Origin of the sequence: Komarekiella delphini-convector SJRDD-AB1 (genome assembly GCF_014831675.1) — a bacterium.
Classification (GTDB): Bacteria; Cyanobacteriota; Cyanobacteriia; order Cyanobacteriales; family Nostocaceae; genus Komarekiella.
In genome coordinates, this window is sequence record NZ_VJXY01000034.1 from 1 (window position 1) to 81,615 (window position 81,615).

The window sequence follows — 81,615 nt, forward strand, 5'->3', positions numbered from 1 at the left end:
TCACACAACTACAGCACAAGTTAACTGATGTCCTCAAAGAAATTACACCTGAAATGATTGCCTCTCTCACTTCTTACGACTTTATCCTTGAAGCCTTATTTAGCGCAGCTTCATAAAGAATTGGTATGAGTTCGTGAAACTGAACATGGCTGGCATTAGGAAAAATGTCAGCTAACCGAGTAACTAACTTCCGACTCAGGTTTTGGTCGAAAAGTAGTTTCAACCATCACCTACCACAGCAATCAGACGATGTTCTCGGTCAGCAGCAAACTCTAGACAAGCTCTAATGTCTTCCTCAGTCAACTCTGGGAAGTCGTCTAAAATTTCCGCATGGGACATTCCCGCTGCCAACCAGCCCAAAACATCATACACAGTGATACGCATTCTTCTAATACAAGGCTTTCCACCACGTTTATCTGGCTCGATTGTAATAATGTTGTGATAGCTCATCTGCAAGCTAGTTTTTATGTTTCTGTGTCCTAAGTTTAGCCCAGTTTCATACCGCAACACTTAACTGATTCTGTCAAGCATTGGCTGTATGTTATGGTCTAGCTGCCCTCGGTGAAGATCAGCCGTTAAACCACTATAAATAGTTGGCGTTGCATAATTGCGGGATGATTTATTGGGCTACGCCCCGCTACGCTAACACGCAGCGGAAAGTCTGTAGCAAGATCCCGCAGGGTGCGCCTGCTTCCGGCGAACAGAACTTTTCAAGGCACAGACGTAGAGAGAATAAAGAGTTTAAGATTTCAATACATCAAATTTCATCCCTTGATTCAGCAATGCCAAATAGTTTAGTTAATAGTTCTGCATCTCAGTCAAACTTTATTATTCTCAACGATGGGACACAAATACTCTCTCAATAATAAGCGTCTGACAAAAAAACAGGTTCAAGAGTTGATTGAATCTGAAGGTAAACTGCATGAAGACTTTACACAGCTTTTTGAAGAAACGTATTCAACTGGACATAAAAATCAACCCTTAGTCTATAAACTACCAAACGACAGATTCTTATTCGTTTTTGATCCTAAAGGATATAACATTCCTGGTAAAGGGGATATTTTTACAAAAGAATATTTTTTAAAATATGTCCAATGGACACAAAGAGTAAGAGAAAATATTGCCAATAATCGTGCTAATTCTGTTTCCCATTGGAGATATTACTCCAAGCATAAAATAGAAATTGTTAATAAAATTGATGACTTAATTAATGAACTTGGAGAAAAGTTACAAATTACTCATGCTCAGCTTGATTTTTCGTACATGAGCTTGGATGTTGTATCTAAAAAAGCTGAAGCTTATGAAATCGATAAGATACTGACTGATCTCTATGATAACTTAGTCGCTTATGTAGGTGAGATTATCATGCATAGAAAAAATGGGCAGTGGACTATTAATAGTAACTCTTCGATTGAAAAGTATCCATACATCAGTGCAGGTGTTAATGGAGTTCTAATGCCAATTAATGTAGTTTGGCAAGAACTAACCGATATGAAACCGATAGATTTACGGAAAGAAACTGCCAATGAGATACGACGGTTTTCATTAAATCAAAGGTAGATAAAGGTCGTAGATAAGATATTGGTTGCTAAAACAGAGGCTTTAGTTAATGATACAAACAAAGCCTCTGAAGAATAAGTTATCAGCCGGAGACTAGAGAGCTACACCATGTTTCTTGGCAATTTCAGTCAGTTTCTCACACTGATGTTGCGATGCTTTAGTTAATACCGCTTCTGCATCTTCTGGAGTCATACCCTCTTTAGGAATTAAATACTTGACATAAAGTGACACAAAATCGACTACAACTGCTAAACCTGATAAAGCATGTTTGTCAGCTTCTTTACCAGCGATCGCTGCTACTAAACCTGCTTTAATTGGGTCTGGTTTAACTTTCATGAACTGATCAATAAGTTTCGGGAGATAGTCTGCTGGTGGCAAGTTTTCTAACTTACTTCTATCTGGAATAAAATTACATCCTGCGGCTTTTGCCTGTTCTAAAACACACCATTCTGTAAACTCTTGCAATGCTGCTTCGGGAAGGCGAGGGAGATATTTATGTAGCGCTAAATCAGACACAAGCTTACCGGGTAAATTTCAGTTTTTTGAGTGCATTAAAGCAAGCCTAACGCACTGTTTCTATAAGTTTTGGTGTGTTACGCTACGACTTTTAAATAAAGGAGATTGAGGACTAGGGACTCTCAAGAAAGGGAAAAGGTTAAAGGTTAAAAGTTAAAGCGCAAAGTCTGAGCAGAACGCGAGTGCGTCTCGTAGAGAGGCTTCCTCCGAACAGAACTTTGTAAGAGAGGTTAAGGGGATGGTTTTTTCCTTTCCCCCTTACCCCTTTCCCCAATATCCACGCTTTAGATGTTCTTGTCCCCAGTCGCAAAGAGCTTTCAAGACAGGTATAAGAGTTTTACCATAATCTGTGAAAGAATATTCCACTTTGAGAGGTACATCTGAGTATACTTTTCGGTTAATAATTCCGTCATTTTCTAGTTCACGAAGTTGTTGAATTAGCATTTTTTCAGTAATTTCAGGAATCAATCGTTTCAATTCGCTGTATCGTTTTGCTTCATCTCTTAAGTGCCAGACAATCAAAATTTTCCATTTGCCACCTAAAATTTTTAGCGTTGTTTGCACAAATAATGTGCCCTCGGTTTGTTCTTCTGGCATTATGATCTGCCTACTTTAGGCTTATACAGGCTTACAAAAAAGTAAGTACTTCCCAAAAAGTAAGTATAAGTATACTTTTGGGACAGGGTAATTTCTATCTCGACCGTATGGAGGAAGCTCATGCAAGTTTTAGGTGCAATCGCTCTAGTAACTGGGGCCAATGGTGGTCTAGGCAAATACTTCGTAGAGGGATTGAGAGCGCAAGGTGCAGCCAAAATTTATGCTGGCGCTCGCAAGCTGGAGGCGCTTGCTGAACTAGTTGCAACAGATCCGCACCGAATTATCCCGATTCAGCTTGAAATTACTGATGAAGAATCTGTTCGCCAAGCATCACTAAAATGTCAGGATGTCAATTTGTTGATTAACAATGCTGGTGTGGGGCTTAACCAGGGATTGATTGCTGCACCTAATTTGTCCGCCGCCAGAGCAGAAATGGATGTTAACTACTTTGGAACCTTGATGATGTGCCGTGCCTTTGCCCCTGTTTTGAAACAAAATGAAGGTGGGGCGATCATTAACATGATATCAATGGTGGCGCGGGTGAATGTTCCCTTCAATGGCAGCTATGGCGCTTCTAAAGCAGCAGTTTTGTCAATGACTCAGGCAGTTCGGGCAGAGTTAGCGGCTCAGAAAACGCTGGTAGTAGGAGTATTACCAGGAGCTATCGATATTGGCATGGGCAAACCTTTTCCTGATCCCAAAGTAGCCCCAGAGGAAGTAGTTCACGATGCACTGCAAGCTGTTGTTGATGGCATAGAAGACGTTTACCCAGGTGAGCAGGCCAAGCAACTTAATGAGCAACTGATGCAAGACCCCAAAGCGGTTGAAAAGTCGATTGCCACATTTTTACCAGCTTAAATTAAATCTCTTTTGGTAATACGTAGGCGTCGCCAGCCGTAGCCATCGCCAAAATAGCAAATGCACTCACCGAAATAGCAAATGCACTCGCCAAAATAGCAAATGCACTCGCCAAAATAGCAAATGCACTCGCCAAAATAGCAAATGCGATCGCCGAAATAGCAAATGCGATCACCGAAATAGCAAATGCGATCGCCGAAATAGCAAATGCGTGCGCCGAAATAGCAAATGCGTAAGCGTAGCCAGCCGTAGGCATCGCTGAAATAACAGAACTTACGCACTCAGATCCCCCAACCCCCTTAAAAAGGGGGCTTTATAAATTCCCCCCTTTTTAAGGGGGGCTAGGGGGGATCTAGGTTTCAGCCTTCAGTGCGTAAGTCCTAAATAATTATTCTTGGGTAGAGCGATGTCTATCAACAAGCCCTTGTCCTGCGGAGATGCTGCGCGGTAAGCGTACCCCTCTGGGGAAGCAAGCTACGCGAAGCGAACCACCATAACCAGCACTGGGTATCTAGCAAGAGTTTCACTCTTCACTGCCCTCAAATGCTGCCAGAATGTCTTCTGGCAAGGGGGCGTTAAAATCCTCTGGTACTATGAAACGCCCTTGATCCTGCCCTAGACTATCGCGTCGATTTGATGAGGTGCGAAACGGAACCAACTTGGCGAGCAGAATGCCTCGGTTGGAAATAATGATTTCTTCCCCAAGTTTTACGCGTGACAAAAGCTTTGAGAGATTTGTTTTAGCTTGATGAATATTTACGGTTTCCATAAGATTAAACTAAGTTTAGTTTGGTTATCACAGTCAACTCTCAAGGTACAACATTCACAAATCCAAATTGACGAAAGTGATGATCAAAGGTGAATGCTTGAGTCAAATGAAGTTTAGTCATAACAACCCGACTGGCGCAGTCTGTAAAACTCCAATTTTTATCTGAGAACTGACGGAAAACCTGCCAAGTTTGTCGAATATCCTCTTGTGTCAGGTAATAAATAGTCGTCAAATTATCGGAAAAGAATGCCTCTCCTAAACTAATTGCCCTTAAAGTTTCACCACGGATTCTTAAGAGGATTAGGGTTTCATCGATAATGTAATCTGTTGTTAACAATGGTTTAGTATTCTGACTAACCCATGAAGATGCTGCTTGATGCTCGGTATCTGAAGGAACGATGCTAGCAAACCAAGCACTTGTATCTACAAAAATCATGTTGCGCTATACGGAGGATAAAGAATCCTATCGTGATCGCGACCAGAAAATTCATCATTGCTAACTTCTAGGGGCATAGTAGCGATTTCTGCCAGAATTTCTCCAGGAGTTTTGTTTTTAGGTTTAGCCTCAGTTTCAATGACAGTGACTTCAACGTGAGTTCCCTCGGCTAATGGAATTGGCTGTGATAGCCTAAGTACCCCTTGTTCGTAAACAGCTTCTACCGTTATAGCCATAAATTTTTCCCTCATGCCCCAGCTATTTTTAATCATGGCATACCATGATTTAGTAAAAATAAAATTACCGTAGGGTGTGTTAGGCGTATATTCTAGATGATTTGTCACAAAAAATTTTATCAAAGCGCCTAACGCACCCTATTACATGGCGATGCGTTAGGCTAAAGCCGTAACGTACCCTACTTAAGATTTACTGCGATCGCAATTGCAACAGAAATAAAAATTCTGCCAACTCAACCAACCCTTCTGCTTACCGTCGTTCTGCAAGGGGGAGCAATTCGCCTGCATCTTGGCGATCCAGCAGAAATTGCATACGCTCTTAGACAGCTTCAGGAAGTTGAAAGTGAGTCAGTTCAACAGGTATCTTAACAATTTCAGTCATACAAAGTATGTCTAGTAAAATTGCAACTACTTGTAGAGCCTGTGTAACTCAAATAGACTGTGGTAGTTTTTGTGCGATTGCTTCTAGTCAGAACTGTCAAATTATATTAACCGCTGTTTGCACTGGGGAGAGCGATCGCACATATTGATGTTCTTTCAGCATATACGCGTAGCGACAAGCTGTTATACATCGATTATGATCGTTATTCTGCAAACTAGCTAGAAACTAGTGCAAGTATCCTATCCAAAACCTATAACGAGCATTGAGCTTATGAGCAAAATAAGTTGGTTTCCTGCTTGGCTACCATCCACAGTCGTGGATGATGGCGGTTAGGTTAGCAATACCAGCGTACTTGGGTGCAAATGTAATTTTTGCATTTGAATTCTGGCGTTACTCTTTGGTAGGGGTTCTTCTAACCGTAACAGATAATAATGGTCTAATTTTCTTCTTTGCAGTTTCCGCTATTGCATTGCTATTAGCTCTTATATGGTTTTTGATTTTGACGAGAGTATATGCACTTTTGCTAAAACTTCTGTGGTCAAGTCCACCGCAATGGCTAAAGCTCCGGGCGCAGAAAGCAAAGCATGAATCACAAACATGAACTTTCTGATCGACCACAACATTGAAGGATACGCACGAATTTTATTGGGTAGTATTGCGAGTCAAGGTTGGCTTGAGTTAATTTGCCTTGACTTCATCACCGTTAAAGAAATCAATGTATAAGACGGCAAAACTATTTTTGAATAGAGTAATCGCATAGTTGAGTTATCTGTAAAAATGCAAAAAGTTATTTGTAGGATAATTTTTGTAGATTGATATAGAGCGTTAATAAGGAGCAAATAGATGCTAAATGCTATTACGTCAATGCTCACCAAAACAATTGATGTATTCTTAAAGATAAACTCGTCCGAGTCACGGAGACGTAATTTTGCAAAAGATATGTTTGGCGCTTACAAGGCTCTTGATGAAATTGCACACGCTCTATATGGCATTGATTCCACAATTAAGTACATTACTGGAGTAGATCAAGAAATTTTTAAGCTTTTTAACCGTGTTACCCTTCCTGAGTATTTACTAGTAAACAGTATGTCTTCTGAAGGCTTACTTGAGATTCAAACTAGATATCTTGATGAGAACGGATTAGAGAAGGTATCACAACCTAGAAAAATTGAGCTAAATCAGATACTACCTGTGTTACTTGAGAGCAACATTCGATACTTTAACAATGCTATTGGCAAGTTAACTCAAATCATGAAAATCGAATCCTGGGATTTGTTCAAGATTCAACATCAGCCAGAAAAATTAAAAGCTCTTGAAATCTACGATGAAAAACTGGTGAGAAAGTTTACAAATGCTTGGTTTGAAGACGGTGGTTTTGTTGAGGCTTTGTTCAAACTTGGTCTTCATCAGGAAATTGATGGTAAAGTTTTAAAGCTATTGGATGCAGAATTTAATCCCAATAGCTCCCTTTTCGGGTACGAAGTAGAGCCTCAAGAGACAATATTCGACCTAACGCACACCAAAGACGTTGAGGCATTCCTTAAACACACAGCCCGATGCAGAAATACCGTTATTGAAGCTAGAGATGCTGTAAAACAATTCATCGCATCCAACTGTGCAATTGAGGACATTTTGTGAAATCGTCATGCTAAAAAACACAGCTAATGACTAACTGAAAAATAATTAGCCATTAGCTATTGAAATTAGCATCTTTTAAGCAGTCCGAAAACGCGCCAGTTCCTCGCCAGTCTTCGCATCATGGGCGTGAACTGTACATACCAGACAAGAATCAAACGATCGCGCCACATGACCAACCTCCACAGGGTCGGTAGAATCGTAAATGGGTGTGCCTAGTAAAGCTTCTTCAATGGGGCCGCGTTTACCTTCACTATCACGAGGCCCAATATTCCAAGTACCGGGAGCAATCACTTGGTAATTCTTAATTTTACCGCCCTCTACTTCTACCCAGTGACACAGAGAACCCCGCGCGGCTTCTGTTGCACCCCAACCTTTGCCATCTTTTTCTGTGGGTTTGATGTACCAGGGGTCATTTAATTTGAACTCACGCAAACAGTGTTCAGCTTGGCGATACAATTTCACAAGTTCGTGAACTCGCGCTAATTGACGTACATGAATGCTAGCACCACGCATCCGTTTGAAGACATCCAAGATAAATCCGTCGTAGTGTTGCCAAGATTCTCCATGTTTACCACCCGCTACTAATTGACGTGCTAAGGGGCCGGCTTCCAAGCGCCCGAAGTCTTGGTGCAATACTGCACTCGCCCAAGAATAGGCATTGTCAAAATCTTTTGCATTGTTCGCAGTAGGTTTAGTGGTGCGATCGCTGGGGTGAATATCTACTGTGCCTTCATCGTACCAGGAATGAGTTGTATTCTCGCGGGTAAAAGACTGATCCATTAAGGTGTGAGTGTCAGCAAAACTGTCATACACTCCACTTTTCATAATCAAAGCAGCATTTCGTCCTTCAATGGTGGGCTTTTGGTATTTGTCCTCGTGGGCTAAATATCCCCAAGTAACGTATTTACCAACACCAGCGCCATATCTATCTAAACCGATATCTAAACCCATGCGCCAATAAAAACCCAAGTCAGAATCGCGATGATTTCGGTCTTCATCTAGCCAGTCCATGAAGTCATCATAAGTCTGGATTTGTTCATAACGTTCTAAAGAACAACCTAACCATACTGGTTCTAACCAATTGGTGCGGAAGTATTCCAGAATTGCCCAGGCGCGGGTAATATCTGTTAGGGTGGGGGCGCACATCACACCACCAGGAACCATATAGCTAGAATGGGGCCATTGACCGCCTAACAGTGCATATATCTCTACAGGTTTAGCTGAAATTGTAATCCCAATTTCGTAAGACTTGCCAGTGAAGGCGGCAAAGCGTCTGCAAGCTTCGTCATAATAACGGCTATTGCGGTATTTTTTATTGGTCAAGTCGATAGCAAACAAACCATAAAAGTATCGAGGTATGCTTTGAATTGTTTCGACAATTTGACCCAAATTTCTAGCTAAAATTGCATTGCGGGGAACTTCTGTTTCCCAGGCTGTATCTAATGCCCAGGATGCACAAGTCAGGTGAGAACCACCGCAGATGCCGCAAATGCGGGGTGTGACAATTAATCCGGCTTGGGGGTCTTTCCCACGTAAGATAACTTCAAATCCTCGGAAAAGTTCGGCATGTGTCCAAGCGTTGACTACCCGCCCATTTTCGATATCAACTCTAACATCTAAATCGCCTTCAACTCTACCGACTGGTGATATATCTAATGATTGAATTCCCATTCTCTTCTCCTGTTTTTTATAAGCACTAAAGTGCTTACTACGAACTAATACGAACTAAACTGTAAAAAAGTCTTCTTCTGCCCAAGGTGGTGCTGCATCTTTGGCTACCATTGTGAGTAAGGCGTAGTCTTTTTTGTTGACTCCTGGCGGTAATTCTTTGGGAACTCCCATGACTGTTTGGGTTTTAAATACGGTTCCTGGTTTAAGGTCAAAGAATGGGAATTCTGGTTCGGTGCAACCTAAGCAGGGCATCCCGGCGCGAGTTTTGGAGGAGACGCGATTCCACAAAATGCGGTTGCAGGACGAATGGGTCATAGGGCCGCGACAACCTAAATCGTAGAATAGGCAGCCTTTGCGTTGACCAAATTCGGCGGTTGATGCTTTGTAGGCAAAGTGGACGTTACGGGTACAACCTGTTTGAGTATAGGTGTTGAAGAATGTTTGGGGACGATGCAGTTCGTCAAGGGCGATGTCGGCGATGCGTCCGGTAGCGATCGCAACTAATATCTGCGTTATCCAGTCGGGATGGGCGGGACATCCGGGTATGTTGATTACAGGTAATCCAGCTTGTGATCGGAAGCCTTTACCTAAAAAGCCGCCTTCTTGACGTTTGAGAAATTGCAAGCCTTCCGATTCGCTGGGGTTGGGTGACATTGCGGGAATTCCTCCCCATGTCGCACAATCTCCCACAGCTACGATAAAACTAGCAGCTTTGGAGAGGTCAGCTAGCCAGTCTTTCATGGGGCGATCGGCAAAACGATTCCATTCGCCGCTACCGTTGGGGGCGTTGACAACGCTGCCTTCAAATACCAAAATATCTAAGGGAATTGTGCCAGAAATACAATCCCACAGCAGCGTTTGCAAGTTGTTGCCCAGTTCCAGCCCTAAAGATGGATGCCAAAGTAGGTTAATGCCAAAGTCAGCAATTAAATCGCAGACTGTCGGTTCTTCGGCGTTGAGAAATGACATGGTGTTGCCTGAACAAGCACCACCTTGCAGCCATAGTACGTTAGTCATCGGCTATCTGTTTTTCTATCGTTTACCATGTACAACGTAGGTAAGCAGGTTTGTAGAGTTTCACCTGTTTATCAATATTTATTTTCCAAAATAGGGTATTTTTTTATTCTATAATCTTTCGTTAAATAAAAAATTATCATTAGGTAGAAATAAAATCTAATAAAGATTTGATTAAAAGGTTATATAGATAACAAACTTTTCAAAATAAATATGAATAATATATAGGCTAATAACAATATTTTTATAGTTATCAAGTATTAGATTTAAGTATATAAGCTATATAAAACAAAGACTGTGGCTTTAATTTAAAGACATTAAATTTCCAATAAATGTGAGTGCATTATATAGATAATAGGACTTACACACTAAAGGCTGAAACCTAGATCCCCTCTAGCCCACGCCAGTCGCTCATGGGGAGCCACCCCCTTGGCGCTAGCCTCTCCCTTTGGGAGAAGACCGCGCTGGCTCCCCTTCAAAAGGGGGGAATTTATAAAGCTCCCTTTTTAAGTGGGTTGGGGGATCTGAGTGCGTAAGTTCTGGATAAATAGTTGAATTTTGATGACAAATAGGTAGATAATCCATTTATTAAATGTCAATATCTCAATAAATATTTTTTGAATATGTTATACATTGATACAAAAAATATTATAAGAATATAAGGTGTTTAAAACTGACATTAATATTGGCATTTTCCCCATAGAATTTTATAAATAGGGTGTTTTATAGTAAAAAAATTGATTCATTGAATTCAAAGAAACTGGGTGATTGAAGATTGGGTATTGGATATTGATTATTTATTCACCTTATCCCCCAGTCATCAGTCATCAGTCACCAGTCACCAATCCTCAGTCCCAGTTTCAAAAAAGGGGAATTCCGCCTAAAGGACTCAAAGCCTGCGTAAATCTGTATGCCCTGTGATTAGACGCGTAAAGCGTGTGTTGATCTTTCATGGGCGTTGAAAAACTCAATTTCCCAATTGGCTAGAGTACGGCAGTTATGACCCCCAGCATTACAGATTCAGCAGTGAAGGCTGCGATCGCCGCTATTGCATCGGAGTCAGCAACGATGGAGGAAAAAATCCAAATGCTGATCGAGATAGCACAGGGCTTTCAAAAGAAGCCCAAAACTGCCCAAGACTTGCGTAATGCAGTTTCCTTATATTACCGGGCCTATGAGATGTGTGGTGAGGAGTATACCCTGTTGAAGGCCCGCGCTCAAGTGGGAATGGCAGGGACGTTACAGATAATACCGGATGTCGGAACTGAATTATTACTGCAAGCAAAAGTTGGTTATGAAGAGGCGCTACCGACTTTACAACAATTAGCTTTGCCAGAGGAAGTGGCAGAAGCACAGATGAATTTAGGGTTGGTGTTGCAGTCGCTTGTGCCCTTCAATTTGGCGCGGATAACGGACAGCATCCAAGCTTACCATGAGGCTTTGCGGGTGTTTACCTGGCAGGATTATCCGCAGGAATATGCGATCTTATACAACAATATTGCGATCGCTTACCTTTCTATGCCTTTGGCGTCGGAACGTGAATACTTGCGTCAGGGTTTAGCAGTGCAATCGTTTGAGGTGGCGCTAAAGCATATTAACCTAATTGACCATCCTAGGGAATATGCGATGTTGCAAAACAATTTAGGTAACGCCTTGCAATATTTAGTAAGTTCCCATCCTCTAGAGAATAATTTGCGGGCGATCGCAGCTTACAATGAAGCATTAAAAGTGCGTAACCCCAAAGATACACCTCTAGAGTACGCTAACACAATTTCTAACAAAGCTAACGCTTTATTCAACTTACCCGACGACCCAGAAAAGCCAGAAAACGGTAATTCTAATAATCTCTTACAAGCGCATAATTATTATCAAGAAGCTTGGCAAATATTCACACAACATCAACAGATTGAGCAGGCAGAAGTAGTAGCCCAAGCACTACAGGATGTCGAAGCAGAAATGATGAGTTAGGAGTTATAGATTTAATTTAACTTCTTATTTCTAACTTTAATCAGGAGAAAACACAGCATGAGAGATATTTTAGACAATCCTATTGTGAGTGATTTTCTTACAAGCTTAGCGGCTGGAGAATTGAACATAGAAACTGAATTGGTGTGGGTAGCCATTGCAACCGCTTTATCTATGGTCGGCGGTGCTATTGGCGGGATGCTGTTAGCCGGAAAGGATATCGGTTATCAGTTTTCAGCAATGCTGGGTGCATTATTTGGCCCGGCGGGTGCAATTCCTGCCATAGTCTTAGGACTAGTTTTGCTGAACTTTTTAACAAATTATTAGGAGGAATTATGTTAGAGATAGGGTGGTTTTCTGCCAAGTTATTTTTTAAAGGAAAGCTACTGCGTGACCCTATATATTTTGTTCAGCAGACTGCTATTGGTGTGAGTATTGGTTTTTTACTACTTATATTACTTGCACAAGCGGAAATTCCTTTCTGGTTGCCAGTAGTATTATCTAGTCTAGTAACAGGCATGATTATGCCATTTCTCCTCAAGGATTTCAAAATGAAGTGACTTGTAAATTGTCCTTTGTCCTTTCTTACAAAGTTGAGCCAGTTGCTTGGGCGGGTTAAGAGACTTGTGCATTAGCGTAGCGGTAGCGACGCAGGAGCGTCACTGGCGTCTTCTCTAAGGAAGCCTCTCTACGAGACGCACTCGCGTTCAGCTCAGACTTTGCGCTTTGTCAGTTGTCCTTTTTTGGTTGTAAAAACTTAGTTAATGACCAATAACCAATGACTAAACTTGAAGAATTGGTTGAAGAAATTAACCGCTTTGAGGCAATTATATCTGAGTGGGATGAAAGCCAACGGTGTGTAGCAGTAGGGCTAAAAAGGTCAATTGAAGCTTTGCATAAAGAAGCTCTAACACGTTTAATTAAAAACCTCAAGCAAGAATCAATGTCAGCTTTGCGTCATGCTGTTGATGATGAAGTAGTGTATGCAGTACTGCTTTATCATGAACTAGTAAAATCACCACAACCGTCATTAACACAACGCGTTCAGACAGCTCTTGAGGAAGTTCGCCCAGGCTTAAAAAGCCATAATGGGGATGTAGAATTAGTGGCGATTAAACTACCAGATACAGTAGAAGTTCAGTTAATTGGAACTTGTAGTAATTGTGCTACTTCAACTTTGACTTTATCTCAGGGAATTGAACAGGCAATAAAAAAATATTGCCCCGAAATTACCAAAGTAGTTGCGGTCAATAAGCCTTCTACTATTAATAGTCCTAATTCTGGTTTAAGTAGTCCATTTCTTACACAGTTAAATTCTGCTTGGGTGAAATTAGCAACTGTTGATCAAGTTCCTGAGTCTAGTGTATTAGCAGTGCAATTTGCTGGAAATTCACTAATTTTACATCGTCAAGGTGTTAATATTACTTGCTACCGTAATGCTTGTAGTCACATGGGAGATCCATTAGAAACTGGTAAAGTTGAAAATGGTGTTCTTACCTGCCCTTCCCACGGATTTCAGTATAATTTAGAGACAGGTGAATGCTTAACTGCAACCAATATTTCTTTAAAGTCTTATCCAGTACAAATTAAAGGTGATAATATTTTTGTGCAGCTACAAAAATAGTGTTTAAGAGTGTTTAAAGCATAGGTGAAAAATTGCGATCGCCTATGTTTAAAGCAATTATAGAACAGATATAGTACTTTATTAATCATATATAAACATTGTTACCAAAAAACATAGTAATTCCCCAATTACCTCTATCATCTCAAGGCGCAAAGGTGATTTTAGGTAATATTATTGAACCGCAACAATTAGTAATACCTTTAGCACCCAGTTCTACGACAATGTTTGGGCCTCGTGGTGCTTGTTTACTATCTGATGGGCGATTGTGGGTATCAGATACAGGACATCATCGATTGTTGGGATGGCACAATTTACCCACCAGAGATAACCAACCTGCTGATTGGGTAATTGGACAACCAGACTTTTATCATGAAGGACAAAATGCTAAAGGTACACCAGGAAAGGCAACTTTCAGCGTTCCAACTGGGATTTGTGCTTGTGGGGAGGGTTTAGCAGTAGCAGATGCTTGGAACCATCGAGTTTTGATTTGGAACAACTTACCAGAAGATAGTAATGTTCCAGCAGATTTGGTGTTAGGGCAAGATAATTTTATTGATAATGAATCTAATAGGGGAAGCCAAATAGCATCTGCTAACACCATGCACTGGCCCTATGGTGTTTTTTATCATCAAGGACGGCTATTTGTTGCCGATACAGGGAATCGACGGGTTTTAATTTGGCATCAATTACCAACAGAAAATGGTCAACCCGCCGATTTAGTATTGGGACAACCAAATATGATGTTTCGTAACGAAAATGGTGGCAGTTCTCCAACCGCAGCGAGTATGCGATGGTGCCACGATATCACCTTTTGGGGAGAAAATCTGGTTGTTGCAGATGCCGGAAATAACCGCGTGATGATTTGGCAGGGAATGCCAACAGAAAATAATGCCCCTTGTGCAGCTGTGTTAGGACAAAAAAACTTTAATTCTGTGGAAATGAATCAAGGGATTTATTCTCCTAGTGCTAGTAGTTTGAGTATGCCTTATGGTGTAGGAGTTGCTGATGATTGGTTGGTAGTTGCTGATACAGCTAATTCTCGATTATTAGGATGGAGAAAACCGGAATCAATTTTATCATTGCAGGATGCTGTAGTAGATGCGTTGGCATCGCCTGCCGTAGGCATCGCAGGACAAATAAATTTTCAAAACAAAGGCGAAAATCGCAACTTTGGACTACCAAAGCGAGATAGTTTAAATTGGTGTTATGGAATTAAAATTATTGGCAAAACAGCGGTAGTAGCTGATTCTGGAAATAATCGAATTTTGCTATGGCAATTTAATACTAATTCGTAATTCGTAATTCGTAATTCGTAGTTTTTGACAATTAGATTTGTATGGCGATTGAAGAAATTAGAGTCTGCGGTACTGTTCAGGGGGTGGGATTTCGCCCTACTGTATATCGTTTGGCTAAAGCTTGTGGGTTGTATGGTGATGTTTGTAATGATGGTCAGGGTGTATTAATTCGGGCATCTGGTAGTGAAGCAGCCATAACAAAATTTGTCGCTAGATTACAACAAGAATGTCCGCCACTAGCTAGAATACAACAACTGGTACGAACTCCTTATGAAGGTGAACTTAACTTTAATAATTTTGTAATTTCTAGTAGCGTCAGTAACACAATTAAAACAGAAATTACTCCTGATGCTGCCACTTGTCCTCAATGTCAACAAGAAATCTTCGACCCTTTTAGCCGCTTTTATCGTTACCCCTTTACTAACTGCACTCATTGCGGCCCTCGCCTGAGTATTCTTCGTGCCATTCCTTATGACAGATGTAATACAAGTATGTCTGCATTTGCTATGTGTCCAGAATGTGAGAAGGACTACCACAATGTCGAAAATCGTCGCTTTCACGCTCAACCTGTAGCTTGTCATACTTGTGGGCCTATAGCTTGGCTAGAACGTGCTGATGGTAAACCTGTTACCGCTTCCATGTTTTCTATGCTAGATGATGTTGATGCCGTTTGTACCCTGTTGCAAAAAGGCCAGATTGTAGCAATTAAGGGATTAGGTGGTTTTCATTTGGCTTGTGATGCTACACAGGAAACAGCAGTACAAAAACTGCGTCAGCGCAAGAGGCGTTATCATAAACCCTTTGCTTTGATGGCGCGGGATTTAACAGTAATTAAGGAATATTGCACTGTCAACGCTAAGGAAAGAGAATTATTAGTAAGTCCTACTGCACCAATTGTTTTAATGCAAGCGATAAGAAAAAAACAGCTAGCGCCTTCAGTTGCACCAGGGCAAAACACTCTCGGTTTTATGTTGCCTAATACGCCCTTACATCACCTAATTCTCAGGCGGATGAATCGCCCAATTGTCTTAACTAGTGGTAATATTTCTAATGAGCCACAATGTATTAATAATAATGATGCCCAAGATAAATTAGGAACAATTGCCGATTATTTTTTACTTCACAATCGAGAGATTATCAACAGAGTCGATGATTCAGTACTAAGGGTTGTTGGTGATAAAGTGCAAACAATTCGCCGTGCTAGAGGATACGCACCAACACCGATTAATTTACCACCTGGATTTCACAACGTGCCGCAAATCTTAGCAATGGGTAGTGAGTTAAAAAATACTTTTTGCCTGTTGCGTGAAGGTCAAGCAATTCTCTCTCAACATTTGGGAGATTTAGAAGATGCCGCAGCTTTTAATGCTTTTCAAGATACATTAAATTTATATCTAAATTTATTTGAACATAAACCAGAAGCTATAGTAATTGACCTTCATCCAGAATATCTTTCAAGCAAACTCGGTAAAGAACTAGCAACAGCTAATCAAATTAAACTTTACCCCATTCAACATCACCACGCTCACATTGCTGCTTGCATGGCAGAAAATGGCATTCCTCTAGATTCGCCTCCAGTTTTGGGCATTGCTTTAGATGGATTGGGTTACGGTACAGATAGTACACTCTGGGGAGGAGAATTTATATTAGCAGATTATCGTAGATTTAAGCGCCTAGCAACATTTAAACCAGTAGCAATGATTGGCGGTACACAAGCAATTTATCAGCCTTGGCGTAATACCTATGCTCAATTGATAGCTGCTGATGTTTGGGATAACTACCAACAACAATACGCGGATTTAGAAATTATACAATTTTTGAAGAACAAGCCACTTCAGCTACTCAATCAGCTTATGCAAAAAGGGATTAACTCACCCTCAACATCCTCAGTAGGGCGGTTGTTCGATGCAATAGCTGCGGCTATCGGTATTTGCCGTGAAGAATGTAGCTATGAAGGACAAGCAGCAATTGAAATGGAAGCACTAGTCGATATCAACAGCTTAAATAATAATAAAGAAGTAGTAACTTATCCTTTTAATTTTAGATTTTTAGATAGTATTTATTGTATAGACTCAAGTCCAATGTGGCGACCCTTACTCAATGACTTGCAGCAGCAAATCCCACAACCAGTTATAGCTGCAAAATTTCATCAAAGTTTAGCTGATACCATTACTGTAATGGTTAATCGTCTTTGTCAAGAAAATACGATTAATCAAGTAGCTTTAACAGGAGGAGTATTTCAAAATTCTATATTGTTAGAGCAAGTTACTAAGTGTTTACAGATATTGGGAATAAATGTACTTACACATAGCTTAGTTCCTGCTAATGATGGCGGTATATCTCTAGGGCAAGCCGTCATTGCAGCCGCTCAAAGCATGACTTAATTATTGATATATTAATAAAATTTTTCTCATAAATTATTTTCTCTGCGTTCTCTGTGCCTCTGTGGTTCATTCATCCTGAAGAAAGGAAATAACAATGTGCTTAGGAATTCCTGGCCAAATTATCGAAATCACAAACGTTAACTATAAATTAGCTATTGTTAATATTGGTGGTGTCAAGCGGCAAGTTAATATTGCGTGCATTGTTGACGAACAACATCCCCCTGAATCTTGTATTGGAGATTGGGTGCTAGTGCATGTTGGCTTTGCTATGAATAGAATTAACGAAGAAGAAGCGGCGGAAACATTACAATTATTGCAAGAACTAGTAGCAATTAGTAATTGAATGATAGAGATATTGGATAAATTTTTTTCCTCACGCAGAGGGGCAGCGAAAAGTTCTGTAGGCGGAGAGAAGTCTGAGCGCCGGCGTCCGGCGATGGTCTGTATCACTGCCGAGAGGCGCAAAGCCTTGCGCCTCTCCCTTGTGTCCCTTGGACACAAGGCAACCGTTTTGAAAGAACGGTTGGGCAGTAAGACCCGCATAGCGATCAGAACTTCGGGGTTTCCCAACCTAGGAAACTTTTAAAGACAGAGGCACAGAGAAAGAGTTTAGAGTCAGGACTTTTGTTAAAAGCATAATTTACTAATTCTCAAAATCACGCCTTTCCTTTTTTCTTAGCATCCTTGGCGCTGTGCCTCCGGCACGCTACGCGAACGTAAAAAAAAGACCCTGCAAACAAAGAAAAATTAACTGACATAGCGTTTCCTAATCATCTAAGGTACAAATTTATCTGTGTTTATCTGTGTTCATCAGTGGTTAATTACTTCTTTGTGTATTTTACTCAAATGAGAACCGCTATATCTAAACAACTATTCCTGAATTCCTATGAAATACGTTGACGAATTCCGAGAACCCGAAAAAGCTGAGGCCTTACGCCGCGAAATTACAAAATTATCCCAGCAACTAGAAAAACCAATCAAAATCATGGAAGTATGCGGTGGGCATACTCATTCTATATTTAAGTACGGTATCGAAGAAATTCTGCCCCCTGCCATTGAATTAATTCATGGGCCTGGTTGTCCAGTATGCGTGATGCCAAAGGGTAGGTTAGATGATGCGATCGCAATCTCCCAAAATCATAACGTCATCTTGGCTACATTTGGCGATACCATGCGGGTTCCCGGTTCCAAAAATAGTCTGCTGCAAGCCAAAGCACAAGGCGCAGATATTCGCATGGTTTACTCTCCCGTAGATAGCCTGCAAATTGCCAAAGATAATCCCAACAAAGAAGTAGTCTTCTTCGCCCTAGGCTTTGAAACCACTGCCCCCAGCACCGCCTTCACCATCTTGCAAGCAGCAGCCGAAAATATTCAAAACTTTAGTATGTTTTCCAATCACGTCCTCGTGATTCCCGCCCTTCAAGCACTGCTAAATAATCCCGACTTGCAACTAGATGGATTTGTTGGCCCTGGTCATGTCAGCATGGTAATTGGCACTGAGCCTTATGAATTTATTGCCCAACAATATCATAAGCCAATTGTGATCTCAGGATTTGAGCCTTTAGATATTCTCCAATCAATTTGGATGCTGTTGCAACAGCTAATAGAAAATCGTTGTGAAGTCGAAAATCAATATAACCGAATAGTACAAACAGCTGGAAATACAACGGCGCTTCAAGCCATAAACAAAGTTTTTGCTGTGCGAGACAGTTTTGATTGGCGAGGCTTGGGAGATATACCTTATTCTGGCTTAAAAATTCAACCCGAATATGCACAATTTGATGCCGAACTTAAATTTACCATTCCTAATCTCAAAGTAGCCGACCATAAAGCCTGTCAATGTGGAGAAATTCTCAAAGGCGTCTTAAAACCTTGGCAATGCAAAGTATTTGGTACAGCTTGCACTCCCGAAACACCGATTGGCACTTGTATGGTATCTTCTGAAGGTGCTTGTGCAGCCTATTACAAATATGGACGACTATCTACTATTGCTAATAAAGTAATAGATGAAAAACCAAAGATACCCATAACTCAAGAACCTCTCCCCGCTTGCAGCATATCTTTGGATTAACCCCTTCAAATACTCTGCATTCCTCTGTCTTGAAAAGTTTCCTAGGTCGGGGAAACCCTCCTACAGAACTTTTCGCTGCGCTAGCCTCTGCGTTCCTTTGCGTTTTAATATGAATATTTCCCCCACCAACCCAGCACAAAATCCCCTTTTTCAAAAAATCGAAAAAGTCCGCCGCCAAAGAAAAGTACAAGATACTCATATAAATCTCGCACATGGCAGTGGTGGAAAAGCCATGCGTGATTTAATTGATGATATCTTTGTCAGTAATTTTGATAATCCGATTCTCTCCCAATTAGAAGACCAAGCTAGTTTTGATTTAACCAGTCTCATGCAACAGGGAGACAGACTAGCTTTTACAACAGATTCTTATGTTGTAGACCCTTTATTTTTTCCCGGCGGTGATATTGGAGAATTAGCTATTAACGGCACAGTTAATGATTTGGCTGTTAGTGGTGCTAAACCTTTATATCTTACTTGTAGCGTTATTTTAGAAGAAGGACTACCTGTAGATACTCTACGGCGTGTTGCTACGAGTATGAAATTAGCTGCGAAAAATGCAGGCGTGCAAATTGTCACGGGTGACACAAAAGTTGTACATCGTGGTGCTGCTGATAAATTGTTTATTAATACTGCTGGTATTGGTGTAATTCCTGAAGGAATTACTATTTCTGCTCATAATCTTCAACCTGGAGATGCAGTAATTATTAATGGCGAGTTGGGTAATCATGGAGCAGCAATTTTAATTGCCCGTGGTGAATTAGCTTTAGAAACTACTATAGAAAGTGACTGTCAATCGTTATATAGCTTAGTGCAAACAATCCTCAAGGTTTGTCCCAAAGTTCATGCTATGCGCGATGCAACACGCGGCGGTTTAGCCACAGTTCTAAATGAATTTGCTTTTAGTTCTGATGTGGGAATTCGTCTATATGAGCAGTCTATCCCAGTGCGCGAAGAAGTCAAAGGAATTTGTGAAATTTTAGGTTTAGATCCTTTATATCTAGCAAATGAAGGTAAGTTAGTAGTAATAGTGCCGGGGGAAAATGCAGAAATTGTTTTATCGGCTATGAAATCGCACCCAGCAGGAAAAGATGCTTGTATTATTGGCGAAGTTATACCTTCACCTCCAGGCGTTGTTTTGTTAAAAACAGCTTTTGGCACAGAACGTATTGTTGATATGTTAGTTGGGGAACAACTGCCGCGTATTTGTTAATACTAAATAGCTTTTTATATGCATGAATTAGGAATTACCCAGAATATTGTGGCAATTGTAGCTGAACATGCCAAAGGGAAAAAAGTGCAACGTGTTCTATTAGAAATTGGTCAACTTTCAGCTATTCTGCCTGATGCTGTGCGATTCTGTTTTGATATTTGCACTCAAAACACAGTTTTAGCAGGGGCGACATTAGAAATTAAAGAAATTCCTGGCTTAGGACGATGTTGTCAGTGTAGTGCAGAAATTCCTTTAGATCAACCCTTTGGTATCTGTAAATGCGGTAGCACGCGATTAGATTTAATCGCTGGTGAAGAACTAAAAATTAAGGAAATAGAAATAGAGGAATTATGTGTGTAACCTGCGGTTGTTCTGATGATGGTGAAACCAAAATAACCAATTTGGAAGCCAATGACGTTGAACATCACCATCACACCCACACTTTATCTGATGGTACTGTTATTACACATTTTCATACTCACGATACTCACACAGAAGCATCTCAAATCCATGCTAAAGTACATGGCACAACTATATCTTTGGAACAAGATATCTTAGCAAAAAATAACTTGTTAGCAGCCCAAAATAGAGGATGGTTTAAAGGTCGAAATATTCTAGCATTAAATTTAATGAGTTCTCCTGGTGCAGGAAAAACCACTCTCTTAACGAAAACTATTAATGATTTAAAACATCAATTATCTATTAGTGTCATTGAAGGCGACCAAGAAACTACTAATGATGCTCAAAAGATAAAAGAAACAGGTTGTAAAGTAATTCAGATCAATACTGGAACAGGCTGTCATCTCGATGCATCAATGATAGACAGGGGTTTACAAAAACTGAACCCGGCGCTGAATTCAGTGGTGATGATTGAGAATGTTGGTAATCTGGTTTGTCCAGCTTTATTTGATTTGGGAGAACAGGCAAAAGTTGTAATTCTCTCTGTGACGGAGGGAGAAGATAAGCCAATAAAATATCCTCACATGTTTCGTGCTAGTGAGGTGATGATTCTCACTAAAATTGATCTACTGCCTTATGTCCAGTTTGATGTTAAAAAGTGCATAGAATATGCTCAGCAAGTAAATCCGCAAATTCAGATTTTTCAGGTTTCTGTAACTACAGGAATAGGATTAGATAGTTGGTATAAATGGCTATCTCAAAAAGTACCAAACTAATCAACCCTAATTCTTGTCTAATTACTAAAACGAACTTACGGAAAATTAAGGATTTAAAACTCACTTAGCGATCGCACTTTCCCAAAATCTTTTGAAATGCGATCGCAAATAATTCCTCTTATTGATCAATTTAACTATGGTTTAGCAAAAATTGTCAGCAAAACAGGGCCTAATAAGTAATGGTGACTTAAACAAAGTAGTCCGGCATCAAAGCCTAGGGCTTCACGACTCTCTGTGCTGTAGAATCTAATTCTAGCAGGAGAGGCTGCCACTAACTCTGATGCTGTCTGGCTTTTGGAAGTTATGTCAACCAAGTAGAACTTTCCACCCGGAGCAAGTACCCGCGCCACCTCACTTAAAACCTGTTTTGGTTCCGAATAGTGTAAAAAACTTATGGTACTAAAAATAGTGTCAAATTGACCGTCGGCAAAAGGAAGAGACTCAGCTTTACCCTCAACATAAATTAAACGGGGATGGTGGCAGTTTTTCTGTCTTGCTACTCTTAACATCTCAGGAGATAAATCCAATCCAGTACCCCGCAAGTCAGGAAACTTAGTTGCTAAGCGTTCTAGCAGGCGTCCTGTACCACAGCCTAAGTCAAGGACATTTGGGCGATTTGGTAAATCAACTTTTGAGAGTAGCCGTTTGTGGATGGCTTGATAAATAACTGAAGGAAAGAGCGTATCATAGCTTGATGCCCAGCGGTCAAAAAGTTGCTTTTTATTACTTAAAAAATTACTAATCATTATTTTTTGCAGCTAGCTACTTCCCTTAACTTCTATACCAAGTCAGAAAACCAGTTAACAGTCAACAGTCAAAAGTTAACTGTTAACTGTTAACCAAGACTGGAAAATAAATAGCCCTCAGTAAAAAGATTAGTTGACTAATTCTCTAAAACTTGACGAATACGCCGCTCTAACCGTTCGAGATCTAGACCACCTTCATCACGACTAATCCGACGCACAGTAGAGTTAACATTGGTTAAGTCTACCAGTAAATCTTGAAGAATTTCTTGTTGTTGACGTGCTTGGGTAACTTCACGTGGTTCCTGCACTAAGTCACGCACGATAGTATCTTCAGCCCGCGAGGCAACAATGGGGTCGCTTTGCCCCTGTATAGTAACAAAAGTTCGTCGCCCAGGCCCGCGTTCTTCTTCAATGGGTATTACTGCTGTTACCTGATCTGAGCGTACATATTTTCCAAATCCCAGATGAACTAGCACTGATGATTGTATTTTCATTTAAAATAAAGTTTATTTAGGAACATACTTCTATTTTAAATTCTATTTTGATAGCCAAGAGCTATAACTAGAGCGGGTTATACGCAATTTAGAGTAGTAGTTCCACATTGCCAATAAGTGACAGATAGAAGATGTAGAGACGTTGCAATGCAACGTCTCTACTAAAGGATTTGTTGCAATCATTAATTGAATTGGTATAACCTTTATTTTTACTGCTATACATTTAATTTGGACTTTAATAAAAACAACCCAGAGATCATAATCTCTGGGTTGTGCTTAAGTTAAAGAGTATTGAAGTAGAGCAAAAGGGTCAAGCTTAGCTAAATTTACTACTTTTTGCGATCGCTAAATCTAGAAAGCTATTAAGAGTTATAGAACCGAACTAACCCGTTATTTGTACTAAACTCAGCATAAAATTAACCCGTTGCTCAAACTCTAGCTTTTTGATCTCTGCTGTAAACTCGTCCGTTTCAGCAGGTAGTTGATAGTCAGATGGCACTTGAATAACGCTTCCGTTCTCCATTCCTTGTGCCAACAGCAGCCAAACATCTAACTTAGCATTGGGACTTAGAGCATTATAAGCTTGACTAATATTGTTAGCAGCACCATTAATCAAGTCGCGTTGCGCTTGCATTTGCTCATCGGGAGACAAATTCTGAATTTGGTCAAACACTGCTTTAGCAGGAGTTTCTACGCTGTCAGGTGGTGCTGGTGTTAGGTGCTCTTTAAGATCTAAGTAACCAAACCAAAGTATGCCTAGTTGAGTATCTACATCAAAACGTTTAAAAGTTTCTAAAGCTGGTCTTGTGCTTTCGTCAATTGTGTAGGTCATAAAAAACTCCAAGCAAGTTAAGCTATTCTCAATTTCCTAAGTTCCTGAAAGAATTCGCTTTCAGTACCTTTACACAACTTAACGAATAAATGGAGATGTATAACCCTACTTAGGGTAGGTATAGCACTCACTACATAAGACAGATATAAACAATTCAAATTGCTACTTACAAAAATGCCTGTTTCAATGTATATGCTGGCAAAGATAAAAGCTAGAACTTTTAAGAACACAAGCTATGTGAGAATTGAGACATTGACTATCTCAAGCCATCCAGCCAAAATCAAGACAGGCAAATCGATACGTTGGGCTAGTTTGCAGTAGGTAAATTATCGGGATCTATGCCGAGCGAACGCAAATACTCAGCTAACTGTTCAGCCCGGATTCGTTCCTGTTCAGCCCGGATTCGTTCTTGTTCTGCTTGTTCTTCTGCTCTTAAATAGCGATCGCCCTGCTGATCATACCAAGACAACAACTCCTGTTGAATACCAGCTACAGTACCTTGGTATCGTCCAATACCCAAACCCACTTCTGGCATCCAGTAAGGTTCACCTATCTGCAATTGATAGTTACCATTGATCAACTTATATACTTCAAACGGCTGATGTTGGTCACGTCGCCAAAATTCTGGATTATAAATCACATAATACAACACACCAAGTTTGACGTAGATATCCATTTTTTCGTCATATTCACCCCCTGGTGTGTGGGATACCATCTCTAATGTGAGTATTGGAACTACTTCATTTTCTTCCCAAACTGCGTAACTTTTGCGAGATTTACCGCCTTTTTTCCGTTCCACTCCTAAACTCAAAAAGCCATCTGGTACTACAGGTACTCTAGGATTAACCCCTGTAGTGTGATAAACTCCCATGTCTACACCGAAGTACCAATCCATTCGATTTGCCCAAATAGAGTTCAGCAAAAACAGTAGAACATTGGGCAAAAAATTTTGGTCTTCATTATCCACAGGTGTATCGTCTGAGCAAGGCAGTTCGTCAGTAGTCGGTAACGCTTGTTTGAGATCGGGTGAGAACATAACCTTTGTCTCGGTGGCGTTGATTTATTGTTATTTTATTATAAAAATATTTGGTATAACCCAACGTGTAGAGACGTTGCAATGCAACGCCTCTATATGTTGCGTTGCAACGTCTTTACTACCGGATTAATTTAAAGCCAATCTCGATAAGCGGAGATTTCATTCACACTAATTTCAAACGGCATCCCCTTGCCAAATGGCGGATAAACCCGGATTTTAGCATTACTACTAAACCGCTCTAATCGATTCCCTAACTGGGGAATATTGCTGACTATATGCCAGTAAGATACGATGTCAGGGCAATCAATTATTAGTGTTAAAGTGGTGGCATTTGTTGTGAGATACCACTGACAACTAGACAATAGTACTTGAGTAATGCGATCGCAGGCTAAATAAAAGCATCTGCCAGTAGATTGTTCTAATTCCAGACGCATCATTCCATCCTGTTTTGTCACCTCAATTGGTGGCAAATCATCTGGAGGAAGTAAGGACATTTTAGACATAATTCCGCACCTCTTGGTTGTAGCGCGTCAAACTCTCAAGGTTTTTTTGCAGATTAAAAGATGAGGGTTTGAGTGCTAGCGTACCTAAATTTAATTCATGCTGAAATTTCTTGATTTTGTCGCGACAAGTTGCTACATCACCGATGATTGAGTTCTCAATCAAATAGTCTTCATCAAAACAGATATTTGTGCGATCAAATGGCTTTTGGTTGGAATTCGCACTATTCTGCATTAATTGAGCCGAGTTGGCTGTCATTTTCTGGCTGAATTGGCGAATGAAAGGCAAAGCTTCACTCACTGCTTCATCGGATGTTTTACCAACATAAAAGAAGCGTGCCAGCATCAAATTTTCAGCGCCACTGGAATTTAGAGCACGATATTTGGCAACAGTATTCTTCAATCTCTCCAGGGAAAACGGCGGCCCTCCCATCAAGCTGAAGGAATGTTTGGCGGCAAACCCGATACCTTCATCATCACCACTAGCAACATACACCGGAATTTGTCGCTGTAAAGGTTTCGGGTAAATTGTCAGGCGATCGCATTGATAATATTGTCCGTTAAATGATACATCAGTTTCATATAAAAGCTTCTGAATCAATGCGATCGCTTCTAGTGTCTTAGCGCGAGATTCACTCGTCGGTGTGGCAAAATGCTTGTTGTGTTGAGGAAACGGCCCACCTTTAGCAATTCCAAACAACAATCGTCCATTGCACAGGTTATCCAGCGTTGCAATGTCCTCTGCCACTGTAATCGGGTTATGAAACGCTAGCAATACTGCTGCTGTGCCTAATTGGATAGTTGAGGTAAGTCCCGCCAGATGCGCTATCAACACCAAAATTGACGGGCTGAGATTCAATTCATTAAAATGATGCTCTGTAACCCAGGCTTCTTCAAAACCCAGGCTTTCCACATGTTTTACCAGCGTGGCTTGCTCAAATATGGCGCGACGAGCATCCTGGTGTTGATTTTCGTAATTACAGAAAAGTCCGGTTTTCATTATTTGCAAGCACTATTCTACGTTGCAACCCACTGCAACTCTAACCATAAGCGTGGATTGTTTTGCTTGAGCTTCGACATAGGGTCACGCAACAATCGTTTGGCATTCATGCAGACTACCTGCATTAGACCCATGTTGTCTGCTACTTCTCTGAGTATTTCTTTTTGAGCTTGCACACAGGAAATCATTTCGTCAGAACAATAAATTCCTATGTATTGCAACCGTCTAGCAGGTCGTCCCCAGAAACAGGTGATGACTTTCACATAACACCCGTCTAGTAATTCTCCAACTTTTGGATAGTAATGGTTGACGACTCTTGTGAATTCTTTGGCTAAGATGTCTTCAGCAATCATTGGAACTGATATTTCTGTAGCGTCCATCACGCTATTTAATATAACATAATTTTGTCATTTAAATATAACAAAACAACCTATTAATCTTAAATAAAATATTAATTATTATTGTAGGGTGGGCATTGTAATGCCCACCCTACAAACAACAAAGAGCGGTGATTCTAAATTTTGAACTTTTAATTGTTATTATCGAGCATTGCGTTCTGAAACTAAAACCTCTGCTACGATATCTGGTACATTTACAAAGTCCAGAAAACCTTCGGAACCACGAATTGGTGAAATAAATGTATAGTTAGGGTCACACACTCCATTGTCATAGACTTGAATAAACCATCTATCTGGAAAACCTTCTACACCCAGTTCTACGATGTACCAGCTTTCACCAATCAGGCGAGAGTTAAAGATTGTGAACCACTCTCTATTCTCTTCTGAAATGTTCCAATCTGCCATGAGAAGCTCTAACGCTATTTGTCCTGCATCAGTTGAAGTCAATAGCATTTTTACTCCTTATTAGAAACTTCAGTGGAAACTTCAGGAACTTCAGGATACAATCCCAATTGCTTAGCTAGTTCACGCCCCACAAAGAATAAAAACTGAGCGCCATCTTGATTACCTTCATGGGCGAACATAGTCGCTACTTGTAACATTGTCTCTACTAAACCAGAATCAATCAATTCTGGTTTAGATTCCAAAACTTCTGGCTCTTGACCATTGGGGCATTTAAGTAACTCATCAATCAGATTAAAATACAGTTGTTGGCGTTGTTCTGTCATGGTAATTTTGTTGATTTTGAGAGAAGTCTAAGCACTAACAGTCAGTGCTCAAAACTTCAGTGGTTACTGCTCGATACTTTGCTGCCAAAGTCTTTCCAACATTTCGACTTGTTCTTTTAAAACAGCAGCGCGGTAAAAAAGATACCTGTCATAAAAAATAATCCCTAACCCAAGACAAATAGGGGTCAAAACGAAAAACCATTGCAGGATAGTGGCAAGTTTATATTGCTCAGCAACAGTTAGCATTTGATTAACCACATTGCGGTCAGAGGGTTTTGTACTAGCTTGAGATTGAGAGAAATGTGTACCATTTGGCTGAGGAGTCCAGGTACTACTCTCATTAACTTTGCATGTTAAATTCTGTGATTCTACTAAGTTTATATGTCGTTCCCAAACCACACCAAATACTACTAGCTCTGGAGAAAGCACTACTAAAGTAACTACACAAACTGTAAGAACATTTAAAAGTTTGGCTCTCATTTAGGCTCTCCCTTGCTAGGTAGTATGCACCCAGTAAGAAAATAACTTTTACAATTTATCTAAGTAGCTATCTGTATGTACTTCTCAAACAGTTCTGATACTAAAGATATGTGTAAATGGTAATTTGTAAAATTGTTAGTTGTCAGTCATTTCTCTGATTAGTACTGACTACTAGCCATGAATAAATTACCTACTTTCTCACAAAAGTAGAACTATAAGGTCAGAGCTAACGCACTCAGATACTAGAATGTAGTTTCTCCTACTGTTAAAAGAGGGATTAAGAAGTCCCCCCTTGTTCACTAAGCTTTCGCCTAGGAATTTCGGGGGGTAGAGGGGAATCTCTGCGTAAATCCTATACGTTTTATATCAGTCCCCTCTCCACACAACAGTTTAGCTGAATCGAATTAAGATTATTAAATTCATTAAAACAGTACTCAAAGCCTACGATTCTCACCTGATAAGTCTTTTAAAAAATCGTTGGGGTATGGGTGCTAGTATTTTTGGGTTGGGGTTCTAGTATTTAGGAAGTAGGGTTCTGGCGTTTGCAGTACTCAACTCAAAGCATTACAGGAACTAGTACAGGACTGTTTTTTTCTAATTATTTTGTAGTTAAAACCTGTACTCAAAAAACATATCTGTATCTCTCGGTAAATATATATGCAATCACAATAAAAAGCAATTAAATTTGCCAAATTAATTCACGTTTCTATCACAAATAAAAAATATTAAAATATAGCTGCTAATAGTTCTGCACATTATCAAGGTTGATTTCTCTAATCCTTGGTGAGTAACCTGTAAACTCAGGAAGCTGAGCGCGAAAGGCAATGTTAAGCAATGCAATGGTAAAATATAAGTACGGCGATGAAACCACAGACTGAAACAAAATGAATGGGAACATCTCACAAAAGTTCCTCCTAAACTTCTAGATTTTGTAGTTTAGTTAAAATCTATAGTTGATGCACTAAGTTGTAATAAACTGCAAATTAAACAAACAAAATATTATTGTATAAGTAAATACTCTGCACTAAATTGAGAATTCTAGGGGTGAATTAATGAGAATTGCTAAAGACGTAACAGAACTTATTGGAAGAACTCCTTTGGTTCAGCTAAATAAAATTCCTCAAGCTGAGGGAGTAGTAGCGAGAATAGTTGTCAAACTAGAAGGTATGAACCCAGCTGCTTCAGTAAAAGACCGTATTGGGTTGAGTATGGTACTCTCAGCAGAAGCAGAGGGTTTTATTGAGCCTGGAAAAACTATTTTAGTAGAGCCGACCTCTGGTAATACCGGGATTGCTCTAGCGATGGTAGCAGCAGCGCGTGGCTACCGTTTGATTTTGACTATGCCAGAGACGATGAGCCAAGAACGACGAGCTATGCTCAGAGCCTATGGTGCATCTTTACAGCTGACACCTGGTACTGAGGGAATGCGGGGAGCAATTCGCAAAGCCGAAGAAATTGTGGCGAACACTCCCAATGCTTATATGCTGCAACAGTTCCGCAACCCAGCTAATCCCCAAGTTCACCGGGAAACCACCGCAGAAGAAATTTGGGCTGATACAGATGGGGAAGTGGATATCGTTATTGCTGGGGTAGGTACTGGTGGAACGATTACCGGGATTGCAGAGATACTTAAAGGGCGCAAGCAGAGTTTACAAGCGATCGCAGTTGAACCCAGCAACAGTCCAGTACTCTCTGGTGGTGAAGCCGGGCCCCATAAAATCCAAGGTATTGGTGCTGGATTCGTCCCAGATGTGCTGCGCCTAGAACTGGTTGATGAAGTAATTAGAGTCAGCGATGAACAAGCGATCGCATTTGGGCGACGGCTGGCAAAAGAAGAAGGATTATTATCTGGTATATCCTCTGGTGCAGCTTTGTGTGCCGCCATTCAAGTAGGTAAACGTCCAGAAAATGCCGGTCGTTTAATCGTGATGATTCAGCCTTCCTTTGGCGAACGTTATCTCAGCACACCCATGTTTCAAGACTTGACTTTAGAGCCTGCTGGTGTACGTTAATGCTAAGTTGCATAAAAAAGATTCTGAACTAGCCCCTTAGCCCGCCTAGGAATGAATTCCCAGGCTAATAGCTTGAGTCTTCTTAAGAAGACTTAAGCTATTAGCCATAGGTTTATAACCTATGGCGGTTGTTGGGATTGGTGTAATATTACGGTATAGTTGCCCCTCATCGGCTAATGTTTACACTTACCTTGCTGATGGTGGTGTTCATGATCATGATCATGACCGTGGGCACAGTTTTGTAGATCCTGCTTCATGAGACTTTCGCTCATTTCTTGCAAGGACTTATCCACAGGTTTTAAGCCAATCCAAGCATCAATCTTCTCGACATCAAAACCCACCTCGCGGCGTAGGCTTTGTCCGTCGGAGGTATCGCCGACTTCTATTAAAGGACGGCGAATTAACATCGGATCTTGCAGCATCAGCACTAAAGCTGTTTGTGCATCAAGTTTTTCGGGAACTACCTCACCAGATTTTACCCGTGGAGCAGAACGATTGAACCATTCGACTACGGGGCGATCGCCAAAAAATGAGCGCAAACGTTCGACTGTCCAAGGTTCTGTTAGCAAGTTCTGTGCTACCACCTCATGTCCTGCCGCTGTTAGCAAAACTTTTTGCTTGATACCACCTTTACAGCCTGGTTTGCTATAGAAAATTACTCTTGCCATTCAACTGTCTCCTAGTAGAATACAGGTTGTTTATAGAGGCACACAAATCTGCGCCTCTACCGCGTATTGCATTCAAGCAAGAACCACCATAGTTAGAAATTTCTAGCACTATGTTTGACCGGATCAAACTCGAATCTTTCTTTAGGATCAGTTTCCCCATAAATATTAAAGGTAACAGTTGGTTCATCACCCACTGCTTGCACACTGTGAATTGCATCTGGAGTGAAGCTAATAATATCTCCAGGAAATAGAGTTATCTCTCCTGTCCGTTCGATTTTATCTTCACATTCTGGGTTGTGAGTGCGTTGCCAAAAAGTATTTTTTTCCTGACCTTTTAACACCGCTACTATTCCCCACGTCCCATGATTATGAATAGTTGACATCGTTCCCGGTGCAAATGTTACTGTTTGCACTGTTAACGGAAAACCTAATTCATCGTATAGGAGTACAACAGAGGTTCCTGTATTAGGAGAAGGCTCTAAATATTGACTTCGTACCCAGTACGAATTCACAATCAAGCGCCTTACCAACATGCGGATTTCTGGCAAACAACTTGATTCGTCATTTGCACTATTAAGAACATCTTCCACCTCAGTTAAAAACCGATAAAGACGATAATTCTCTCTCAATAAATCCCATGCTCTTACTGATTTACAGGCTTGATACTGACCGTCTCCTGTTAGTAGCCAATCCCTACCTTTCATAACCTTTAAAACATCAGTTGAGAAGATTGAGGCAAAATAAACGGAGGCGGGGGAGAGAAAGAAGGAATATTTGTTGTGTAAGGAGGCACACTACCAGCTGGTAAAATAGGTAAAAGAGGAGTACTAGAGTGACTAAATGTGGAGAGAGGAAGATAGAATGATAAGTTATTCATGACTGTTGATGGTTGATTCCTGACTAAATTAATCGTCTTCTTCTGGTGGACGTGTCAAAATATCCAGAAGTATGCCGGCTCCGAAATCATTTTTGGCATCAATCTCCTTAACTCTGCTACTTATCTCTTTGGCTTGGTCTATTTTTCCTAATTTTGCTAAAACCAATCCAGAAGCAGCATAAGCATTTAAGTACAATCTGATTTGGGCTTCTTCTCGCCGCTTAATTAAAAGTGGCTTAAGCGTTAACCAATCATCAGGAAGATTTTCTGCTAATTTAATTTTATCTATTAATTTGATTGTTGTTTGTAGTGCAAGTATATAATTATTTTTATAGTAGAAAAATCTATATGCTGCTACCAAAACATCTGTATTATCACCAGTTTTGGCTAAAGCTTGTTGAATATATTTTTCGGATTCTGATGTATTTTCCCAAGTTTGTGCTGCTAATATAAGTAACTCTTTAATATCATCAGGAACCTGAAACCATGAGAAGCGATTTGCATCAACTTGCATAATTATTTGGAGGCTGGGGACTGGGGATTAGGGGCTGGGGACTGGGAAGTGAGGATTAGGAATTAGGACTAGTACCTAGGAACTAATAGGACTTACGCAATAACTCTCTCTTCTCTACGAGACGCTCCGCGTAGCTTGCTTCTTTGCAGGAGTATGCTATCTTTGCGTCCTTGGCGGTAGCCTGCGGCAAGCCTCTCCGCGTCTACGTTTTTCCATAATTTTGCGTAAGTCCTGACTAAATTATTCCCAGTCCCCAATACCCTATGCCCAATTTAAAACAGCGTGAGAATATACACTAAGGTAAACAGAACAATCCAGATAATGTCTACGAAGTGCCAGTAAATTTCTGCCATTTCGATGAAAGTGTGATTTGTTGCAGAATAAGTACCAGGACGACGCGATCGCCACAACACACCTAAAATCAATAACAGTCCCACAAAAACGTGCAAACCGTGGAACCCAGTCATGATATAAAAGCAGTTGGCGAATACATTGGTAGTCAGACCATATCCTAAAGTTGAGTACTCATAAGCCTGACCAAGCAAAAAAATTGCGCCCATGATTGCAGTAATTGCATACCAAAACTGCATTCCTTTGACGTCATTCTTTTTAATCGCCGTATCACCGAAGTGAATGACGAAACTACTCGACACCAGAATAATGGTGTTAATCGTTGGTAACAAAAGCTCTACTTCAGTTCCTTCGGGAGGCCAAACGTCTGTCATGCCTCGAAAGAACAAATAAGTGGCAAAAAATCCCCCAAACATTAGGGATTCAGAAGCGAGGAACGTTAACAGTCCCCAGACTCTTAGATCTGGATGATGTTCGTGTCCTGCACTGTCGTGTTCGTTCGGCGTTGTAGCTATAGTCATAGATTTATTGACAATATTATCCGCTGTGCCTGTAGTGGAAGCTGTAGAGTGAGGACTACTAGTCCTGTAAAAGTTGGGTTTTACCTCTCTTCTTCAAGGTGAGACGCTTTGAGACTTACTCCCCTTCCCTAGAACTACGGTGTACACACAAGTCTTCTAACATTGCTCCATAAACTTTTGATCCCCCCAACCCCCCTTTTTAAGGGGGGCAAAAACCTTTCAAAGTCCCCCTTTTTAAGGGGGATTTAGGAGGATCTACAACGATTTTGGTTTTGTACAGAGATGTGTATACACCGTAGTTCCCTACAAGGAAAGGGGTTGGGGGTTAGGTCTGTAGTGGACTCAACTGCAAACTGCTATAGTTGTTGGCAGTCGTGCAAGATTTTAATTTAACCAAACTCTTCACTTGTTCAAGAATTCCAAGAAATTCTGAGTTTTGTGTTCCGAACTCGGTCTTTCGTGTTCCGAACTCGGTCTTTCGTGTTCCGAACTCGGTCTTTCGTGTTCCAAACTCGGTCTTTCGTGTTTCAAACTCGGTCTTTCGTGTTCTGAACTCGGAGTTTCGTGTTCTGAACTCGGAGTTTCGTGTTCTGAACTCGGAGTTTCGTGTTCCGAACTCAGTCTTTCGTGTTCTGAACTCGGAGTTTCGTGTTCTGAACTTAAATGAATAGAAGTTGCAGTTACCTTGACAGGGATAATAGTACTCACTCTACTAACTAAGCACTAACTTCCGGCGTCGCAGATGGCTGTACTTCATTACTTTGATCATGACCATAGTCATAAGGGCCATGAGTGACAACAGGTAACACTTCCCAGTTTTCGATGGCGGGTGGTGAGCTGGTTGTCCATTCTAAAGTCAAAGCTTGCCAAGGATTATCACCCGCAGGTTTGCCTTTGCTCCAACTGTAGAGAATGTTGATAGCAAAAGGAATTACCGATATCCCCAAGACAAATGAACCAAAGGTACAAATTTGATTGAGGTCGATAAATTGAGGGTCATACATTGCCACTCGTCGCGGCATTCCTTGCAAACCCAACTCGTGCATGGGTAGGAAAGTCAGGTTAGTGCCGATAAAAGTGAGGACAAAGTGAACGCGGCCCCAAGCTTCATTCATCATCCGTCCAGTAATTTTGGGGAACCAGTGGTAAATACCGGCGTAAATGCCAAACACGGAACCGCCAAACAGGACGTAGTGGAAGTGTCCTACTACATAATAGGTGTCGTGGACGTGAACATCAAAGGGAGCTGTTCCCATTGTCACGCCACTTAAACCGCCCATGACAAACATGGACAACAAGCCAATGGCGAAAAGCATGGCGCTGGTGAAGCGGATTTTACCACCCCAGAGGGTAGCAACCCAGCCAAAAATCTTGACGCCAGTGGGAACCGCAACGATGAGAGTAGAGATAGTGAAGAACATCCGCATCCAACCGGGTGTACCGCTGGTAAACATGTGGTGTACCCAGACGAATAAACCGACAACGCAGATGGCCACACTAGAATAAGCGATCGCTTTATAACCAAAAATCGGCTTACGGGCATGAACTGGAATCACCTCGGACATAATGCCGAAGATGGGCAGAATCATTAAATATACTGCCGGGTGAGAATAGAACCAGAACAAGTGTTGATAGATAACAACGTTACCGCCGGCATCTGGTTTAAAGAAGGATGTCCCAAAGTTGAGGTCAAATAACAGCAAGATTAAACCCGCTGCTAATACGGGTGTAGAGAGCAACGCCAGGATAGAGGTTGCCAAGATTGCCCAGCAGAACAATGGTACTTGATCCCATTTCATGCTAGGAACTTTCATCATCAAGATGGTGATCACAAAGTTCAGTGAACCCAAAATCGAGGAAGTTCCCACCAAAACGATCGCAAGTATCCACATTGTTTGAGCAATGGGTGCTGTCACTAAGCTTAAGGGTGGGTAAGCTGTCCAACCAGATTGTGAACCACCAAAGATGAAACTACCTAAAATTAGCGCCCCTGCTGGTGGGTTTAACCAAAAGGCGATCGCGTTCAGCTTCGGGAAAGCCATATCTCTAGCGCCAACCATCAGCGGCACTAGATAGTTGCCAAATCCCCCAATCGCACTCGGAACAATCCACAGGAAAATCATGATTGTCCCGTGATTCGTCATGAAAGCGTTATACAGATTGGGGTCGAGCAAGTCTGCATCTGGTGTTGCTAACTCGGCGCGAATAGCGATCGCCATCAATCCACCGATTAAATAAAACATAAACGCCGTCACTAGGTATTGAATACCAATAACCTTGTGATCAACATTAAATGTAAAGTAATCCTGCCATTTCCACGCTTTGGGATGGGAGGCGTGAGCAACAACCATTTCCGGCTTCTTCCCTTCTGGTGGCGTATTCCGTGGAAATTCTACTTTTGTCATATTTTTTCACCGCTACGCAAAGTCCAGGGTCAAATGTCCAAAGTAATTAAATTTGACTCTTGACCATTGACTCATGACTCTTGTACAGACGCAATTAATCGCGTCTCTACTCTTGACCAATGACCATTGACTCTAGAGTTACTGCACTAATTCCCATATCGTGGGTGTGGGGAGCGAGAAACTCGGATGTAGATAAGTCAGAAGGGTTAACAGCAACAACTTGATGTCCGTCTTGCTGTTGAGCAATCTGGTTTTCTGTCCGCCAGCTATCATATTCTTCCGGCGTGTGGACAACTACCTGTGTCCGCATTGAGCCGTGATAACCACCGCATAGTTCAGCACACACTACAGGATATGTACCTGGTTTGGTAGCGACAAATCGCAGTTCAGTAGGGATACCGGGAAGCGCATCTTGCTTCAGCCGGAAGTTTGGAACCCAAAATGAGTGAATCACATCCTGTGCTGAAAGATTGAGTTGTACATCAGCACCGACAGGAACGTGCAATTCCCCAGAGGTAATGCCACTATCGGGATAGTTAAATATCCAAGCGTACTGTATCCCTTTAACATCAACAACCAAGTCGGCTTTTTTACCTTGGGTTGTGGGAGATGCACCAATACCAATTGCTGGAGCAACTGTTGCTTGAGAGGTGTCATTTAAGGTAGCCGCAAGAGCACTACCTGGCATGTGAGCAATATGAGCTGAGGAATGAGGATGACCCGCAGGCTCAAAGCCTCCCATTCGGTTAAAAACATCTACACTGTAAATTCCCAACCCAAGCACAATCAATGTTGGGATTGCTGTCCAAAAAACTTCTAAAGGTAAGTTGCCTTCAATTGGTGCGCCGTCAGTATCGTCACCCCGACGGCGACGAAACTGAATCAAAAAAACCACAATGGTTCCTTCTACCACCAAAAACAGAGCGATCGCAATGGTAAACATGATATTGAAAAATCCGTCTACCAAAGGCGCTTGTAGCGATGCTTGCACCGGCAGTAGAGTGTGATTTTGACCAATCCAAACGCTAATAGCTGTGACTACTATCCCAGCAATCAGAGTCCATAGTGAAACAGGAATTTGTTGCATACTGCTACCTGCTCTGTAAAACGTCTTTAAAGGTACTGGGATTTGTGATTGGGGATTGGGGACTGGGTACTGGGGATTGGGTATTGGGAAGAATTTAGTTCCCAGGTACTAGTCCTAATTCCTAATCCTCACTTCCCAGTCCCTAGTCTCTAGCCCCCAGCCCCTAATCCATTTTGTTTTCACTTATTAACTTTCTAACGCGCACTAAAAAAAAAGGGGGGAAACTTCCAGATTTTTTCATATCTTTCCCCCCAGTAAATTACAAATTATCTTTCAACTCCTATGAAAAAGGAGCCTTCTTTTTACAGAAAAGCTTGTTGTTCTTAGAGGACACTTTTAGTCCTAATATTGATTAGGCTATATTAGCAGCAAGTTTAAATTTGTTAATAAGTAACAATTTGCGATTTACGGATTTGTTTACTGTGAACTTTTGGATTGATTCCGGTAAATACTTAGCATTCCCCTCTAGTTACCTTGCTTAGCGCAATCGCGCTTTCTGTTAAAAGTGCCTCCTTGAACAAACAACAAATTTGACTAACTCCAACAACCTTAATTATTTAATGCAACATGGGTGTAGCAATTCTTCGGACAAATCCGTGAACAAGCTTCACAACCAATACAATTTTCTGGATAAGCTACTGCCATTACTTTTCTTTCAATTTCTTCATCATCTTCGTCCTCTACAAATTCTCCTTCTTCGTTAAGTGCTTTTAAACCCAGCACATTATATCCACATACTTTAATACATCTGCCACAGCCGATACATTTGTCCTTGTCAATTTCTTGAGCAAATTTTGGTGTCCAAGTCTTACCGCCAAATGTCAAACCTGTTAGTTGTGCCATGAAATAATCCTCGGCAGTTTTGCCTATTAATTTGTTTGTACTTTTATCTCATCGTATCCTAATATTTTCTGTTTTTGATGTTAGATAATTACTTTTTTCTCATCAAATTTTGATATTTTTAAACACAATTTTGCGTGGTTTTTTCAATTTAGTTCTGTAGATGAAATTTATTGCCAATAACTATTATAAAAAGGCGTCGGGAAAACCCATTCTTTCTCGGTAGGTGATGAAAGACACCTTTTTAGGCCGTTGACAGTTGACGGTTAACGGTTAACAGTCAACTGTCAACTGTCTTTCGTGTTATCCCATCCACTTGGCGGGGTGGGATGCTTAAGTAGTGTCAAGCAGTGCTGTTAGCGTAGCGGGACGTAGCACGTAATGAGAGCTGTTTTATGGTAATTCAATCAAAAACTCCACGCCACTTGCTCTCTGGAGTTTGCCGCCGACTTTTGAGTAACTAACACTATTTATGACGAATGCAACTTTAGCTATAAGGTAATGATATTAATTTTCAAGTTTTCCTATTTTTAGGCAAAAGCATGTAATAAAAATAGTATTTCTATATACAAAATTACATGTTTATTAATTACATTTTTATCTATGCAATGTGTATTAAAAAAGCAATTATCATTACTATAGCTTTCATTGAAATATCTATAGTAATGTTGACAAAGTAAATATTGTTTTTGCACATTAATTCACCAAACAAAGCTCAGTTAACTAGGATAAAAACTGTAACCTTGATAGCAGAATATTCATCACTATTAAATATTAAAATTATTAATAAATCAGATGAATACTAGTCGTAATAACTTTAAATGGTTTCCAAAAATACTTTGGCTAAGGTTTTGTAGTCAAAAAGAGATTGTTCATGAAATACCTATTTAAGGAAATGTTAAGAATGATTTCTAAGCTCATTGTGAACAAACTTATTAGTTTATTTGTGAAATGTATAGTTAATAAGAAGTAATATTAGGCTCGGCTTAAAAGACTTAAATAGCTACCAATTGAATGCGAAGTCAGAATATGGATGTGAGAAGTTAGTGGGGTGAGAAAAGATTATTCTTACCTAAAAGATAATTTGGTAGCGAGTCACGAATAAACAGGACACATTCCAATACCTTTCGATTAAGGGAGAAAGGTGGAAGGAAAAGGGTTTGAATTTACCCTTTACCCTTTACACTTTACCCTTTACCCTTTTTCCAGACTCCAAGTTAAGTAATTAGACTTATCCGAAAAGTATTGGGACATATCCAGGGGAGAACTGAGCCTGTCATCTCAACGATTAGAGTGGGAAAAGAGCCACATGCCTTATACAATTCCTAACAACAGTTGCGTTGGATGTGACAATTGCCGTCCCCAATGTCCTACGGGTGCAATCAAACTAGAAAACGATGAATACTGGATCGATCCTTTTCTGTGTAACAATTGCGAGGGTTATTACCCAGAACCGCAATGTGTAATGGCTTGTCCAACTAAGTCTCCCATGCCCTTGCAGGCGAAGAAAGGGAGATGCAAAGTTGAGCCGAGAGATGCTACTAGTTCAGACTTGTTTTCTAATGGCAAGAATAATCCATTCGCTTCAGCGATCGCTATTTGGGAAGCTTGTAACGTACTAGCTCAACGAACATCCTTGCATTGGGAAAGCGATGAAGAAGGTTATCTGTCTTATGGCCGACAAGTTAACCAAGGACGTGGAGCGATCGCCTTTCATATCCAAGATCCATTCCAAGTTAGCGGAAGGAGTACAGACTTAGGAGCGATCGAAGCACTGGACATCAGAGCCGCTTGCATCCATCTGATTTTTGCAGCTTATGCCACAGCCTTAGATCAGCCTTGGGAGCAGGAGTTTAGCATTGACGAGCGGCAAATTGAGAAATATTTGGGGATGGAGAAACGCAAAGACTTGAGCAAAAATGCCAAGTTGGCTTTAATGAAAAACATTGTGCAGCAAGCTTGCTCACTAATCATCTCCATTGACTGGCCGCAACAAGGACGAGTTAACGGATTCTCAGTTAAACAAAGTCGCTTGTGGCATTTGGTTGATGTTCAGCACCACTTCCAAGAAGATAATCAGGGATGTAAATATCTTATTGGACTAACTTTTAAAGTAAAAGCGGGTATATGGGCACAGTATTTCTTAAACAAACAAGCATGTAAAGAGCGAACCGCATTCTATCAATACGGCAGTCTACCCAAAACGCTGTTAACCACAGTCATGAGCATTTGGCAGCAACATGAAGGAGCAGTAAGACTCATGCTGTGGTTGCTATTTAAAACCAAAATGGGTAAAGAACAACGCATCACTGTTCCTACCCTACTACGTGTTGCTTACGGTGAGGAAAAAGTCACCTTAGCATCTCGACAACGAGAAGAACGCAAGCGCCTACTGCGAACTTTTGAAAGTGATTTGGAAGTTCTCAATCACTATGGAATGAAGCCAATTTTTGATCCAGTTACTTACCCAATAGAAATTCAACCTTTGTGGGCCAAATTAATTGATCTTCCCGAAGATCCAGATGAAGCGTTAGAATTTTGGACTAATGACGGTGGTGGTGAAACCCGCCTCACAGACACAGGCCCCCGTGGGAAGTGGAATTTGCTGATGAATGCCCGGATTTTAGCTTTTGAACTACCAGCAGAATGGGAGCAGCAAATTTCAGAATCGGAAAAAAAGCAGCGGCGAACTGCTAGAACCAAAAGGAAGCCCAAAGCTACAGGCGATTTGCTGGGTGAGCAGATTTTGCAAGCGCGAAAAAATCTAAATCTCTCCCAACGAGAATTAGCAAAGCTCACAGGTAAGAGTCAAAGCTGGATTCGAGACGTGGAAAATGGTCGCTTAAAAGCCAAGTTAGAAGACCAAGTACTACTACGAAAAGTACTAAATATGGCTTAATCTCGATATGTAATTTGGATTTGGGATCTCTAAGTAGCGAATTAAATTCAAAAAACTCTGCGCCCCTTTGCGCTTTCCTTTGTCTTGAAAAGTTTCCTACGCCGGGAAACCCGGCTTTCCTTCGGAACGCTTATGCGAACGAGGAACTTTCCGCTGCGTACCTCTGCGTTTAAATTTTAACTCTCAAGTCACTAAGGTTTTATTCCAAGCTGTACTAAGTAGAAGGACTAGATTAAACCTAACTTGAACCGGGTTTCGACTGCGCTCAACCCTCTTGTTGTCAGGCTGGCGAGCATTGACCGAACTTGTGCTGAGCGCAGTCGAAGTAGTCGAAATGCGTCTTATAAATAATTGTGTCCACCTACTTAACAACAAATCCAAAACTCAATTAATTATGCAAAATCATCAGCTACTACTAAGATTACTAGTAGATGTATACCTCTTTAATTATCTGGTGTAATCCAGATTTTTATACGCTACAAGTTTCCACTTTCTTAGAGGTAAGACACAGATTAGCTACAGCATATTTAATTACTACTGATTCTTGTGTTGCATTGCAAGAACTTTTCAGTCGTTGGGTTTTGGTTCCATCTTTTACAAGTTTTGCTTGGCAGGTGTAGAGAGAACCAGAAGGTTTTTTAAAACTTAGCTCAGCTTGCATCGTATTATTGTCTAAACTTTGCTCTAGGATTTTGCCTGTTACTTTGTAGTTAAACCAATCCCATCCGTGGCTAAGGATTAGTTCTCTTTCTAAAATTTGAAGTGCTGTAGGCAAAATTCCCCAGCCTCGATAGACTTTATTCAAGCACTGAATATCGCCAGTACGCGTCAAAATCGATCTAAATGAATCTTGCTCAAGAGCACCGTAGTATCTTCCTTCTGGCAAGTCAATCATCGTTGGCGCAAACCTATGTCCACCAAAATGGGTCGATTTCCAAATCCGCACATTGTCCAAGCACAAATCAGAAATAGTAGCTATAGCTTGGAAGTAAAAAGGATTTCCATATCTGGCACAGCATTTATCATGATTACCGTGGGTACAAACTAAAATATCTCTGGTTACACTATTGTCTACTTGAGAGTCACAACTCATACCCCATAACCATTTTTGCACAACCGTTGCTACTTGTTCAATATTTGCTAGTTTAAACTCTTGCTTGCGGTATCCATTACTTAGCCCCTCTTGTTTTTGATAAATCAAAAGAGTGGTATGGTCTGCTTTATGTGATAAATCATTAGCAATTAAGAGAAATCTGATTGGTAGTTTAGCACGCTTCACTTCATCTACCAAAATCCTCAAATTCTTTGGTACCCATTTAGAGTTAAAAACTTCTGATATCCAAGGTGGAGGGCACTCAATTAAAATATAAGTTTGTTCATTGGTCGCGCTGCCAATAAGATCTTCTCCTGTTTGTCGTGAATAGTCAGAACAAAAAAAAGTATCCATTTAACTGTACTCATGAATTGATTTTCTGGACAAAGGGAATGAGAAAACTGTAATTGTGTTCTGGACAACAATTTCCTTAAATCAAAGAGATACTAAAGAACAATATACATTTTTGGTTTAAAACCAAGTAGCCACTTTATAACATCATTTACAGCTAATGTCTTGCCGATTAATAAACTCTCTATAATAGAGTCAAACAGATATAAGAGAGATTTTTGCGTACCGACAAAGTTAATTTTGTATCTGTTTTTGCATGGAATTTGAGAAATGATTACTCTCTGAGAATTGGCTTTTTAAACTTGGTTTTCAGAATAAAATCAAATATATTCAACCCTGTGCGATCGCGTCAAAAGCATCAAGTAACTAGCTTGATTAAAATTTTTATGTAGCTAATATTACTAGTAAAAATTTTACCGACAACAAGGTACTTATTTAAAGTTTTGTTTAAATTATCTACATATTTAGTTACATCTCCGGTTTATATACATAAAGGCGTACTTCTACACTACTCTTGTGAGGAATGCATTAATGCAAGATAGGGAAAGACTTGATTAATGGTAATGACTTTAGCGAACCAATTTTGTTTTAAGATTTCCACGCTATCTGCTTTTAATGTATCTATTAATGCACACATCTTGCAAATTATTCTCAACTATTCTCGAAAAAATAAAAATAGTTGGGTTAGGTGTAAATACTTTGGTACTTCATACTCTATGCAAAATAAGTTAATGAACAAGATTAGTGACTAATCATTAATACGTCACTGAAATCAGCATTAACAAATCTGGAATTTACCCTGTTACCTAACCTAACTTCCTGAAAATCATATCAGGGTTTGATTCTAGGCATCTGCTTTGAATGTAACTGAAGTCAATAACAAATGCAAGTTTTTGGCAGTCTTTATGACTTTTGGTACAGTCTGTAACTTCCTGGAGATTTATGAAATCAAGTTGAGCAGGCATTTATATAGCGGAGATGGTTAACTAGAACAAGTATTAATGCTTTCCTAATTATAGATAATTTTTCGCATTTGTGACAAATTGTCGTCACTAGTCTGAGTCACAAGCTCAGGTATGACGCAACTTCATCAAACATCAGAAAACTAGATGATAAAAATAGGAACATTCTGATGCTTCAACTGCTGAAACAAATAAAAGGCGCGATCGCTTAATGCAATTCTTTGAATTACGCTAGCTTTCACATAGTATTGTAAGGTGTGTTAGATATTACAAATTTATTGTTTTTACCACATAGCACCATGATCATCAAGCAGAAAAAGAAGAAATTGGTTACTGCTATAAAAGTTATTTCTATATTTTTTATAGCTAGTGCAATTGGATGGGAAGCAGGAAATATCTACGCTATCTTGACTAATCAAAAATTGCCCAATAGGTTCAATTTTATTTTTTGGATAGAACGTTTTGCTCTTGTGGCGCACTTAATTGAGGGAATAGCAGCAGCTTTTTATGCACCCTCAAAAAGAAAGAATTCAATTCAATATGGTACTTACACGTTTTTCGTAGGTACGGTAGGGTTATTAGAATTATTTGAAGAAAAGAACGGTAATTTAATTAACAATTAGTGAATAATAAATAGTTGATGGTTGATGGCTGATGACTGATGTAGCGTTTCCTAGTCTGCTGAGTTACAAATTTATCAGTGTTTATCAGTGTTTATCTGTGGTTAATTACTTCTTTGTGTACTTCACCAAATGAGAATCGCCATAACTGTTTGAAGTGTAAGATGCTATCTTCATGCAGCAGCTTGCTCCTTGTTCAACAACTGCAACCACTGAACGAGTCTTTGACGCTGAGCATCATTTACCTGAATACTTGCTGAGCGTAGGGCTTGGCGCGGGAAAATTGCCCGTAAGTCAGCCAGCATTTCCAGCGATTCGCAAGCCTCTAAACACTCGGCAATATAATCAATTGATTCCAGGGTGAGCCATTCCTGAGTCGCCTCAAAGTCGCAAATATGATGCTTCATAAGGAGTGAAATCACCTTTTAGTTCAATCAAGAGCTTATTTTTTGAATATTTAGACTAAGCGATCGCGATCAAAGTAAACAAAGACAAACCGTATTGCCCTCCTTATTTTAGAGCACGAGTGTGGCTTGTGTAGATAGATACCCAAAAATTTTTGGAGGAGAACCCAAATACACAATTTTCCTCTCAGAAAAAACCAAGCGGTTGTCTTTTGAACTACCTGGAAGATAAAAAGCTCAAAAATCCAGGTGATCGCACTTAACCAAGCGTATTGCACCCCTGATACCAATTCACGAAAATCTTGATACATATAGATTTCTTGTAGAGGCACGGCAATGCTCATACGTGTTAACTTCAGCTCAAACACTCAATTTACCGTCGTTTTAGATCCCCCAACCCCCTTGATAAAGGGGCATTCGATTCTAGTTCCCCCCTTTCCAAGGGGGGTTAGGGGGGATCGAAAATCTCGGTGGTACATCGAAAAATTTTCACTGTTCTTATCAGACTAGGCTTTTACGTTAAGTTGACACGTATGGGCAATGCCGTGTCCCTACCAACGTATTTGTATCATTTTTAAAGTTAAATGGTATGACATGCTTTATCATGACAAAGCGTCGGATTCAGTACACCCTGAAACTCCAGCAACTAAGCCTGTTTACAGATAATATACTTCGGTACACTCGCAACAGTAGAGCAGAGACACTGGTGATGAATACTAATGCACTTCAATAGCTAAGGCAACCAAAGAACAAGAATAATGGCTACAAATTTTCATAGCAATTCACAATCCTCAGATATCTCAACTCCTATCACTCGTATAGCAAAGCCAAATTCTGAGTTCTACTCTATTTTTTCTGAACAAGAAGTTTTAGGAATAATTAATGCATTGGAAGTTAGACGAGAAATACCTCTAAAGTACTCTTATAAAGGTAGAGGTGCAAAAATTTGGGATAATTTTTATCTAAAATATATTATTCCTAAATGGTATCGGACAGCAAGTGTAGAAATTGATTTTTTATCAAATAACTTTGAATACATTAATGGTAATATTCAAAATTGTGAAAAAGTAAATATTATCGATGTAGGCTCAGGAAATTCATATCCTGTTAAAAAGTTTATTTATAGACTGCACCAATTGCAAAAAATTAATAAGTATATTGCGTTAGACATTAGTGAAGAATTACTGAATGTATCCAGAAAAAATTTTAGTAAATGGTTTCCACTAATTGAGTATAAAAGTCAGACAATTGACATAGAAAATAGTTGTATTCCCCAAGATTTGTTAAATGGTAAAAATAATACAGCAAATATAATTTTGCACTTAGGTGTAACAATTGGCAATCATCATCATAGAAATAGAGTCCTCAAAAACTTTCGAGATAGCATGAAGAAGAATGATTTTTTGGTGTTCACGAACGAAACTGGTTCTAACTCTAAATGGGATGGCAGTGTTAGAGGGGGCTGCAAGTATCATGCAGAAGAAATATATGGATGGATTAAAAACAAAATTGGGATTAGATCTGAAGATTGTGAACTTGTAAGAAAGTATGATTTAGAAACAGATAGTGTAGTTGCCAATTTGAAACTCCATCATAATTACACTATAAATTTCTGTTCTCAGAGAATAAATAAGAATCTGGAAATTTTTAAAGGTGAAGAGATTACTATTTGGAGACATCATAAGTATGAAATACCCGAACTTCTCCAAGAAATAGAACAAGCTGGACTAAAACTTGTTCACTATAGTACTGACAAATACTTATCACGGATCATAGTGATTTGTGAAATTGCTGATAACTAGTGGTTTTGAGAAGTTCGTAGTAAGCACTTTAGTGCTTAAAAAATCAATAACTAAAGTCCTTACCCTTCCTTACGGGACGCTGCGCTAACGTTAGTCGCTCATGGGGGAAACCTCAAGAGCGCGCTAACTCACCACAAACACAATAACCATCAAAATAGATTTAGAAATCGAACGTAGTCCGAATCACACCGACATACTGCGAATCATTGTTGCTGTCGTTTTCTGGGTTGAGAATTACCCACAAACCAGGAGTCACTGAAATGTTGTCGTTCACTCGCCAGCGATAAAATGCTTCAATGTGGTAGGAGTTGTCACTTTCTTCACGAACATCACTGTTAGACACACGCGGAGGTAAACCAAAGAGAATTCCCGGCAGATTGCCCTTACCTCCCACATCTGGAAACGACATACCGATCGCCCCAAACCAGACATTGGCATTGTCACCATTGTTTATGAACAGAGAATCTGTTCCACCTCTGCCATTGGAAACGTTGCTAAAACCAGAGTTCTTGGCAGTTGCCCAAATGTATCCACCCCAAGTGTGGATCTGGAAATGTGGAGAAAAGCGATAATATCCCTGTATACCTAGAATGTTGTTGGAAGTAGCAATACTGTTGCCAAAAGGAGCGCCTGAAAGGAGGCTACCTGTCCCAGATGTGATATCAATAGAGCCACCGGGGGTGTAGCCATGAGAGAAAGCAACACCAACAGATCCTTGTTTGCCATAATACGTCAGGTGTGCCAGAGCGTTGTAGCCGCCATCAAATAGCCCGTTTCTCGCCAGTGGAACATTGGCATTGTTTGCTAAATAACCCAAGGTGAGAACTAAATCATTGGTGATTTTCCAGTTAGCAGCTGCACCACCACCACCCCGCCGGAAAAGGGGACTGTATGATCCAAAAAGTGAGGGAACCCCGTTACCATCATCAGCGATCGTTGCAGGAGTTACGGTATCTGTAATATCGGTGTAGCCTATACCCGTAGGCCCAACAATAAAGGAAAGAGAATCACTGACTGGGAAGTAGTAACGGATGTGAGGAATAAAAAGTCTATTGCTGCTACCACTATCGAAGTTTAGCCGCGTCATCCCCGTACCCGTCGCGGACGCAATTTGGCTTGTACCATTGGAATTTAAGAAGTTCCCGAACTCCAGGCGCACACGTAACAAATCTTTGCCTGTAAAGCTACTCTCAAAGTTGAGACGGCCGCGATCGGCAAAGTAGATTTGAGATTGATCGCGTTCGCCACCTACTCTACTGCCAAAGGTATCGCTCACCGCAGTAATAATTTGAGCATTCAGTCTAGTAGTAGTGGAAAACTGCTGCTCCTCCAGTGTCGCTGCACGTGCCTCCAGCACATCCACCCGCCCACGCAGAGTTGTTAATTCTGCCGCAAACTCTTCTTGTAACTTTTGCAGGATTGTTAAGTCTTCTTTTTTGACTAAATCATTCGTACCCACAGCAATCAATTCGCTGACTCGATCCATGCAAGCATTTAAACCAGCTGCAAACTCGTAACGGCTCAAAGCGCGATTGCCGCGATAGGTGGAGTCAGAATAACCTATAATACAGCCGTAGCGTTCAACCAGTGATTGTAGTGCTTGGAATGCCCAATCGCTCGGTTTGACATCGGAAAGCTGGGAAACAGAAGTAACTTGTGCTAGCCCGCTGTCATCAGCATCTACTGCACTAGAATTATCCTCTGAAGGTGTTGCCCAGACTGCTGGAACTGCCAAAAATAGTAAGAAAAAGCTATGAAAAAGAATTTTGATCATTGAATTTTAACTTAAAAGGAATAGGACATAAGGCAATACAGTTCAGTTAATAATTTCTTCCTCCTCTTTGCGCCCTTCTCTGACGAGATGCTGCGCTTAGCTTGCTTCTTTGCAGGAGTACGCTTCCTTGGCGATTAGTTAAAAATTAGACTTCTTGCATAAGTCAAGATTTATTAAATCGAACCACAGATGCACACAGATGAACACCGATATTTATCTGTGTTTATCTGTGGTTATTTTTGGTTTTATTCGCATTTTTGCAATAAGTCTATTGAATTTGACAAAGAGTTTTAGCCTTAACTCAAGCGTATTGGGGCATAAGGAATAACACATAGGACATCTGCTTACTCTTATTAATGCCCATGCCTCAATTCGCCATACAAAAAAATTATGCTCTTAGCTTGAAAAATTTTCTCTGGTAGAAGAAACCCGCCTACAAAACTTTTCGCTTATGGACGTAGTTTTTTACTGAAACGAAAGTTTGTATTTGGTTGTTGTCTGATATTTTTCGCCAGGATGTAGTATTACAGACGGGAATGCAGACTCATTGGGGGAATTGGGAAAATGCTGCGTTTCTAAACATACTGCTGCATATTTTTCAATTACTTTGCCGTCATCAGTTTTAAATGTGCCATCTAGGTTTTTGCCTGAATAAAACTGTATGCCAGGCTGGTCTGTAAATACCTCTAATTTTCTGTCACTTATATCGTCAGTTAATATTGCGATCGGGCTGACTAAATCCTCTTTTTTATTCAACACATAATTATGATCATATCCACCAACTTCGTTAATTCTTACACCAATTTTTTCAGGTTGTTTAAAATCAAAGGGAGTACCTATTACTGATTTTATTTCACCTGTAGGAATACTATTACTATCTGTAGGCGTGTAGCTATCTGCATCAATCATCAGGGTATGATTTAAGCTTGTATTGCTGACATCGCCTGTTAAATTAAAATAAGAATGATTGGTCAAATTAATCGGGGTCGATTTATCTGTTTTGGCGTTATATTCAATTCTTAGTTCGCTATCGTTTGAAAATGTGTAACGAACTGTAACTTCTAGATTGCCAGGATAACCCTCTTCTCCATCCTTACTCAGATAGCTTAGTAGTAATGCAGGTGTATCGCTATCGATAATTTTTGCATCCCATACTACTTTGTCAAAGCCTTTGTTGCCGCCATGTAGATGATTTTCGCCATTGTTAATAGTTAACGAATAGGCTTCTTCACCAATCTTGAATTTTCCTTTTGCAATTCGATTGGCAAAACGACCAATCAAAGCCCCAAAATAGGGTGGTTTTGCTAAGTAGCTTTCTAAATGATTATATCCGATGACGATACTTGATTTGTTTTCATTTTTATCTGCTGAAATCCATGCGGTAACAATACCTCCATAATTGGTGATTTTTACTTGCTCGCCTTTTATGTTAGTAAATGTAAATAGATAAACTGGGCGATTATCTACTTCACCAAAATTCTCTTGAACGATACTAAATTTGGGAGTTGTGTTGTTGATATTCTTATCTGATTGATTAGGGTTTGACATGTTTGCCGATGTAGAAATTATTTGGCGTTACTAAATACGAGTATGAGAATCTTAAGCAACGTCTTATAGAGGAGACGCTGCTTTGTAGCTTGCTTCTACGTTCGTGCAGCGTCCCGTAGGGAAGGGGTACTGTGGACGTACATGCTCAAATTCAGCAATACCTAGTTTTTTATTGTGTTCAAATCCTCAATGAAAATCTCTACGTTTTACCTTCTAGTTAATTGGAAGGTAGCTCTAGTTGATGTCAATTACATGTCTTCTAACTCAATTCCTTTGGTTTCCTTAATAAAAAAGAGAACGAAGAACAAAGAGATGGCTGCCGCAGTTGTATAAAGACCATAGGCAGAACCTAATCCGAAATATTGCAGTATGGGAGGAAATGTTGTGGAAATGACGAAGTTCGCAACCCATTGCATTGCAGCTGCAACTGAAAGTGCAGCACCTCGAATCTTGTTGTTAAACATTTCTCCTAACAGTACCCAGACCACTGGCCCCCAGGAGAAACCGAAGCAAAATACATAGAGGTTGGCTGCTAGGAGAGCTATAATACCCGCTGAGCCGCTCAAGGTGGGATTACCAGTAGCATCTAGCTGAGCAGTTCCAAAAATAGCAGCCATCGTTCCCAATGTTAGGGTCATGCCGAGCGACCCTAGGATAAGTAAGGGCTTGCGACCAAATTTATCGACGAAGGCGATCGCAATCAGTGTTGTAATAATATTGACGGCTCCTGTAATCACTGTGATTGTTAGAGAACTTTGTTCGGAAAACCCAACTGCTCGCCACAAAACGCTGCTGTAGTAGAAGATCACATTAATCCCAACGAATTGCTGGAACACAGATAAACCTATTCCTATCCAAACAATACGAAGGAGTCCGCCATTTCTACCTAAGAGGTCAGAAAACTTTGGCTCGCGCTCTCGAAGCACTGTTTGCCGAATTTCTTCGATTTTTGCCAGCACGTTTCCGCCCAAAATTTTGGTTAGAACGTTCGCAGCTTCAGGCTCCCGTCCTTGAGCAACCAAGTAGCGGGGAGATTCGGGAATCATTAAAGCAGCCATTCCGTAGAGCACCGCTGGAGGAATTTCCGTCCAAAACATCCAGCGCCAAGCGGCGATTCCAAACAAAAATGGCGACTCTGCTGAACCTGCTGATACGGCGATAAAGTAGTTGCATAGCAGTGCAATAAAAATCCCAACCACGATCGCTAATTGTTGGAGAGATCCTAATCTTCCCCGTAAATGAGTGGGAGAACATTCTGCAATGTAAGCTGGCGCGATAACGCTAGCAGCACCGACTGCAAGCCCACCCAATAGCCGCCAAAAGGTAAAATCCCAAATTCCAAAGGGAAGCCCGGAACCAATGGCACTGATGGTAAACAACACCGAAGCTGCTACCATTGCCTTGACTCGACCATAACGGTCGGCGATCTTCCCTGCATAAATGGCTCCAACCGCAGACCCCAACAATGCCAACGATACAGCAAGACCAATCTGTACACTGTTGGCGTTAAAAGCTTTGGAGATAGCTGTAACCGCGCCGTTGATCACAGCAGTGTCAAAACCGAACAAAAAGCCCCCAAGGGCGGCAGCACCAGCAATCAAAATGACGTAAAACGTGTTGGATTTACGACGAGTAGTAGTGGAGGACATGGCTTCTTATATGTATTGGGCATGAGGCATGGGTCATCGTATTAGGTAGGGATTAGTGGATTGAGTATTAGGTTAAGGATTAAAAGAATTCTTTCCCAGTCCCCAATCCCCAGTCCCCAGTCCTCAATCAACGTCTGGAACGTCTGCGGAGGCGATCAATCATCACCGCGACAATGATTACTAGACCTTTGACGACTAGTTGCCAGAAGTAAGACATGTTTAATAGGGTCAAACCATTGTTGAGAACAGCAATGATCAATGCACCTAGAAGGGTTCCGCCAATCGTACCAATACCACCTGTAAAGCTAGTTCCACCAAGAATTACAGCAGCGATCGCATCTAATTCGTAACCCTGACCTAACATGCCAGTAGCACTATAAAGACGGCTGGCGCTCATTATTCCTGCTAAACCTGCCAATAATCCACTAACGCCATAAACAAATAGCAAGACGCGATTTACTTTGATACCAGTTAGTCGTGCTGCCCGGTCGTTACCACCAACAGCGTAGATTTGCACTCCTAAAACAGTTTGTCTGAGGACAAACCAACTAACTAATACAGTCAGTAGGGCAATGATTACTAGCCAAGGAAGGGGCCCCAAATAGTTATTACCTACCCAAGCAAAATTAATGTCGCGGTTAATTACCGTTGTGCCATTGGCAACCAAAAAGGCAGCACCCCTCAAAGCAGTGAGTGAACCCAGCGTGACAATAAAAGGCGGTACATCCAAAAAGGTGATCAGAGCGCCGTTGACTAAGCCTAAAAGCAATCCTGTGAGTAAACCAGCAGGCACAGCCACCCAACCTAAAGCAGGAAGTAGCGATACAAGTACGGCAACTACAGCAGAAACACCCAATATTGACCCAACTGAAAGGTCAATACCTCCAGTCAGAATCACAAACGTCATTCCTGTTGCCAGCACAATGTTGATGGATGCTTGGCGCAATATGTTGACGAGGTTGCCGCCTGTGAGAAAGTTGGGAGAAAGGAACGTAAATAAGATGCAGATAATTACTAGGATTGGTAAAATACCTGCAACCTCAAGCAGAGTGCTGATTGATTTCCGGTTGCGCGATGTTGAATCCTTGCCTAGTCTGTTATTTGCAGGCTTTAACGTATGGCTCATGATCCTAGTACCTCCGATGCTCCAGTTGCATAGTGCATAATTTTTTCTTGAGTAATTTCTTTACCAGGACTACCATCAAGTTCACCCACCAGTTGTCCTTCTCGCATCACTAGAACGCGATCGCTCATTCCCACAACCTCTGGTAGTTCGCTGGAAACCATGAGAATGGCAACGCCTTGTGCTGCCAACTCACTCATAATTCGGTAAATTTCGCTTTTAGCACCGATATCTACGCCACGTGTCGGCTCATCCAACATTAATACTCTCGGCTTAATAGCTAACCAACGCGCTAGCAGGAGCTTCTGCTGATTACCACCAGAAAGATCCACTGCTCTGATTTCCAAATTGGCCAGCCGGATATTAAAGTTTTCAACTGCTTGCGTTGCTAGCTGATTAACTGAACCCCAATTAACGATGCCAGCTTTTGCATCCTGCTTCAATGTGTTGATAGCAATATTCTTACGGGCACTCATCTCCAAAAATAAACCCTGGTCTTTGCGGTCTTCTGGGACGTAGCCGATTCCCGCTGCAATGGCATCACTAGGCGAATTAATATCCAATTTTTTACCATTTAGGAATACTTCACCACTTGCCTTGTGGTCAGCACCAAAAATCAGCCGAGATACCTCCGTACGTCCTGCACCAACTAGCCCCGCTAGAGCAACAATCTCTCCAGCATGAATTTTTAAACTCATCGGCTCAATCTTGCGTCCGTCGCTGATATTTCTGACTTCCAGCACTACCGGCCCAGGATTCATTTGCCGTTGATGTTCGTAAAAATCCTCCATAGGACGACCAACCATCATCTGCACCAATCGCTGTGGAGAAATTTCATTGCGTGTGAGACTACCAATGTATTGGCCATCACGCAACACGCTAATTCGGTCAGCCAGGGCATATATCTCTTCCATGCGGTGGCTGATGTAGATAATAGCAATGCCATCATTCCGCAGTTTGCGAATTACCTCAAATAAATGCTCAGTCTCGCGATCAGACAGGGCTGCTGTTGGCTCATCCATCACCAAAACGCGGCTTTTATCCTTCAGCGCCCGCGCAATTTCCACCTGTTGCTGTTCGGCGATCGACAAGTTACCAACCACAGTCTGGGCTGTAAAGTTGGCTCCCAGACTTTGAAGCACTTGCTGTGCTTCAGTTTCCATACCTTTACGGTCTAAAAATTGACCTCGCTGCAACTCGCTACCCATAAAAATATTTTCGGTAACGGTTAAATTGGGCGCAACATTTAGTTCTTGATAAATCAGATTAATACCAGCCTTACGCGCTGTACCCGGATCGGTAATTTTGACAGGGCTACCATTGATGTAAATCTCGCCTTCATCGGCAATATAAGCCCCTGCCAGGATTTTCATTAATGTGCTTTTGCCTGCGCCGTTCTCACCCATCAGGGCGTGAACCTCTCCTGGATAAATCGTCAGATTGACATTTTGCAGAGCAGGTACACCATGAAATCGCTTTCCAATCCCTCGCATTTCTAATACAGGGGTGGTGGTTGGTGTATCAGAAAAAGAAGTTTCAGTAGTTGTTGTCATAAGCGAATCCTGTAAAAAAATTGAGTCAAGAGTAGAGACGCGATTAATCGCGTCTGTACAAGGGTTAAGGGTCAAGATAAGTAATTTATTCTCCTCTGCCCCGGTTGCTGAGCGCAGTTGTTGGCGCAGCCTCTCGTAGAGAAGCACTGCTTCTTCATTTCCCCAATCGCTACTTACCAACCTTGGGAAGTGTTGACGTTATCTTTTGTGATCAGCTTGACTGGAATCAGAATGGTGGGTGACTCAGGTTTTTTGCCATGCAGGATGTCGTTGCCAACCTGAACTGCTTTTTGGGTCATTCCTCTGGGATTTTGAGTGGCAGTCGCAGCATATAAACTGTTGTTGGATGCGATCGCCTGGATTGCTTCTGGCGCACCATCAACGCCAACAATGAAAAATTCCTTGCGTTTGGCTTGGTTAGCTGCTAAATCTACTCCTACGCCACTCGGATCGTTGATGGCAAAGACAGCATCAATTTTGGGATAGGTTGTTAGCAAATCGCTCATTACTTTCAGTCCTCCATCCCGACTGCCTTCGGCGTTCTGGTCTTTAGAGAGTATTTTGATATCAGGATATTTGGATAATACTTTTTGGCAGCCTTCAACTCGCTGGATCACTGAGGACACTGGCGGGCCGTTAACGATTACTACATTGCCTTTGCCTTTGAGGCGATCAACAATATACTTACAAGCTACCTCTCCGGCTTGTAAATTATCTGTGGTTACTGTAGCATCTACATCTGCATCAATGGCCGTATCTACCGCAATCACGATTTGACCTGCTTGCCTTGCTCTATCGACTGCTGGTCTAATTGCTTTACTATCAGCAGCATTTAAGATAATTAAGTCAGTATCAGCAGCAACGAAATTTTCGATTTGGTTGGTTTGTTGGTTGAGATCATAGCCACTGGAAACCACAGTAACTCTGACATTATTACCGCCAATTCTCTTTGCTTCTTTCTCAGCTCCCTGTCCCATCAGAACGAAGAAGGGATTACTTAGATCGCCAACAGTAACTCCGACTGAGCGCAATTTGACATCCTGATTACTATCTTTGCTCTTTGTAGCTGTGTTGGTAGCAGTATAGGTATCGGTGTTAGTACTAATATTGTCATTGGGTGACGTATTTGTGCAGCTTACAAGAGTACTACTAAAAATACTTAATATACTAGCTGCGATCGCAATCCTTTTCACGTTCGTCTATCTCCTAAAAATCATCCAATTTTTATTGCTTAATTGTCTAGGAATGTATTGTTTGAATAATCAGGTAAAGTATTTGAAACAAACTGCATCCAGCTGTTTGAAGTATGTCTGAATTACGAATTACATCAAGCCTTTTCTACGAGACGCTATGCAAATAGCGAGGATTACGAATTACAAATGAGCGCAATTTTGCATCCTGATTACTATCCTTAATCTCTATAGTAATTTTGCCATTTTGAGAGGCATACATAGCATTGTGATGATTTTGGGAGGGACTTGTGCAGCTTGCAAAAGTACCACCGAGGAGACTTAATCTGCTAGCTGCGATCGCAATTTTTTTTCATATTCATCCATATCCAACAACACATTTGAAATTGAGAAAGGTCAGCATAATCCAAATCTGCAATGTCATTGCAAGATGAACTAGGTTTGAAAACTTAAAACCCAACTCAGTCACACTGCTAGCTTTTGCGATCTCAACTATTCTCAAACATCATGTGATATCACTTGATTGCAGTTATTGCTGTGATCACTAAATTAGCTTTTTGCTTTAAAAACCAAAACTATGAGTGTTGCACTATTTCAAAAACTCACTTTACTTTTTTGTAAAAGTAGATTTGAAAGTGCATGAATTGAAAACAGCTTTTAACTAAAATTTTGAGCCTCATACTATCAAATTTGTAAATTCTGATGGTATTTGACTATAGTTATTAGTTTATCCTGCATGATGACAAAAAAATTAACTCCCTTTATCGAACTTTACAAAACAAAGAATACTGTTCCATTTCTAAACAATTCAAGCTTTTTATCCTAGAAAATTTGCGAAGATTAAGCAGCATTGGACTGAAGTTGAATTTAAAAAACTTAACATTCATGACTCAAATTTATAGTCATTTGCACACAGATTTTATATATATCGATGTACTACTCAGATTTATAAAACACCCTACCTAGTTTAGTTTTGCCGAAAAGTTTTTGCTCATCATAGTAAGCAAAAAACAATCATAATCTGCATAAGCTCAATCAAATATATTATCTGTGCAGTATGTTATAAATTTTTGCTTGTGCTACTACTGGATATTTAGAATTTGATTGTTGTGTGTAAATAGTTAGCAACTAAATCTTTATAGTATGGCTTGATTTTTTGTCAATCAATAAGAAGATAGAATATTTTAGAGTTTGAGGCATATCTTTAGTTAAATAATACTTTTGCGCTTCATTTTTGTAGACGTGTGCTTAAACTTGTCTTAAACTTATTTTTGCACACGTGTGCAAAAATAGCTTGTTAAGTTTTTTTGCACATTTATCTGTAAATCAGGATTAACAACTGCTTAAACTGTCTGAAGTCCAATATCAAACGTTGCTGCGTAACCAAGATTTGTTTTGGTAAGTGTAAGTAACAATTGCTCTCCGCCGTCTTTAAAGATCCAATCTTCAGTATTCCTCAGCGTACGCTGTCCTTTACTGGCGTATGGTGTGTGTGTATGCACTTGATCTGTGAGCGAGTCATCAAAGTATAGTTGTGAGGTAAACTCATAATTCTGCTTTGATGTCGTACTTGTGCGTATCTTAAAATGGATGTGGACTGCTCTACCCTCATACCAACCAGGGTAGATGGTTGTGAACTGGACGCTTCCATTGGCGTCTGTCACTTGATACCCGCGCAAGAATTTTTTGCCGATGGTATTGAAACTCGGATCTTGCACATCCGAATAGATGCCTAGGGCGTCACAATGCCAAATATCTGCGATCGCACCAGCAAGTGGTGTACAACCATTACTGTTAAACTGAGAAATACGAAGCGTTAGTTTGAGTGGTACGCCGTCTTTTACCGAACTATCGGAGGGGTCTGAGCGGATATCGGAGCGGTTGAGCTTATCGTCTACAAAATACGGGCCTTCGGTCTGCTGTGGTCTAACGACACACGCGGGCAATGTTGTAGGAACAGATATACTTGATTGTGCCTGTACTGTTTGGGACTTTTTAGATATGCATCCAAAAAGTATTGCAGTTCCAGATGCCCTGAATAGCATAAGTGCTTCTCTTCGACTCAGAATTCGACCTACTTGATAATCGTCGTTTTTCATACTATATATTTGCCTTAACACTAAATTATTTCAGGTGTTGCTAAATTATTAAAATGATTATTAAACGTTCTTAATTTGGTGGTTTAGTGACATGCAAGATTCTATATTTATTATATTTATTGCCTTTGGATGCATCTGGCTATTGATGGGAGTTACTGGTTGGATAGTATTTCTTAAATCAGAAGGTGAAGAAATTCGGATTGGTAAATGGGGACTTATTGTTGCTGTCCCAATTATTATCCCAATTGTTTTTGCTCTCATCATTGGAGTACTGTACCGCTAACTGCATTATCCTAACTGTAGAGACGATAATTGGGTAGTATAATTAACATAAAATAAAATCATAGTTCGTAGTTAGCGATTCATCGCTCAAAACAAGGATTGTTAGGAATAAAGTCCTTACTACAAACTTTTATTGACGCCTTTGAAAATTATTTGTGGTTATTTCTGAATACTGCACTACTACCTCGCTGTACTAAAAAAGGAGATAAAACGCGGTTTTCTACAGTTTTATCCTGTACTAAATCGAGTAACATTTGCATAGCAAAGCTACCCATTTCTAACATTGGCTGGCAGATTGTTGTGAGTGGCGGCGTCACGTAACGAGATAGAGCAATGCCATCAAATCCGACTAAACTTAAATCTCGTGGTACTGAAATACCTAATTCTTGACAAGCCAAAAGAGCGCCAACTGCTACCATATCGTTATAGCAAAAGATGCCAGTTACCCCAGCAGTTAATAGCTTAGATAGCATTTTTCGACCAGTACTAACATCGCTTGTTCTGGTCTTGTCTTGATCATTAATTGCAACCCAGTCATCAATTTGTGGTAGACCAGCTTCAGCAAGAGCGATTCGATATCCTTCTAGGCGCTGTTGATTTGATCTACTGCGATCGCCCACACCTAGATAACCAATAGAGGTATGTCCGAGACTGACTAGATGCTCTACAGCTAATCTAGCACCTAAGCGATCATCTATTGCTACTGAGTGAAATATTTCAGATTGATCTTCGGCCTGGCTATTAATCAAAATTGTTGGTACGGCAATTTGTGTTAGTTGCTTTGTATGCTGTTTACTAATTCGTGAATCAGCTACCAAAATACCGTCTACTCTACGGCGATGAAAATTATCAATAGCTGCTATTTCCTGCTTCAAATCTCGATGTGAAGTACTTAACACAACACTCAACCCTGATGATGTAGCAACCTGTTCGATTCCTTCTACTACCTCAGCAAAAAAAGGATCTGCTATTGAAGTTACTACTACCCCAATAGTATTGGTACGTGAAGAAAGCAAGCTTTGAGCAATAGCATTAGGTACATAGCTCATCTCCCGCGCCAGTTGCTTAATTTCCTCTCGCACTTTCGGGCTAATTAGAGGGTTGTCTCGTAAAGCGCGTGAAACTGTAGAATGAGAAACGCCTGCTCTACGAGCAATATCTTCAATTGAAACTTTTCGTTTACTCATTATTCCACTTTATACATTTGCACACGTGTGCATAATGATCTATTTTAGAGAACTAGAGTTATTTGTCAACAGATCCTAATACAAATCGTAATCAGGTCTTGTCAATATCGTTACACTGCGCTTGAACACAGATTCAGCGAAAAAAACCGATTATTTCGTAGAGACGTTGCAACGTCTCTACTGACAGGATTTACGCTGGTGCATACTCTGTAAAAAGCGAGGCGATCGCGGTGACTAATACAGAAGCACTTGCTGTTAGACTGGACGAAGGCTGAGAAGTAGTAATGATTTTCTTTGAATAAGAAAGAGCCGAAATGAGAAAATTAATTAAGATACGTTTTTTGTCTAATAATGGAAAAAGGCAAAAAATAGAGAATAAATTAACAATTACGATTATAAAAAGGCGTCGGGAAAACCCATTCCTTCTCGGTAGGTGATGAAAGACGCCTCGACGCTGTTAACAGTTAACAGTCAACTGTCAACTGTCAAAGTAAAATCCAATCCCCTTTTAGGGGTGGGATGAATTTAACTAATTCAAATATCTGTGAACATGGCTGTAGCATCTTTTTACTTTTATGCAGAATTGAATGATTTTTTACCACGGCATCAAAAGCAGGTGAGAATATCCCATTTTTTTGGTGAGAGAGCTTCAATTAAGGACATGATTGAAGCTTTGGGTATTCCTCATCCAGAAGTTTACTCTATAGAAGTTAATGGTGAATATGTAAATTTTTCTTATATTGTTCAAGATGGAGATACTATTAATGTTTATCCAATTTCTGCTAGGAGTTTTGATAAACCAAGTATTTCTGTTCTACCTAAACCGCTCAGTGTTATTCGCTTTGTTTTAGATATTCATTTAGGCAAGTTGGCAACATCTCTACGACTTTTAGGCTTTGATACTTTATATCGAAATGATTACGAAGATGAGGAATTAGCAAATATCTCCTATAGTCAAACACGCATTATTCTAACTCGCGATCGTGGTTTATTGATGCGTAGTTTAGTCACACATGGATATTATGTTAGAAACACTGACCCTCAGCAACAAATTTTGGAAGTACTGCAACGCTTTGACTTATTCAAAGTAGTATCTCCCTTTCAACGATGTTTGCGTTGCAATGGCTTATTAGAACCTGTAGATAAACAAGCTATCACTGAGCAAGTACCGGAAACAGTGCGATCGCAGATTGATGAATTTAATCGCTGTCAAGACTGTGGTCAGATTTATTGGAAAGGGTCACATTATGAGCGATTGCAACGGTTTATTGACGGCGTAATTGAGTCTAGAAGAGTTGAGTGATGAAGCGATCGCATCTTAATTGATACTAATATTAGGATTTTTTCTCAACCAGCATTCCATTGATGTAAGTTCTTTTTGAATTGTCTATGCTGTTAATGTTCTTGTCTTTGGAAGAACCAGTACCCTCAACGGTTTTTTTTACCGTATTTATACCTTTCCTAAAAGTCCTTATAGAAATTTCAGAATAAGCGCTGCAAGACTGACAATAACCTCCTAATATAGTCTGCATTTGCACTGGAGTTATTTCATCCATAAATAACTTTACATCAGTAAGATGGAAGTTGGAATCTATTATGTTAGCCATTGTTTTAGGTTTCTATATTTAATGCCAGAGCAAACACATCTAAATGCTGAATTTATTTGAATCCGAAAATTTTATAATTATATAAAATTTGGGAGTGCTGAAATCTTATTTTTATCAGCATTCAAAAATAAGATGTCTTTGCTCTGTTGAAGTAAATTAACAATGTTTATCATTCAGATTGAAAACTACTTGCACCTGGAACATTAGCAATAAGCATTTGACGTTCTCCAAGATTTTCTGTGCCTTCTTCTGGACGGTTCAAATCATCAGCAAGAGAATTTTGCTCTGCCTGTCCGTTCACTTCCTCTGTTTCAATGGGAGCCGCCTCGTGTTCAATATTAAGAGAGCGAGGAGGTTCTTTGGCGTGAGATAAATCAATAAGTGGATTTGGTTGTTCAGAAGTCATGAGTTGCTAAATAATATACTCTTCTTTAGTGTTGAATTTATTTTGAATGCAAACATCTTTCTTGAGAAAGAAACCCGCAGATGCTATGGGAGTAATGTAAAAGACCATGACATTAATTTTAGCTCTCGATTTTGGCGGAACTAAACTGGCAGCAGGGATGGTAAATGTCGGTTCTAGAGAGTGGTTAGGTTATGAACGCCGTTTATCGCCAGCAAAGGCAAATGCTAGCACTGATTTGGAAATTATGCGATCGCTCATTTACTCTCTGCTGCAAGGAACAAAACCAGCTGCGATTGGTGTCAGCTTTGGAGGGCCAGTAAATGCTTCCACAGGAACAGTGCAACTATCTCATCATGTCGCCGGATGGGAAAATATTCCTCTCAAACACTTGTTGGAAGATGAATTTGGTGTCCCGGTTGGTGTAGATAACGATGCTAATGTAGCTGCTTTGGGGGAACATCGCTTTGGCGCAGGTCAAGGATACGATAGTCTGTTTTACATTACAGTCAGTACAGGTGTGGGTGGTGGTTGGATACTCAACGGTAAACCTTGGCGGGGTGCAGGTGGGATGGCTGGTGAAATTGGACACATGGTTGTAGATCCTGCTGGGCCAGTATGTTTGTGTGGTAAGCGGGGATGTGTGGAACGTTTAGCATCGGGGCCCTATATGGCGCAAAATGCCAGGGAAATTTTGGAAAACATACTGCCAGGACGCCAAGGAGGAGAGATTTTGAGGGGTTTGGTGAGGGATGATTTAACGTTGCTGACGGGACAGTTGGTAAGCGAGGCGGCGACTGCTGGAGATAATTTGGCTAAGCAAGTGTTGCACAAGGCTGCTTGGGCGTTGGGTGTGGGTGTTGGCAATGTAGCAAACCTCATGAATCCGCAGCGCTTTGTATTGGGAGGTGGTGTAACCAAGGCGGGAGAGGATTTTTGGCAGGTGATGCAACAGGTGGCGCGGGAGACAGCTTTGCCAGAAGTTGATTTTGAAATTGTCCCGGCGGCGCTGGGTGATGATGCACCATTGTGGGGGGCGGTGGCACTTACTTTGATATGAAAAAGATATTATTCAAACCATCTTGTAAGATGACAAATTATTTCGGATGTGAATATATGAAAAATGTTATTGCTTCAAGCGATCGCCTTTTCAATTATGACATGATTATATATAGCATGATATTAACAGTACTTATGAAATTAAGGTCATCCCACTTCTAAAAGGGGATGGGATAACACGAAAGACTGTTAACTGTTAACAGCGTCGAGGCGTCTTTCATCACCTACCGAGAAGGAATGGGTTTTACCGACAGCTTTTTATAAAACTTCACATTAAATTTGAGTTATATTTTAACAATTAAGAAATGACAGCGATAGTTATATGATCTGCTGCCTAAATCCCGATTGTGCGAATCCCCAAAATCCAGATGAAGCAAACTTCTGCCTCAGCTGCGGGATAAAATTAGTATCATTATTACGAAATCGTTACCGGATTATTAAACTGCTTGGACGAGGGGGATTTGCTCGCACATACATTGCAGAGGATATAGACAAGCTTAATGAAGAATGCGTTGTCAAGCAGCTAGTACGAGATCAATTTTATGGCGGTCGCGGCAGTGAAGCACAAAAAAAAGCAACTGAGTTGTTTGAGCGAGAAGCAAAACGTCTGCAAGAGCTAGGTAAACATAACCAAATTCCCACGCTGTATGCTTACTTTAAGGAAGGTGACTACCTATATTTAGTACAGGAGTTTATCGAAGGACAAAATTTGTTGCAAGAATTAAACCAGCAAGGAATATTTGATGAACTAAAAATTCGAGAACTCTTAAGTGGTTTGTTACCTGTCCTAGAAACAATACATCAACAGCAAGTGATTCACCGAGATATTAAGCCCGAAAATATTATTCGCCGTCAAAGTGATGACAGATTAGTGCTAATTGATTTTGGTGTTTCAAAGCAAAAAACGGAAACAGTAAACTCTACACCAGGAACAATCATTGGGTCGTTGGGGTATGCAGCAATTGAGCAAATTCAGCTAGGTGAAGCTTATCCTGCTAGCGATATTTACAGTTTAGGAATAACTTGCTTTTATCTGTTGACTAATATTTCTCCCTCACAACTGTGGCTAAAACAGGGCTATAGTTGGGCTTCTCGTTGGCGACAGTATTTGACACAGCCACTAAGTCAGGAATTAGGGCTGATTATTGATAAATTGCTACAAGAAAACCATGAACAGCGTTATCAGTCAGCAAAGGCAGTATTACAAGATTTAAATTCTTTGCCAGTACCACAATTTATAATACCTCACACAGTAATGTCGTCTCGTAACTCATTACCACCACACTCAGAAGTTACAGAGCAACCAACTAAATATATACCGCAATTCTCTACTTGGGAATTCTTACCAGGGGCAATAATCGCAAGTTCAGGTAGTTCATTTTTAGCGCTCGCTATTCTAAGTTTTGTAGGAACTATGTGGATTAGCTCTGGATTATGGCTACTAATTCTAGGTTGCTTAATATTTTCTCAATCTCGCTCGCTTTTTGAAAAAGTTTATTTATTTCTTATTGCTATAATTACAAATATATTCATTGTATTTATATTCCAAAGTTTAAAAATCATTAATCCGATACAATCAGGCATAAATGGGCTAATAGTTTTGGTGTTACTAGTTGTTCTAGCTGGCTTGTTGGCATTTATGATTGTAGGTATTTCTCAAATAATGAACAAATTTATCTCTCAATATTTTTGATTTAAATAAATTTAATTAAATTATTTTATCAATTGAGGTAATTACTTATGACCAATAAGAAAGAAAATATTCGGCTGCTAATTTCTTTAGGACTGGCGGGAGTCATGGTTGCGGCTATTTTATGGTTAATAGGTAAATTTTCTTCTAACCTCACACCTTCATCAAATTCAATGCCGATCTCATCTTCAGAGCCAAGTCTATCTCTTCCTGAATGGATGAGTTTGGGTGGGAAAATTTTAGTAACAGCGGATAAAACTGCTGATAAAGAAACCGGAGTTCGAGCTTTTGCAGCTAATGATTTTGCCACTGCTGTAACGAAATTCCAATCATCTCTACAAACAAATCGTAATGACCCGGAGACGTTAATTTATTTAAATAATGCCAAAATTGGTAAATCGCCAGCACTAAAAGTTGCCGTAATTGCACCGATTGGTCGTACTCTGAATGAAGCGAAAGAGCTTTTGCGTGGAGTGGCACAAGCTCAAGATGAAGTTAATAACAGCGGTGGAATTAATGGTATGCCGTTGCAGCTTCAGATTGCCAATGTTGATAATATTGAAAAGCTCCAAGAGTTAGATAATGAATTTGTTAAAGACTCTAGCCTTGTGGCAGTAGTAGGGTTTAGTCGCAACGAAAAGATTTATAACGAGCGTGGTTTAGTCAGGATTTCTCTTACAAGTCCAATGACGCAACTTGGAGAAAATCAAACACAGCCTGGACAAGCAAGATACGTATTTTATGCAAGTCCAAATCGTAACAATTTCACTCAAGCTCTTGCCGAATATATTATCAAAAAAGAACGACGAACAAATGTTGCTATTTGTCAAGCTTCGACACAACAAGAAAGAAGTCAAGAAATTAAAAAACAATACGCTGATTTGATTACTAAAGCAGGGGGAAAAATCACTGATATAGAGTGTAATTTAAGCGCCCCAAATTTTAGAGCCAGCGATTTTGTGACTAAAGCGATCGCAGATGGTGCAGAAGCTTTACTATTAATCCCTAGACCAGACAAAATTGACTCTGCTCTTGATGTGGCACGAGAAAGTCAAGGCAAACTAGCACTTTTTGGTTCTCAGCTAATGTATGGTGAAAAAGTTTTAAAGTTTGGGCAAGGAGATGTTAAAGGAATGGTGTTACCCGTATCTTGGCATCATGATGCTAATAGTAATGCCAGAGGAGGTAATTCTTTTGCTAATAAAGCAGCTAAACTTTGGGGTGGACAAGTAAGTCCACGAACTGCGACGGCTTATGATGCACTTCAAGTAATTATCGCTGGCTTAGAAGAAGGGAGTACCCGCCAGAGTTTGCAAAAAGTGCTGTCTAATCCTAATTTTTCAGCTACAGGAGCAACAGGAAAGATTCAGTTTTCACCATCAGGCGATCGCCTTGGCGGAGTCTTTTTAGTCAAAGTTGAGCCTTGTGAGTCAAGTAAGTCTTGTTCTTCTAGTACTGGCTACGATTTTGTATTAGTGCAGTAAATATCAGACTTTTTATAAGTATGAGTTAAGAATATAGTGAGATTAAAAAGTCACTGTTGAATACCTTGGCGAAATTCTTTAATCGCTTCGAGGGGAGACGACAACAAAAGACAACGATTGAGCACAGATAAATCTAATTCTGGCAGTAACTCACTTTTAACAACTTTTTCGTATTCTTGTTCTCGTAAACAGTAAACCTCAAATGTGCCATCTTCCCAGAACCAAACTTCCGGGACTTGCGTTAATTTGTACTTACTTAGCTTGATAGGACTACCGCTAGTAATCACTACTTCAATACTGAGGTCTGGTATTGGTTTATCATTACCAAAGCAATAAGATAAGTCTGCTTGGTACTCTACTATCTTGGGAATAGCTTGGGTAAAACTCCCACTGGGGAAAAATTCAATACTCTTGACTTCAAAATAGATTATCAGTAGTGCAGCCATTAAACACTTAATCGCCTCATGAGGCTTACCAATACCCACTATTTCTAAGACTCCCTCACAATAAAATAGCCTTACCCCTGGCACATTTTCAAAGCTGCTTTGAATTACTTTGAACTGTTCCCAACTTAACCCACGTCGAAAGAAGCGTTGTTCTTCTTCTGGTAAACCAACAATATTTTCTAACGCTTGAGTCATAATATTTATCTCTGCTCAATTATTAGTAGTCTTATATCCATGCTAAGTCAGAACCAAATTATCTCGATGAATTACGGTTTCTGCACCGACATAACCTAAAATTGTGGGAATTTCCCGTGAATGACGCCCGCTAATTTTTTGCAGTTCATCGCTGCTGTAGTTCACAAGTCCTCTGGCAATTTCTTGACCGTTAGGATCACACAATTGCACGGCATCTTGTGTATCAAACTCTCCTTCTACTGCTTTAATTCCAGCGGCTAATAAAGATTTTCCTGCTAGAGAAATTGCCGCGATCGCACCCGCATCTAAATACAATTTACCAGTAGGTACAAGACCATAAGCTATCCAGCGTTTACGCGCAGAAGTGGGTTCAGGTTGCGGTTCAAAGTGTGTACCAAGAGGTTCACCCTTTAAGATTTTTTCGATATTCCGAGGAAATCGCCCTTCAGTAATTACGGTACGCACTCCCGCAGCAACGGCAATCCTAGCGGCAGAAATTTTTGTCACCATACCACCAGTACCCCATTGAGAGCCTTGGGAGCCTGTTTGTATCTGCAATTCTGCCAGCTCCTTCATACTACTAACTAAGGCGATCGGCTGGGCATCGGGTACGGAACGCGGATCGGCTGAATATAGCCGATCTACATCGGTGAGCAAAAATAGCCAATCTGCTTCTACTATGCTGGCAACTAATGCTGAAAGGGTGTCATTGTCGCCAAATTTCAATTCCTCTACTGCTACGGTGTCATTTTCATTGACTATGGGGATCACTCCTAATCCCAGCAGTTCTCGAAAGGTGTTGTAAGCGTTGAGATAGCGGCTACGCTGTACTAAGTCGCTGCGTGTCAGCAATACTTGGGCAATTGGCTGTTGTAGGGTAGTAAATAAATCGTCATACACGCGGATTAACCTGCCTTGCCCAACTGCTGCTACTGCTTGCTTTAGAGCGATCGCTTTGGGGCGTTCAGTTAAGCCTAACCGCGCACAACCCACGCCCACAGCGCCAGAGGAAACCAAAATCACCTGATGACCTTGGCGTCTCAAATAGCAGAGTGTTTCTGCTAAAGTTGCGATCGTGGAAAGTGCTAATTGTCCGGTTTCTGGTTGAGTCAGGCTAGAAGTGCCGATTTTGACAACAATCGTTTTGGTCATTGGTTAAGAGTAGAGACGCGATAAATCGCGTCTGTACAAGGGTCAAAATTAATTGCTCTGAACTTATTGACTATGGACTAAATTGTAAAGCGCCAGTCCCTCTATAAGTGAAGGCTGACGCTCTACGGGTTTATATTTATTTTGTATCAGTTAGGGTCTTTTTTGGCTGACCCCATGTTATTAATACTTATGATCCCCGATTTTTTGATTCTAGTGAGATTCCTTAATTATTTCTTTAGATTTACTTTCCTGACGATTTGTCAAGGTTTATGAATCTTTGTTTTTCTAGGGGTAATAGAGGCTCCTAAGATTTCTGATATCCAGACTTCAAAGTTGCGTATTGGATGAGAGCGGAGGGCGGCATCTGGATGAACAATCGGTTCGACTAAAATAGTAAACATCCCTAGACGATTACCTGCGATGACATCAGTAAATAAGCGATCGCCTACCATCCCTACTTGATGTACTGGTAGATTCATAGATTTTAGTGCAGCTCTGATTTTGCGTCGAGAGGGTTTGGCTGCACCCAAGTAGTAAGGTAGATTGAGAGAGCGGGCAATTCTACCAATCCGCGCTTCACTCAGGTTATTGCTCACCAAACACAGTGAAGCGCAGGCGCGGATTTGCTCCACCCAACTTTGTAGTTCTGCTGAAGCTACCCCTATTCTCATTGGCACTAAAGTTTCATCCACATCTAACACCAGCCCTTTCAATCCATATCGTTGGATAATATCTGGCGTCAGGTTCAATATCGAACCTTCTAATATTAGGTCAGGCTGTAAGAGATTGTTCCAGGTCATAGTCAACAGTCAGGCTTAAAATGCAAATAAGATTGCTATATTCAGAAGAACACATTCTGAGTACTTTTGATGGTGCTATTTAACTTTTATTTCAATACTATGCTAGTACCAATGAGTTTTTAGGGTGGGCATTGTAATGCCCACCCTACTGTGGTCTTTCATATATAATTAGAAATTCCCAATTAAAAATCTAAAAATATTACATTTTAATTTTTAATTTTGAGAGAAGTCAAAGCGGCGGCTACCCTACGGGTTCTTCGTTCGCGGAGCATCCCGTAGGGTAGAGTACCACCGTTGGCGCAGCCCGCCAAAAGTGAAAAATCAGAGTGGCGATTCCCGGCGATAGCTTCGCCAACGCCTGCCATAAAATGCCCGTTCGCCTCCGGTTTCCTTTAGGAGAAGGGCTGTAGGGCGAACTGAACTTTTCAACACAGGCGTCTGAACTTCGGAGATTTATAATCTTATTCGACTTCATTAAAAAGATGTTCTTCTAACAGTGGTTGCACTTGGCGAAACTCTTCTGGAGAAAGCAATTCAGGTTGACCTGTTTTTGATATCCGTGCAAAAAACAGTAGTGGGTCAAGTGGTGTATAAATTGCATACTCTTGGTCTTCGTAATAGAAGCTAGAGAGTAGTTGTAATTGCTCAGGCTCTAAATCTTCTCCTTCGTCTTCGATTTCTAAGGTAAAGAGTTCTGATTCTTCAACTGGAGGTAAATCACCAGCAACCGTTAAAGCGTAGGCTGTGTTTTTAAGTATCAGGTTTTGCTCAGATAGTACAGCTTGGGCTGTGTCAAAAATTTGCTCAATAATGGCATCATCTTCTACTAGAAGGGCTTCTTCTTCCTCTTCCTCACCTTGCCAAGCAAAAATTTCTACAGGTGAGTCTACAGGAAGAAGTAAAACGTATTCTTGCCCATCTACTTCGAGGGAATGCTCAATATAACATTCGAGCGATCGCCCTCTTTCATCAGTTAAAGTGATTGAACCCGCATGAGCGTGGTCATTTTCTTCGGGAAATTGAGAGGAAAACATAGCCGAAATGTGAAACTCTAATAAATACCAGCAATTGTCAAAATCACTTAGCTATTGAATGACTAGATAATGTCAACCAAATAACTGGAGAGCTAAATAAAACTGCTGGGTAATCGTTTTCAGAATATCATGTTAAAAGGTATCAATACTCAACAGCTACCACTGAGCCGCGGGAACTGACTCGCCTAGCATCCAACCATTGTTGCAAAATCAAAGAAGCTGCCTTCCGGTCAATCAAACCTTTATGGCGTGATGGGGAGCGGTTTTCAGCTATTAGCATTTGCTCTGCTTGATATGAAGTTAATCGCTCATCCACATATTCCACAGGCAGTTTAAGAGCTTTAGCAAGCCTATTAGCAAATTTCTGGACGTGACGCGCCTGAAATCCCAAAGAGCCATCCATTGAATAGGGTAAGCCAATAACCAGGACTTGCACCTCACGTTCATTGACTATTTGTCGCATTTGCTCGACATCGCGTTCAAAGGATGTACGCTCAATAGTGGTGATGCCTGTGGCAATTAAACCCGTGCGATCGCACCCAGCTACGCCAACACGTTTACTACCAACATCTAATCCCAAGGCTGAAATAAAAGGTTTTGGTTGCTCTTGGGGGATCACACTAATTCTCCTGCTGTGCATCTGCTGATTCCGGCTGGCCAGATGCTTCTATGCTACTGTTGTTACCTGAAAAGTTAAGAGGTTCTGACTTGGTTGGCACTGATCTATCAGATGATGGCGATTTTCCAGGTTGTACCCATGACATACCGCCTGGTATTGGTTTGCGTGCTGGTTGCAGACCTTGTAGCATCTCACTCCACTGAATTCCTTCTAAGGAGACAAATTTAGACTCCCGTAGCTTGTGCCACACTGAGCGAGACATGATTAGTGTATGTTCTATGCGTTTTGCTCCAATTTGCTCCAAATATTCTTCTCGCTCTGGCTGATAGTCTGAGGAAGCGAGTTGCAAGCCTTGTTGAGGAAAATCTTGAGCAATACGAGCTAGTTGAGACAACAATTCTGGATATAGCCAGGTATAGGCAGGATGAACTGTCAGTGTTGCTGCATGTGGGGCCTCACCCTTGCGGTCAAGTTGTACCTGAAAATGACCGATCGCCGCTTTGCGTTGGGGTTCAAACACGTAGCCACTCACTACTTCTGTTTTGGTCAGCCATTGCTTGACTGCATCAGTTAAAACGCCGAACAAACTAGTTTTAAAATCGCGGGTGTTGCGATCAAAGACCTGACGTACCAGAGGGGGCATTGATGCCGTATCTAGCTGATATAGTAACTGGGCATCAGCATTACTTACTGGCAAGAGGTTAGGTAAATCTGGCTCTCCTTTTGCCAATTCAGCCAGCAATTCTGGTTCAATTTCCCAGTACGTCATTTCTGCTAGGCGCTGAAAGCCATTTTGTCGGTACAGTGCCAGCGCCTCCATATCATTGACGTTAACTTCCAGTAGCCAAGTGCGAGCTTCCAAAATCGATTCAAAACAATGGCGTAAAAGTTGCGAACCGATTCCTTGTTTATCAGCACCACGCTCCAGCATCACTCGGTCAATCCGCCAAGTGCTGCGTGTCCGGTTAAACGGTGACACTTGAATCATCCCTAAAAGCATCCGCCCTTGTTCTGCTACATAGGCACAGAAGCGATACTGAAGCGGGTTAGGAAACCAACTCAAAAATTTGAGTAGTCCATACCAGCGGCGTAACTGTTGCATCTGGCTGATGGCAAAACGAGCTCCCTGGGGAGTGAGGGCTGCGAATGACTCTTGATTTAGGCGCTCAATTCCATCCAGATCCCGGTATTGGACTGGTCGGATGATCACGCTGAGATTTCGAGGAAGTAATGAAGTCATTTTGATTCGAGCCGCCATTTAGCCTTAACTAACTGCTCTTTTAAGGTACTGCTGCCATAATCTTAACGGCTTTATGCTCTTTGCTATTGTTCCAAAAGAGTGATTTTCGTAACCCAATACTTAAAAAAGCAGACCTTGTGGGAACACTATAGGCGTTAACCCAACAATATCTGCTTTTATTTTATTTGAATTTTGGTTAAAAATTGTTTAGATTATGAAACTTGCCGAGAAACTAGCTTTTCAAAATTGGCTTGGGTTTGATGGAGTAATTGCTGACGACTATCTTCAAGTGTCTGCTTCAGGGTTGGAACCAGATTGCGAGCGTGCAGAGTCATGTGAAGTTGCAGGTGGGCGACGTATTCACTGATATCTTCGTTTGGTGCAACTGTGCCCGTTAAGAAATTTGATTCCATTGCCACTGTGTACTCCTTTATAAATCCTGTGCCGTGTCTTGACATCACTACTACTTATCATGTTGTTTAGTCTCTCTTCTTAATTTGCAATGAAGTTTAACGGTTGTTCGCAATTAACATATTCGAGCGTCGGAGTCCACCGCCATACCTTTATGTTAGCGGCGTTCCTACCGTAGATCTGGGACTAGGGACTGGGGACTGGGAACACTTCTCTTCTGTACGTTCGCGTAGCGTGTCGTAGACAGAGGCGGCGCAGTGCATCGCTGGGAAAGCATTCTAAAATATGTCCGGGGTCAAAGCCTCTTCCATAATTTTTCGCTTTGATTACCCAATCCCTAATTTCTAATTCCTAATCCCCAGTCTCTTTTACTTACTTGGGGCGATCGCCGAACTCGGAGTTATAACCCTCTTCACCGTGTTCATTAATATCCAGACCTTGGTACTCGGCTTCCTCTTTGACTCGTAGACCGACTGTAGCATCGATAATCTTTAGAATGATCCACGTGCCAATTCCGGCGATCGCATAAGCAATAGCGATCGCGATTAGTTCAATCACCAATTCCCCGAAATTACCACGCAGCACACCATCTTTACCTGCTGCGTTGACTTGAGTGGTGGCAAAAATTGCGGTCAAAATTGCACCCACAGTACCACCAACGCCATGCACAGGATAGGTATCTAATGCATCATCAATTTGTAGTTTATGCTTGAAACTCACAGCGTAGAAGCAAACAAAGGCGGTGATGAAACCTATTAAAATTGCTGATAGCGGTGTGACAAATCCAGCAGATGGAGTAATACCCACTAAACCGGCAACGGCTCCTGTAGCTGCTCCGACTGCGGTTGGTTTACCTCGCAAAACCCCCTCTAAAATCAGCCACATTAAAGCCGCCGCTGCTGCCGCTGTATTGGTGGCAACAAATGCTGTTGTGGCTACATTTGTTACTAAATTACCCGAAATCCCACTAGCAATAGACAAGGCACTCCCAGCGTTGAAGCCGAACCAGCCAAACCAAAGCAAAGCAGCACCTAGCAGAATGAAAGGAACGTTGTGCGGAGGACTAAGGCGGTCAGGAAAAGTTTTTCGAGGCCCAAGGACGATCGCGGCAACGAGGGCAGAAACGCCAGAACTAATGTGAACTACTGTGCCACCTGCAAAGTCAAGAGCACCTAAACCACCATACAAACCCAAAAATCCACCTTTAGCCCATACCATGTGGGCCAGGGGGGCGTAAATAAAGGTTGACCATAATAGGACAAACAAGGCATAGGCGCGGAAACTCATCCGTTCTGCGATCGCCCCGGAAATTAAGGCTGGGGTAATGATTGCAAACATGGCTTGATAGATCATGAATGCTTGGTGAGGAATTGTCGCGGCGTAAGAAACGACTTCCACCGGGTTTGATCCTTTGAGATAGTCGGTTGTCTCTAGCCCAACGCCATTTAAACCAAACCACTGTAATCCCCCAATAAACGGCAACCCTGGCGCAAAAGCAAGACTATAACCCCACAGAACCCAGGTAACACCGACGATCGCCATCAACACAAAGCTCATCATCAACGTGTTTAAAACGTTGCGCGATCGGACAAATCCACCATAGAAGAATGCTAATCCTGGTGTCATTAGCAGAACGAGTGCTGATGAAATCAGCATAAATGCTGTATCTCCAGTATCAGCAGCAGGCGGAGCAGCTGGTGTTTGGGCAAACGCATTGCCCATCAGCGATACTCCCCAAATTAGGAGGGCGATCGCCCCAATTGTCACAACTTTCTTCAACACTTATTTTTTGTCTCTAAAGACCAATAATTTTTGTATTAGCTGAATATATCTCAGTACTATTTGATACTCTTTTTTGTCTTGTAAGTTACTCTGTTTTAGTCTTTTTGAAAGGTTAATAAAAATATAATCTTAATCGGAGATCCTAAATTTTAAATAAGCATATATAAATGTAACAATTGCATCTTTTTTTTCAAGAATAGCATTTTGTTCCAGTGATCTAAAGTTTTAAGTTTTTAGTTAATTTTCACTACAAACAAAGACAAAAGTTAGTAGTTAGTGCTTTCGCCCTAACTACAGGCTACAAAGTATTTTCTATTGAAATTTTTACTTAGAGGTTGTTTGAAAAGTGGTTGGCTGTATCTTTGCATTTATTGATCCCCCCTAACCCCCCTTTCCAAGGGGGGACTTTGAATCAAATTCCCCCTTGGAAAGGGGAGCCACTGTGTTGGGGAGACAGCGCCGTGGGCGGGTTTCCCGACTTGAGGCGACTGTCGTCGGGTTTCCCGACTTGTAGCAAGTGGCGTGAATTTAGGGGGATCTCAAAATATTTGATACATCACTAAGGACTTTTCAAACATCCTCTTAGCTTCTGGGTGAAAAATATATAGATAAAATTTAACTCAGTGAAATCACGCTAACGCTTTTAACTAAACTATTGCCATTAATTGAGTAAGTTTTACCTCTAACAACGACTTCAGCCATAGATAAGGCTTAAGGATGAAAGCACCATTACCTGATAACGAAGCACAGAGAATTGAGGCACTTTCGCAGTATAAAATTCTCGACACTCCATCTGAAGCCGCCTTTGACGACCTCACCCGTTTAGCCTCGTATATTTGTGGAACTCCTATTGCCTTAATTAGCTTAATTGATACAAACCGCCAGTGGTTCAAGTCCAAAGTCGGCTTGGAGGCGCTAGAAACACACAGAGATCAAGCATTCTGCGCCCATGCTATTTTACAGCCAGAAATTTTTGTTGTGCCTGATGCAACAGCTGACGACCGATTCACTACAAATCCACTAGTCACTTCTGATCCCAATATCCGGTTTTATGCTGGTGTCCCTTTAATTAACCTTGAAGGACACGCATTGGGAACGCTTTGTGTGATTGATCATGTACCACGAAAACTCACTCCAGAACAGGTTGAAGCATTACGAACTCTAGGCCGCCAAGTGATTAAGCAACTGGAACTACGGCGCAATTTAGCAAATTTAGTACTCGCAACCAATGAATGCAAACAATCACAGAAGATACGCAAACAATTCTTCAAAAGAGTTGCGGGAGGTTTTGGGTTAGCATCAGCAATTTTAATTTTAATTGGTGTGGTTTCTTATCAGAACACAAAAGTATTGATCGATACTAATACTCATGTAAAAAAAACTCAAGATAAAATTAACAGCCTGGAAGAATTACTGTCCCAAATAAAGGATGCTGAAACTGGACAACGCGGTTACATTCTGACTGGACAAGAACGTTATCTAGAACCATATCAAGCTGCACTGGCAAATATCGCTCAAAAAATTGCAGAACTCAAAAGTTTAACAGCAAAACAACCCGACCAACAAAAACAGATCAGATTTATTGAACCCCTGATAGCAGCAAAATTTTCCGAACTCAAGCAGACTATCGACTTACGCCAAAACCAGGGATTTGAAGCAGCGTTGCAGGTACTACTGACAAATCAGGGACAAAACCTGATGGATGATATTCGTAAAACCATCTATGAGATGGAGAATGAGGAAAAAAAGTTGCTCCAGCAGCAGTCACAAGCTGCAAAGGTTGGTGCGAATAATACAATTGTGACACTTGCGATCGCTATCTGCTTGAGTTTTATCATTCTCTCTGTAGTCTACTACCTGATTTATCGTGAGGTGACTGAGCGGAAGTGGACAGAAGAGATTTTGAACAAAGAGCGCAATTTTATCTCAGCAGTCCTTGATACAGCTGGCGCATTGGTAATAGTTCTTGACTCCCAAGGTCAAATCGTGCGCTTCAATCAAGCTTGTGAGCAAACAACTGGCTACTCGTTCGATGAGGTGAGGGGAAGATTTGTTTGGAACTTGTTGCTAATTCCTGAAGAGTTAGAGCCAGTCAAAGCAGTTTTCGAGCGGTTGCGAACTGGTCAACATTCAAACGAATACGAAAACTACTGGATCACAAAGGACGGTAATCGGCGGCTGATTGCTTGGTCGAATACTATCCTCCAAGACTATGAGGGATCTGTAGAATACATTGTTTGTACAGGTATTGACATTACCGATCGCAAGCGAGCTGAACAGCACTTGACTGCACAATATGCTACAACTCGTGTCTTAGCAGAATCTACCACGATTAACGAAGCTACTCCCCAAATCCTCAAAGGTATCTGCGAGAGTTTAGGATGGGATTTGAGCGAAATTTGGATGGTGGATCAGCAAGCAAATGTGCTGCGTTTTCTCGATATCTGGCATAAACCATCCCTTGAAGTGCAAGAGTTTGAAGCACTGACTCGCCAAACCACGTTTGCACCAGAAATTGGACTACCTGGTCGCGTTTGGGCTAGTTCTCAACCAATTTGGATTGTTGATGTCGTTAAAGATTTTAACTTCCCCCGCGCCCAAATTGCCGCTCAAGTCGGACTACATGGAGCCTTCGGTTTTCCGATCCAGAGTGGTAACAAAATTCTCGGTGTCATTACCTGCTTTAGCAATGAAATTCAGCAACCTGACTCAGATTTGATCAAAATGATCAATTCCATTGGGGAGCAAGTGGGACAGTTTATCCAGCGTAAGCAGGCAGAGGAAGAAATTCAACGTCAAAACTTGCGATCGCAACTGTTTACGGAAATCACCCTTAAAATTCGCCAATCTTTGCAAATTGAAGAAATTCTGCAAATTACTGTCAAGGAGGTGCAAAAAATTCTCCAGACTGACCGAGTATTAATCTATCAACTTTTACCAGACGGATCTGAAACCAACATTATAGAGGCGGTAGTTTCTGGCTGGACTGCAATCAAAGGGCAAAATATCACCGACCCCTATTTGCGAACGGAATATCTACAACAATACTACTTACAACAGTACCGTCAAGGAAAGATTCAGGCGATCGCTGACTTAGATTTGGTAGAAGTTCAACAAAGCCACATCGAATTACTGCAACAGTTTGGGGTTAAAGCCAACTTGGTTGTACCAATTCTTGTTAAAGAAGAACTTTGCGGTTTGTTGATTGTCCATCAGTGCGCCACCTCCCGTCACTGGTCTAGTTTTGAAACTCATCTTTTACGACAAATAGCTGACCAAGTAGGTATTGCTTTAGCTCAGGCCCAATTACTAGAAGCAGAAACTCATCAACGACAAGAACTCGAAATTGCTCGCCATCAAGCCGAATTAGCTTCTGAGTCTAAAAGTGCCTTTTTGGCTAACATGAGTCATGAAATCCGTACACCGATGAATGCTGTGTTAGGGATGACTGGCTTAGTATTAGAAACTCCTTTGAACCCAGAGCAGCGAGATTTTATTGAAACAATTCGCATTAGTGGAGACGCTCTTTTAAGCTTAATCAACGAGATTTTAGATCTGTCCAAACTTGAAGCGGGAGAGATGGCTCTAGAAACTCTAGATTTTGACTTATCTACCTGTGTTGAAGAGGTGTTGGAATTATTAGCGCCTCAAGCTCATCATAAAGGATTGGAAATTGCGGCGTTAATTCATCGCAACGTCTTCACCGACCTCCAAGGTGATGCTAGTCGGCTGCGGCAAATTTTGATGAACTTGCTCAGCAACGCTATTAAGTTTACCAGTACCGGAGAGGTAGTATTACGAGCCGAATTGCGATCGCAAACTTCTACTACAGTTACTATTCACTTTGCTGTAACTGATACCGGTCTTGGCATTAGTTCTGAAGACCAACGCAGACTCTTTACGCCATTTACGCAAGTAGATGCTTCCACCACTCGTAAGTTTGGTGGCACAGGTTTAGGATTAGCCATTTGTAAACAATTAGTCAGCTTAATGGGAGGGGTAATAGGAGTAGAAAGTCAGATTGGACAAGGATCTAAGTTTTGGTTTGAGGTGACTTTCACCAAGCAACTTCAGCCTGTTTCCCCAATTCAAAATCGCGGACTTCTAGACAATAAGCGCTTATTAGTAGTGGATGACAACGCTACCAATCGCAAGATTATCTATCATCAAGCTACCCGTTGGGGGATGCAGGTGGATAAAGTCGATAGTGCTGCTGCTGCTCTGAGGGCAATTCAGGAAGCAGTTGAGCAGAACATACCTTATGATGTTGCCTTGGTTGATATGCAAATGCCCGAAACAAATGGCCTGACTTTAGGAGAGCAAATTAAAGCAAATTCTGCGATCGCACAGTTACCTCTAATTATGCTCACCTCTACTAATCAACGGGATGAAGTGCAAAAGGCCTTAAACATCGGATTCGCGGCTTATTTGGTCAAACCTGTTAAGCCATCTCGGCTCCTGGATACTATTATGACTATCTTAGGAACTCAATCTGAATTAGAAGAGGAGGCAGGAGATAGGAGACAGGAGTCAGGAGGAGTAGAGACGCGATTAATTACGTCTGTACAAGGGATGGGAGACAGGGAGCAGGAAGCAGAAATGAAGAATTTAGAAAGTGGCTGCAACTATAGCTCTTGTGAATATCTCCCTCCACTTTTAAAGTCTAAAGTCAGAATTTTGCTGGCTGAGGATAATTTAGTCAATCAGAAAGTAGCCTTGAAGCAACTCCAAAGCCTAGGCTACAAAGCTGATGTCGCCGCCAATGGAAAGGAAGTTTTGCAACTATTGGAAAAAATTCCTTATGATTTAATTCTGATGGATTGCCAAATGCCAATTCTTGACGGTTTGGAAACTACAAGAGAAATTCATCGTTGGCAAGAGAGCGACTTTGCTAACCATCGCCGTCCTGTGGTCATTGCTATGACAGCGAATGCCATGACAGAAGACAAAAAAATGTGTCTAGATGCAGGGATGGAAGATTATTTGAGCAAGCCAGTATTGAAAGAAAAATTAGCAGCGGTGCTAGAGCATTGGGCAAGCGTGATACTGAGTGTACAAGAAGCAGTTGCGCGTGAGCAGATTTCTACTAAAAATGACAGTTCCCTCACCCTACCAATTGATTGGGAACACTTGCATCAACTCTCAGAAAACAACGCAGAATTTGAGTTTGAGTTACTGCAAATATTTATTGAAGATATCCAACCCCGTTTAGAGATAATTAAAATTGCGATCGCAACCAATGACTTTGGGCAAATTGCCCAACAAGCCCACCATCTTAAAGGTGCTAGTGCTAATATCGGCGCTACAACCATGCATCTAGCCGCCGATAAATTAGAACAACTAGCTTGCCACCAAGAACGTAGAGGTACTACTAACTTAATCTCCGAGTTAGAAGAGTTTCTTAACTGCATTCAGGCTTTTCTAACTTCCTCCAACCAACGCTTGGAGATAAAAGCTATTCCAGGTGGCGAGAACCATGAATGACCATTGAAGTTTGGCGTTGCAGAATAGAAATATGAATCAGTGTAATCGCTGTGCAATGTCGTTTAATGGTAGTTAAACGACATTTCTTTAAAAGCACCTACAGTAAAGCATCCAGCCCCAGATTAACGTGAGTTCGACGGTTAGAAAATGGCAGGAGGTAGCGCAGGCAAATCTTTTGGGTAAATATCAATTGACGGTTTTTTAGGCAGATAGGTGTAAGCAGTCAAACCAGCCATCAGATTGCCCAGTCCAGCAAACTCATACATAGCCAGCTTTTTGCGCTTTCCTATCCGTCGAACTCACGTCAGATTAACCCGCAAGTGATCGCACTACCGGAGACAAAGCAAAGGTGCTTTCTTAATTTTTGGTTAGTTACTACGGATCAATACTTGGTGGGTCAATATTTGGTAAAGGTGCTGGTGGGTCTGGAATAAGCTTTTTTCGTCGTAGGGGAGGGTTCCTAAATTTAAACTTGTCTAAATTCTTGAATCCAAAATCATCGCCAGAGTTTTTCTTTTTACCCATAAGTATCATCTCAAGTAGTACTTGTATACTACTATATGACGATAACCGCAAAAAACAAGAGTTTCAAGCTACTATTACTGCGGTTTAGTTTGCCTCTGGTGTCAGCGAAACCGATAAGAAACTTTATCGGCATTTGGTTAACAGTTTCTCACATAACAACGGAGCGATCGCACTTGCTGAATAACGCACAAGATACGCTCGCTTTTCCTCTATGTCCAAGCAACTTTCTGGCTGGATGATTTCAGCGAATCCTTTTTTTGATACGTCATGTTGGCGAAAGTGCGAATTGCCCCATACCGACACAAACCATGAACTTGACATAGTACCACTATTGATACTATTATTAACGTAAAGCAATACCAAGTTGATTTTAATGTGTCATTTTTGTAGAAACTTTCTACTTATTTGACAGCAGCTTGGTATAACTTATGGCAAAAATAGAAAAACTTCTTGCTCAAATTAAAAACAATCCTAAAGATGTAAATTTTACTGATTTAGTAAAAATTTGTAATCACTACTTTGGGGAACCCAGGCAAGAAGGAACAAGCCATTGTGTTTACAAAACCCCTTGGGCTGGAGATCCACGCGTCAACATTCAAGAGAAGAATGGAAAAGCCAAGGTTTATCAAGTCAAGCAGGTTTTGGAGGCAATCAGTAAAATTGAGGACATAGAAAATGAACAACTATGACCACTACACATATAAAGTTACTTGGTCAAGCGAAGACCAAGAATACGTAGGTTTATGTGCTGAATTTCCTAGCTTATCTTATCTCCATGAGAATCGTATTGCTGCACTTGAGGGTATTGAAAACCTGGTAAAGGATGTTGTGGCAGACATGGAAGCTAATGGTGAAAGGATTCCAGAACCTATTGCAGAAAAAAATTATAGTGGTAAATTTCAAGTTCGCATTCCTCCAGAACTTCACCGTAGGCTAGCTATAGAAGCAGCAGAGGAAAATGTTAGCTTAAATCGCTATGTAAGTCTAAAGCTTGCTTGTCACTAATAAATTGTTAATTTTCTGCTACTAAACACTGCCTGCCCAAAATCTTTAAATGGGCAGGCAGTGTTTAATTTTTGGAATTGGCTTAAGTCTATATTTCGCGGGTGATTTGTAAAATGTCGATAAAAGGGATTTATACGACATCTCACGAAAAGCGCCTACTGTAAAGCATTCAACTCTTGATTAACCCGCAGAGCGAACGCTTATCAAAGATACATAGCGTGCTTGGTGGCAGATGCTAATAAGGAATGCTCCTTACCGAAAATTTTTCTGTCCAAAAATAGCCGCAATGCTTACAAAGACTGAGATAACGCTCGGTGTGCGCCCTCACGTTATCCCTCATAATAAATCAAAGTCACAAAATATACTGAGGTTTTTTACAGTTTCAATAAATATAATTTTTATACTTTCTACAACCACGTTGAAATGAACAATGTAATTCAAATTTTTGTTCGTTTATTTTTGTTTGTTATTTTACTTTCTATCAATTCGTGTTTGAAAGGAACACAAGACCAGTCAGAAATTACAGAGTATTCTGTGGGGTTAAAAGCAATAATTACAGATGCCAAAAAAATTTACTCTACTATTAGTTACCAAGATTGTTTAACTTGGAATAGCTTAACTGTAAAAGAAGAAGCTAAAGAATATAAATGGAGACAACATAATTACACACCAACAAATGGTGATGAAGGGATTATTGTTCACCTAACTAGTCATTGTGATACTCATAAACCAATAGCAATACTTAAGGTTGAAGAAAACTACGTTCCAATTGCTACTAGTGGTATTAAAAGAATAGATTAAAAGTATATATCTTCGACCTCGCAATAAAGCTATGCAGCACTAGCTGCCTAAAACCTTTATGTATCTAGCTTTTGAGCAAGGCGCGAAAATTTGTTGCTTAGTTATTTCTTACCTATTGTTAATTTGTCAACACCTATACAAGTTGCCATGTATGGGTGTAACTTAAGGTGTAATCGTACTGGGATTAATAGCGGTAATTTCTGAATAACGGGCAAAATCACTAATATTAAACGTAAGGATATGGGTCAGCCCATGCACCAGCATAGCCGCTGTCAGCCGTGCATCGTGGACACTGACCCCTTTTACCTGATACTGTGTGACAAGCCGCTCCCATTCGTCGTAAATGCTTGCGGTATCCGTCAGAAAAGTAAAGAAAGCTTTCAGCCGGATGATTTCTTCTCTAGCTTCAGAGGCAGTGTGACCCAGCCCATTTTTATTAGCTGGACGGGTATAAACGTTCCAAAACTCGATGAGATTCTGCGGTACGATGCAGAGCGTTTCCCCTTGATTCCGCAGCAAGGAAATTGCATTGGTCGCCGAGTTGTACATTGGGTGGTTAGGGTCTGCGCTCCGCAGCAGAACGTTGCTGTCAAGCAGATAAGCCACTAGAGCCTCTCGTCCTCATACATACTTTCCCGGCTAACCGCATAGTCCGAAAGGGAAGGTGCATCATGGCGGTGACTTGCTGCCCATTCCCGGAAAGCTGTTACCCATTCGGATGCTGTTGCAGTTTCATAGAAAGGGCGTTCTGTTGATGGTTGCACCAGCTGCAATAGCATGGTGTTCAAGTGAGGTTTAATCTCCGATGGACTACGGTTGGAAATCTTCGCTAACAAACGGGTAATTGTTTCAATATCCTGACTATGGGCTTGTTCTAAATCACTCACGACAGATTTTGGTTGACTGTTCATAAGCTATTCCACATCTAATTCAAGTTAATCGCTTATTTTTCAGCTTACTGATAAATTCCTGTCCAGGTCGCACGCTTGAAACTTGTCTACAAATAAACTTGTCAACTTGTAAACATTTAAGAATGGCTTGATCGCTCTGCACTTTATCTCCTTTTCACAGGACGTGGAAATTAAAAGTTTATTGTTGCATTGCGATCGCCACAGAAGGTACTTTGGTTTGTTGCGGTATCAAATAGACAGGCAAAAGCTTGTATTTTCCCCTAGCAATTGGTAAGATTCTGCATATCAAGCTTTAAATTTGAGCTTGTAAGAGGATAAAAGCCCTCTTACCCAGAATATCGGAGATTTCTTTCCTTTTATAGCGGCTTAATATAGATTATTTAGGCTTCCGCGAACTGAGGGCTGGTAGTGTCTTATAGGCTGGCGAACGCTGAGTAAGGATTGTCTGGATAAGCTTAGGGCTTTGCTAAAAGGCAGGGTAAAAGTTCTATCCATGATGCGGAATTGCTGAGTAAGAACACAAAACCAAAGGATGAGATAATGCGTCTGAGAAAGCTAGTCAGCTATGGGATTTTTGTGCTGATTGTCGTCATCGGGGTTGGTCTCACGACAATTGCTAGTGGTTATGACATTCCACCCACAAGTGGGCAGATTACGTTCGCCGAACAGACGAGCGATTTGATGCTCAATACGTTGTTCGCGGCGCTAACGCAGGAGTTCGACGAAACCACGGTGGATAACGTGGAGCAGGGTAAGCACTCCATCTCGCTGATATTTAACGATCAGAATAAAGATATGCGGTTAGTTGGTACGGTTGGCCCACTCCGAGAAAGCGATCGCCCCCGCGACAACTTCGAGCGTCAGGCAAATACGCTGGCGATGTCAGGGCAGGCATCCACGTCTGTTCAGCGCGGGGATAATAAATGGTACTATCGGCGATCGATTCCCCTCAGCAACTTCAGAGCGGAGTGTGCGCTCTGCCACATCAATTACCCGGCCGGCCCCACGTCGGACTGGGTGGGTGCGCTTATGCTCAGGGTGCCCATCAAGGATTAAGGGACTTCCAAAAAATAAAATAATTATCGTATGAGGTAGGAGTCAGTGCTGTCGTCGGCAGCACTGACTCATATTTTGATTCAGCAGCGCCAGAAGTTCTGTTCGCCGATTCGGCTTGAGACGTTCCCGTAGATTAGTTACCGTTGAGCAGACTTCTCTGTAGGTGATTCTAATTCCCACTTTCACTCAGCACCACCGATTATTAATTGGCAAATTGGCAACCCCTGGAAAATTAGCTGTGTTAGCTTTAGCAGAATACAAGGTGTATTTGCACTTTCAAGCTATTTGGACGGGCTTCAACCCGTCTTTATTTATCACCCTCCTCATTTCATGCCCCGACGCTCGTCTCCCCATACTTCTGATACCGTTGGCGAAATATTGCTTAACAAAAAAACGCCAAGTTTGCCGCGTATTACATGGAGAGGAGAGTTATACTTTTCCGTGCAATACACGGAAAGAAAAAAATTAAGTTAGTTGCCTCAATA

Annotated in this window: 81 protein-coding genes and 1 pseudogene; 29 read left to right on the forward strand and 53 right to left on the reverse strand. The window is 41.0% G+C overall.

Translation table 11 applies throughout. The features are described 5' to 3' along the window. Nucleotides 1–73 precede the first annotated feature (73 nt). Nucleotides 74–223 carry a DUF5615 family PIN-like protein gene (locus FNW02_RS39955; protein WP_348535441.1) on the reverse strand — a complete coding sequence of 50 codons (150 nt, stop codon included), beginning with the start codon at nt 221–223 and terminating at the stop codon, nt 74–76. Beyond that, nucleotides 220–450: a DUF433 domain-containing protein gene (locus tag FNW02_RS24875; protein WP_191760164.1), complete on the reverse strand. Its 231-nt coding sequence runs from the start codon at nt 448–450 to the stop codon at nt 220–222. Before FNW02_RS24875 ends, FNW02_RS39955 begins: the two co-directional genes overlap by 4 nt. A 390-nt stretch (nt 451–840) precedes the next feature. Between FNW02_RS24875 and FNW02_RS24880 the strand changes: the two genes are divergently transcribed. Then, the gene (locus tag FNW02_RS24880; RefSeq protein ID WP_191760165.1) at nt 841–1,560 is read left to right on the forward strand and encodes a hypothetical protein; all 720 of its coding nucleotides are present in this window, start codon (nt 841–843) and stop codon (nt 1,558–1,560) included. A 93-nt stretch (nt 1,561–1,653) separates the two neighbouring features. Here the strand turns inward: FNW02_RS24880 and FNW02_RS24885 are convergent, their stop codons facing one another. Beyond that, nucleotides 1,654–2,076 carry a hypothetical protein gene (locus tag FNW02_RS24885; protein ID WP_191760166.1) on the reverse strand — a complete coding sequence of 141 codons (423 nt, stop codon included), beginning with the start codon at nt 2,074–2,076 and terminating at the stop codon, nt 1,654–1,656. Between the two features lie 258 nt (nt 2,077–2,334). Beyond that, nucleotides 2,335–2,673 (reverse strand): winged helix-turn-helix transcriptional regulator, encoded by a 339-nt coding sequence (locus FNW02_RS24890; protein WP_191760167.1) that lies wholly within the window; start codon nt 2,671–2,673, stop codon nt 2,335–2,337. A 120-nt stretch (nt 2,674–2,793) separates the two neighbouring features. On the opposite strand from FNW02_RS24890, the gene FNW02_RS24895 reads away from it, so the two are divergent. Continuing rightward, the gene (locus FNW02_RS24895) at nt 2,794–3,531 is read left to right on the forward strand and encodes an SDR family oxidoreductase (RefSeq protein ID WP_191760168.1); all 738 of its coding nucleotides are present in this window, start codon (nt 2,794–2,796) and stop codon (nt 3,529–3,531) included. A 1-nt stretch (nt 3,532) separates the two neighbouring features. Here FNW02_RS24895 and FNW02_RS24900 read toward each other — a convergent pair whose 3' ends face one another. From FNW02_RS24900 to FNW02_RS24915, 4 genes are all read right to left on the reverse strand, one after another. After that, a complete protein-coding gene (locus FNW02_RS24900) occupies nt 3,533–3,787 on the reverse strand; it encodes a hypothetical protein (RefSeq protein ID WP_191760169.1) in 255 nt (84 codons plus the stop codon). Nucleotides 3,788–4,054: 267 nt separating this feature from the next. Further along, a complete protein-coding gene (locus FNW02_RS24905) occupies nt 4,055–4,300 on the reverse strand; it encodes a type II toxin-antitoxin system Phd/YefM family antitoxin (RefSeq protein WP_191760170.1) in 246 nt (81 codons plus the stop codon). 40 nt (nt 4,301–4,340) lie between these two features. Beyond that, entirely contained in the window at nt 4,341–4,736 is a 396-nt protein-coding gene (locus tag FNW02_RS24910; protein WP_191760171.1) for a type II toxin-antitoxin system VapC family toxin, read from the reverse strand. After that, complete coding sequence (locus FNW02_RS24915; protein WP_348535442.1) at nt 4,733–5,080, reverse strand: antitoxin family protein; 348 nt, start codon at nt 5,078–5,080, stop codon at nt 4,733–4,735. The genes FNW02_RS24910 and FNW02_RS24915 overlap by 4 nt, the downstream gene beginning before the upstream one ends. Before the next feature lie 871 nt (nt 5,081–5,951). On the opposite strand from FNW02_RS24915, the gene FNW02_RS39635 reads away from it, so the two are divergent. Both FNW02_RS39635 and FNW02_RS24920 read left to right on the forward strand, forming a co-directional pair. Next, nucleotides 5,952–6,077 (forward strand): hypothetical protein, encoded by a 126-nt coding sequence (locus FNW02_RS39635; protein ID WP_263627820.1) that lies wholly within the window; start codon nt 5,952–5,954, stop codon nt 6,075–6,077. Between the two features lie 120 nt (nt 6,078–6,197). Further along, nucleotides 6,198–6,992 (forward strand): hypothetical protein, encoded by a 795-nt coding sequence (locus tag FNW02_RS24920; RefSeq protein ID WP_191760172.1) that lies wholly within the window; start codon nt 6,198–6,200, stop codon nt 6,990–6,992. A 75-nt stretch (nt 6,993–7,067) separates the two neighbouring features. On the opposite strand, the gene FNW02_RS24925 is transcribed toward FNW02_RS24920, so the two are convergent. Both FNW02_RS24925 and FNW02_RS24930 read right to left on the reverse strand, forming a co-directional pair. Beyond that, complete coding sequence (locus tag FNW02_RS24925) at nt 7,068–8,663, reverse strand: nickel-dependent hydrogenase large subunit (RefSeq protein ID WP_191760173.1); 1,596 nt, start codon at nt 8,661–8,663, stop codon at nt 7,068–7,070. Between the two features lie 54 nt (nt 8,664–8,717). Continuing rightward, a complete protein-coding gene (locus FNW02_RS24930; protein WP_191760174.1) occupies nt 8,718–9,680 on the reverse strand; it encodes a hydrogenase small subunit in 963 nt (320 codons plus the stop codon). A gap of 996 nt (nt 9,681–10,676) precedes the next feature. On the opposite strand from FNW02_RS24930, the gene FNW02_RS24935 reads away from it, so the two are divergent. From FNW02_RS24935 to hypB, 11 genes are all read left to right on the forward strand, one after another. Further along, a complete protein-coding gene (locus tag FNW02_RS24935) occupies nt 10,677–11,645 on the forward strand; it encodes a tetratricopeptide repeat protein (protein ID WP_191760175.1) in 969 nt (322 codons plus the stop codon). A gap of 57 nt (nt 11,646–11,702) precedes the next feature. Next, the gene (locus FNW02_RS24940; RefSeq protein ID WP_191760176.1) at nt 11,703–11,969 is read left to right on the forward strand and encodes an asr0689 family protein; all 267 of its coding nucleotides are present in this window, start codon (nt 11,703–11,705) and stop codon (nt 11,967–11,969) included. An 8-nt stretch (nt 11,970–11,977) separates the two neighbouring features. After that, nucleotides 11,978–12,202 carry a hypothetical protein gene (locus FNW02_RS24945; protein WP_191760177.1) on the forward strand — a complete coding sequence of 75 codons (225 nt, stop codon included), beginning with the start codon at nt 11,978–11,980 and terminating at the stop codon, nt 12,200–12,202. A 218-nt stretch (nt 12,203–12,420) separates the two neighbouring features. After that, nucleotides 12,421–13,266, forward strand: coding sequence for a NifU family protein (locus FNW02_RS24950; RefSeq protein ID WP_191760178.1), 846 nt, complete (start codon nt 12,421–12,423; stop codon nt 13,264–13,266). A 98-nt stretch (nt 13,267–13,364) separates the two neighbouring features. Further along, nucleotides 13,365–14,561 carry an NHL repeat-containing protein gene (locus tag FNW02_RS24955; RefSeq protein WP_191760179.1) on the forward strand — a complete coding sequence of 399 codons (1,197 nt, stop codon included), beginning with the start codon at nt 13,365–13,367 and terminating at the stop codon, nt 14,559–14,561. A gap of 41 nt (nt 14,562–14,602) precedes the next feature. After that, complete coding sequence (gene hypF / locus FNW02_RS24960; protein WP_191760180.1) at nt 14,603–16,945, forward strand: carbamoyltransferase HypF; 2,343 nt, start codon at nt 14,603–14,605, stop codon at nt 16,943–16,945. Between the two features lie 94 nt (nt 16,946–17,039). Then, complete coding sequence (locus FNW02_RS24965) at nt 17,040–17,288, forward strand: HypC/HybG/HupF family hydrogenase formation chaperone (protein WP_191760181.1); 249 nt, start codon at nt 17,040–17,042, stop codon at nt 17,286–17,288. A gap of 543 nt (nt 17,289–17,831) precedes the next feature. Further along, entirely contained in the window at nt 17,832–19,016 is a 1,185-nt protein-coding gene (gene hypD / locus FNW02_RS24970) for a hydrogenase formation protein HypD (protein WP_191760182.1), read from the forward strand. A 109-nt stretch (nt 19,017–19,125) separates the two neighbouring features. Beyond that, nucleotides 19,126–20,226: a hydrogenase expression/formation protein HypE gene (gene hypE / locus FNW02_RS24975; protein WP_191760183.1), complete on the forward strand. Its 1,101-nt coding sequence runs from the start codon at nt 19,126–19,128 to the stop codon at nt 20,224–20,226. Between the two features lie 18 nt (nt 20,227–20,244). Next, nucleotides 20,245–20,586, forward strand: coding sequence for a hydrogenase maturation nickel metallochaperone HypA (gene hypA / locus FNW02_RS24980; RefSeq protein WP_191760184.1), 342 nt, complete (start codon nt 20,245–20,247; stop codon nt 20,584–20,586). After that, a complete protein-coding gene (gene hypB / locus FNW02_RS24985) occupies nt 20,577–21,401 on the forward strand; it encodes a hydrogenase nickel incorporation protein HypB (RefSeq protein ID WP_191760185.1) in 825 nt (274 codons plus the stop codon). Before hypA ends, hypB begins: the two co-directional genes overlap by 10 nt. 134 nt (nt 21,402–21,535) lie before the next feature. Here the strand turns inward: hypB and FNW02_RS24990 are convergent, their stop codons facing one another. From FNW02_RS24990 to FNW02_RS25035, 10 genes are all read right to left on the reverse strand, one after another. After that, entirely contained in the window at nt 21,536–22,147 is a 612-nt protein-coding gene (locus FNW02_RS24990; protein WP_191760186.1) for a class I SAM-dependent methyltransferase, read from the reverse strand. A 137-nt stretch (nt 22,148–22,284) separates the two neighbouring features. Further along, a complete protein-coding gene (locus tag FNW02_RS24995; RefSeq protein WP_191760187.1) occupies nt 22,285–22,641 on the reverse strand; it encodes a hypothetical protein in 357 nt (118 codons plus the stop codon). A gap of 382 nt (nt 22,642–23,023) precedes the next feature. Next, nucleotides 23,024–23,473, reverse strand: coding sequence for an orange carotenoid protein N-terminal domain-containing protein (locus FNW02_RS25000; RefSeq protein ID WP_191760188.1), 450 nt, complete (start codon nt 23,471–23,473; stop codon nt 23,024–23,026). A 307-nt stretch (nt 23,474–23,780) separates the two neighbouring features. Beyond that, nucleotides 23,781–24,509, reverse strand: a complete 729-nt coding sequence (locus tag FNW02_RS25005) for a Uma2 family endonuclease (RefSeq protein WP_191760189.1) — start codon at nt 24,507–24,509, stop codon at nt 23,781–23,783. Nucleotides 24,510–24,640: 131 nt separating this feature from the next. Then, nucleotides 24,641–25,012, reverse strand: a complete 372-nt coding sequence (locus FNW02_RS25010; RefSeq protein WP_191760190.1) for a hypothetical protein — start codon at nt 25,010–25,012, stop codon at nt 24,641–24,643. Further along, the gene (locus FNW02_RS25015) at nt 25,005–26,009 is read right to left on the reverse strand and encodes an LLM class flavin-dependent oxidoreductase (RefSeq protein ID WP_191760191.1); all 1,005 of its coding nucleotides are present in this window, start codon (nt 26,007–26,009) and stop codon (nt 25,005–25,007) included. Before FNW02_RS25015 ends, FNW02_RS25010 begins: the two co-directional genes overlap by 8 nt. Before the next feature lie 17 nt (nt 26,010–26,026). Further along, the gene (locus FNW02_RS25020) at nt 26,027–26,389 is read right to left on the reverse strand and encodes a hypothetical protein (RefSeq protein WP_191760192.1); all 363 of its coding nucleotides are present in this window, start codon (nt 26,387–26,389) and stop codon (nt 26,027–26,029) included. Between the two features lie 159 nt (nt 26,390–26,548). Beyond that, nucleotides 26,549–26,860 (reverse strand): hypothetical protein, encoded by a 312-nt coding sequence (locus tag FNW02_RS25025; RefSeq protein WP_162397547.1) that lies wholly within the window; start codon nt 26,858–26,860, stop codon nt 26,549–26,551. Between the two features lie 2 nt (nt 26,861–26,862). Further along, on the reverse strand, nt 26,863–27,135 hold the full coding sequence (locus tag FNW02_RS25030) for a hypothetical protein (protein ID WP_191760193.1): 273 nt from the start codon (nt 27,133–27,135) through the stop codon (nt 26,863–26,865). 63 nt (nt 27,136–27,198) lie between these two features. Further along, complete coding sequence (locus FNW02_RS25035; RefSeq protein WP_191760194.1) at nt 27,199–27,615, reverse strand: hypothetical protein; 417 nt, start codon at nt 27,613–27,615, stop codon at nt 27,199–27,201. 1,052 nt (nt 27,616–28,667) lie between these two features. On the opposite strand from FNW02_RS25035, the gene cysK reads away from it, so the two are divergent. Continuing rightward, nucleotides 28,668–29,627: a cysteine synthase A gene (cysK, locus tag FNW02_RS25040; protein WP_191760195.1), complete on the forward strand. Its 960-nt coding sequence runs from the start codon at nt 28,668–28,670 to the stop codon at nt 29,625–29,627. Nucleotides 29,628–29,800: 173 nt separating this feature from the next. Here cysK and FNW02_RS25045 read toward each other — a convergent pair whose 3' ends face one another. The 8 genes from FNW02_RS25045 to fdxB all read right to left on the reverse strand — a co-directional run bounded on the left by FNW02_RS25045 (nt 29,801) and on the right by fdxB (nt 36,893). Next, on the reverse strand, nt 29,801–30,295 hold the full coding sequence (locus FNW02_RS25045; protein ID WP_191760196.1) for an ArsC/Spx/MgsR family protein: 495 nt from the start codon (nt 30,293–30,295) through the stop codon (nt 29,801–29,803). A gap of 92 nt (nt 30,296–30,387) precedes the next feature. Further along, nucleotides 30,388–30,999 carry a cysteine dioxygenase family protein gene (locus FNW02_RS25050; RefSeq protein ID WP_191760197.1) on the reverse strand — a complete coding sequence of 204 codons (612 nt, stop codon included), beginning with the start codon at nt 30,997–30,999 and terminating at the stop codon, nt 30,388–30,390. A gap of 201 nt (nt 31,000–31,200) precedes the next feature. Next, nucleotides 31,201–31,686, reverse strand: coding sequence for a hypothetical protein (locus tag FNW02_RS25055; RefSeq protein WP_191760198.1), 486 nt, complete (start codon nt 31,684–31,686; stop codon nt 31,201–31,203). A 272-nt stretch (nt 31,687–31,958) separates the two neighbouring features. Further along, nucleotides 31,959–32,558, reverse strand: a complete 600-nt coding sequence (locus tag FNW02_RS25060; RefSeq protein WP_191760199.1) for a cytochrome c oxidase subunit 3 — start codon at nt 32,556–32,558, stop codon at nt 31,959–31,961. Nucleotides 32,559–32,960: 402 nt separating this feature from the next. Beyond that, nucleotides 32,961–33,266, reverse strand: a complete 306-nt coding sequence (locus tag FNW02_RS25065) for a hypothetical protein (protein ID WP_191760200.1) — start codon at nt 33,264–33,266, stop codon at nt 32,961–32,963. 8 nt (nt 33,267–33,274) lie between these two features. Beyond that, entirely contained in the window at nt 33,275–34,963 is a 1,689-nt protein-coding gene (gene ctaD / locus FNW02_RS25070; protein ID WP_191760201.1) for a cytochrome c oxidase subunit I, read from the reverse strand. Between the two features lie 106 nt (nt 34,964–35,069). Continuing rightward, nucleotides 35,070–36,050 carry a cytochrome c oxidase subunit II gene (locus FNW02_RS25075; RefSeq protein WP_191760202.1) on the reverse strand — a complete coding sequence of 327 codons (981 nt, stop codon included), beginning with the start codon at nt 36,048–36,050 and terminating at the stop codon, nt 35,070–35,072. A gap of 549 nt (nt 36,051–36,599) precedes the next feature. Further along, nucleotides 36,600–36,893 carry a ferredoxin III, nif-specific gene (gene fdxB, locus FNW02_RS25080; protein ID WP_191760203.1) on the reverse strand — a complete coding sequence of 98 codons (294 nt, stop codon included), beginning with the start codon at nt 36,891–36,893 and terminating at the stop codon, nt 36,600–36,602. Between the two features lie 1,306 nt (nt 36,894–38,199). Between fdxB and FNW02_RS25085 the strand changes: the two genes are divergently transcribed. Next, the gene (locus FNW02_RS25085) at nt 38,200–39,789 is read left to right on the forward strand and encodes a helix-turn-helix domain-containing protein (protein ID WP_191760204.1); all 1,590 of its coding nucleotides are present in this window, start codon (nt 38,200–38,202) and stop codon (nt 39,787–39,789) included. A 469-nt stretch (nt 39,790–40,258) separates the two neighbouring features. Here FNW02_RS25085 and FNW02_RS25090 read toward each other — a convergent pair whose 3' ends face one another. Beyond that, nucleotides 40,259–41,236, reverse strand: a complete 978-nt coding sequence (locus FNW02_RS25090) for a sucrase ferredoxin (RefSeq protein WP_191760205.1) — start codon at nt 41,234–41,236, stop codon at nt 40,259–40,261. Nucleotides 41,237–42,452: 1,216 nt separating this feature from the next. Here FNW02_RS25090 and FNW02_RS25095 point away from each other — a divergent pair. After that, nucleotides 42,453–42,818 carry a hypothetical protein gene (locus FNW02_RS25095; RefSeq protein WP_348535443.1) on the forward strand — a complete coding sequence of 122 codons (366 nt, stop codon included), beginning with the start codon at nt 42,453–42,455 and terminating at the stop codon, nt 42,816–42,818. A gap of 170 nt (nt 42,819–42,988) precedes the next feature. On the opposite strand, the gene FNW02_RS25100 is transcribed toward FNW02_RS25095, so the two are convergent. Then, a complete protein-coding gene (locus tag FNW02_RS25100; protein ID WP_191760207.1) occupies nt 42,989–43,222 on the reverse strand; it encodes a hypothetical protein in 234 nt (77 codons plus the stop codon). A 755-nt stretch (nt 43,223–43,977) separates the two neighbouring features. On the opposite strand from FNW02_RS25100, the gene FNW02_RS25105 reads away from it, so the two are divergent. Then, a complete protein-coding gene (locus tag FNW02_RS25105; RefSeq protein ID WP_191760208.1) occupies nt 43,978–45,021 on the forward strand; it encodes an L-histidine N(alpha)-methyltransferase in 1,044 nt (347 codons plus the stop codon). A gap of 160 nt (nt 45,022–45,181) precedes the next feature. On the opposite strand, the gene FNW02_RS25110 is transcribed toward FNW02_RS25105, so the two are convergent. The 7 genes from FNW02_RS25110 to FNW02_RS25140 form a co-directional block, all read right to left on the reverse strand. Beyond that, complete coding sequence (locus tag FNW02_RS25110; protein WP_191760209.1) at nt 45,182–46,795, reverse strand: iron uptake porin; 1,614 nt, start codon at nt 46,793–46,795, stop codon at nt 45,182–45,184. A 465-nt stretch (nt 46,796–47,260) separates the two neighbouring features. Continuing rightward, a complete protein-coding gene (locus FNW02_RS25115) occupies nt 47,261–48,343 on the reverse strand; it encodes an aldose epimerase family protein (protein WP_191760210.1) in 1,083 nt (360 codons plus the stop codon). Between the two features lie 248 nt (nt 48,344–48,591). Further along, nucleotides 48,592–49,992 carry a sugar porter family MFS transporter gene (locus tag FNW02_RS25120; protein ID WP_191760211.1) on the reverse strand — a complete coding sequence of 467 codons (1,401 nt, stop codon included), beginning with the start codon at nt 49,990–49,992 and terminating at the stop codon, nt 48,592–48,594. Between the two features lie 127 nt (nt 49,993–50,119). After that, nucleotides 50,120–51,118, reverse strand: coding sequence for an ABC transporter permease subunit (locus FNW02_RS25125; RefSeq protein WP_191760212.1), 999 nt, complete (start codon nt 51,116–51,118; stop codon nt 50,120–50,122). Then, the gene (locus FNW02_RS25130; protein ID WP_191760213.1) at nt 51,115–52,668 is read right to left on the reverse strand and encodes a sugar ABC transporter ATP-binding protein; all 1,554 of its coding nucleotides are present in this window, start codon (nt 52,666–52,668) and stop codon (nt 51,115–51,117) included. Before FNW02_RS25130 ends, FNW02_RS25125 begins: the two co-directional genes overlap by 4 nt. 173 nt (nt 52,669–52,841) lie before the next feature. Continuing rightward, nucleotides 52,842–53,861 (reverse strand): substrate-binding domain-containing protein, encoded by a 1,020-nt coding sequence (locus FNW02_RS25135; RefSeq protein ID WP_191760214.1) that lies wholly within the window; start codon nt 53,859–53,861, stop codon nt 52,842–52,844. Nucleotides 53,862–55,201: 1,340 nt separating this feature from the next. Further along, nucleotides 55,202–55,957 (reverse strand): intradiol ring-cleavage dioxygenase, encoded by a 756-nt coding sequence (locus FNW02_RS25140; protein ID WP_191760215.1) that lies wholly within the window; start codon nt 55,955–55,957, stop codon nt 55,202–55,204. Between the two features lie 91 nt (nt 55,958–56,048). Here FNW02_RS25140 and FNW02_RS25145 point away from each other — a divergent pair, with 91 nt between their 5' ends. Continuing rightward, on the forward strand, nt 56,049–56,240 hold the full coding sequence (locus FNW02_RS25145) for a hypothetical protein (RefSeq protein WP_191760216.1): 192 nt from the start codon (nt 56,049–56,051) through the stop codon (nt 56,238–56,240). A 148-nt stretch (nt 56,241–56,388) separates the two neighbouring features. Here FNW02_RS25145 and FNW02_RS25150 read toward each other — a convergent pair whose 3' ends face one another. Next, nucleotides 56,389–57,426: a LacI family DNA-binding transcriptional regulator gene (locus FNW02_RS25150; protein WP_191760217.1), complete on the reverse strand. Its 1,038-nt coding sequence runs from the start codon at nt 57,424–57,426 to the stop codon at nt 56,389–56,391. Nucleotides 57,427–57,976: 550 nt separating this feature from the next. Between FNW02_RS25150 and FNW02_RS25155 the strand changes: the two genes are divergently transcribed. Next, nucleotides 57,977–58,729: a Mut7-C RNAse domain-containing protein gene (locus tag FNW02_RS25155; protein WP_191760241.1), complete on the forward strand. Its 753-nt coding sequence runs from the start codon at nt 57,977–57,979 to the stop codon at nt 58,727–58,729. 31 nt (nt 58,730–58,760) lie between these two features. Here FNW02_RS25155 and FNW02_RS25160 read toward each other — a convergent pair whose 3' ends face one another. Together FNW02_RS25160 and FNW02_RS25165 are read right to left on the reverse strand one after the other, a co-directional pair. Further along, nucleotides 58,761–59,033, reverse strand: coding sequence for a hypothetical protein (locus tag FNW02_RS25160; RefSeq protein WP_191760218.1), 273 nt, complete (start codon nt 59,031–59,033; stop codon nt 58,761–58,763). Between the two features lie 169 nt (nt 59,034–59,202). After that, nucleotides 59,203–59,439 carry a hypothetical protein gene (locus tag FNW02_RS25165; RefSeq protein WP_191760219.1) on the reverse strand — a complete coding sequence of 79 codons (237 nt, stop codon included), beginning with the start codon at nt 59,437–59,439 and terminating at the stop codon, nt 59,203–59,205. A gap of 106 nt (nt 59,440–59,545) precedes the next feature. Between FNW02_RS25165 and FNW02_RS25170 the strand changes: the two genes are divergently transcribed. The 3 genes from FNW02_RS25170 (at nt 59,546) to FNW02_RS25180 (ending at nt 63,669) form a co-directional block, all read left to right on the forward strand. Then, nucleotides 59,546–60,496 carry an ROK family protein gene (locus FNW02_RS25170; RefSeq protein WP_191760220.1) on the forward strand — a complete coding sequence of 317 codons (951 nt, stop codon included), beginning with the start codon at nt 59,546–59,548 and terminating at the stop codon, nt 60,494–60,496. A gap of 321 nt (nt 60,497–60,817) precedes the next feature. Next, nucleotides 60,818–62,188, forward strand: coding sequence for a protein kinase domain-containing protein (locus FNW02_RS25175; protein ID WP_191760221.1), 1,371 nt, complete (start codon nt 60,818–60,820; stop codon nt 62,186–62,188). A 47-nt stretch (nt 62,189–62,235) separates the two neighbouring features. After that, on the forward strand, nt 62,236–63,669 hold the full coding sequence (locus FNW02_RS25180) for an ABC transporter substrate-binding protein (protein WP_191760222.1): 1,434 nt from the start codon (nt 62,236–62,238) through the stop codon (nt 63,667–63,669). A gap of 50 nt (nt 63,670–63,719) precedes the next feature. Here the strand turns inward: FNW02_RS25180 and FNW02_RS25185 are convergent, their stop codons facing one another. From FNW02_RS25185 to FNW02_RS25225, 9 genes are all read right to left on the reverse strand, one after another. Beyond that, complete coding sequence (locus tag FNW02_RS25185) at nt 63,720–64,310, reverse strand: Uma2 family endonuclease (protein ID WP_191760223.1); 591 nt, start codon at nt 64,308–64,310, stop codon at nt 63,720–63,722. A gap of 42 nt (nt 64,311–64,352) precedes the next feature. Then, entirely contained in the window at nt 64,353–65,462 is a 1,110-nt protein-coding gene (gene proB / locus FNW02_RS25190) for a glutamate 5-kinase (protein WP_191760224.1), read from the reverse strand. Nucleotides 65,463–65,722: 260 nt separating this feature from the next. Then, nucleotides 65,723–66,262, reverse strand: a complete 540-nt coding sequence (locus FNW02_RS25195; protein ID WP_191760225.1) for a YqeG family HAD IIIA-type phosphatase — start codon at nt 66,260–66,262, stop codon at nt 65,723–65,725. A gap of 206 nt (nt 66,263–66,468) precedes the next feature. Beyond that, nucleotides 66,469–66,627, reverse strand: a complete 159-nt coding sequence (locus FNW02_RS25200) for a hypothetical protein (protein WP_191760226.1) — start codon at nt 66,625–66,627, stop codon at nt 66,469–66,471. 96 nt (nt 66,628–66,723) lie between these two features. Beyond that, nucleotides 66,724–67,296: a DUF3727 domain-containing protein gene (locus tag FNW02_RS25205; RefSeq protein ID WP_191760227.1), complete on the reverse strand. Its 573-nt coding sequence runs from the start codon at nt 67,294–67,296 to the stop codon at nt 66,724–66,726. Between the two features lie 142 nt (nt 67,297–67,438). Further along, complete coding sequence (gene ruvX, locus FNW02_RS25210; RefSeq protein ID WP_348535444.1) at nt 67,439–67,915, reverse strand: Holliday junction resolvase RuvX; 477 nt, start codon at nt 67,913–67,915, stop codon at nt 67,439–67,441. A 1-nt stretch (nt 67,916) separates the two neighbouring features. Continuing rightward, a complete protein-coding gene (locus FNW02_RS25215) occupies nt 67,917–69,173 on the reverse strand; it encodes a GNAT family N-acetyltransferase (RefSeq protein ID WP_191760229.1) in 1,257 nt (418 codons plus the stop codon). A gap of 194 nt (nt 69,174–69,367) precedes the next feature. Beyond that, nucleotides 69,368–69,568 (reverse strand): hypothetical protein, encoded by a 201-nt coding sequence (locus FNW02_RS25220; protein WP_162397663.1) that lies wholly within the window; start codon nt 69,566–69,568, stop codon nt 69,368–69,370. A 370-nt stretch (nt 69,569–69,938) separates the two neighbouring features. Continuing rightward, nucleotides 69,939–71,288 (reverse strand): ammonium transporter, encoded by a 1,350-nt coding sequence (locus FNW02_RS25225; RefSeq protein WP_225225890.1) that lies wholly within the window; start codon nt 71,286–71,288, stop codon nt 69,939–69,941. A gap of 777 nt (nt 71,289–72,065) precedes the next feature. Here FNW02_RS25225 and FNW02_RS25230 point away from each other — a divergent pair. Then, nucleotides 72,066–76,832 (forward strand): GAF domain-containing protein, encoded by a 4,767-nt coding sequence (locus FNW02_RS25230; RefSeq protein WP_191760231.1) that lies wholly within the window; start codon nt 72,066–72,068, stop codon nt 76,830–76,832. Between the two features lie 140 nt (nt 76,833–76,972). Here FNW02_RS25230 and FNW02_RS39640 read toward each other — a convergent pair. Both FNW02_RS39640 and FNW02_RS25240 read right to left on the reverse strand, forming a co-directional pair. Continuing rightward, a pseudogene (locus FNW02_RS39640) lies at nt 76,973–77,089 on the reverse strand (IS982 family transposase); the annotation flags it as partial. Nucleotides 77,090–77,480: 391 nt separating this feature from the next. After that, entirely contained in the window at nt 77,481–77,678 is a 198-nt protein-coding gene (locus FNW02_RS25240; protein WP_191760232.1) for a hypothetical protein, read from the reverse strand. A gap of 107 nt (nt 77,679–77,785) precedes the next feature. Here FNW02_RS25240 and FNW02_RS25245 point away from each other — a divergent pair, with 107 nt between their 5' ends. From FNW02_RS25245 to FNW02_RS25255, 3 genes are all read left to right on the forward strand, one after another. Then, nucleotides 77,786–78,046 (forward strand): toxin HicA, encoded by a 261-nt coding sequence (locus tag FNW02_RS25245; protein WP_191760233.1) that lies wholly within the window; start codon nt 77,786–77,788, stop codon nt 78,044–78,046. Then, nucleotides 78,033–78,362 (forward strand): type II toxin-antitoxin system HicB family antitoxin, encoded by a 330-nt coding sequence (locus FNW02_RS25250; protein ID WP_191760234.1) that lies wholly within the window; start codon nt 78,033–78,035, stop codon nt 78,360–78,362. The genes FNW02_RS25245 and FNW02_RS25250 overlap by 14 nt, the downstream gene beginning before the upstream one ends. A gap of 423 nt (nt 78,363–78,785) precedes the next feature. Further along, nucleotides 78,786–79,163: a hypothetical protein gene (locus FNW02_RS25255; RefSeq protein ID WP_191760235.1), complete on the forward strand. Its 378-nt coding sequence runs from the start codon at nt 78,786–78,788 to the stop codon at nt 79,161–79,163. Nucleotides 79,164–79,325: 162 nt separating this feature from the next. On the opposite strand, the gene FNW02_RS25260 is transcribed toward FNW02_RS25255, so the two are convergent. Both FNW02_RS25260 and FNW02_RS25265 read right to left on the reverse strand, forming a co-directional pair. Further along, entirely contained in the window at nt 79,326–79,769 is a 444-nt protein-coding gene (locus FNW02_RS25260) for a PIN domain-containing protein (RefSeq protein ID WP_191760236.1), read from the reverse strand. Beyond that, on the reverse strand, nt 79,769–80,074 hold the full coding sequence (locus tag FNW02_RS25265; protein ID WP_191760237.1) for a hypothetical protein: 306 nt from the start codon (nt 80,072–80,074) through the stop codon (nt 79,769–79,771). The genes FNW02_RS25260 and FNW02_RS25265 overlap by 1 nt, the downstream gene beginning before the upstream one ends. 540 nt (nt 80,075–80,614) lie before the next feature. Here FNW02_RS25265 and FNW02_RS25270 point away from each other — a divergent pair. Then, nucleotides 80,615–81,130, forward strand: coding sequence for a hypothetical protein (locus FNW02_RS25270; protein ID WP_191760238.1), 516 nt, complete (start codon nt 80,615–80,617; stop codon nt 81,128–81,130). The last annotated feature ends 485 nt before the right edge of the window (nt 81,131–81,615 follow it).

What these genes read in the sequence shown, in the direction of transcription:
- FNW02_RS24875 (WP_191760164.1), bottom strand. Translation starts at nt 450, where the DNA reads ATGAGCTATCACAACATTATTACAATCGAGCCAGATAAACGTGGTGGA.
- FNW02_RS24880 (WP_191760165.1), top strand. Translation starts at nt 841, where the DNA reads ATGGGACACAAATACTCTCTCAATAATAAGCGTCTGACAAAAAAACAG.
- FNW02_RS24890 (WP_191760167.1), bottom strand. Translation starts at nt 2,673, where the DNA reads ATGCCAGAAGAACAAACCGAGGGCACATTATTTGTGCAAACAACGCTA.
- FNW02_RS24895 (WP_191760168.1), top strand. Translation starts at nt 2,794, where the DNA reads ATGCAAGTTTTAGGTGCAATCGCTCTAGTAACTGGGGCCAATGGTGGT.
- FNW02_RS24900 (WP_191760169.1), bottom strand. Translation starts at nt 3,787, where the DNA reads ATGCCTACGGCTGGCTACGCTTACGCATTTGCTATTTCGGCGCACGCA.
- FNW02_RS24905 (WP_191760170.1), bottom strand. Translation starts at nt 4,300, where the DNA reads ATGGAAACCGTAAATATTCATCAAGCTAAAACAAATCTCTCAAAGCTT.
- FNW02_RS24910 (WP_191760171.1), bottom strand. Translation starts at nt 4,736, where the DNA reads ATGATTTTTGTAGATACAAGTGCTTGGTTTGCTAGCATCGTTCCTTCA.
- FNW02_RS39635 (WP_263627820.1), top strand. Translation starts at nt 5,952, where the DNA reads ATGAACTTTCTGATCGACCACAACATTGAAGGATACGCACGAATTTTA.
- FNW02_RS24920 (WP_191760172.1), top strand. Translation starts at nt 6,198, where the DNA reads ATGCTAAATGCTATTACGTCAATGCTCACCAAAACAATTGATGTATTC.
- FNW02_RS24925 (WP_191760173.1), bottom strand. Translation starts at nt 8,663, where the DNA reads ATGGGAATTCAATCATTAGATATATCACCAGTCGGTAGAGTTGAAGGC.
- FNW02_RS24930 (WP_191760174.1), bottom strand. Translation starts at nt 9,680, where the DNA reads ATGACTAACGTACTATGGCTGCAAGGTGGTGCTTGTTCAGGCAACACC.
- FNW02_RS24935 (WP_191760175.1), top strand. Translation starts at nt 10,677, where the DNA reads ATGACCCCCAGCATTACAGATTCAGCAGTGAAGGCTGCGATCGCCGCT.
- FNW02_RS24940 (WP_191760176.1), top strand. Translation starts at nt 11,703, where the DNA reads ATGAGAGATATTTTAGACAATCCTATTGTGAGTGATTTTCTTACAAGC.
- FNW02_RS24945 (WP_191760177.1), top strand. Translation starts at nt 11,978, where the DNA reads ATGTTAGAGATAGGGTGGTTTTCTGCCAAGTTATTTTTTAAAGGAAAG.
- FNW02_RS24950 (WP_191760178.1), top strand. Translation starts at nt 12,421, where the DNA reads ATGACTAAACTTGAAGAATTGGTTGAAGAAATTAACCGCTTTGAGGCA.
- hypF (WP_191760180.1), top strand. Translation starts at nt 14,603, where the DNA reads ATGGCGATTGAAGAAATTAGAGTCTGCGGTACTGTTCAGGGGGTGGGA.
- FNW02_RS24965 (WP_191760181.1), top strand. Translation starts at nt 17,040, where the DNA reads ATGTGCTTAGGAATTCCTGGCCAAATTATCGAAATCACAAACGTTAAC.
- hypD (WP_191760182.1), top strand. Translation starts at nt 17,832, where the DNA reads ATGAAATACGTTGACGAATTCCGAGAACCCGAAAAAGCTGAGGCCTTA.
- hypE (WP_191760183.1), top strand. Translation starts at nt 19,126, where the DNA reads ATGAATATTTCCCCCACCAACCCAGCACAAAATCCCCTTTTTCAAAAA.
- hypA (WP_191760184.1), top strand. Translation starts at nt 20,245, where the DNA reads ATGCATGAATTAGGAATTACCCAGAATATTGTGGCAATTGTAGCTGAA.
- hypB (WP_191760185.1), top strand. Translation starts at nt 20,577, where the DNA reads ATGTGTGTAACCTGCGGTTGTTCTGATGATGGTGAAACCAAAATAACC.
- FNW02_RS24990 (WP_191760186.1), bottom strand. Translation starts at nt 22,147, where the DNA reads ATGATTAGTAATTTTTTAAGTAATAAAAAGCAACTTTTTGACCGCTGG.
- FNW02_RS24995 (WP_191760187.1), bottom strand. Translation starts at nt 22,641, where the DNA reads ATGAAAATACAATCATCAGTGCTAGTTCATCTGGGATTTGGAAAATAT.
- FNW02_RS25000 (WP_191760188.1), bottom strand. Translation starts at nt 23,473, where the DNA reads ATGACCTACACAATTGACGAAAGCACAAGACCAGCTTTAGAAACTTTT.
- FNW02_RS25005 (WP_191760189.1), bottom strand. Translation starts at nt 24,509, where the DNA reads ATGTTCTCACCCGATCTCAAACAAGCGTTACCGACTACTGACGAACTG.
- FNW02_RS25010 (WP_191760190.1), bottom strand. Translation starts at nt 25,012, where the DNA reads ATGTCTAAAATGTCCTTACTTCCTCCAGATGATTTGCCACCAATTGAG.
- FNW02_RS25015 (WP_191760191.1), bottom strand. Translation starts at nt 26,009, where the DNA reads ATGAAAACCGGACTTTTCTGTAATTACGAAAATCAACACCAGGATGCT.
- FNW02_RS25020 (WP_191760192.1), bottom strand. Translation starts at nt 26,389, where the DNA reads ATGGACGCTACAGAAATATCAGTTCCAATGATTGCTGAAGACATCTTA.
- FNW02_RS25025 (WP_162397547.1), bottom strand. Translation starts at nt 26,860, where the DNA reads ATGCTATTGACTTCAACTGATGCAGGACAAATAGCGTTAGAGCTTCTC.
- FNW02_RS25030 (WP_191760193.1), bottom strand. Translation starts at nt 27,135, where the DNA reads ATGACAGAACAACGCCAACAACTGTATTTTAATCTGATTGATGAGTTA.
- FNW02_RS25035 (WP_191760194.1), bottom strand. Translation starts at nt 27,615, where the DNA reads ATGAGAGCCAAACTTTTAAATGTTCTTACAGTTTGTGTAGTTACTTTA.
- cysK (WP_191760195.1), top strand. Translation starts at nt 28,668, where the DNA reads ATGAGAATTGCTAAAGACGTAACAGAACTTATTGGAAGAACTCCTTTG.
- FNW02_RS25045 (WP_191760196.1), bottom strand. Translation starts at nt 30,295, where the DNA reads ATGGCAAGAGTAATTTTCTATAGCAAACCAGGCTGTAAAGGTGGTATC.
- FNW02_RS25050 (WP_191760197.1), bottom strand. Translation starts at nt 30,999, where the DNA reads ATGAAAGGTAGGGATTGGCTACTAACAGGAGACGGTCAGTATCAAGCC.
- FNW02_RS25055 (WP_191760198.1), bottom strand. Translation starts at nt 31,686, where the DNA reads ATGCAAGTTGATGCAAATCGCTTCTCATGGTTTCAGGTTCCTGATGAT.
- FNW02_RS25060 (WP_191760199.1), bottom strand. Translation starts at nt 32,558, where the DNA reads ATGACTATAGCTACAACGCCGAACGAACACGACAGTGCAGGACACGAA.
- ctaD (WP_191760201.1), bottom strand. Translation starts at nt 34,963, where the DNA reads ATGACAAAAGTAGAATTTCCACGGAATACGCCACCAGAAGGGAAGAAG.
- FNW02_RS25075 (WP_191760202.1), bottom strand. Translation starts at nt 36,050, where the DNA reads ATGCAACAAATTCCTGTTTCACTATGGACTCTGATTGCTGGGATAGTA.
- fdxB (WP_191760203.1), bottom strand. Translation starts at nt 36,893, where the DNA reads ATGGCACAACTAACAGGTTTGACATTTGGCGGTAAGACTTGGACACCA.
- FNW02_RS25085 (WP_191760204.1), top strand. Translation starts at nt 38,200, where the DNA reads ATGCCTTATACAATTCCTAACAACAGTTGCGTTGGATGTGACAATTGC.
- FNW02_RS25090 (WP_191760205.1), bottom strand. Translation starts at nt 41,236, where the DNA reads ATGGATACTTTTTTTTGTTCTGACTATTCACGACAAACAGGAGAAGAT.
- FNW02_RS25100 (WP_191760207.1), bottom strand. Translation starts at nt 43,222, where the DNA reads ATGAAGCATCATATTTGCGACTTTGAGGCGACTCAGGAATGGCTCACC.
- FNW02_RS25105 (WP_191760208.1), top strand. Translation starts at nt 43,978, where the DNA reads ATGGCTACAAATTTTCATAGCAATTCACAATCCTCAGATATCTCAACT.
- FNW02_RS25110 (WP_191760209.1), bottom strand. Translation starts at nt 46,795, where the DNA reads ATGATCAAAATTCTTTTTCATAGCTTTTTCTTACTATTTTTGGCAGTT.
- FNW02_RS25115 (WP_191760210.1), bottom strand. Translation starts at nt 48,343, where the DNA reads ATGTCAAACCCTAATCAATCAGATAAGAATATCAACAACACAACTCCC.
- FNW02_RS25120 (WP_191760211.1), bottom strand. Translation starts at nt 49,992, where the DNA reads ATGTCCTCCACTACTACTCGTCGTAAATCCAACACGTTTTACGTCATT.
- FNW02_RS25125 (WP_191760212.1), bottom strand. Translation starts at nt 51,118, where the DNA reads ATGAGCCATACGTTAAAGCCTGCAAATAACAGACTAGGCAAGGATTCA.
- FNW02_RS25130 (WP_191760213.1), bottom strand. Translation starts at nt 52,668, where the DNA reads ATGACAACAACTACTGAAACTTCTTTTTCTGATACACCAACCACCACC.
- FNW02_RS25140 (WP_191760215.1), bottom strand. Translation starts at nt 55,957, where the DNA reads ATGAAAAACGACGATTATCAAGTAGGTCGAATTCTGAGTCGAAGAGAA.
- FNW02_RS25145 (WP_191760216.1), top strand. Translation starts at nt 56,049, where the DNA reads ATGCAAGATTCTATATTTATTATATTTATTGCCTTTGGATGCATCTGG.
- FNW02_RS25150 (WP_191760217.1), bottom strand. Translation starts at nt 57,426, where the DNA reads ATGAGTAAACGAAAAGTTTCAATTGAAGATATTGCTCGTAGAGCAGGC.
- FNW02_RS25155 (WP_191760241.1), top strand. Translation starts at nt 57,977, where the DNA reads ATGGCTGTAGCATCTTTTTACTTTTATGCAGAATTGAATGATTTTTTA.
- FNW02_RS25160 (WP_191760218.1), bottom strand. Translation starts at nt 59,033, where the DNA reads ATGGCTAACATAATAGATTCCAACTTCCATCTTACTGATGTAAAGTTA.
- FNW02_RS25165 (WP_191760219.1), bottom strand. Translation starts at nt 59,439, where the DNA reads ATGACTTCTGAACAACCAAATCCACTTATTGATTTATCTCACGCCAAA.
- FNW02_RS25170 (WP_191760220.1), top strand. Translation starts at nt 59,546, where the DNA reads ATGACATTAATTTTAGCTCTCGATTTTGGCGGAACTAAACTGGCAGCA.
- FNW02_RS25175 (WP_191760221.1), top strand. Translation starts at nt 60,818, where the DNA reads ATGATCTGCTGCCTAAATCCCGATTGTGCGAATCCCCAAAATCCAGAT.
- FNW02_RS25180 (WP_191760222.1), top strand. Translation starts at nt 62,236, where the DNA reads ATGACCAATAAGAAAGAAAATATTCGGCTGCTAATTTCTTTAGGACTG.
- FNW02_RS25185 (WP_191760223.1), bottom strand. Translation starts at nt 64,310, where the DNA reads ATGACTCAAGCGTTAGAAAATATTGTTGGTTTACCAGAAGAAGAACAA.
- proB (WP_191760224.1), bottom strand. Translation starts at nt 65,462, where the DNA reads ATGACCAAAACGATTGTTGTCAAAATCGGCACTTCTAGCCTGACTCAA.
- FNW02_RS25195 (WP_191760225.1), bottom strand. Translation starts at nt 66,262, where the DNA reads ATGACCTGGAACAATCTCTTACAGCCTGACCTAATATTAGAAGGTTCG.
- FNW02_RS25200 (WP_191760226.1), bottom strand. Translation starts at nt 66,627, where the DNA reads ATGGCAGGCGTTGGCGAAGCTATCGCCGGGAATCGCCACTCTGATTTT.
- FNW02_RS25205 (WP_191760227.1), bottom strand. Translation starts at nt 67,296, where the DNA reads ATGTTTTCCTCTCAATTTCCCGAAGAAAATGACCACGCTCATGCGGGT.
- FNW02_RS25215 (WP_191760229.1), bottom strand. Translation starts at nt 69,173, where the DNA reads ATGGCGGCTCGAATCAAAATGACTTCATTACTTCCTCGAAATCTCAGC.
- FNW02_RS25220 (WP_162397663.1), bottom strand. Translation starts at nt 69,568, where the DNA reads ATGGAATCAAATTTCTTAACGGGCACAGTTGCACCAAACGAAGATATC.
- FNW02_RS25225 (WP_225225890.1), bottom strand. Translation starts at nt 71,288, where the DNA reads ATGGGCAATGCGTTTGCCCAAACACCAGCTGCTCCGCCTGCTGCTGAT.
- FNW02_RS25230 (WP_191760231.1), top strand. Translation starts at nt 72,066, where the DNA reads ATGAAAGCACCATTACCTGATAACGAAGCACAGAGAATTGAGGCACTT.
- FNW02_RS25240 (WP_191760232.1), bottom strand. Translation starts at nt 77,678, where the DNA reads ATGTCAAGTTCATGGTTTGTGTCGGTATGGGGCAATTCGCACTTTCGC.
- FNW02_RS25245 (WP_191760233.1), top strand. Translation starts at nt 77,786, where the DNA reads ATGGCAAAAATAGAAAAACTTCTTGCTCAAATTAAAAACAATCCTAAA.
- FNW02_RS25250 (WP_191760234.1), top strand. Translation starts at nt 78,033, where the DNA reads ATGAACAACTATGACCACTACACATATAAAGTTACTTGGTCAAGCGAA.
- FNW02_RS25255 (WP_191760235.1), top strand. Translation starts at nt 78,786, where the DNA reads ATGAACAATGTAATTCAAATTTTTGTTCGTTTATTTTTGTTTGTTATT.
- FNW02_RS25265 (WP_191760237.1), bottom strand. Translation starts at nt 80,074, where the DNA reads ATGAACAGTCAACCAAAATCTGTCGTGAGTGATTTAGAACAAGCCCAT.
- FNW02_RS25270 (WP_191760238.1), top strand. Translation starts at nt 80,615, where the DNA reads ATGCGTCTGAGAAAGCTAGTCAGCTATGGGATTTTTGTGCTGATTGTC.